We start from the raw sequence: 115,343 nt of genomic DNA, 5'->3' as shown, positions 1-115,343 counted from the left end.
AAAGGTCCGGCCGTTCCGCCTAAAATTTCACAAACTGGTTTGCCCTGCTGTTTGCCGCGCAAATCCCAAATTGCTGTATCAAGCCCGCCCATTGCGCGGCGCAAATAAGATCCGGGAAATTTATGCTCGCGCTCGGTGATCAGGTCGAGCAGATTGTCTAAATCGGCCTCATCATGGCCCAAAGCCCAAGGCGCAACTTGGCGGTGAAGCACCTGCGCTGAGATATCCGAGTGATAGGTTGAAAGTTGGCCCCAGCCTTGTGATCCGTCTTCAACCGTGACTCGAACGAAGCCAACGAATTCGTTGCAAAAGCTTTCAATAGCGGTAATTTTCATAAGAGCCCTTTCACTTGCCCGTGTCTTCTAAAATCAAATCCGAGGCTTTTTCGCCCACCATAATCGCTGGCGCGTTTGTATTGCCGCTGGGAATGGTTGGAAAAATTGATGCATCGGCCACTCTTAGCCCTTGAATACCATGCACGCGCAGTCGCGGATCGACCACGCTTTGCTTGGGGTCTTGGCCCATCTTGCAAGTACCACATTGATGAAATACCGTCCAACTGGTAGCTTTGGCAAATTCTAAAATTTCCTCATCGCTCTCGCAGGGCAATCCGGGAGCCATTTCACGCTCGATCATATCTTGCATCGCTGGGGTGCCTGCAATTTTACGCATTAAACGGACCCCTTTGATCATCAGATCGCGATCATAGGCGGTGTCAAGGTAATTGCCCCGCAACAATGGCGCGGAATAAGGATCGGGTGAGGCCAGCGTCACAGAGCCAAGGCTTGTTGGTTTGCAAGGATTGAAGCCCAAATTAAAACCGGCAAAGGGATCGGGGCGCATCAGGGGGCGTGTGCCCGCCGGAGCCCTCGTGTAGCTTAAAGGAGAAAAATACAGTTGCAGATCTGGCGGTGCTGACGCGCCCTCACTATGCGTAAAGCCCCCGCCTTGGTTGAGGCTAAGCGATAAAGGCCCTTCGCGAAACAAGAGATATTGCAGCCCAACCATCAGTTTTTTAGACCAAGGGCCCAGCGTTTGGTTTAAACTTGGACGTGAGGCTTTGAAGGTCAGATCCATTCCCAAATGATCACTCAAATTTTGGCCAACCTGCGGCGCATCACAGCGAACCTCGATGTTCTGGGCCCGCAAAAGTGTGGCCGGCCCAATCCCCGAAAGCTGCAAAAGATGCGGTGTGTTGATCGCGCCCGCGGCCAGGATCACTTCGGCTGTACAATGCGCTTCTTTTGTTTCCCCGCGGTGATGATAACGCACCCCCGACACCCGCATGCCTTCAAAACATAATTTTTGCACATAAGCACCGGTTTCCACCACAAGGTTTTTACGCTTCAGCGCTGGGCGTAAATAGGCTTGCGCGCTTGATGCCCGCCGACCCTGGTTGGTGGTTATTTGATATAAAGCCGCCCCCTGCATGGTTTGAGCGTTGTAATCTGGATTTAGGCCGATACCGGCCTGATCCGCCGCTCGTAGATAGGCTTTTGTTAAAGGATGCACCTTCGTTGACACATCCGTTATACTTAAAGGGCCGTTTGTGCCGCGCAGAGGGTCTTGCGCGGCCTCATAGCGCTCCATGCGCTTGAAGACGGGCGCAACATCGCTCCAGCTCCAGCCTGGCGCAGCTTGACCCCATTCGTTGAAATCATTGGGATGGCCGCGTACATAAACCATTGCATTGATTGAACTGGATCCGCCCAACACTTTGCCCCTTGGCCAATAGATGCTGCGGTTATTGAGATGAGGTTCGGGTGCAGTTGTGTATTTCCAATTGACCCTTTGATCATAAAAGACTTTGCCATAGCCAATTGGCACTTTGATCCAAAAGCGGTTATCGCTCGGCCCAGCCTCTAATAAAAGCACTTTATGTTTGCCACTTTTGCTCAGCTTATTTGCGAGAACACAGCCCGCAGACCCAGCTCCAATAATTATAAAATCAAACTGTTTCACTTTGGCCTCACTGGACGTGGCGGGTCTTTATTGCGTTTCTGTGCTGCAGAATTGAGACCGCAATATGACCCCGGTTGCAATAGAAATAAATGGTTTCTCTCACTCTCTTCATTCGAGCGCTGAACCATATTAAAACGGATCATCTTTGTAGCAAAATGGGACAAGCGCTTTGAAAAACGCGAAGCAGGGCTGCGATTGTCGCAGAGCCGCGCTTTCATCAGCGCTGCTTAAATGATCTGGTTTTGCAATTTCAACGGCGTCTTCTTTAGTCAGGTGTGTCTTGGCGCGGCGCGGCGGCATTTTTTGCAGGCATATATTGGCCAGCGCTGAACCGTTAAACTCGCCTTGGATGGATGGATGAATTAAAAGATAAGGCGCTTAAAAGAGATGATATTCGCTTTGATAATTTTTGAATTCACTGATTTTATATTTTGTATTCAAATAGGTCCTAAAAAATGCAATCAGCCCAAAAATTTAATTTAAAATATTGATTTAAGTTGCTTATTTTTTGTACGTTTTGAGTTAGACATCTCTTTTAGAGATTTATTTTTAACGATTACTTTCCATTTTTATTTCATATAGATATAAATATAATCTAACAGCGTGCGTAGATTTCTTGGTGATGGGGTTGAATGTTGACAGAACGCTAAAGGCGGCAAAAAAGTTAGAAGCGCTGAATAAACTCTCTGAAGCCGTGGCGCTGTATCGCAACATTTTAGACGTTTATCCAAAGAATCAGCGGGCGATAACAGCGCTGAAAAAGGTGCGTCACGCAGCCAATTACCCCCTTTCGCTACCCGATAGTGACGGCGCGGTTTTCAAGCTTTTGACGTCTTTATTTAGTCAGGAAAAATATCAAAATATTATTGAGCTCAGAGCGCAGATCGCGAACCAATATCCAGAGTCAGCGCCATTATTTAATATTATTGGAAGTGCTTTTGCACGGCTTGGCGCATTTGACGTTGCCGTTACCACCTTTTTATATGCTTTGGAGCGTGATCCAAAAAATGTAAACGTGCATAATAATCTGGGTGAAAGCTATGGGCGGCTTGGAAATTACCAGGCAGCGCTCACTAGTTTTCGAAACGCGACCGATTTGGATCCGCAGTTTTCAAAAGCCTTTTATAATATGGCCAATACGTTTTTTGCGCTCGGGGATACCGCTGCCGCGATTGATATTTATAAAAAATCGATTGCGCTCAAGCCTGAGTTTGCACCAGCGTCTAACAATCTGGGTGCTGCCTATTTAAAAGCAGGTCAGATATCTGAGGCGTTTGAGAGTTTTGCACGGGCGCTGCGCTTAAACCCGCAGCATGAAGAGGCCTTTGCAAACCTTTATAATTTATCAATCCAATGCCCTTGGCAGAGACGAGAGTTTTTGAAACTCAGAAAACGCGCGCAGCCGTTTTCCGGTATAAAAACCCGTATCCTTGCGTTGATTGACGCTTATATACACGAGGCCAGCGCCTCTGTGGAGGCAGAGCTTAGCGCTTTAAAATTGGCAGAAAGACGTAATGCGTTTAACGCTTTAAGCGCTGCAGACCAGATATTTTGTTCGGCCTATTATAAGTTGATTCAAGCGCTCGTAGCGCAAAATAAAGGCTTTTTGTCGAATAAACCGGATGGGTCTGAAACGCGTCTTATCTATCATTTGGGCGAAAGCCATTGTTTAAGTTTCGCCCATTTAAAGCTGCGTCTTGAGGGTCAGATGTATAAAGTACAGCCGATGATTTCGTTCGGCACCAAAGTTTTCCACCTGTCTGACTCGGCGCAACGCCCATTTTCCGAAATTCTCCGCGCTCAATTGCGTCATCTGCCAAAGCGTTCAAAGGCTATGCTGTCCTGTGGAGAAATTGACTGCCGGCTACATGAAGGTTTCTTAGCAGTGGCAGACGCGCGTGATATTGAATTGAAAGATTTAATTGCTGAAACCGTTGCAGGCTATCTGCGGTTTGTGGGCGGGCTTGCTGTGGAAATGCAACATCAGATTTTTATTCTGAATGTTCCGGCACCTCTGCATTCGTCCAAGAGCAGCGCAGCAGAAAACGCAAGCGTGGCGAATATTGTTCACTTGTTCAATCAAAGCCTGGCCTATCACGTGCATCAAAGTGATATGGGCTTGGTGGATATGCATAAGTTTACCAGCGATTCTGAAGGGTTTTCAAACCGCGGGTTTCATTGCGATGAAAGCCATTTAGATGGCCGGGCGCTACAGGAAATTGAGCGCCGATTAACTCGGGATTGCGCGGGTGCAAAGCCGGTTTGACCGGTCAGGTTAATGATCTGACAAACCCAAACCTGACCAATCTCAAAGCGCCATCAGTTTGTGCGGTAGGTACAAGCGGCGTGGCACGCGGTTAGCGCAAAGGGTTCGGGCTGATATGGGGTTAAGCCATGACCGCGCAGGTTTTAGAACGCTCATCCCAAACGGATCCAACGGGGCAGAATTTCGCGGGATCTGCACCATGATCTGGGCAGGCGCCCGGTTCTGCCGAGGCGATTGGCGCAAATAGCATAAAGCTCAACGTTAAGGTGACCAGTTTGGCTTTCATTCTTTTCTCCTTATTTGAAAATTAGCGCCTCATGGCTTTTTTTCAATATGCGATATCTCAAGGGGAGGGGCTGAGCAGCATATTACCTTTTGGGCAACCGATCGCGCACCAAAGCCGCCCAAAAATTGGCCCCAACGGGCAATAAAGCATCGTTGAAATCATAATTCGATCGATGTAGCGCCTGACCATGTGGCCCATCAGTGCCATTGCCAAGAAGAAAAAAGCAACCCGGTATCACGGCGCTGAATTGCGCAAAATCCTCTGAAAAGCTCATGGCAGGACGATTCCCAATATTTGTGAGCCCCTGCGCATTGGCAACGCGTATCACGCTGTCGGTTGGGTCCTTAGCGTTTATCGTTTCGATGAATTCAGTTTCAAATTGCATATCAATCTGCACGTTATGCGTCGCGGCAAGTCCAGATGTGATTTGTTTCATGAATTTTCTGATCGCGTCTCGGTCTTGTGGCAAGCGCGCGCGAACATCGCCTTTCAGCAGCGCAGTGCCTGGTAAAACATTACGCTGCCCATCGCTTGAGATTTCGGTAACGGATACCACCGCCCCGGCATCGGGGGGTAATTTGCGGGCAACGATGGTCTGTAACGCCATAACAAGCTCGGCGGCAACGGTGATTGCATCAACGCCAAGATGGGGCATTGAGGCATGCCCGCCTTGACCTGTAATATGAATTTCAAACAGGCTTTCGCTTGCACAAATTTGGCCAATACGGGTTGAAATTTCGGCCAATGGTGCCCCGGGTAGGTTGTGGATTGCATAAATCTCATCGGGCGCAAATCTTTCGTTAAAGCCATCGTCCAGCATGGCGCGCGCGCCCAACCCGTGCTCTTCATTTGGTTGAAAGATAAAGATTACGGTGCCGTCAAAATCTTGGCTTTGGCTTAACAGTTCAGCCGCGCCCAACAGCATTGTGGTATGCCCGTCATGGCCGCAGGCATGCATCACACCCGGCGTTAAAGAGCTGTAATCATGCGCGCTGGTTTCGGAAATGGGCAGCGCGTCCATATCCGCGCGCAATGCGATTGCGCGGTTGCCGTTTCCACATTTCAAAACCCCAACGACGCCAACGCCCTCGCAAACGCTTAGGCCCAAGGCGCGCAAAGCCGAGGCTATTTTGGCTTTGGTGCGGGTTTCTTCAAAACCCAGCTCTGGATGGCGATGTAGATCGCGCCGAAAGGCGGTCAGCTTTTGATGAAAGTCGTTCATAGAAGGGGTCCTTACTCTGCAGGATCGATGCGTTGTGTATCTTTGTCAGAAATAAGCGCCAATGCAATGTTCTGCATTGGCAGGCATGCCAGATTTCTTTCGGAAAAGCATTACGCAAAACCGTAAATCTTTGAGGATTGGTCCAGTGATCAAGTTCGTGCAAGTGACGCACAGATTGCAAGGGTTTAGACTAATTTTCCGCCGCTTTGAGGCTGCGGATTTTTGAGGTTGAACGCGTTTTCATTAGTACTTTTTTGTTTTGGAGGAAGCGTTTATACGCCACTGTGCAGGAAATGCCCCCCTGAATTCGGATGCATTTCGCAAACTGGGGGATGCGCCATGCAAAATGATGAAACACAGAGCTTTCTTGCAGATGAAACGGGTCAGCCCTCAAACGCTTGGCTTAATGACCAAGCGCTGCTTTTGTTTGATTTTTTTGGCCCTGCAGCGCTAAATCCAAAAGGGGGGTTCTGGGCCCTTGGGCGGACAGGGGATCCATTAAGGCCGTCTTTTGCTGCGCAAGAGGTGCAACCGCTGCATAATGCAACGCGCTTTGTCCATTGTTTCTCTTTGGCGCATCGGTTCGGCTTTGCCGGCGCCGAGCGGATGATTGATCAGGGTCTTGAGTTTATCTTGAAACAACATCGCGATGCGCAGCATGGGGGCTATTATTGGGCCGTGAGCAATGACGGCGTTATAGATCCGGCAAAGCAAGCTTATGGGCATGCATTCGTATTACTGGCAGCAGCGGCCGCCAAAGAGGTGATGCACCCATTGGCGGACCGGCTGCTTGACGATATTGTCGAGGTGATCGAGCAGCGATTTTGGGAGCCAGAGCGGGGCGCCAGCCGCGAAGAGTTTAGCGCAGATTGGCAGGCTTTAAGCACCTATCGCGGACAAAATTCCAATATGCATCTGACTGAGGCCCTGATCGCCGCCTTTGCTGTCACCAAGGATACGATGTTTTTACAAAAAGCCGAAGAAATTGCGTATTTGATTATTGATCGTCATGCCCGCAGCGCTCAGTGGCGGGTGCCTGAGCATTTTGATGGAAATTGGGAGGTTGATCTGGACTATTCGGGTGATCCCATGTTTCGTCCCGCGGGCACCACGCCGGGCCACGCATTAGAGTGGTCGCGATTGCTGATCGAACTTTATCAGGCGGGAGAAAAACGCCATTCTTGGCTGGTTGAGGCGGCTGAGCAGCTGTTTTTAAACGCCTGTCAAACGGGATGGTGCCGCGATAAGGGTGGGTTTTATTACACGTTGGATTGGCAGAATATGCCCTTGCAGCGCAAATGTTTATGGTGGCCATGCGCCGAAGGGATCGCAGCTGCCGCCACGTTGCAGCAGGTCAGTGATCGGGTAGAATTTGCGCATTGGTATCGCAGGATTTGGCAGTTTTCGGCCACCCATTTGATTGATCACACGCGCGGCGGTTGGTTTGCCGAATTGGATCAGAACTTAAAGCCCGACGAAACTATTTTTGAGGGCAAGCCCGATTTGTACCACGCGGTGCAAGCCTGTTTGATTTCGCTTCAAAGCGGCGCAAAAGCGTCGCTTTGAACACGCTGGCTCTGTTCTGATCCGTGGCCGAGCGGCCGAGATCGTTCACCTTTAAACGCTTTGATTACGTTGAAACGCCGTTTTCATAAGGTTTCAACAACGCATAAAGCGCGGCATTCAAAGGGGCTTGCAAGCCAACTTGATTGGCCAGCTTTGGCACCGAGCCAGAGATCCACGGGCTTTCCAGCGGCCGTCCATGTTCTAGATCAATTGCCGTTGATGCGCGCATTTGCGATGGCAGGTCTTGCACCCGTAACCAAAGCGTATCTGCACAATCAGCCTTGAGAGGCACGCCATGCGCTCGGCCTATCATGGCGGTTTCTTCCATAACTTGACAAAAAAGCCTGCCTAACGCTTGCGAGGCTAAAATATCGCCAACGGTGCAGCGCGCTGTTGCGGTGATGCCGGACATGGCCGAGAACAGTACGAACTTCATCCAAAGGTCGAGGGTGATATCCTTGGTCTCTGGCGCCGCAATGCCCGCCTGCTGGAAGGCGGCTTGAAGGGCCGTGATACGGGCAGATCTAACGCTGTCACGCTCGGCGAAAAGAAACCGTGCAGCATTGCCAGTTTGCGTAATGATACCAGGCTCAGAGATGGTGGTTGAAATCAGCGCGACGCCGCTGGCAATATGGTGGTTGGGCAAGATCCCCATTAGATCGGAGGTGGCCGTGACCCCGTTTTGAAATGGGATTACCACGGTGTGCTCTCCCAGCATTGGTCGGCATTTCTGGGCAGCCTGGTCAAGCGCGGCAGCTTTTACACCAAAAATAATCGCATCAACGGGCCCAATCTCGGCGGGATCTTCGCTGACCTTCCAAGGCCGGATGACTTCTTGCCCTAGGGGGCTGTTCAATTTTAACCCCTGCGTTTGTATGGCGGATAAATGCGCCCCGCGCGCAACGCATGCAATCTGATGGCCCGCCTGCGAAAGCTTTACCGCCAAATACCCCCCGATTCCGCCAGTTGCCATAGTCGCTATTTTCATTTCAAGGCCTTCATTTAAATTGCACGGATGGCGCCGATATAAAGCAGAACAGCCAGCAGTGGGCAACCTGCAGCGTGCTACCGAGCCAGTCGATGCAATTTTAAATTTGGGAAAAGTGGCTGGGGTGGTAGGATTCGAACCTACGGTACACGCTACCAAAAAGCGTTGCCTTACCGCTTGGCTACACCCCAACTGCGAGGGTGTTTACGATGCTCTGGCGCGGTGATCAAGGCAAAAAAGCGGTGGAGAATCGCTTTCTTGGTGATCCGGGGTGGGCTGGCCCCACGCCCAGTTTTTCTTGAAAGAAGGTTTTGAAAAGCGACTTTGCTGATTTTGCCGGTTTTCACCCGCTGTTTGTTGACTTATCCGCTGCTGGCGCTGCTGGCGCTGCTGGCGCTGCTGGCGCTGCTGGCGCTCAGGCCGGTGGGTTGCAGGATGGCCGATCCGTTCAACTGGGTAACAGAATCGCATGTAATAAATCAGAGGAGTGTTTTTGTGCCTCTGTGTGGGCATTTTCAAGTTCTGGGGCAGAAATCCTGTCGGCTTAGGCCGCTTCCAGGCAAACTTATAATATAAGGGTTGATATTATCGCTCAGGCAACATTTACTAGAGCAGCCAATAAAAAATACCAATAGGGAGATAGGTATGAAAGATAAGTTCATTGATCTACAAACGCGTAAGTTGATGACTGGTAGCATTGATCGTCGTAAATTTATGATGTCAGTGTTGGCAACCGGTCTGACGGTTCCAGCCGCGCTGAGCCTAGCCAATCGTGCAGAGGCGGCCAATCCAAAGAGCGGCGGCTTGTTCAGAATGGGGATCGCGCATGGCTCAACCACGGACACGTTGGATTCAGGAACCTCTGAAAACCACTTCACGCTTGTGAATGGCTATACGTTCGGCAACCACCTGACCGAAGTTGGCAATGATGGTCAATTGGTCGGAGAGCTGGCCGAAAGCTACGAATCCGCCGATGGCCAAACTTGGGTGTTCAACCTGCGTCAGGGCGTTGAATTCCACAATGGCAAAACCATGACATCCGAAGATGTGCTTGCCTCTTTCAACCACCATATGGGCGAGGATTCGACCTCCGCCGCAAAAGGCCTGCTCACTGCGGTTAAATCGTTGAAAGCTGATGGTAAAAATCGGGTGGTTTTTGAGCTTGAAAGCCCAAATGCTGACTTTCCCTTCATCGTAAGTGATTATCACATTTCCATTCGCCCCGCCGGTGACATGACATCAGGTATCGGCACTGGTGGCTACATCGTTCAATCTTTTGAGCCCGGTGTGAAATCTGTTTTGAAGCGCAACCCGAATTATTGGAAAGAGGGCCGCGCGCATTTTGATGAGGTGGAATTGATTTCCATCATCGATCCAACCGCGCGCCAGACAGCCTTGATGAATGGCGATATTGATGCGATGGATCGCGTTGATCTGAAAACGATCAATCTTTTCAAGCGCAATCCAAATATCAACATCATGGAGAAAACAGGCACCGCGCATTACACTTTCCCAATGCGTTTAAGCGTAGATCCGTTTGACAATTATGATCTGAGAATGGCGCTGAAACATTCGATCAAGCGTCAAGAGCTGGTTGATAAAGTGTTGCTCGGTTATGGCGCTGTGGGCAATGACCACCCGATTTCAACGGCGAACCGTTATCACAATTCAGACATGCCACAGCGTGAGTTTGATGCAGATAAAGCGGCGTTCCATTATAAGAAATCAGGCCATTCCGGCAAAATTCCTTTGTCAGCTTCGGATGCTGCTTTCGCAGGTGCTGTTGATGCAGCACAATTGATTGCGAACTCTGCTGCAGAAGCCGGGATCGAAATCGAAGTCGTGCGCGAGCCCAAAGACGGTTACTGGTCAAACGTTTGGAACAACGATGCCAAAGGCTGGTGTGCCTGTTATTGGGGCGGTCGTCCGACCGAAGATTGGATGTTCTCTGCCGCCTATACCAATGACACGGAATGGAACGATACGGCTTGGAAAGGCACTGACGGATCCAAGAAGTTCAACGCATTGGTCAAAGCGGCCCGCGCCGAGCTTGATGATAGCAAGCGCAGAGAGCTGTATTACGAATGTCAGAGCCTCATCAGCGATGATGGCGGCGCGATTGTACCGCTGTTCAACAGCTATGTCAGCGCGAATAGCAAAGCGATTGCAACTGAAGATAATGTTGCTGCAAACTGGGATAGCGATGGCGCAAAATGCGTTGAGCGCTGGTGGTTCGCGTAAGTATAATCAAAATCTCAGGCCAGATTTTTCTGGCCTGAGTATTCTTTTTTAGGACGGAAATCTTGCATCCTGTATTGAAAACGGTCCTCGGGCGTCTGGCCATGGGCTTCGTCACGTTGTTTGTTGTCTCCATTATCATCTTTTCTTCAATGGAGCTTTTACCAGGCGATTTCGGACAAGCGGTTCTGGGCCAAGCAGCGACAGAAGAGACGGTCGCCGCTTTTCGGCGCGAGTTGGGGTTGGACCAACCTGCTATCGTGCGTTATGGGCAATGGATCGCAGCCGCGCTTCAGGGCGATTTGGGCACCTCTTTTTCGGGCCGCAACGCCTCTGGCGTTGACCGCTCGCGCGAAGTGATCGATCTGGTGGCTCCGCGGCTTCAAAATACGTTATTCTTGGCGTCGGTGGCGGCGTTGATTGCTGTGCCACTGGCCTTAATCTTGGGCATTACGACCGCGCTTTATCGCAATTCGTTTTTTGATCGTTCGGTCAATATGGCTACGCTGACGACCATCTCGTTTCCCGAGTTTTTTGTGGCGTATATTTTGATTTTGTTTCTGTCTTCGCTCTATCCTATCTTCCCATCGCTCGCGAATGTGGATGCCGATACGCAATTTGGAGAGCGCTTGTTCAGGGCGGCTTTGCCTGCACTAACGCTGACTTTGGTGATCGTTGCGCATATGATGCGGATGACGCGGGCGGCCATCATCAACCTGTTGGCCAGCCCCTATATTCAAATGGCCCGCTTATCGGGGGCCTCTCCAAGCGAAGTGATTTTGAAGCATGCTTTGCCAAATGCTTGGGCGCCCATTGCGACAGTGATTGCGTTCAACCTGGCGTATTTGGTGGTTGGGGTGGTCGTGGTAGAAGTGGTGTTTGTATATCCCGGCATCGGCCAATTGATGGTTGATGCCGTGGCCAGCCGGGACATCCCGGTTGTTCAGGGCTGTGCGTTGATCTTCGCAATAACGTATATTTTGTTAAACCTGCTTGCCGATATTATCGGTATTGTAACCAACCCGAGATTGTTGCATCCAAAATGAGCCAAGAACCTAACACATATTCGGCCTTAGGTGAGGTCGGTGCTGTCAGCGAGAAGCGATCGCTTTGGCAACGCCTAATTCTTGATTTGCGCAAAGCACCGATGACAGCCCGTTTTGGGATGATCGTTATTCTGGGTTACATTATATTGGCGGTGTTCGCGCCGATTTTATCGCCTTATGGAGAGGCTGAGGTTTTTCCCGAACCCTATGCAGCTTGGAGCGCTGAGCATGTGTTTGGCACCGACCAGATTGGTCGGGATATCTTTTCGCGGATGATTTTTGGGGCACGAAATACAGTTGGTATTGCGGTCGCCACCACGCTTTTGGCGTTTATAATCGGTGGTTCTCTGGGCCTTGCCGCTGCGATCAATCAAAGCTGGCTGGATCAATTTCTCAGCCGCGCGGTAGATGTGTTAATGGCCATTCCTAGCCTGATTTTCGCATTGGTTTTATTATCCATTTTTGGATCAACGGTTACCAATTTGATCCTTATTATCGCGGTTTTAGACAGCACGCGGGTGTTTCGTTTGACCAGAGCAGTGTCCTTAAACGTTGTGGTGATGGATTATGTTGAGGCCGCCCGCCTGCGCGGTGAGGGCCTGTGGTGGATTATGCGCCGAGAGATCTTGCCCAATATTATGCCGCCTCTGATCGCTGAATTTGGATTGCGGTTTTGCTTCGTGTTTCTCACCATCGCGGCGTTGTCTTTTCTAGGGGTGGGAATTCAACCTCCAACCGCAGATTGGGGATCCATGGTGCGCGAAAACGCCTCGCTGATTATGTTCGCCCAATATGATATTAAGGCGGGGCTAACCCCGTTGTTACCAGCCGCGGCGATCGCGTTGCTTACCGTGGCGATTAATTTTGTGGTTGATTGGTTCTTGCATAAAACAAGCGGGCTGCGTGATGAACAATAAAACGAAAAAAGGCGATGTGCTGCTTGAGATAAAGGGTTTGAAAATCCAAGGATTTTCAGATGAAAAATGGCATGACATCGTAAAAGGCGTTGATCTGAAGCTGCATCGGGGTGAGGTGCTGGGCCTGATCGGGGAATCCGGGGCGGGCAAGTCAACCTTGGGGCTGGCCGCGATGGGCTATACCCAGCCGGGATGCCGCATCACGGGGGGTGAAATTCTTTTTGACGGGTCTGATCTTGCGCAGCTGTCTGAAAGTGAAAAGCGCGGGCTTTGGGGCAACCGAATGACCTATGTTGCACAATCTGCCGCCGCCTCCTTCAATCCTGCGCATCGCTTGCTTGACCAAACAACCGCCTCGACCATTCGCGCGAAGATTAAGCCGCGCGCAGAAGCACATTCAGATGCGAAAACCTTATATGGGGCGTTAAATTTACCCGATCCTGATCATATTGGGGATCGATATCCACACCAGGTTTCCGGTGGTCAATTGCAGCGCGTGATGACGGCTATGGCGATGTCGCCGCGCCCTGATTTGATCGTGTTTGACGAACCGACAACGGCGCTTGACGTCACCACGCAAGTAGAAGTTTTATCTTCGATGCGAGCGATTGTTGAAGAGTTCAACACTGCGGCTATTTACATCACGCATGATTTGGCCGTGGTGGCGCAAATGGCGGATGTGATCAAAGTGCTGCGCTATGGCGAAGAGGTGGAAGAGGCGAGCACGCGGGTGATGTTAAACGATCCCAAAGAGGCTTATACAAAATCGCTATGGTCCGTACGGGCGCTGGAGAAGCCAATTCAAAAACCAAGCGATACGTTGCTGTCTTTAAAAGGAATTGATGCCAGTTATGGAACGGTAAAGGTTCTGCACCAAGTGGATATCGAGGTGCCCCGCGGTTCAACCGTTGCTGTGGTGGGCGAATCCGGTTCGGGCAAATCAACGACGGCGCGGGTGATCACTGGATTGCTGCCCCAGCTTGCAGGCAGCATAGAGTTTAATGGCGAGGCTCTGCCCAAAAAACTGTCTGAGCGCAGCAAAGATCAAAAGCGCCGTATTCAGATGATTTATCAAATGGCTGATACGGCGATGAACCCGCGGCAAACGGTGCGCGATATTATTGGTAGGCCGTTAGAGTTTTATCTTGGCATGCGCGGTGAAAAAAAAGAGGCGCGCATCGTTGAATTGCTTGAGATGATCGAGCTGGATGCAAGCTTTCTGGCACGTTTGCCGGGTGAATTATCGGGGGGGCAGAAGCAACGGATTTGTATCGCGCGGGCGCTGGCTGCAGAACCCGAATTTGTGATTTGCGATGAAGTTACCTCAGCCTTGGATCAGATCGTGCAAGAAGGTATTTTAAAGCTGTTGCTGCGGCTTCAAGATGAGCTTGGCCTAACCTATTTGTTCATCACGCATGATATTTCAACGGTGAAAGCCATCGCGGATCAAGTGGTGGTGATGAATCAGGGTGAAGTGGTCGAACAAGGCCTAAAATCCGATGTGTTTCAACCGCCGCATCCCGACTATACAAATTTGCTGTTGTCATCCGTGCCTGAAATGGACCCAGATTGGCTGACCAATCTGTCGCGGCAACGGGCCGAGACCGCAAGCTAAAAAATGCCAAGCCCAGGGCCGTTTTAACGCAGATCTCGGGGCAGGCTTTCCGATAGGTCTTTTTCAAATATCAATTGTTCATTTTCATAGGCTTCCAGTCGTGCGGTTAGGTGAAAATGCGTCAGATCCGATGTCATATTTGCAAAGGTTTCTGTGCGCGTTACCCAGCCCTCACGGCTGTTTTCGCAGGTCCAATGCGTGCGGGCGCTGGCGCAAAGCGGATCATCGGGGTGGATCGTCCACCATTCACGCGCGATGCTGCCATGGATTAAGCCATGCTCAAGATCGCGGGCGCTGCCAAAATCATCAATAATTTCCAAAGTGACCTCACCCGTTTCCATATTCGTGATGTGCCGGCGGCTATTTTTGGGTGCGCGCAGCTGCGCGATCCTCCAAGGGTCTGCGGTTTCGGGTGGTAAAAACTGACGTTCATCTGCATCGCCGCTTTTGCGCAGGGGCAGGTCCAAAGCTCCGCCTTTCAAGGTGATTTCAGCGGCCTCTGCTACGGGCCATAAGAGCGGCCAGTAGCTGGTTGAAATGGCCACGCGGATGGTATGACCCTTGGGCACGCGATAGGCAATTTGATCCAAAGCCAGTTCAATATCTATATCCGTGCCAGGAATTAAGGCCTCAGATTTCTCATGGCCGTTTCGGTGGGCCAGGTTCAATACACCATAGGTGATGCGGGTTGCCGCGCCATCGGGATGAATATGGTTCAAACGCACCGCGATCTGCGCAGCGGGTTTGTCAGAGCTCAGGCGCAGCTGAAGCTTAGGAGCCCCGACAATATCCATCTGCTCTTGCAGGGGCTCTGACGTAAAACAGGCTGAAAAAGCATCATCGCCGCGTTGGTCCCCCGGCATTTCTGGGCCCAACCAGATGGCGCAATATTCCCCGGATGTGGCGCCGCAGGTTTGGGGGGATTTTACCACTTCTGACAGCTTGGCAGCGTTCATACCCAAGCGATGATCAGATTGTAGATGCAAGGTGTGATGTTGCAAGCTATTGGGCCAATTTGTTTCCGCGATCCAGTGGCCGGCGCGGCTTTCATACCAGGTTTTTGGACGCACGCCTTCCATAAGATAGACGGTGTAATCTGGATCTTGTTCGATGTTTTGATCACAATTTTTCAACCAATGATCCCACCAGCGCAAGGCCTCTTGCAAGAAGCCAATCCGCGGTTCGGGCACTGCGAAATGCGGATATTTATGCACCCAGGGGCCCACGATGCCTTTCACCGGGGCGCGCAAATTTTCCACCAGATGCGACACGGCATTCTTATAGGCATCGCCCCACCCCCCTATCGCTAGGGTCGCTGCTTTAACCGCAGAATAGTTTTCACAGATTGAGCCATGTCGCCAATAGGCATCGCGGTTTTGATGGCGCAACCAAGTGATGGGCAGAAACGGTTCAGCCTCAAGCCGCTCGAGCCACAGCTTACGCCAGGCATCACCCACCAAAGCAGGATCGGGCGGGCGCGAAGAATAGGCCCACATTGTGGCGCCCCATCCTAGGTTTTCATTCAGCAAACAGCCCCCTTTGTAATGAATATCATCCGCATATCGATCGACGGTTGAGCATAAGGTGATGATCGCTTTCAGCGCCTTTGGCTGCAGGGCGGCGACTTGCAATGCATTGAAGCCGCCCCAGCTGATACCCATCATTCCCACCTCGCCGCTGCACCAGTTTTGGGTGGCCAGCCAGTTGATGGTGGCGACGGCATCTTCTAGTTCTTGCTGGGTATATTCATCTTCCATTACGCCTTCGCTATCGCCATTGCCGCGCATATCCACGCGAATACAGGCATAGCCATGCTTTGCAAAATAGGGATGAGTCAGGCAGTCGCGCGCGGTTGTGCCATCGCGCTTTCGGTAGGGAAGAAATTCCAAGATGGCGGGCACTGGATGCTGTTGGGCATTTTCAGGCATCCAAACCCGCGCCGAAAGCCGGCAGCCATCTGGCATGAAAATTTCCATATCCGGCAGTTCTTTGATTTCATATAAGTGTGACATATCACTCACCTGTCTTGGAGATGTCGATTTGCTGTAGTAGGACTGTCGCGACGCAAGCGCGGTTTTGTCAAGAATAAAGCCTAAGATTGGACAGAATCGGGGCGGTGCGGGTTGAAAGGAAGCGGCAAAATGGTCCTAAGGTCACATCTGCAGTGCTGACGCGGCTGGTGTTTATATCAGCGCTTTTGGGCTTTATCGCAGGTTTCGGCGCGCTTGTGTTATTGATGCCGCCTGCGGTGCAAGGCTCAGACATAACGCAGCTGCCAAGCGATGCGGAGCGCGGCGCAGCGGTTTTTTATGCTTCTGGTTGTGGGAGTTGTCACAGCACACCAAGCGTGGCCAGTGAGGCTGCATTGCAATTGGGGGGCGGGCAAAGCTTTGTCACGCCCTATGGCGTGTTTCGGGCGCCAAATATTTCAATGTCACAAAATTTCGGGGTCGGCCGTTGGGATTTTACGGATTTCGAAACTGCAATTCGCCGCGGAATATCCCCCATGGGGGAGCATTATTTCCCGGCTTTTCCTTATACTGCCTACCAGCATATGACGCTGCAAGATGTTTCCGATCTTTGGATGTTCTGGCAAGGCCTGCCTGCTGTTGAAACGGTGTCAGCCCCCCATGAGTTACAATTTCCCTTTGGTTTCAGGCGGTTTGTCGGGCTGTGGAAACTATTTTTTGCAGAGCCAGATTGGCATCTGAAATCCCCATTGGATGCTGGGCAAGAACGTGGACGGTATTTGGTTGAAGCTTTGGGCCATTGCGCGCAATGTCATACGGCGCGCAACGCGCTGGGCGGCTTGAAGCGCGGGCAATGGTTAGCGGGGGCAAATAACCCCTCTGGTACGGGACGTATCCCCAATATAACGCCGGCAGCTTTAAAGTGGCGCCTTGAAGACATTGCCGATTACCTTGAAAGCGGTTTGACGCCTGATTTCGACGTTGTGGGGGGATCTATGGCCAAAGTGGTGGATAATCTTGCCAAGGTGAGCCCCGAGGATCGATTGGCGATTGCCCAGTATCTAAAAGCCTTACCATCAATTCCAACTCCGTGAAGAAATGCCACTTGCAACGCTGGCTTAGGCTTTGCGTTGCGCCTGGCCGCGATAGGTGCGGGTACCCCCGCGTCCAGCTTTTGACCGGCCTCGCGATTTTACAGCGGCTTCGCCGGCGGCCTCAACCGCAGATTGGCGGGCCAGCGGATCATCGGCAATTGCCAGATCAACCGCCTCTAAACGTTTCACCTCATCCCGCAACCGGGCTGCCTCTTCAAATTCAAGATTCTCGGCGGCCTTTCGCATATCGTTGCGCAAACCCTCCAAAACAGTTTGCAGATTACCCCCGGCCAAAGGCGAGTCAATTTGCGCGGTGACGCGTGATTGATCCGTATCGCCTTTATAAAGCCCTGACAGAATATCTTCGACATTCTTTTTTATGGTTTGAGGCGTGATGCCATGGGTGGTGTTATACGCCACTTGCTTTTCTCGGCGGCGATCGGTTTCAGCCAAGGCGCGCTCCATGCTGCCAGTAATTCTATCTGCATACATAATCACGCGACCTTGCGCGTTGCGCGCGGCGCGGCCAATGGTTTGAACCAGTGAGGTTTCCGAGCGTAAGAACCCTTCTTTATCTGCATCTAAGATTGCCACCAGCCCGCATTCGGGAATATCGAGCCCTTCGCGCAGCAGATTAATTCCGATCAAAACATCAAAGGCACCCAACCGCAAATCGCGCAGAATTTCAATACGCTCAATCGTGTCGATATCCGAATGCATATAGCGCACTTTTATGCCTTGTTCATGCATGTATTCGGTCAGATCTTCGGCCATGCGCTTGGTCAGCGTGGTGACCAATGTGCGAAACCCATCAACCGTGACCTTGCGCACTTCATCCAGTAAATCATCCACTTGCATCTCAACGGGGCGGATTTCAATATTGGGATCAACCAACCCGGTGGGGCGAATAATTTGCTCGACAAACACGCCCCCTGTTTGCTCAAGCTCCCAAGAGGCAGGGGTGGCTGAAACATAGATGGTTTGCGGCCGCATCGCGTTCCATTCTTCAAATTTAAGCGGCCTGTTATCCATGCAAGAGGGCAGTCGAAACCCATGTTCTGCCAGCGTAAATTTGCGCCGATAATCGCCCTTATACATCGCGCCAATCTGAGGCACGCTGACATGGCTTTCATCGGCAAAGACGATTGCATTATCGGGTATAAACTCAAACAAAGTGGGGGGAGGCTCGCCCGGCGCACGCCCCGTCAAATAGCGTGAGTAATTTTCGATGCCGTTGCACACACCAGTGGCTTCCAGCATTTCGAGGTCAAAATTGGTTCTTTGCTCTAAACGCTGGGCTTCGAGCAATTTGCCTTCATTGACCAATTGATCAAGGCGCTGGCGCAGCTCGGTTTTGATGCTGATCAAGGCCTGCTGCATGGTGGGTTTCGGGGTTACGTAATGCGAATTGGCGTAGATCCGGATCTGCTCAAAAGAATTGGTTTTTTCACCGGTCAGCGGATCAAACTCGGTGATATTTTCAAGCTCATCACCAAAAAAAGATAACCGCCAGGCGCGGTCTTCGAGATGCGCTGGAAATATTTCCAAACTGTCCCCTCTGACGCGAAAGGATCCGCGTTGGAAGGCTTGATCATTGCGCTTATATTGCTGCGCAACAAGGTCCGCCATCACTTGGCGTTGATTGTAATTTTCACCGGCTTTGAGATCTTGCGTCATCGCGCCATAGGTTTCGACCGACCCAATCCCATAGATACACGATACCGAAGCCACGATGATAACGTCATCCCTTTCTAGTAAAGCGCGGGTTGCAGAATGGCGCATTCTGTCAATCTGCTCGTTTATTTGGCTTTCTTTTTCGATATAGGTATCCGAGCGCGCGACATAGGCTTCGGGTTGATAATAATCATAAAAGCTGACGAAATATTCGACTGAATTGTCGGGAAAAAAGCTTTTAAACTCTCCATAAAGCTGCGCTGCAAGCGTTTTATTGGGCGCCAGAATAATCGCAGGCCGTTGGGTTTCTTCGATTAAACGGGCCATAGTAAAGGTTTTACCGGTGCCTGTTGCGCCCAGTAGAACCTGATCGCGCTCTTGTCCTTGAATGCCCGCCGTCAGTTCGCGGATTGCGGTAGGTTGATCCCCCGCCTCCGAAAATTCTGACATCATTTCGAACCGCTTCCCCCCTTCAAGCTTGGGGCGGTTTTTCACCTCGCCGCGGATCTGTCCAATCTGGTCTTGGGTCATAAAAGAGGTTCCTTCACTTGCCTTCTAACAATAGGCCCGCCGGCCCAAAGGTCAAAGCGGTTTGGGAAGCGTCATCTATAAAACTGAGTGATTCTGGGTTTTTTTAAAACGCGTGCGCTACGGGGTGAAATTGGACGGATCTTTTGCTTGTTTACCCGATGAAAATCACGCATAAGACAGGGGTTTTTTAGGAGAACATGAATGTCTGCACGTATTTTCAAACCGGCTAAAACGGCGATGTCCTCCGGGCTTGCCCGCACACATGACTGGGTCCTTGAATATACGCAATCCTCGGCGCGGGAAGTTGACCCCTTGATGGGCTGGACATCTAGCGCGGATACGCAATCGCAGGTTACTTTGCGGTTTGAGAATAAAGAGGCTGCTATCCAGTATGCCAAGCAAAAAGCTTTGGCCTATGAAGTGATCGAACCCAAGACTCGCAAGGCAAATATTCGCGCGGGCGGGTATGGCGAGAATTTTGCTACGACGCGGCGCGGCGCGTGGACGCACTAAGCGTAGGCCGCTCATAGAGACCCCATCGCCTCCCAACTACGCTTTTGTTTAGAGCCTGTTTGCTAGGCGCGGCTGCGTTTATGGCTATTGAAGCGCAGAGGCGCGACCTGTATTCGCGATAAAAGCGGAAGTCTGCGCGCCGACCTTTTGCTTTAAAAGGTCAATCATTTCGTTAATCGTATTACGCAACGCGGCATGTTAAATTTGGATATCCTTGGATGATTACTTGCTTAAAATCGTAGGTTTGATATTGAATTTTCGCGAGCAAAGAAAGAGTAATCGATGAGTAAGCCCTGCATAATTTGTGTTGCGATTACGGGTTCAGTGCCAAAGAAATCTGACAATCCGGCTGTGCCTATTTCCATCGAAGAACAAGTGGAAAGCACGCAAGCGGCTTTTGAATTGGGCGCAAGTATCGCGCATTGCCATGTGCGTTTGCCCGATGGAACGCCAAGCTCGGATCCGGGCCGGTTTGCGCTGTTGATGGAGGGTATAAAAACCCATTGCCCCGGCATGATTGTTCAATTGTCAACCGGAGGCCGCTCTGGTGCGGGGCAGGAGCGTGGTGGGATGTTGCCGCTGCGCCCTGATATGGCGTCACTGACAGTGGGCTCGAATAATTTTCCGACGCGGGTTTATGAAAACCCTCCGGATTTGATCGATTGGCTCTCCAGTGAAATGCTCGCATATGATATTAAACCAGAGATAGAAGCTTTCGATTTGTCTCATTTGTATCAAACGGCGAAGATGTTGGCCGATGGCCGCCTCGCGGCGAAGCCCTATGTGCAATTCGTGATGGGGGTAAAGAATGCAATGCCTGCGGAGAAAGACGTTTTTGACTATTATATAAAAACGGTAGAGCGTTTGATGCCGGATGTTGAATGGTGCGCGGCCGGTATCGGGGCGCAGCAAATCGTTGTCAATGAATGGTCGATTGCCGCGGGTGGACATGTGCGTACTGGGTTGGAAGATAATATCAAACTTGATCGTTCAACCTTAGCGCCCTCAAATGCTGCGCTTGTTGCGCGCGCAGTTGATCTTTGCACGCGCTTCGATCGCAAGCCTGCCACCGTGCACGAGGCGCGCGCATTGCTTGGGTTGCGGGCGGCTTGATATTTGATTGGTTTGCACGGGTGTCGCATCCGTTTTGAGCCATCGCTTGGAGAATAGAAAAATGCGTCACGGCGGCCAAATCCTGATCGACCAGTTAAAAATTCAAGGCGTAGACCGGGTGTTTTGTTTGCCTGGGGAAAGCTATCTAGCAGCGCTGGACGGATTGTTTGAGAGCGGCATTGAAACGATCATCGGGCGTCAAGAAGGCGGCGTGGCGATAATGGCAGAAGCGCATGGCAAGTTAACCGGCAAGCCGGGCGTGGCCTTTGTTACGCGGGGTCCGGGCGCAACAAATGCATCCGCTGGGGTGCATATCGCGTTGCAAGATAGCACGCCGATGATCTTATTCGTGGGCCAGGTGGCCAGCGATCAGCGTGATCGGGAAGCCTTTCAAGAAGTTGATTATCGGCAGATGTTCGCGCCGCTTGCCAAATGGGTTGCCGAAATTGATCGCGTTGATCGGATACCTGAATATATCAGCCGGGCATTTCACATGGCCGTTTCGGGGCGACCTGGCCCGGTCGTGTTGGCCTTGCCCGAGGATATGCTGGCGCAGCAGTGTGACGTGTTGGATGCAAAGCCGGCGCAACCTGCCTGGCAGGATGTCTCAGAGGCCTCTGTGCAAAAGGTGCTGACACAGCTGCAGGGGGCAGAAAACCCAATCCTTATCGCCGGGGGCGGCGCGTGGAGCGCAAAAGCCGCCAAGGATCTGGCCCGCTTTGCCGCAGCGCTTCATCTGCCCGTGGCCACATCTTTTCGATGCCAAGATTACATTGACAACCGGCACCCCAATTATGCTGGTGATTTGGGAATTGCCCCTAATCCCGCTTTGCTAAGCCGGGTGCAAAGCGCGGATTGCCTCCTGGTGCTGGGGGCGCGCATGGGCGAGATGACAACGGGCGGATATGGGCTGTTAGACATTCCAAATCCAAGCCAAACCATGATCCATATCCACAGCGATGCCAATGAGATTGGGCGCGTGTATCGCCCCCATTTGGGCTTTGCTTGTACGGCATCTCAATTCTTGGCGCAGGCGCTTAAAACCTTGCCTGCGGTGCCTGTTGCACCGCAGGCCAGCCCCGAGCATAAGGCCTATCAGGCGTGGCAAGCCCCATCCGCAACCCCGGGGGCTGTGCAATTAGAGCAGGTGATCTTGCATCTTTCTGCAACGCTTTCAGACGATGCTATTTTAACCAATGGGGCGGGCAATTACGCAGGCTGGCTGCACCGTTATTTCTGCTACAAAGCCTATCGCACGCAACTTGCGCCCACTTCTGGAAGCATGGGATATGGGCTGCCCGCGGCGGTTTCGGCAAAATTAGCACATCCGGAGCGCGCGGTTGTGTGCCTTGCCGGCGATGGGTGTTTTCAAATGAGCATGCAAGAGTTTGGAACGGCGGTTCAATACGGCGCCAATATTATCGTGATTGTGGTGAATAACGGTGTTTATGGAACCATTCGAATGCACCAGCAAAAGACATATCCTGACCGCCCTTCAGGAACAGATATCCGCAATCCAGATTTTGCGGCTCTGGCCCGCTCCTATGGAGGGTTTGGCGCAACGATCACCAAGACGGACCAATTTGCCGATGCGTTTGCCGCGGCCCGTGCGGCGCATGCCCCCGCGATATTGGATGTGCAAACGGATCCGCGCGCAGTCACCACGCGCAGCTCAACCGCGTTCTAACGTTATGGCTGCGATGAGCGGTCTGACGCAGAGCTGCGGCTTTCAGAGCGTTTGTTGAACGGAGTTTTGCTTTTAAACAATCGCCACAGGGTCCAGCCGATGGTGCCTCCAAAGAAAAGCACCGCGGCGGCGACCATTTCTACTCCGGCGGCTGAACTGACGCTGCGTTGGCTCAGCGCAAAGACAAGCAGCGCGAGCGCGAGGATGGATAGAACCAACCTAAATATCAGCTCTTGGCGCGGCGGCGCGAATTTCGTCATGCGATATTTTCCTTTCCTGCGCATCGAACAGGTTTGATCGTGAGATAGCGCGCTACAGTCGGATTGCGCGGATTTACTGATTTAGGCCGCTAGCTGAGGCAATCAAAGCCGCTAAAAATTAAGCTCAACTTCGGGAAGCTCTAGCGTTTTAAGCAGATCGCGCAATTCTTGGCGGGCGGCAATATTTGACATATTCAACTGCCGCACCCCGGTATCTTTAAGATCAAGCAAGGTAAGCCCGCGCGGGAACAGCTCTCTGAAAATCACCCGCTCATTGAAACCGGGTGCAATCCGGAACCCGATCCGGTCGGCCAATTCTTCCAGTGCCTTGCTCATTTTTTGTTTATTGACCATTTGCTGCGCGCCCACGCGGTTGCGCAACACAATCCAGTCGATCGGCTTTAAACCAGCCTGCGCGCGCAATTGCCGGGCATGCCAGACCATTTCCGAATAAACAGACGGGCCGGCGATGGTTTGCCCATCACTGCTGATATGCGCCAAGAGATCAAAATCGACAAAGCTGTCATTCAGCGGGGTGATCAGTGTATCGGCAAGCGAATGGGCGACCTGGCTCAAGCGTGTATGCGAGCCTGGGCAATCTATCATAATAAAATCGCTACCGGGTTCCATCTCAACGATCGCGGCTGACAATCTGTGATCATAGATGTTTTCGTCTTCAGGTACGGCGGATTTTTCAATTTCAGGCAGGCTAAAATGTTGTGGGCTTGGGAAACTTAGCCCCGCCTCATCCTGATATTTTTTACGGTTCAAGCAATAGCGGGCAAATGTTTGTTGGCGCAGATCCAAATCAAGCCCTGCAACCCGATGGCCCATGCGCGACAGCGCGGTCGCCAAATGCATCGTGACTGTTGACTTGCCAGCGCCGCCTTTTTCATTTCCGACAACAATGATATGTGCCACTTGGTGTATCTCGCCACGTTTTTACAAGTGTTAGCCTATAAGCGCTGTCTATCTCAAGGTGAAGCCTTATCAAAAGATTATCATGCAAAGAATTCAATTTAGCCACAAAACAATGCAAGCTGGCAACGCTTTGATCCGAGCCTGATCGCTGCATCGCGCATTTTCATACAAACAAAGTTTATTGGCAAGCGTCTCGACACGTTCGTGCTCATTTGGCTTACGGGTCTTTTGCGGGTGTTGGGGGCACCAGCGGAGGTTCTGCCTCGCTTGGAGCCAACTCTTCAAAGTCAAAATTATCCAAGCGGCGCGCCCGTCTTCCAGCTTTTTCCGAGCTGATTTTGATTTCAGACAGATCTTTTGCGGCTTGACCGAAATGACGGTCAAGGTTTTCAACCCGCGTGCCTAATCTGTCAACATCTTGATACAGAAGGCCTAATTCGCGGCGGATGGATCCTGCTTGCGCGCGCATGCGGGCATCTTTGAGAATGGCGCGCATTGTATTTAACGTGGCCATGCAGGTGGTGGGGGATACGATCCAAACGCGCGCTGCAAAGCTTTCACGCACCAAATCTGGGAAATTCGCGTGGATCTCAGCGTAAACCGCTTCTGACGGCAAAAACATCAGCGCGCCATCCGCGGTTTCCCCCTCGATAATATATTTCTCGCTGATATCCTTGATATGTTTGCGCAGCGCTGTTCGAAATTGCCGCGCCGCCTCTGCCAAATCGGCCTCTGTGCTGGCCCGCCGCATCGCTTCATAAGCTTCTAGGGGAAATTTACTGTCGATGGCGATTGGCCCAGGCGGGTTGGGAAGGTGAATAATACAATCTGCGCGCCGCCCGTTTGAAAGGGTGGCTTGCATCGTAAAACTGTCTTGTGGCAAGGCTTTGATCACGATGTCATGCAATTGAATTTCACCGAATGCCCCGCGTGTTTGTTTGTTTGACAAAATATCCTGCAAACTCAAAACATCCCCTGAGAGCTTGGTGATGTTCTCTTGTGCTTTATCAATGGTGGCTAAGCGCTGCTGAAGATCCCCCAAAGATTGGGCAGTCCGGCGGGCTGAGCCATGCATATTTTCAGAGAGCTGTTGCTGAACTTGCGCAAGACGTTGCTCCATCAAGGCCAGCATGTTGGTTTGCGCCTTGGCATTGGCTTCTGACACGTGGTGTAGCCCGCCTGATAAACGCTCTTGGCCGTCACTTAGGGCCTGCAATTGTTTGACCAAAAGGCTCATTTCTTGTTCTGCAAGCCCGTTTGACTGGCCGGATTTACGCAAGGTAGAAATCCACCAAATCAAGACCGCCAGCAGCAGGCCAAGCACAAGAAAAACCATCGGATTGTTTGAAAGGAGAGGCGTGTTTTCCATCAGCTACGCCCGAATAAGCGTTCGATATCCGCCAGTTTTAATTCTATATACGTTGGCCGACCATGATTACATTGGCCCGAAAGCGGCGTTTTCTCCATATCGCGCAGCAATGCATTCATTTCTTCGGGCCGCATTCTGCGCCCAGAGCGAATAGATCCATGGCAGGAAATCCGGCTCAGAATTTCTTGGATCTTGGTTTTGATTTTTTCGCTATTGCCCAGATCTTGCAGCTCATCCACCAGATCCATGATCAGGGGTTTTGCGCTCACGGGGCCCAAAATAGCCGGTGTTTCGCGCACTGCTATGGCGCTTCCCCCAAAGGCCTCAATGATCAGCCCCAGTTCGGCCAGCTCTTGGGAGCGTTGCAGAAGATCAGCGCATGTTTCAGCTGGAAGCTCAACAATATCTGGAATCAAAAGCGCTTGCGTGGCGACGCCGGTTTCCGCCATTTGCGCTTTCAGCTTTTCGTAAACAAGGCGTTCATGGGCTGCGTGTTGATCCACAATCACAAGGCCGTTTTCGGTTTGGGCAATGATGTAGTTCTCGTGAATTTGGCCTCTCGCTGCGCCCAAGGGAAAATGATCTTGTTCAGCAATTGGCTGTGAGTCATCCGCGGTTGCGGGTGTCTTTGGCTTTGCCTGCTGTGGCTCTTGCGCGACATATGAGGCGCTTGGTTCGGCAAATTCTGGGGATTGGAACCGATAGCTTTCAACTTTGCTTTTGGTCGAGAGGCGCGGCATCTGATAAACGGGCGCGCGGGGCTGGCCTGGCTTCAGCGCGTCAAGCGCTGCTGCTGCAACGGTGCTTGATGCTCGGTGTCCTTCCTCGGAAAGGGCGGCGCGCAGGCCCGAAACGATCAAACTGCGCGCTGCGGATGGATCTCGAAACCGGACTTCTGATTTTGCAGGATGCACGTTGACATCGACCAAATGCGGATCGCAGGTGATGTTGAGCGCTGCGGCCGGATGCCGATCGCGCGACAACACGTCAGAATAGGCCGCTCTTAACGCGCCATTCAACGTTTTATCGCGCACCGGGCGGCCATTGACGAAAATATATTGATTAATGGCGGCTCCGCGCGAATAGGTGGGCAATGCAGCATAGCCGGTTAAACGAAGGTGCTCGCGCTCGGTTTCGATGCGCAGCGCATTCTCGATAAACTCTTGGCCCAAGAGTTTTGACAACCGGTTTGCCAATGCCTCGAAATACGGGGCGTCTTCCGGGGCAAGCTGCAAGATCATCCGCTGCGCGCCTCCCGAGACATCTCGCAACACGAACCCGATTGCAGGCTCTGCCATGGCCAAGCGGCGAATAACATCGCTGATTGCTTGGGTTTCAGCGCGCTCGCTGCGCATAAACTTTAAGCGCGCCGGCGTGGCAAAGAATAAATCACGCAGCTCGACCACTGTGCCCGCGCTAAGCGCTGCTGGTTTTACCGCCGATTGCACGCTTCCTGAAACGGTGATTTCGGCGCCCTCATGGCCGGCAGCGCGACTGGTAATGGAAAGCCTTCCAACGGCGCCCAATGATGGCAGGGCTTCGCCTCGAAATCCGAAACTTTCAATATTCAGCAGGTCACTTCCGTCAATTTTAGATGTGGCATGGCGGGATAGGGCTAAGGGCAGATCATCCGCTGTCATGCCGTGACCGTCATCAGTGATGCGGATCAGCGTTTTGCCTCCATCGGCGATATCAATGGAAATGCGCCGTGCTCCGGCATCAATGGCATTTTCTGTCAGCTCTTTGACTGCAGAGGCCGGGCGCTCGACCACTTCGCCGGCTGCGATGCGGTTTACCGCTGCGTCATCTAACTGCCGGATCAGGGGGCGTTCTTTGAAGATATGGGGTGTCTCAGCTTGCATACCACAAGGTTTAGCATGAGTGGCGGCGATTCTTCCATCGATAATCGCATATTGTAAAACTTTGCTAGATCGCAAAATAGGGGTATTTTAAACGTTTACATGCCACGGGCTTTTGACGCGCTAGACAGGTTTGTTTTAGCTTTGAGCCGCATAGTTTGCCGCATGATCGCCGGCCCAAGCACCGGTGGCTAGGCAGGCATTTATCAGATAGCCCCCCGTTGGCGCTTCCCAATCCAACATTTCGCCAGCGCAAAAAACACCAGGTAATTTTTTGAGCATCAGGCCCGCATTGAGATCCTGCCATCGCACGCCGCCCGCTGTGGAAATTGCTTCATCCAAGGGAGCAAGCCCCGTATAGGCGAGCGGCAGGGCTTTGATCATGCGGGCCAGCGCCGCGGGGTCGGTGGGCAATGGGCGGGCCAGTTCTTGCAGCAAAGCAATCTTAACCGGGGGTAGGCGCAAGGTTTTGCGTAAAAAATTTGAGAGGCTGTTTTTGCCCTTTGGCCGCTGCAATGCCGTCGCGATCTGCGCAATCGTAAGATCTGGCGCAAGATCGATAAACAGCTTTTGGCGCTGGCGGAGCGCTGGGCTGAGCGTATAAATACCGCTGCCCTCTAAGCCCTGCTTACTTAGGATCACCTCGCCGCGGCTTTTATACCCCCCCGCTGTCAGTGCTACGGATTTAATAGGCTGGCCATAGAGTTTCTGCATATAGGGTGACCAGGCCACCTGCAGTGCCGCGTTTGAGGGCTCAAAGGGTGCGCTTGCTACGCCGCGCTGCGCCAGAATATCAATCCACTGCCCGTCAGAGCCCAGTTTTTTCCAACTGCCCCCGCCAAGCGCCAAAACCGCAACATCTGGGGTGATCTGTGCGGGTCCGCTTGGGGTTTCAAATCCAAAGCAGCCATCTTTGCTAAGCGTCCTCCACCGCGATTTCACGCGCAGTTCAGCCCCTGCATTTTGAAGACGAAGCATCCAGGCGCGCAAGAGAGGCGAGGCTTTCATAACTTTTGGAAAGACGCGGCCAGAAGATCCGCTAAACACGTCTGCGCCCAGCGCATTCGCCCAACGCATCACGTCGGCTGGTCCAAAATCATTGAGCATGGGGGCCAATTGCGCGCTGGCGTCGTAATATTGATTTTGAAAGATTGCGAGAGGCTCATTTTTGGTCAGGTTTAAACCTGATTTTCCCGCCATAAGAAATTTTCGCCCGATAGAGGGTTTCGCGTCGAAAATCTGCACCTGCGCGCCTTGCGCCAGCAACCGCTCTGCGGCCATAAGCCCCGCCGGACCGGCCCCGATGATTAGCGCTGAATTGCTCATGCCCTCCCCCTGCAGATAGCCGATAAGCTTATCAGATCAATGCAACGCGTCTCTTTGATCATTCTGAGCAGTCTCCTTGGTTTATGACGGCGGTGCTTAACGCTTTGCGCTTAGGGTCTAAGCCTATCCGGGCTATTGATCCACCGGTATTTATCGTCGTTCAGCCTGTTTTGCGGCGCCTGCTTTTCTGAACAGCATTTCAAGCTAGATCCTTTACAGTGACGCGTAAGAGAATAAAGGCTTAGCGATGATAGAGGATCCAATCTGCCCTTTATGCGCGCGGCCTATCCCACCACACGCGCCGCAAAGCCTTCACCATTTGGTGCCCAAGCTAAAAGGCGGCAAAGGTGGCCCGACGGTTTTGTTGCATCATCAATGTCATAAAGAAATTCATGCCTGCCTTAGCGAGGCCGAGCTAGCCCGCAATTATGCCACCATTGAAAAATTGAAAACGCATCCTCGTCTGGAAAAATTTATTGCTTGGGTGGCGAAACGGCCGCCGGAGTTTTTATCCCGCACGCCCAAACGCCGCCGCTAAAGCGTGCCTCGGCTGGCGTTGCACATTGCTTTTATCGCGGCCACATGGCTGGCTTGCGCTTTGCTGACCTTTTCTGTCATCCGATAGGCTGCTGCGATAAGCGTATCTTTGGCGCATATTTGGTCGATCAACCCGGCATTCAATGCGTCTGTGGCGGTCATTTTATGACCGGCCATTAAAATTAATTTGCTTCGTGCGGGCCCAATCAGTGCGCGCAATCTTCCCGGATCGCTAGGTTGCGGTAGAAACCCGCGCTCCATTACGGGGTAGAAAAATTTGGCTTCTGGAACGGCAAGGCGTAAATCGCAGGCCAAGGCCATGCCAAACGCGCCGCCTGCTAAAGTGCCGTTTAAGGCCGCAATTGTCAGCGCCGGCAAATCGGCAATCGCGGTTGAAACGCGCTCCCAAATATCCGAGGTTGCCAATCCCAGCGCGGCTTGATCTAGATCCGCTCCGGCGCTGAATGTTTTACCTGCGCCGGTTATGATGAGAGCCTGTGCTGTTTGCGCCATCTGCACGATTTGTAAAATCTCTTCCAGCATGTCTTGCGTCAACGAATTGGCTTTATCGGGCCGATCTAAGGTTAAACGCCAAATAGTGCCGTCTTTGTGAAGCTGGATCATAGCAGGCCCAGTTTTTGGCGAAACGCGGTATCGCGCAGCGATAATTCCGTACCCAAATAAGGGTCGGCGGCGCTGGTGCACATCCAAACAAGCGCTTTGGCGGGCCAATCTGTGGCAATATGCGCCGACCAGTCAAGCTGGCTGACAGGGTTAATACCGCTGGCTTTGATGTCTTTCTGCATTTGGGTTGCAACGGTTCCCGGTGATAAGCCCATGCTTCGAATACCGTCTTTGTGATGCTCTAAATGCAAAGATTCGGTCAGCATGGCGGCCCCAGCTTTTGACGCACAATAGCCGCTCCAGCCCTCTACCGCATGATGCGCCGCGCCCGAACTCACGGTCAGGATCGTTCCTGCGCCTTGGGCCTGCATGATCGGCAGGGCCGCGCGGATGCCATAAAACACGCCTTTCAGGTTGATATCGATCATTTGTGACCACTCTTGCGGCTCGACGCTGGCCAAAGCGCTGATTGGGGCAATCACACCCGCGTTATTAATCAGAATATCAACGCTGCCAAACGCTGCTTGTGCGGCGCGGATCGCAGCGTCTACGGCCGCGTAATCGGCGACATCGCAGGCCCGCGCCATGGCGCGAGGCCCGATATCGTTCGCCAGTTCAATAATCTGAGTTTCGCTGCGCGCCAAAAGGCAAACATTGGCGCCGGCAGCGGCCAATTCCGCGGCAGTTGCCGCCCCAATGCCACGGCTGGCACCGGTGATTACAGCTGTTTTGCCGGTGAGGTCTTTCATCTATATGCTCGCTTTCAGATCTAGGGTTCGCCACGCCTATATATAGAGGCGAAGAGGCTATGGGTAGCGGGATCGGGTGTTAAACATGATCTTTGATCTCTGCTTCAGGCCGCGTGTCTTTTTCAGGCATAGGGTTTAGACGCGCAGCGCTGGCAGTCCAACACCCGTTGCCTCAAAGCCGCCATCCGCGGCAACCACTTGGCCTGTTACAAAAGAAGCTTTCTCAGAGCATAGAAAAAAGATGACTTCGCCAATTTCGCGCTCGTTGCCATAACGGTTTAAAGGGATGGCGTCATGATAGGCGTCAATAATCTCTGGGGTGTGAACGGCCATCGCCAATTTTGTGCGCACTGGGCCGGGGGCCACGCAATTGGCGCGAATGCCATATTCGCCCAATTCAATGGCTTGTTGTTTTGTAAGCTGCATTACCGCCGCTTTTGAAGTGCCATAAGCAACGCGCAAGGTCGAAGCACGCAGACCTGAAATAGAGGCGATATTGACAATGCTGCCCCGCGTGTCACGCAGCAGCGGTGTTAGGGCTTGGCTGAGGTAAAACATACCATCCAAATTCGTATCCATAACCTTGCGCCAAATGGCTGGATCGCAATCTTCAATCGGACCAAAATCAGCCACACCAGCATTGTTGACAAGGCAATCAAGTCGCCCCAGCCGGGTTTGTATCTCTTGCGCGATTTGCCCCGAGGCTTGCGGGTTAGACACGTCGAATACCAAAATTTCTGCGGCGGGAAGGTCTAGTGCAGCAGCGTCGAGTGCTTGCGCATCCCGGTCAAGCAAAACCACTTGATAGCCGTTTTCCGCAAAAATATGCGCTGTTGCCAAGCCGATGCCGCGCGCGCCCCCTGTGATCAGTGCCGTTTTCATTATCTTGTTTATCCTATTTCGCTGCACTCTGCCGCCAAGGCTACACAAAAACCAGCAGCATCTGCAATGGAAGCTTGCCTTGTTTGGGTGGGTTCACTACCTGTGTAGAAACTAATTTTGCGGGGTGTCATGTCGGGCCAATCTACCTCTTTGCCAGAATTCACTGAAAAGCTGCTTAGTGCAGCGCGGCTTGCTGGGGCTGATGCGGCGGATGCTTTGGCCAGCATGGGCAGCGCGATCGAGATCAATGTGCGCTCGGGCGTTTTAGAGCAGGCCGAGCGATCCGAAGCAATGGATTTGGGGCTGCGGGTCTTCATAGGTCAACGGCAGGCGGTGGTCTCTGGATCTGATCTGCGCGATGACACGCTGAGCACCATGGCCGAGCGGGCCGTGGCCATGGCCAAAGAAGCCCCGGATGATCCCTATGCGGGGCTGGCGGCGCCCGAACAGCTGGCCATGGATTGGAATATAGAGGAACTTGAACTTTATGACGCGCAGCCGGAACCCTCTGCTGCCGCATTAGAGGCAGATGCGCTTGCGGCTGAAGCTGCAGCGCTGCGTGTGGCGGGGATTGAACAGGTAGATGCGGCCTCGGCCTCTTACGGCTCTGGCCAGGTTCATTTTCAAACCAGCGCTGGCTTTGCGGGCGGGTATCAGCGCAGCAGCCGGTCAATTTCCTGCGTGGCGATTGCTGGTACCGGTCTGCAGATGGAACGTGACTATGATTTTGACAACCGTATTTTTCAAGAAGATCTGACCGATCCAGCTGAAATTGGGGCAAATGCCGGCGCGCGGGCCGTGGCCCGGCTTAAGCCATCAAAGCCGCCCACTGGGCAGTTTCCCGTTTTGTTCGATGAGCGCGTTGCCTCCAGCCTGATCGGGCATTTTTTGGGCGCTATCAATGGCGCCTCTGTGGCGCGCGGCTCGTCTTGGTTGCTGGAGGGCTTGGGTCAACAAGTGTTTCCAGATGGGACGCAGCTGATCGAAGATCCGCATCGCCCGCGCGTGGCGGGATCGCGCCCCTTTGACGGGGAAGGCTTGCCGACGCAGCGGCGCGCTCTTGTTGAAAATGGGGTGCTAACCGGGTGGACCTTAGATCTGGCTTCTGCGCGGCATTTATCGATGCCGCCCACGGGCAATGCGTCGCGTGGAGTCAGCTCGCCCCCCAGTCCGAGCAATTGGAATATCACCTTGATGCCAGGGCTGCATACTCAGGCCGATTTGATCCGCGATATGGGCAAAGGCTTGCTGGTCACGTCAATGATTGGGTCCACCATCAACCCTAATACTGGTGATTATTCGCGCGGCGCCGCTGGCGTTTGGGTGGAAAATGGTGTGATCAGTCATCCGGTGAGCGAATGCACGATCGCGGGCAATTTACGCGACATGCTGCGCGGCTTCATCGCCGCTAATGATGCGCGCGCGCATCTGTCTCGACGCGTTCCTTCCCTGTTGATTGATGGAATGACTATTGCCGGGGGTTGATCTTCAGCTTTTGCTGGCGGCTGCGCAAAAAGCGGGTGAAATTGCGCAGCGCTATGCCCGAAATGGCGCCCAAGCTTGGGAAAAGCCTGATCACTCTGGGCCCGTTACCGAAGCGGATTTAGCGGTTAATGCTATGCTATTTGATATGCTTGGGTCGGCGCGGCCAAATTATGGTTGGCTGTCTGAGGAAACGGAAGATGATCAAAAGCGTCTCGGTGCAGAGCATTGCTTCGTGATTGATCCGATCGATGGGACGCGAAGTTTTATCGCAGGTGAAAAGACATGGGCGCATTCATTGGCCATCACCACTGGATCTAATGTCACCGCTGCGGTGATTGCCCTGCCTATGCTAGGTTTGACCTATTATGCAGAACAAGGGTCAGGCGCGTTTCTCAATCAGCAAGCGATCAACGTCTCTGATTGCAGGCAGCTTGACGAGGCCACCGTGCTGGCCGCAAAACCTGCTTTGGACGCACAGAATTGGCGCCTTCCGCTGCCGGCGGGCCTGCAGCGGCGGCACAAGCCATCATTGGCGTATCGCATGGCGTTGGTCGCACAGGGGGAGTTTGACGCAATGATCACGCTGCGTGACACTTGGGATTGGGATATTTGCGCCGGAGCTCTCATAGCCGCAGAAGCAGGAGCCCGCGTCAGTGACAAAGCGGGCAACCCGCTTTCTTTTAATCGCTCAGAGGTAACATCATCCGGTGTTTTGGTCGCAAGTCCGCCGCTACATCAGCAGTTTAAAGACGCTTTAGATCTTTAGAAGCGGTTGCATCAATTTATGCAGCAATCCGGTAAATTTTAAAGGCGCCTCGGTCACGGCCAGGCAGATACAACTGGTCCCATCAGCTGCAACCGGCGTATGGCTGACATCGCTGGTGGCCACTTCGATATCACCCCTACTGAAATAATCAGTCTCATCCGCAAACGCGCCTTGAAGCACCAATGTCAGCTCTAAGCCGCTATGGCTATGATTGGGGACGGCCGTGCCCGGCGGAATGTAAAGCAACCGCGCGCTGCCCGCACCAGTGGTTTCCAGAACAGATTGTTTGACGCCCATTCCGATCGGTTGCCATTTGATCGCATCAAGATCAGTTCCGATGTAATCTGCCAAAGGCGCCGGCACGTTTGAGACCTTGGCGGCTTGCAACTTTTCTTCGGGCGGATGCTGTTCGATCAGCGCCATCGTCTTTGCCAAGGCATCCGACGAGAGCGCCGCGCCTTCTGTATCCTCCAGCAGCGCCCCGCCTATGGCGTTATAGCTTTCCAAGGCGGCCCGGCACTGGTCGCAGAGCGAAATATGCGTAGCCACAGCCACCGAAAAACTTTCTGCCAAATTGCCCGACGCATAAGCGATCATCAATTCTTCGGTTAGGTGGTGTTTAATCTTCGTCATTTTGTTTTCATTTCTCATGTCATAGAATGGCGCAACCGCTCAAGGGCTAATCTAATTCGCGATTTGATTGTGCCAAGGGGAAGACCTGTTACATCTGCTATTTCGCTATGCGACATATCTGCAAAATATGCGCGTTCCAGAAGCAAACGCTGCTTCTCTGGCAACTGCTCGATCGCATTGCCCAGTTTTTCACTTTCCTGCTGAAGACCAATCACGTCTTCTTGGTCTGGCTCATGTTCTGGACCCCAGCCAATATCTTCTGGTTCGGGGCGGCGCTGCTTCCTAATTGCATCGATTTTTTTGTTGCGCGCGATCGTGAACATCCACGTCGCGGCGCTGGCCCTGCTGGGATCAAACATATGCGCCTTGCGCCATACGGTTGCCATCGCCTCTTGCGCATGCTCTTCCGCAGAGGCGTGATCACTGCCAGACTTTATCAAAAATGCTTTGATGCGCGGAGCAAATTCGTTGAAAAGACGCTCGAAAGCAGCCGTATTTTGGCTTTCGCCAACCGCTACCAAATCGTGCGACCATTTGTTTGATACATTTTTCTGCGGACGATCCGACAAATTTGATGCCTTTCGAGGCGCTGAAATAGCGTCATTGTTGTCTCTCTCGCTATCATAAGAGAAAACATCTGGCGAGCCTTCAAAGCCCGCAACGCTATTTTGCCGCATATCCACATAGACTGCTACGGCGCATGGCGCAAACCGGATCACATATTTATCGAATTTACTTTTCATCCAAGTCAAAAACCTGCACGTAGATATTTAAAAGATATCGGAGAGACGAATGACTATTGCGCCGCAGGGCCTAAACGGGCCGCGAATAGCAGTGATTGGCGGCGGAATTTCGGGCATGGGCGCCGCGTATGCCTTGTCTGACTCGCAGAATGTAACGCTTTATGAGGCTGCGCCGCGGCTCGGGGGGCATGCGCGCACGGTGCTTGCGGGCAAAGCTGGCACTCAGCCTGTGGATACAGGGTTCATCGTTTTCAATTATGCCAATTATCCCAATATGGCAGATCTTTTTGATGCTCTGAACGTGCCGGTGGTCAAAAGCAATATGAGCTTTGGAGCATCATTGCGCGGCGGGCGCATCGAATATGGTTTGGCCAATTTCAGCGCAATCTTTGCGCAAAAGCGCAACTTAGCAAATCCGAACTTCCTGCGCATGTTGCGCGACATTTTAAAATTCAATGCGCGTGGTTTGGAGCTTGCGCAGGATCCCACAATGACAATTTCAGAGTTTTTGCAACGGCTCGGGTCAGGCCCTTGGTTTCGCGATTACTATCTTTTACCGCTCTCTGGCGCCATTTGGTCAACACCAACTGAGAAAATTTTGGATTTTCCAGCTCGCGCGATGCTGCAATTTTTTGAAAACCATGCGTTGTTAAGCCATACAGGCCAGCATCAATGGTACACTGTTCAAGGGGGATCTCAGGAATATGTTCAGCGTCTTGAGGTCGCTTTGGTGGATCGCGGCGTGGCGGTGCGCGTCAAAACACCGGTATCATCGGTGATCCGCCATGACCGGCAGGTTGAAATCCGCAGCGCTGGGCACCCTCCCGAGTATTTTGACGAGGTGGTCTTTGCCACGCATAGCGATGACAGCCTGCGCCTTTTGGAGGATCCAAGCGCTTTTGAGGCTCAGGCGTTGGGCGCGGTGAAATACCAGCCAAACAACATCACATTGCATTGCGATGAACGCATAATGCCAAAGCGCAGGGCCTGCTGGTCGAGTTGGGTTTACACAGAAACCGAAGATAAAACATCAGACCAGATTGACCTGACATATTGGATGAACTCGCTGCAGCCTATCCCGTTGGATGATCCGCATTTTGTGACATTGAATTCAACACGGCCTATTCGCGAAGATAAGATTTACGACCAGGTGACCCTGCGCCATCCGGTTTACGATTTACACGCGCTTGCCGCGCAGGAAAAAATTGCTACGCGCAACGGAACCAATCGCACGTGGTTTTGCGGGGCTTGGATGAAAAACGGGTTTCATGAAGATGGTCTGTCAAGCGGCTTGGACGTCGCCCAATCTATCATTTTGAAATCAGCGCTTGCCGTTGCGGCAGAATGAGCGCGATTGAGCATATCAGAGGCAGTACGTGGCATGGGCGTAAAGGCGATCTCAAAAATGCGTTTCGCTATAGCATCGATTATCTTTGCCTTGATATAGAGAACGCCCCCCCCAAAAAAGGGATTTTCAAGCGTGATAGCGGGTGGCTTTTTGGGCTTTATGGAAGCGATCATGGCGGCCCTGTAGGGGATGGCCGAGGTGCGGCGTGGGTGCGTGATGTGGCTGCTGGATATAATATTGAGCTGCCGGGTAAAATTTTGCTTCTCGCGCAACCTAGGATATTTGGGCATGTCTTTAATCCGGTCAGCTTCTGGCTGTGTTATGACGCGCAAGATCGATTGTTTTTAGTGATCGCGGAGGTAACCAACACGTTTGGAGATCGTCATTCTTATCTGTGTAAACATACGGATTTAAGGCCAATACAGCCCAGTGATCGTTTGAAAGCGGATAAAATTTTTCATGTCTCACCCTTTCAACCCATACAAGGGGCTTATGAATTTCGCTTTGATATTCGTCCGGAAAAAATTGGGATATGGATTGATTTACAAATGCCACAGGGCGGCGTGATGGCCACGTTAACCGGCCCGCGCCGCGCATTAAGCAATTTTTCCATTTTAGGCGCTTTGCTGCGCCGGCCATTTGGATCGCGGCGGGTGCTGGGGCTGATCCATCTTCAGGCGTTGCGGCTGTGGTGGAAAGGCGCGAAATACCGCCCGCGTCCGACGCCGCCAAAAGCCGAGATTTCATAGTGCCGGGGCGCCGGCTTGGTGTCTTTTCATCATATGGCGTGTTCGCCATGATGTTGGGCGCGGCAGGATTGCCGATCTATATTCATGCTCCTAAATATTTTGTTGATCAATATGGCGTAAGTCTAAGCACGCTGGGGTTGGCCTTATTTGCGCTGCGATCCTTGGATTTTGTTCAAGATCCCATTCTGGCAGCTTTGGCGCAGCGCAGCCGAGAGCGGGGCCAATGGCCAATTTATGCCTCAATTTTACTTTTGGGATTGGGGATGCTGGGCCTCTTTGCGCTTGCGCCGCCGTTTTCCGCAATCATTTGGTTTAGCCTCTGTTTGGCAATGGTTTTTTCGGCGTTCAGCTTTCTAAGCATTCGCTTTTATGCAAATGGCGTGCACGCGTTCGGGGCAGAGGGCCAGCTGCGCCTTGCACGCTGGCGCGAAACGGGCAGTTTATTGGGCATATGCGTTGCTGCGATTGCTCCAACGCTCTTGCTCAATTTCTCAGCTCAGCCCTTTGCGGCCTTTGCTATGGGCTTTTGCGGCCTTTGCCTGATGGCAGGCATTTTAATGCGGGGATATTGGCATCCCATGGCGCAGGCACCGGCGCCGGTTGGTATAGCCATGGTTCTCTCAGATCGCCAATTGCGCCATTTTCTGCTGCTTGCGATGTTGAACTCTGCGCCCGTGGCGGTGAGCTCGACTTTATTTTTATTCTATGTGGAAAGCCGGTTGGGGGCGGCAGATTGGGCCGGAGCGTTATTGATCCTATTCTTTTTGGCTGCGGCTGTCTCAGCCCCCATTTGGACTTATTTGGCAGCGCATTTTGGGCCAAAGCAAGTTTTGCTTCTGGCGATGAGCGCGGCGATTGTAGGTTTTTTTTACGCTTATTTTTTGCAGGAGGGTCAAATTCTTGCCTTTGCGCTTATCTCGCTGGTAAGCGGTGCGGCGCTGGGGGCGGATATGACGCTGCTACCGGCGCTTTTTGCAAGCCATTTGGCAAAACGTTCTGACGGTGCAGAGATTGGGTTTGGGCTTTGGAATTTTGTGTCCAAAATGACATTGGCCTTTGCCGCGGTGCTGGTTTTGCCACTGCTTGAATGGTTTGGGTATCAACCGGGGCTGACAAATGCACAAAAGGGACTAACTGCTTTATCAGCGGGGTATGCGCTTTTGCCCTGTCTCCTCAAGATTTTGGCAATAGTGGCATTGGTGCGATTGCCGATGCAAGGGCATAGAAAATGAGAGATTTTAAATCTAAGCGGTATTGGCTGATTGGTGCGAGCGAAGGCTTGGGCGCCGCTTTAGCGCATGAGCTCAGCGCTGCCGGCGCAGATTTGATTTTATCGGCGCGCAACGAAGAGGCGTTGCATGCACTGGCGGAAAGCTTGCCCGGGCAGGCCGAGGTGGTTCCAATTGATGTGCGTGATATGGACAGCGTTGAGCGCGCAGCTCATTCTGCAGGGTCACTGGATGGTTTGGTCTATTTGGCGGGCGTGTATTGGCCCTTTGCGGCGCAAGCTTGGCATGTCGAACAGACCATTGCGATGTGTGATGTTAACTTCACTGGCGCGGCTCGGGTTTTGGGGCAAGTTGTGCCGCAATTTGTTGCCAAGGATAGCGGGCATATTGTGATTACCGGCAGTATTGGCGGGTTTCGCGGATTGCCAAGCGCGATTGGATATAATGCGTCAAAGGCGGGCGTGATGACCTTGGCTGAATCGCTTTATTGCGATCTCAGGCAGAGCGGTGTGTGCGTCCAATTGGCAAATCCTGGATTTATCAAAACCCGCCTGACCGATAAAAATAAGTTTAACATGCCTTATATTATGCCGCCGGAGCAGGCTGCTAAGATCATGTTGTCCCATATGCAGAGCCACCGGTTTAAAAAGAGTTTTCCAACCTTCTTTAGCCTACTGTTCCGCGCAGCAAATTTTCTGCCAGACTGGCTGTATTACCGGCTTTTTTAGCCAGAGACTTTGTGCTTAAGCCGCACCAGTAGACGAATATGGGCTGCGTTATGCGCGATGTCTTTCTTGATCGCCGGGGCCCTTCAAGCAATCTTGCAGACTTTGTAGGCTCAATCTGGGGAAGCCTTCTAGTGTCGCGTGCTAAAGCTGTGCAATATGGTGGCGATATGTCGTTTCGGCACGGCTCCAAACGCTATTTTCATCTGAGTTTTCTGCCAAGAGCTGCTCTAAATAGGGCCGCAATTGCTGGGCAAAATCTTCAGAGCTTTCGCGGGGTAAAAGCGATGGCAGATTGTCGATGGCCATCACGTCTAATACCGGGGTCTTTGCGATCCGCTGCGCTGGTTTGTCCCAATCGGTGGCCTGTGTGTAAATAGGTAGCGGGTTGTAATCGCTATCTGGGTCGCAAGCGATATCTGCCACCACGCGCAGCAAACGGGGTTGCGCCACGCTGGCCTTATCCAAAAACACGGGTGCGCCGGGCTGCGCTAAGATACAATTGAACAGAATGGAATGTTGCAAGATCTGTGGAAATTCAGCGCGTCCTGCCGTGTCGTCTAAATCCCATTTGGTGATTTTCAGGCCCAGCGCATCGCATAAATCGCTTACCCCGGCCCCCACGCGTCCCAAAGCCCCGATCACCAAGCCCGTGGGGGGGGCCATCTTCACCCCAGAAAGCGTCTGACGAAGATCATTCAGCAGCGCCTGATTATTTTGATATGCGTCTAACTTTTGGCAAATCTCGCCGCGCTGTTGCGCCGCCCAACATTTCAGCGCCACGGCAGCCCCTGCATAACCAGCCCAATAGCCAAAAGCTGCAACGCGCCGGTTTTTGGTATCAACCAAATATTCAAGATCCAGCAAAAGCCCGCCCCCGGCTTTGAACCTGTTTAAAAGAGCCTGCCCAGCATGTTGGCCTTTGTAGGCATGGCCGAACATAATATGGCGATGAAGCAAGGCTTCTTTGCTTTGAGGCAATTCTTTTAATCCCAATATGAATGCGTCGCGCGGGGCGCCTGGCCAGCTGGCGTGATCTGCGATTTTGCATCCGGCTCTGGCATAGTCATCAACGCTAAAGCAGCGTTTCTCGCATGCCTCAACCGTGATGTTCATCCCCATATTTTTCAAGTGCTGCGCGCCTTTTGGCGTCAGCGCCACCCGTTGTTCATTGGCGCGTTGTTCGGCGCGTAGCCATAAATGGGTCATTTTTTTCTTACCTAAATATAGGTTTGGGCATTGGTTCGATCGGCGGGTTCTAAATGCGGCTTTGCCGCAAATTGGGTGAGCGTAAGATCTGCATTGAAACGTTGAAATTGGCTAAGGCTGGTATGACCAACCGCCATAAATAATTTGACGCGATGGGCTGCGTCAGTGTTCAGCGTGTCGCCCGCTAATGATGCGATCACGCCCGTTGAGGATACCAATAAGCTAGGCGTTTGTGAGGCCAAACCTTCTAAAATCACCGATCTAATGCGCTGATGGAAAGAGGTATAGCTTTCTAAAGCTGGATCCAATTTGTCGGCTTTCCAATATTCAAGCATGGTTTGCAGATGCTGTGCAAAAGCGGTTTGGGTTTCAGGATATGGAATGTTATGCGCGCGCTTGAGACAGTCTGCCATGCCAAAATAATTCAGCTCGTTTAAACGGGGATCTTGCAGATGGGGCAGATCAAATTGATTCACGCCGTTGGCGGTTTCGATTTGGCGTTTTAAAGTGCCCGAAATGATCTTTTGAAACGGCATATATGTGTCTTTTAGATGCGCACCAAGCCAGCGCGCTTGCTGATGCCCAAGCGCGCTCAACTTGTCATAGCTGGCCTCGTCGCGGGCGCCGGTATTGGCCTGTCCATGGCGTATAATTGTGACCGTTTGCATCGTGAATTCCTTATTCGAAGCCTGCGATGAAATCATGAAACCGAAAGGAAGAAAACCCTTATCTCAGCAATCTGTTGAAAGGGAATTAGCGGCTTTCTTATGCGTGTTGTGTTTGATTTGTGCCTTCTGTCCGTTCAAAAAAACATCACTATTGGGTGCGATAAACGGAGGCAAATCGTAAAAAATGTCGCCTATCGGAAACAGGCTTGGCGCAAAATCATGCCCCAGTGTCGGGATTGGCGCTCTCTTTTTACGGTGGCTATGGTGTAGAAAGATAGCAGATTAAGGAGGCATCTCATGTCTGACACCATTCGATTTACGCTTGACGGGCAGCCGGTTTCCGCGGCGCCGGGTATGACTATTTGGGAAGTGGCCAATGGCCAAGGATTGGTGATCCCGCATTTGTGCCACAAACCTGCACCTGGCTATCGGCCGGATGGCAATTGTCGCGCCTGCATGGTGGAAATCGAAGGAGAGCGCACCTTGGCGGCCTCTTGTATCCGCGAGCCGCAAGAAGGAATGGTGGTGACAACGAATTCTCAGCGCGCCAGTTCTGCGCAGAAAATGGTTGTTGAAATGCTGCTTGCCGATCAACCCGCCCGGGAAGAGGCCCGTGATAAATCAAGCCATTTATGGGATATGGCCGATCTGCATGCGGTGCAAGACAGCCGGCTGCCCGCGTTGGAGCCTGAGCGGGTTCCTTTATTGGATGACAGTCATCTGGCGATGCGGGTGAACCTGGATGCGTGCATTCAATGCGGGTTATGCGTGCGCGCCTGCCGCGAAGTGCAAGTGAACGATGTGATTGGTATGGCCGGGCGCGGCCATGACAGTTATCCCACGTTTGATTTTGCCGATCCGATGGGTGAAAGCACTTGCGTTGCTTGCGGCGAATGCGTGCAAGCCTGCCCCACTGGCGCCTTAATGCCGGCCACTGTGCTTGATGAGGATCAAACCGGCGATAGCCAAGATTATGACCGGGAGGTGGACAGCATATGCCCCTTTTGCGGTGTTGGCTGTCAGATCAGCTTGAAGGTTAAAAACGATAAAGTGAAGTTTGTTGAAGGGATAAATGGGCCGGCCAATGAGGGGCGCCTTTGCGTCAAGGGCCGCTTCGGATTTGATTATATCCATCATAACCACCGTCTGAGCAAACCGCTAATTCGCCGTGATGATGCCCCTGCAAAAGGTTTGAATGTGAGCCCTGATGATTGGCAGGAGGTGTTCCGCGAAGCCAGTTGGGATGAGGCGCTAGACGCGGCGGCTTCTGGTTTGCTCAACCTACGATCTGAGCATGGTGGGCGGGCCGTGGCCGGGTTTGGCAGCGCCAAATGCACCAATGAAGAGGCGTATTTGTTCCAAAAAATGATCCGTCAGGGCTTTGGCCATAACAATGTTGATCACTGCACGCGGCTGTGCCATGCCTCTTCGGTTTCGGCGCTTTTGGAAAATGTTGGATCGGGCGCGGTTACGGCGACGTTTAACGAAATTGAAAATGCCGATGTGGCGATTGTGATTGGCGCCAACCCGATTGAAAACCATCCCGTTGCCGCCACATATTTCAAACAATTTACCAAACGTGGCGGCAAGCTTATTGTAATGGATCCTCGCGGGCAGGCTTTGAAGCGTTTTGCAACGCATATGCTGCAATTTAGGCCCGGTGCAGATGTGTCGATGCTGAATGCGATCATGCATGTGATCGTTGAAGAAGAGCTTTACGACCAGCAATATATCGAAGCCTATACCGAGAATTGGGAGGCGGAAAAAGCCCATTTGAAAGATTTCAGCCCCGAAAAAATGGAGGGCATTTGTGGCATTGACGCGGAGACTTTGCGCGCTGTGGCGCGTTGCTTTGCCGGTGCAAAGGCGGGTATGATTTTCTGGGGTATGGGCGTGTCGCAGCATATCCATGGTACGGATAACAGCCGCTGTTTGATTTCCCTGGCGCTGATGACGGGCCAAGTTGGGCGGCCCGGCTCGGGTTTGCATCCTTTGCGCGGCCAGAATAATGTACAAGGCGCTTCGGATGCCGGCTTGATCCCAATGTTTCTACCCGATTATCAAACCGTCACGAATGATGGCGTGCGCAGCGCATTCACCTCTGTTTGGAACTCGGATGATTTTTCGGCAGAAAAAGGCCTTACCGTGACAGAAATTATGGATGCGGTTCATGATGGGGATATTCATGGCATGTATATTTTGGGGGAAAACCCCGCAATGTCTGACCCGGATGTCGAACATGCTCGTCATGCATTGGCCAAACTGTCGCATTTGGTCGTGCAGGATATTTTCCTGACCGAGACCGCGAATTATGCCGATGTCATTTTGCCTGCCAGCGCGTTTGCGGAAAAAGCAGGAACCGTGACCAACACCAACCGGCAAGTGCAGATGGGGCGCCCTGCAGTGCCGCCCCCGGGTGAGGCGAAGGAAGATTGGTGGATTGAAACCGAATTGGCAAAACGTCTTGGGCTGGATTGGAGCTATACCAGCCCCAAAGAGGTTTTTGCTGAAATGAAGCTGAATATGGGCTCACTGAATAATATTACATGGGATCGGCTGGCGTCAGAAAATGCCGTCACATACCCCTCGTTAAGCCCAGAGGATCCGGGCCAAAGCATCGTGTTTGGTGATGGGTTTCCGCGCGCGGATGGGCGTGCCCGCTTCACTCCTGCGCATGTCATTGCCCCGGATGATGTGCCCGATGCTGAGTATCCAATGATTTTGACCACAGGGCGGCAATTGGAGCATTGGCATACCGGTTCGATGACCCGGCGGGCAAAAGTGCTGGATGCGGTTGAGCCCGAGGCCAATTGCTCTATGCATCCCAAAACCCTGCGAAAGATGCAGGTTGCGCCGGGGGGGATGGTGCGGCTGAGCACCAAACGGGGAAGTTTGGTGATCATGGCGCGCGCAGATCGTGCTGTGGCCGAGGATATGGTGTTTTTACCCTTTGCCTATGTGGAAGCGGCCGCCAATATTCTGACCAATCCCGCGGTAGATCCTTTTGGCAAAATTCCGGAATTCAAATTTAGCGCCGTGCGCGTTGAAAAAGCAGAAGACAGCTCTGTTGCCGCCGAATGAAGCGTGTCGGTTGGGTTTGTTCTGAACGCATTGCTGCGCGGATTGGCTAATAGCCAGCTGCTGCATCGGCCAGATGCAAGAAGGGCAGGCTGGCCTCGCCGCGCTGGATGTTTTCAACGATGACGGTGCATGCGGTTTCAATGCGCGTGGCTGAGGCAATATGGGGCGTGACCGTGATCTTGGGATGGGCCCAAAACTGATGCGTTACCGGCAAAGGCTCTTCGCGAAATACATCCAAAGTGGCATGGCCCAACTGGCCTGAGTGAAGCGCCTGTAAAAGCGCATCATCTTCGATCAAGGGGCCGCGACCGGGGTTGATAACAACCGCGCCCGGGGCCATTTTTGAAAAGGCATCTGCATCTAATATGTTTGCCGTTTCTGGCGTAGAGGGCAATAGCAATACGGTTATTTCGGTTTCTTGTAGCGCTTGGTTAAACCCATCGCTGCCATGAAAGGTTGCGATATTCTCAATGGTTTTTGGTCTCCGACTCCATCCGCGAACCGAAAACCCCAACCCCGCCAGCGTGGTTGCGCAGGCGGCGCCCAAAGCGCCAAGGCCTAAAATAGTAACTGTGCGATCCTTGGCCAAAGGTGGTATGGCGCTGCGCCAGAGACCATCTTGACCAAGCACATGCGCATCTGTTCCCAAATGATGGCGCAGCACATGCCCTGTCACCCATTCGACCATGCCTTGGGTCATGCCGCTATCGACCATTCTGGTCAGCGGCATCGTCAGGCTTTTATTACCAATGATGGTTTCCACCCCTGCCCATAAGCACAGCACGGCTTTGCAGCGCGTGTAGGGCTTAAAGTCGCTCAATCCGCTGCTTGGCGCGTAAACGATATAATCTACCTGCTCGGGGGAAATATCCTCAGCCAGATGATACTCCAGCCCTGTTTTCTGAAGCGCGTTGCTGAGGGGGACTTCATAGTCTTGCCAACTGTTTGGGCCACCTTTAAAGAGGATCTGTGTGGTCATAATTTTTCCCTTGGTCGATGCACATGTGCAGATTGAATTAGCCCAAACCCTACCAATAAAACCAGCATTGCAGAGCCACCATAGCTTACCAGAGGTAGGGGCACGCCCACCACCGGTGCCATGCCCATCACCATCGACATATTAACGGCAAAAAACAGAAAAAATGTCACAGAGATGCCTTGGATCAGCAAGCTAGAAAACCGATCAATGCTGCGCAAAGCGGCAATCAAACAGATCATTAATATAGCCACATACATGGCCAGAAGCGATAGGCCGCCGATAAAGCCAAATTCTTCGGCGAGCGTTGTGAAAATAAAATCTGTATGTTTTTCAGGCAGGAAGTTTAATTGAGATTGGGTGCCCTGCATAAAACCGCGGCCCGTCCATGCGCCAGAGCCCAGCGCGATTTTGGATTGAGTGATGTGATAGCCGGCGCCCAAAGGATCGCTGGCGGGGTCTAAAAACGTGTCGATACGCCTATATTGATAATCTTCCAAAATTTGCCAGGCTTTGCCACGGCTTTGAAAAACGGCCGTTACCAACCCCACCCCTGCGGCAATAACCGATAAGAAATAGCCCCAATGCACCCCGGCCAGATACATGACAGCGCCGCCCGATATTAGCAAAAGCAAGGCGGTCCCCAGATCCGGTTGGCGCAATACGATCAATGTGGGCAGCAGGATAAGAGCCACCGGTAAAATCACCCAAATCGGGCGAGACATACGCGCCCTAGGAAGCATGTCATAATAGCCGGCCAAGGCCATGACCAATGTGATTTTTGCAAGCTCTGAGGGTTGCAAACGCATAAAGCCTAGATCAATCCAGCGTTGGGCGCCCATACCCTTAACGCCAAATAATTCCACCAAAAGCAACAAGATAAGGGAAAGTGCATATCCCACGAAAGACAGGTTGCGCCAAGCCCAGATCGGGGTCATCGCGATCACAAGCATGATGAAAAAACCAAGTGCAAAGCGTTTCATTTGGGGCTCTGCCCAAGGCCGCAGAGATCCGCCTGCGACCGAATAGAGCATCAAAAAGCCAAAGCCAGCGGCGCTAATGATTAAAATTGTCAGGGGCCAGTTTAAATATAGGATTTTGCGCATCCCAGTGGGCACTGAGCGAACGCGGTATTCAAGATAACTCATACACGGCCCCTCTGAAACCGCTCTAACCGCGGAAGGGTTTTGCGCAGATCTGCTTGTTGCTTTTTGATCTTATCGCGATCTTTGGTTGGATAAGCAGAAAGCGGTGGTTGATCGCCGTAAAGCGCTTGTAGCGTGATATCGCGCGCCAATGGCGCGGCTGTTGCAGATCCGCTTCCACCATGTTCCACCACCACGGCTACGGCGATTTTCGGCGCATCAAACGGTGCAAAATTCACAAATAAGGCATGGTCGCGCTTGTTCCATTCAAGCTCTTCATTTTTGGACACGCCACGGCGCCGTTCGCTTTCAGTAATGTTCCGCACTTGGCTGGTTCCGGTTTTACCGGCCATGCGCATTGACTGCTCGATAATCCGTGACCCATATGCCGTTCCACGCCGATTATTGCTCACCTCATACATTGCGCGGCGCAGAAACCGCAGATTGTTTTCATTCAGACCCAAAGATCCGGGTTTTGGATCGGTGATCGTTGCACCGGCTTGGGCTTTTATCAAGCGCGCCTGAATATTCTTACCGCTTGCAATGCGCGCGGTCATCACCGCCAATTGTAGTGGAGAACTGAGCACAAAGCCTTGGCCAATTGATGCGTTGACCGTATCCCCGATCACCCACTCGGAGCCCCGATTTATCAATTTCCAATCTTTATTAGGGCTGAGGCCCGTGGTTTCGGCCGACATTGGGATATTGTGTTTGACGCCAATACCCAGCTTTGTTGCCATCGCAGAAATTTTTTCGATTCCCAGTTTAAGCGCAAGATCATAATAAAAGACATCACAGCTTTCGCGCAAGGATTGTTCTAAATTGACTTGCCCGTGCCCCCCTGTTTTCCAGCAGTGAAATTTCCGATTTGAAACATCCAGATGGCCGGGGCAAAATACGCGCGCATTGGGATCTAAAATACCATCTTCCAAACCGGCAAGCGCGGTGACCATTTTAAAGGTTGAGCCGGGCGGATACGCATCTTGCACGGTTTTAGAGGCCAAAGGGCGATGGTCATTGTCGCGCAACACGCCATAATCATCAAAAGAGATCCCACGGACAAATTTGTTGGGATCGTAGCTTGGCGAAGAGGCAATCGCCAAAATATCGCCTGAGTTACAATCCATAACGACAGCTGAGGCGCTTTCTTCACCCAGCCGCGCCTGGACATAATTCTGCAACCCTGCATCAACGGTGATCTGTAAATTACGTCCAGAATTACCCTCGCGGCGTTCTAGCTCGCGCATCACGCGCCCTTGCGCGTTCACCTCAACATGTTTGGCGCCCGCCCGCCCGCGTAAATCTTCTTCATATTTGGCTTCAACGCCCACTTTTCCGATTTGAAAGCGTGGGATGCGCAACAGCGGGTCTGGATCTTCAGAGCGATTAAGGTCGCGGTCACTTACCGGCCCAACATACCCCACGATATGAGCAAAATTCGGACCTAAAGGATAATGCCTCGACAGCCCAACCTCTGGTGTGATGCCGGGCAAAGATGGGGCATTTATGGCCACTTTGGCAATGCCTTCCCAGCTGACGCGATCAATGATCGTGACAGGTAGAAAGGGCGCGCTGCGCTGTGTTTCTAACACGCTACGTTCTATATCTTCTGCGCTGAGCGTGATAAGCTGCGCCAATTGCACCAGTAATTTACGTACGTCGCCGGCGTCTTCTTTCACCAATGTGATGCGATAGCTTTGTTCGTTGCGCGCTAGGAACACGCCGTTGCGGTCGTAAATTTCGCCGCGCTCTGGGGCAATCAGGCGGATGTTAATTCTATTTTCCTCGGCCAATAGGCGATATTGATCGGCTTGGGTGATTTGCAAATGGCGCAGACGCGCGGCCAGCGCCCCGGCAAATCCCAGCTGCAGGGCGCCAACCACAAGGCTGCGCCGGTTCAAGCTATGCTTGGGTGTTGAGACGGGGCGTTTCATAGACGGGCTCCTTGGGCCTGTTTCCCATCTCTTGGATGTGGTTTACGCACACCCATCAGAAAATGGCTGAACGCCACAGCAACTGGATAAAATAAAAGCGTCGTCAAGATTTCTGAAAGCGCAAGCGCAACGGCGGGTTGCGGGGTTAAGACCAACGCCAAGATAAGGCGGTTTGCCAGCGCGATCGAAATAACCAAGCCCGTCACGCTGAGATATTCAAGCGCCAGTGAAAAACTTTCTGGGCGTGCGCTGCGCTGTTTAAGCCATTCAAGTGCCAGCAGGCTCAGCGCTGCCAAAAGCCCGGGGGGACGCTGTAATAACAGGTCTTCCAACAGGATCACCCCTGCAATCAACAAAGGGGGCGTGAATTCGGGGCGTCGAACCGCCCAAGCACAGAGCAAGGCAAGGGTTATATTCGGCATTAACCAGCTATCATCGGCGGTCATGAAGGGCAAAAGCTCAAACAGCATAAGACCAAAGGCAAGCGTGGCTAAAAGGCCGCGATAGGTCCAGATTTGGGCAGCGGGTGTTTCAGCCATCTTGAAGTGCCTTAACATTTTGAGTCGATGCAGGCGCATCGGGCACCAGCAAGTCGCCCGTGCCCGAAATACTGGGCGGCGCGCTGGTGCGTAAAACCCGCAAGAACTCAAGGCGTTCGTAATCCGCGGATAGCCGCACCCGCAAGCGGTTGTTCGGATCCAGCGCGAGTTGCCCGATCAACAAACCGGCTGGTAAAACACCGCTATCGCCGGAGGTAGATATTCTATCGCCGGGCCGCACCGCATCGGCATCTTCCAGAAAATCTATAAGCGGAGCGTTTGAGTTATCGCCCGACACAAAAGCGCGTTGTCCCGAAGGTTGGATAATCACAGGGATACGGCTGGCATTATCGGTCAGCAGGATCACCCGGCTGGTTTCTTGGCCAACACCCGAAATACGCCCCACCAAACCAAGCCCATCCATCGCGGGCCAGCCATCGCGGATGCCGTCTTGTGCGCCGACATTTAACAATACGGATTGGCGAAAAGGCGAGCCGCTATCGGCGATGACAATCCCGCTGACATGCGTGAGCGTTGGATCTTGCCGCAAATTATTAAGATCGAGCAGGCGCGCATTTTCCTGCTCAAGTTGCAGCGCGGCTTCCTTCCAGCTTTTCATTTTTTGCAATTCACGGTTCAGCTCTTGATTCTGCTGATATAAGGCTTGGTAGCTTTGGAAATTTTCAAGAACCCGCCCGGCCCAAGTGGCGGGTCGCAATACCCATTCGAAATGCGGTATTATCGTGTCGATAACATCAGCTCTTAAACGCTCGATTCTGGGATTATCAATGCGCCAAATCGCAAAAAACAGCAGCAAGATGCTGACAAGCATGACAAGAGTTATCCGCCGAACAGATCCTGCGTAATCTTGGTTATTTTTTCGATCATTGGCCAAGTGAACCTCTCGGTCAGTTGGAGCGTTTATTAGCTGTCATAGTCAATGGCGTGGCGCAGTTGCTGTTCATATTCTAACGCTTTGCCGGTGCCCATCGCAACACAGTTCAGGCTTTCATCGGCAATAGAAACCGCCAAGCCGGTTTGTTCCCGCAGGGCCAAATCAAGATCGCCCAATAACGCGCCACCGCCGGTCAACATAACGCCCCGATCCACAATATCTGCAGCGAGATCGGGCGGGGTTGCTTCAAGCGCTGTCATCACCGCTTCGCAAATTTGTTGTACTGGTTCAGAAAGGGCCTCGGCCACCTGCGCCTGCGTGATTTCGGTTTCTTTCGGCACGCCATTGAGTAAGTCGCGGCCGCGGATCATCATCGAGGCACCGCGCCCGTCATCTGGCATGCGCGAGGTACCGATAGATGTTTTAATACGTTCGGAGGTGCTTTCTCCGATCAATAAGTTATGCTGGCGGCGTAAGTAAGAGATGATCGCCTCATCCATTCTATCGCCGCCCACGCGCACAGAGCGCGCGTAAACGATATCGCCCAAGGACAGAACCGCAACCTCTGTGGTTCCCCCTCCGATATCTACCACCATATTGCCGGTAGGATCGGTGATCGGCATTCCGGCGCCAATGGCGGCCGCAATTGGCTCTGCGATCAAGCCGGCTTTGCGCGCGCCCGCCGAAAGCACCGATTGCCGGATGGCGCGCTTTTCAACGGGTGTTGCCCCATGCGGAACGCAGACGATTATTTTGGGTTTGGAAAATGTAGATCTGCGATGCACTTTTCGAATGAAATGTTTGATCATCTCTTCAGCAACATCAAAATCGGCAATCACGCCTTCGCGCATGGGGCGAATGGCTTCAATACTGCCGGGGGTGCGCCCCAGCATCAGTTTTGCGTCCTCGCCGACGGCCAAAACTTTTTTCAGCCCATCTTTGACATGATAGGCAACCACAGAGGGCTCTGACAGGATAATACCGCGCCCTTTCACATAAACCAACGTATTTGCTGTGCCCAGATCGATGGCCATATCCTGAGAGAGCACTCCCATTAGATTTCCAAGTCCAAGCATATTTTGGCTTTCCTCAATGTTCATGTGGGCTGGCGACCATGCGCCTACGCTGTCGTTATAGAGACGCTTGACGCTCCGCGAAAGTGGCTATTGTGAAATTGGGCAAGAATCCTCGTATTCAGGCTGTGCGCGGCGTTGGCCAAAGGTAGGCGGCTAAAAACGCAGCTTGAATCTCAGGTTTCTGGCTGCATAAATTGCAAACGTCGGTTTTGTGCGCTGTCTTGTCGGAGAGGCAAAGGCCTTTCTTTTCAGCAGGCGCATATCAGGCGCAGAAGCAAGCAGTGGATGTGAGATTATGAAGACACATGTCAAAGCCCTTATCGTTGGCGGTGGTGCCGTTGGAACCTCGATCGCCTATCATTTGGCGCGGGCCGGTTGGGATGATGTGATGCTTTTAGAGCGCGATGAGCTGACATCGGGCTCTACCTGGCACGCAGCCGGGCTTTTGCCATTGTTTAACATGTCGTATGCCACCACCCATATTCACCAATATTCAGTAGAATTTTATAAAACGCTGGAAGCGGAAACTGGCTTGAATGCGGGGTTTTCGATCGTGGGGAACTTGCGTATGGCGCAGACCAAAGAGCGTATGGATGAATATATGGTCTATGCGACCACTGCAGAAAGTTGCGGTGTGCCCTATGAATGGCTGTCGGCCAAGCAGATCAAATCCCGCTATCCCCTTGTGCATTGTGATGATTTGCAAGGCGCCATTTATCACCCTACGGATGGTTATATTAACCCCGCTGATGTGACCATGGCGATGGCCAAGGGCGCACGCCAGCGCGGCGTAGTGATCGAACGGAAATGGCAGGCCGATGCTTATGAATGGACGGGAAGTGAGTGGAAAGTCACGCTCAGTAAAATGGTTGAAAAAGGTGGAAATCTGCTGGCGTCCGACGAGCAGGTTATTGTGTATGCCGAGCATGTTGTGACCGCAACCGGCAATCATGCCCAGCGCACGGCACAATTATTGGGCATCAAAAACACAGCGATCCCCGTTGAGCATCAATTTATCGTCACCGAGCCGGATCCGGCGCTTGTGGAATGGCGTAAAGAAAATGGTGAGCATCCCGTGTTGCGCGATGCCGATGCCAAATGGTACGTGCGCGAAGAGCGCGGCGGTTGGATTTTAGGCCCATATGAGCGCAACGCGCCCGCGCGGTTCGAATATGGCGTGCCTGACAGTTTTAGAGCTGATCTGTTTCCCTTGGATTTGGAGCGGATCGAAGAAGAATATATGTCGATGATCCACCGTATCCCCTCAACAGAAACCGTCGGATTGAAAGATGATTTCAACGGACCTATTTGTTACACGCCCGACGGAAACCCGCTGGTGGGCCCTGCGCCCGGGCTGCGAAATATGTGGCTGGCGGAAGGGTTTTCCTTTGGCATCACCGCGGCCGGCGGCACGGGGTATTATTTGGCGCAAATGATGGTTGAAGGAGAGGCCGAGATTGATATGGCTTCGCTTGATCCCAAGCGCTATGGCAATTGGATTACCACCGATTATACCGCGCGCAAGAATGAAGAAGCCTATGAGCATGTGTATATTCTGCACCATCCTGACGAAGAGCGCCCGGCCTGCCGGCCCTTGCGCACTGGGCCGGCTTATGATCGGCAAAAGGCGCGCGGAGCACAGTTTGGCTGCGTAAACGGATTTGAACGCCCCAATTATTTTGGCCCCCTGGATGCGGATGATAATTTTGATCATGACGCGCGCAGCTTTCGCCGCGGTGGATGGTGGCAGGCCGCCATCACCGAAGCCAAAGCCATCCGCGAGGGGGTTGGCCTGATCGACGCCACGGCCTTTACCAAACATATGGTGAAAGGTCCGGGTGCAGCGCAGTTTTTAGATTGGTTTACCTGCAATAAACTGCCCAAAACCGGCCGTATAAACCTAACCTATGCGCTTACCTCTGCTGGCACCACGCGCACCGAATATACGATTGTCCGTTTGGCCGAAGATGCTTTCTACCTTGTCTCAGCCGGAGCCTGGACGGATTATGATGGTGATTTTCTGCGTAAAAGCGCTGCGGATAAAGCGCCAGAATTTGGCTATGTCGAAGTGCAGGATGTGACCACGCAATGGGGTGTTTTTGCCATTGCTGGGCCAAAATCGCGCGATGTTTTGAAGGCTGTTATCAAAGATTCTGATCCAGAAACCGCTTTGTCAAATAAGCGTTTTCCGTGGTTGAGCGCGCGCCAAATCGAATTGGGTATGTGCCCCGTTAATGCGATTCGGGTCGCCTATACGGGTGAATTGGGCTGGGAGTTGCACCATCCGATTGAAATGCAGAATTATTTGTTCGATCTGCTGGAAGCTGCCGGCGCGGCGCATGGGATGAAATTGGTGGGCGCGCGGGCACAGAATTGGCTGCGGCTTGAAAAATCATATCGGGCTTTTGGCAACGAGCTTGGCCGCGATGCAACCCCGCTTGAAGCAGATCTGCCGCGCTTTGTTGACCTGACAAAAGCGTTTAATGGAAAAGATGCCATGCAAGCGCTGGGCGTTCGTTCAAAATGCGTCACCATGTTGATTGACGGCCCCGATGATGCAGATCCGTGGGGGCGCGAGGCGGTTTATACGCCTGAAGGAGAGCGCGTTGGCCGTTTGACTTCAGGGGGCTATTCCGTGGCGTTCGAGCGCGCAATCGGGCTGGGATATGTGCGTCCTGAATTGGCCGTGCCGGGCACAAAATTGCAAGTAAAAATCCTTGATCAATTATGGCCCGCTGAAGTGACAGAAGACAGCCCTTATGATCCCTCAAATAAAGTTATTCGTATAGATGGGTAGGGCGCCAGCCACGTAAACCTATATGATTTTTATTCTGTCAGCTGGGTCTTTTAGATCCCCAGTCCAAAACGCTGCGCGCCCGATAGAGTAAACTTATCAGAGTTATTTGTTAAACGATTTAAACGGCTGGGAAATATAAGCCTTGCCTCCAGGCCTTTTGAAGCGTTAATTACATGTATATTTTATAACTTTTTACTATTTCATTTTATGAGGCTCTAATGCGTTTATTATTTTTATGCTTATTCTGCGCGTTGTTTGCAATCACCGGTTGCGCGAATAAAAAAGAACATGAAACAACCCCAATTCGATTAAAAACGCCAGAAGGGCTTGTGGTGTGCCAGCTTTACGCGCTGGATTTAATCATGTGGGATACCTCGATCACGCGGCCCAAATCTATGAGCAAAGAAACGGCTGATAAGATATGTGTGGCAGAGGGTGCGCGTTTAAAGCGCGAAATTAAGAAGCGTTTTGGCCAAAACGCAAAGCCGCGGACGGTTGAAAAAATTTAAATCGCGCGTTGATTTCTTTCTGCGCAGACGCAACGCTGCGCCATGTGGTGTTGCATCAGGTTTTCGCAAAACGGTTGCAATCTGAGCGGTCAGCAGAATGGATTGAGACGCTATAGTGGAAAAAGCATATATAAAAACAGCCGCTCAATTTATCAAACGAGCGGCTGTTTTTCATTTCTATTCAAAACCGTGATGCGGTTTAAACGCCTTCAAGCTCTTTGGCCAAATCGCCAATTTCGGCGCCCCCTGCCATCAAGCGCTTAATGTCATCGCCAGCCAGATCTTCTGCTGAGCCACTGCCGATCACCTCGCCCAATGATAAAAAGGTAAAGCGGTCTGCGATCAACCGCGCATGTATCTCGTTATGCGTGATCAAAATAATCGCGATATCACCCAGTTTTTGAACCCGTTTGATGGTTTTTAGAACTTCCATTTGTTGCTTTTGGCCCAAGGCTGAGGTGGGCTCATCCAAGATCAGCACTTTTGCGCCAAAATAAATGGCGCGCGCAATCGCCAATGTCTGGCGCTGCCCCCCTGACATTGTGCCAACCGCTTGATCCGGATCCGCAATATTAATACCGATCTTCGCCATTTCTTCCGCGGTGATCCGATCCATTTCTTTCATTTTCATCAGTCCAAAAGAGCTGTTGAAGCTGGTAATTTCACGGCCCAAAAAGAAATTCCGCGTTACCGATGTCAGCGCGTTCAAGGCCAGATCCTGATACACGGTGCCGATGCCGGCATCGCTTGCGTCGCGGGGCGAGTTAAACTGCACCGGTTTGCCTTCGATTTCAATGCTGCCATCTGTGGGAGCATGGACGCCCGACAAAATTTTAATCAGCGTTGATTTGCCGGCGCCGTTATCCCCGAGCAAAGCATGCACTTCGCCAGGGTATATTTCCAGATCAACACCGTTCAGCGCGGTGAAGGATCCAAATTTTTTCACCAGACCGCTTGTTTTGATCAGGGGTGTGCTGCTTGTTTGTGCCATTTTATATGTTCCCCATGATACGTTTGCGGATGTTTTCGTTCAACAAGGCTGAGGCGATAATCACCAAACCCAAGAACACCCTATAGAAGGATCCATCGATCCCCGGGATGTAGAAAAAGGCTTCTCGGGCCAATCCAAAGATAAAGGCTCCGACAATAATGCCCATTACGGTGCCAAAGCCCCCAGTCATCACCAAGCCGCCAATCACCGCTGCAGCGATGGCTTCCAATTCTTTTAAATTGCCTTTGGCTGCGTCACTTGTATTCACCTCAAACACTTGGCAAGCGGCAAATACCGTGGCGCAGAAGGCCGAGAATACAAAGAGCGATATTTTTACTTTATTGGTTGGAACACCATTGGCTTGCGCCGCGTTCAGGTTGCCACCCGTTGAATAGATCCAGTTGCCCGCTTGCGTGCGGCTGAGCACGATATAACAGGCGATCGATAGGATGATCCAGATCATCACGCAGGAATACAAGCCCGGTGCGAATTGGTTGCCAAAATTGTTGGTGTTCCAATCGATCGGAAAATACAGCCAATCGAACAGGCCTTCCAAAATATTACCCCCGAAAAAGTCAGCCACTTTGTTCACCGTTGGAACGGTGTCAATATAAGCGCGGGCGATATCCACCTCCGTCACCGATTTGGGCGTCACCGGATCAATTTTGAAGTTGGCAATTTTGTCGCGGATTGTGTTGGCCATGTAATCATTGCCCGATTGAACGGCGTTTTCCAACGCTTTTTCCAAAGGTTTTACGCCTTTGGCTTCCATCAAGGCGGTCTTGGCTTCGGCCACTCGATTATAGGTATAGCTGAGGCGCTCGGTGATACTGGCCACCACATCGCCAGAGAGGGTTTGCGCCAAATTGACCAAATCTGCTTCGGGCAAAGATTTTGCGTCCAAACGGCTCAGCTCGCCATGGCCGGGCAGATCGATGATGTTTTTCAAATCTGGAATTTCGGTCACGGTTGTTGAGCCCGCGCTTTGGTCCGGTCGGTGGTTAAAGGCCCGCAGTGACACCTCTGTGAGGCCGCGCAAGAAGAACAACCCGCCCAGAGTCACGATAAAGGACGGCAAGCCAGAGCGCACAACGATAAAACCTTGGATCCATCCAAAGCTTAATGTGAAGCAAAGCGTTATAAGTATCGCCCAGATCGGCGTGACGTGATCAACCGAAAACAGCGTATAATATTCAATGTGAACACCGCCCTCAAAGGACAGATATGGTATAAGAACCGCGAACCCCCAGCGCAGGATCATCGCCATACAGGCCCCTGCAAACCCAATCATTGAGCCAATCGAAAGATCAAATTCACCGGCAATAATCAGCAATCCCGCACCCAGCGCAATTATCCCAAGTTGAGATATTACCCGCAAGTTGTTGCGTATTCCTAACGCATTAAAGCCTTCCCCGTTAAAGGGATTCCAGGTGGCTTCGGCGACCGGGATAGAGAAATACCCAAGCATCCCCATCAACAAGATCATCACGCCAATCGGCCCGATTTCTGGTCGTGCAAAGAGGGATAAAAAACGTTTCTTAGGCGCGTGGCGGTCAGATTCCTGGCGCTGCGATACTGGTGAATTCATGACTGTTCCCAAAAAAAAGAGGATAGCAAATAGCTACCCATGGCTGTCAAAAAAAGGGGGGTGACAAAAGCCACCCCCCTTCGATGTCTTGGTCTTATCTGTCTACGCCGGCAAGCGCAGCAACAGATGAGGCGTTTGATTTATCAACAAAGCCTGGGCCTGATGGAATATTCGCACCTGGCAGAAGGCCAGCACCGTTGTTGTAAAGGTGCAGTACGATGATTGGCATATAGCCTTGCAGACGCTGCTGCTGATCGATCGTGAAGGCCACTTTGCCCGCATTGATCATGTCCATAACAGGGGGGCTAAGATCGAAGCATGAGTGGTGCACTGACATGCCCAGCTCGTCGATCGCTTGCTGTACGCCAACGCAAGTATGTGGGCCAACAGACAGAACTGAGTCTACGTCTGGGTTGGCCTGAAGCGCAGCAGCTGCACGTGTTGTGATGGTCGCAGGGTCGCTTGTTGTGTCAACAGTTGACGCCAATGGTACGTTCTCGCCATAGCCATTACATCTGTCGTTCAGGGCTGTGTTATATTGCTCATGCATCATGCAAAGCGCGTTTGTTGCGCCTTCCGCTTTCGCGCGTGCACCCGCTGATTGACCGGCCAAATATTCAGGCTGACCTACATGCATCAATGCACCCACGGCCGCTGATGATTCCAGGCCAGAGTTCATTGTGATCACAGGAACGCCTGACGCAACGGCGTCTTTGATCGCCTGACCAAGCGCTTCTGGATCCGGCAATGACACAACCAAGCCATCTGGCTGAGTGGCCGCAGCCGCAGCGATTGATTTGGCCATATCGCCCATATCCGCTGAAGGTGTATATACATATTCAAAATCGGCCCCAATGTGACGCGCCGCGTCTTCACCACCTTTTTGAACAACAGGCCAGAAGGGGTCTTTTCCTTCGCCATGTGTCACCATGACATAGCGCTCGGCGCTTGCCATACCGGCCATAAGAGCGGCTGCAGATAGCGCTACCACAAATTTGCTAGTAAATTTCATAGTCTTCTCCCAAGTTTTGCCTCTTATGAGGCTTTTAGCTGTCGCACCACCTTGGTGGTTTGGCGCCTTTGGTAGAGCCCAAAGACTTCCACGAGTCAAGGAAACACAAAATTTATAGCTTTGCAACCGGTTGCAAAAAGTTAATTGTGCTTTCATATTCCAACCATCAGCTTTGCCGCTTTTGGCAGGATTATCGATGAAAGCTTAAGCAATATGGCCATTACGCTTAACGATGTAGCACAACGCGCAGGTGTCTCACGCTCGGCCGTGTCACGCACGTTCACTGATGGGGCCTCCGTATCCAAGGTGATGCGACAAAAGGTTGAAGATGCGGCGATCGAGCTTGGTTATACGCCGAATTTTCTGGCCAGAAGTTTGACCACCCGATCCACCAAATTGATCGGCCTAGTTTCTGATAATTTTCATAACCCCATCTTTTTAGAGGTGTTTGATCAATTTACTCGCGGCCTGCAAGATCGCGGTTTACGCCCTTTACTGGTCAATTTGTCTGAAACCTATCAGGCTTCATCTTCGCTTCGTATGCTGCAGCAATATTCGGTGGATGGCGTTATTGTTGCCTCGTCAACCTTGCCACCAGAGGTCTCGGAAGCCTTCCGAAGCGCAGGGATCCCCGTGGTGAACAGCTTTGGACGGTTTTCGCTGGCCCCCAAAGTCGATGTGGTTGGCATTGATGATGAGGCTTGCGGACAAATTGCCGCAGAAACCTTGCTGGCGCGCGGTTACAAGCGGCTGGCTTTTCTTGGGGGGCCACAAGCGGCCACATCGACGCAATCGCGGTTGCGCGGCTTTTTATCGGAACTGCAGCGCGCGGGAGGTCCAACGCCCGATATTACCTTTGCAGAGGCGTATTCTTTTGAAGCGGGGCGGGCAGAGATGCAGCGGTTATTGCGAGAAACCACGCCCGCCGAGGCTTATTTTTGTGGTGATGACGTGCTGTCTATTGGCGCCTTAAGCGCCATCCGCGATCACGGGTTAAGAGTGCCCGAAGATATTGGATTGATTGGCGTGAATGATATGCAGATGTCAGGTTGGCAAAATATCAACCTCACCACCATTGCGCAGCCCTTTGCCGAGATCATTCAAACATCTATCGACGTTATCGTTGATATGCTGCAAGCACCCAAGCAGCCGGCGCAAGCCCGGCGTTTGCCCTGCCGCTTGGTGGAGCGTGGCACGTTGCGGGCCCGGCCCTAAGGGGCGTTTCGCAGATGGGGTGCGCGGCCACTGACCCTAAAAACTGCTTTTCTGCAGGCCTTAAGCGCAGCGCTTCACGGCGTTTAGAATCCGATTGATTTTAAAAAGCTGCGATTGGCGATCGCATCTGCAATGGGGCTGACATCCAATGTCGGGTCGCAATCCTGTTCAACAGTACACCAGCCCTCAAACTGAGCGTCTTCTAAAATCCGTTTAACATCTGAGAACTGCACGTCCCCCTGCCCAAGATTGCAAAAGATACCTTGGCCGCAGGCGTCATAAAAGCCGGTGCGTTTTGCAATCACATCTGCTTTGACCGCGGGGTCAATATCTTTGAAATGCATGTATGAGATCCGGTCAATATGCCGGCGCATAAACGCGATTGGATCGAAACCCGCATAAGAGTGATGGCCCGTGTCAAAACAGATTTTTAAAATGCTCTCATCGATCTCGCTGAGAAGCCTTTCCAATTCAGGCTCAAAATCGATAAACCCGCCCGCATGGGCATGCATGCCCACGGTTAATCCATACTCTTCCGCGCCTATTCTCGCGCAGGTCTCAATGCGGTCGCGATATAGGCTCCATTCTTCCTGTTCCATCTGCTCTGCTTCATCGGCGCGTCCGGCGGTTGGCGCGCGGCGCGGTGAAATCGAATCGATCAACACCAAATGTTTGGCGCCATGAGCGCTTAAGGCCTGGCAAGTGCGCAGCGTTCCGTCGAGCGTTTCCTCCCAGGCATTGGCATCGTGAAAAGGGCGAAAGACCACGCCGCCAATCAAGGTCAGATCATGCTCTTGCAGGGCTGGCCCCAAAATATCTGGGTTTTCTGGCATAAAGCCCACCGGGCCCAACTCGATCCCGCGATATCCCGCATCTGCGCAATCTTTCAACACGCTGCGCCAATCGGGATTTCTAGGATCATTTGCGAATTCGACACCCCATGAACAGGGTGCATTGCCAATTTGAATGCTCATAGTCTTTGGCCTTTCTAGAATTGCAGGTTGTGTCGGCGGCGCAGAAAATCGTTTTGCAACCGGTTGCAGATTCAGTATCTATTGTTACGAAACGGAGCAAGTGAGAAATATACCCTCAGCGTAAACAGAGTTTGATCTCATAAATATTGGTGTTATGCCGCGCCGGAGGATGCGCGCCAGAGGCGTTGCTGCGCGCAGCTTAGCTATCGGCGAAGCGCGCGGGCGGAAAACGCCGTTTTGGGAAAAGTTGAAAGGGCCATGAATGGCAGATTTAAATCGGATAAAAACAAATAACTTTGTGATCATCGGCCGCGCAGGCATGGATTTTTATGCCGACCCTCCGGGGGCCAAAACAGAAGAAGCGGTGCAATTTGTTTCTGCGCTGGGCGGGTCATCTGCCAATATCGGGGTGGCGATTAACAAACATGGTGGACGCTCTGCCTTGGTCACCAGCGTGTCCGATGATGCGATCGGGCGCTATTGCTTGAACCAGCTTGACCATTATGGGATTGATCGGCGTCACGTAAAAACGGTGGGTGGTGAGGCGCGCAATTCGCTGGCGGTGATCGAAACCCGCATCGAAGACCATCAATCGGTGATTTATCGCAATGGAGCTGCAGATTTTGAAATGAACATCGCCGATGTTGAAGCGGTGGACTATGCGGCCTATAGCGCGTTGATCACCACCGGCACTGTATTTGCCGCGGAGCCTTCACGCAGCGCCGCCTTCCGGGGTTTTGAACTGGCGCAGGCAGCTGGCTTGCCGTTGATTTTTGATGTTGATTACCGCCCCTATAGCTGGCCATCCGCCGCGGTGGCCTCTGAAACCTATTCGCGCGCCGCCGCGCTGTGCGATGTGGTGATCGGCAATGATGTCGAATTTGGCTTTATGGCGGGTGATTATGAAAAGGGTTTGGATAAAGCCCGCAGCCTGGCCCGTGAAGGGGCCCAGATTGTGATTTATAAAATGGGTGAAAAAGGCGCAATTACGATCACGCCTGAGCTTGAATTTCGAACCGGCATTTATCCGGTTGATGCGCTAAAACCCACCGGTGCGGGCGATTCCTTTATGGGCGGTTTTATCGCGTCGCTTGCCGCTGGCTTTAGTTTGAAAGACGCGGTGTTGCGCGGCTCGGCCTGCGCCTCGATCGTGGTGTCAAAAGTCGGCTGCGCCCCGGCAATGCCCAGCACCGCACAATTGGAAGAGTTTTTGCAGACCCATCCGGGCCCCGTTGAAATATAAAGGATTTCTCAATGCATTTCCCCCCCTATGACAATAAAAACCAGCCGATTGTGGATGTTGAAGACAGCCGCGTTCCGCTGAATTATTTTAACATTGTGAAGCTTAAAAAAGGCGAGGCGTTTAGCTATCAAGTGCCCGGCTATGAAACGTGTATCGCGCCGGCCACGGGCAGCGTTGATGTGGATGTTGAGGGGCAAGCTTATGCGGCCTTGGGCAATCGTGGCGTCGATGTTTGGGATGGAGAGCCCGAGGGGCTTTACGTGCCGTCGGGCGCAAAGGTCACGTTTGTCTGCGTCTCAGATCAGAGTGAAGTGTTCATCGCGGGCGCAAAATATGATCAGGTGCTTGACCCTTTTGATGTGCGTGCTGCGGATATTGATCTGATTCAATATGGCTCAGATGACACGAAAACGCATCGCAAAATCAAACATATTTTGGGCCAGAAACAGCATGACAAAGTGGGGCGTTTGCTGGTCAGCGAATTGTTCACGGTGGGGCAGGGCGGCTGGTCTGGATTTCCCTCGCATAAGCATGACACAAACCGCTTGCCAGAAGAAACCCGTCATGATGAAACTTATAACTTTAGGTTTCGGCCCAATCACGGCTCGGGGCTGCAAATGTTGCAGCGCGAAGATAACAAACCGGGCGATGCCTATCATATTGTAGATGGATCGACGATTTGCATTGATAATGGCTATCACCCTTGCGCCGTTTTGCCGGGTTATGAAATGTATTACTTTACCATTCTGGGTGGCCTGACGCAGCGCCCCTTGGTGCAATATTTCCAGCCCACGCATGCCTATCAAGTGGAAACAATTCCAGGCATCAAAGACATGGTTGCCAAGTTCAAATGACCTTGGCAACGCTGAAAGAGGTGTTACAGCCTGCGCTGTCGGGTGGCTATGCAGTTGCAGGTTTGGTGACCTTGGGATGGGAAGATATGCGCGCCTTTGTGGCGGCCGCCGAAGCCGAAAACCTGCCGGTGATTTTGCAGGCTGGCCCCTCTTGCCGGGCGCATACGCCCCTACCGATTTTGGGAAAAATGTTCCGTCATTTGGCCGAAACGGCTGCGGTGCCCGTGGTGGCGCATCTTGATCATGGTTATACGTTTGAGGAATGCCAAGAGGCGCTGGACAGCGGTTTTACCTCGCTGATGTTTGACGGCTCGCGCAAGCCTTTGGCTCAAAATATCGATGAAACTGCTTCCATTGCGGCATTGGCGCATGCGGCAGGGATTTCTTGTGAAGGCGAGATCGGATTTGTGGGCTATTCTGGCGGAGAGAATTCCGCAGGTACCGATCCGGATGAAGCCGCGCAATTCGCCCGTGAAACGGGGGTGGATGCAATGGCGATTTCAGTTGGAAATGTTCATCTTCAGCAAGATAAAGAAGGCGGTTTGGACGAGCGGCGCATCCGCGCGATTGAGGCTTTGACCAATTGCCCTTTGGTGATTCATGGCGGCTCGGGGGTGCCAATGGCGCAGCGCAGGGCACTGGCGCAGGGCTCTCAGATTTGCAAATTTAATATCGGCACCGAATTGAGGATGGCGTTCGGATCTGCGCTGCGCGCCGCCGTTGTGGCAGATCCAGCGCGTTTTGACCGAGTGGCGATTTTAAAAGATACGCATGATCCGCTTGTCGCGGCGGCGCGGCGGGTGTTGCGCGGGTTCAAACCGGCCAGTCCCTAAAAGCTGAAAACCCTTCCCATTCTGTAGGCGCCGCGCCTTTTATACCGCAGCGGCGCCCTCTGTGTTGGATAATCGCCCGGGGCCCGAGAGAAGGTGAAAAATAAGGTCGAGCTTGGGCGCATAACAATCAAGTGGTTTATGGATTGCGCAGGATCAAATCGATTTTTTTGCGATGGCTCATGCTGGCGCAGGCTGGGGATCATGAGCCGTGGCTTAAGCGCTGCATGCATATGTTATTCTAGGGGCGCATCTTAGCCGTTATATGCGTTTGCTGGACAGATTGACCCTCGGGCTTTTGGATCGGCTTTGTAACGCTAGCCTATATCGATAAAAACATCGCCATTTTCTACTTTTACCGCATATGTTTTCAAATTCTGGCAGGCGGGGCTACGCTTTGCCTCGCCGGTGCGATAATCAAACTGGCCATTATGCATTGGACATTCAATGATATAATCCATTACCAGGCCGTTTTCTAAATGCACGGCTTCATGCGTGCACAGCCCGTCTGTACAGAAAAACTCATCCCTATGGCTGCGGTAAATCGCGTAGCTGCGATCGCCATTGTCAAAGCGGATCAGATCTTCGGTTTCTATATCATCGGTGGCGCAGGCGCGCAGCCATGTACTCATGCTGATTTTCCTTCGGTGCTCTTATCTTCATTCTGCTTCAAGTTTGCCCTTCAGGGGCGGCGTTGCGCGCGCCCGGCGGCTGCCCTTTTCGGCAGCATTCGTGACTATAATATGTTTGGATTTATTTTTTTTTCAACAGCGTCGGGATCGTTTTGAGAGAGGCTTTTCGCGACCACTGTTCGGTTGGGGCAGTGTGCAAGCGCAACCTATTAAGTATTTTAGCTATCGCACCGCGCCCAAAAAAAATCTTGCAATAATTTTGGAAGCGATTTTAATCTAGGGTGGTGGCCGCGCAAAGCGCCGCTGCCATCTTTTATGGGCGTGGGGTGTCTACTGGACCCGCCCGGTGTTCGTTGAACACTAGAAATTCCTGAATAGGCTGCGCCGTGGTTGAGCGCGTTATATAATTATAGATCCGGCTATGCCGGTGTTAAGGGAGAATGAAAATGAAAAACGTGGGAATTGTTGGCATTGGGGATATGGGCAGTGGCTTGGCCAAAAACTTAATTAAAAATGGGTTTTCAGTGATTGGTCTGGATTTGTTAGAGCATCGCAAACTGGCCTTTGAAGCTATGGGCGGGCAATTGGCACGCGATTATGCAGAAATTGGTCGGGCCAGTGATGCGGTGTTTGTCATGGTGATGAATGGTACGGAAGCCAAAGAGATTATTCTGGGTGAAAATGGTTTGGTCGCCTCGATGGAAAAGGGTGGCGCGATCCTGCTAACGGCGACGATCAAGCCAACCGAGGCCCGCGAAATTGGCGCTGCAATGGCTGGGTCGGGTATTGATTTGATTGACAGCCCCGTCTCGGGAGGGTTCCCAGGCGCGCAAGGGGGAAGCCTGACGTTAATGGCGGCCGCACCCGCTGACATTCTGGCAAAAAACCGACGCGTGATGGAGGCTGTTTCAAAAACCATTCACCACGTGGGAAGTGACGCTGGCATGGGGCAAACCGTAAAAGCCTGTTTGCAATCGCTCATCGGCTCGATCTTTTCGGGCACGTTTGAAGCCGCTGCATTGGCGGCAAAAGCGGGTGTCAGCGGAGATGTTTTGTTTAATGTTGTGTCTTCTTCTAGCGCAGGTTGCGGCATCACAAACGCGGCGCTTGAAAACATTATTGATCGGAAATTTGAAGGCACTGGCAGCCATATAAACACCATGCATAAGGATTTAACGATCTCTTTGAATATGGCCGAAGAACTTGAGGTGCCGCTCCATACAGCCTCAACGGCGATGCAAATTTTTCATGCGGGCAAATCGAAATACCCGAATGGAGATAATTGGGCCTGCACGCAGGTGATTGAAGAGATCATTGGGGCCGAGCTGCACCGCAATTTAGGCGGCAAAGCATGAAGTTAGGCGTTATTTGCGATGGTATCAGCCGCGATTTGACCCGTGCGATCGATGTAATGGATGAGTTTGATCTTACATATGCGGAATTGCAATTTGTGGGTGACAAAGAAGTTGGCGATCATAGCGCGGCCGAAATTGCCGAAATGGACCAACTGTTGCGGGGGCGTGGTAAGCCGGTTTCTTGTTTATCGCGGCATATTTTTGCCGGCACCACATCGGCTAACCGGCCTGGCGATGCGCTGCATCAAAAGCATATGGATGCGCTGAAGCGGGTGATTGAGATGGCGCATATTCTTGAGGCGCCCTTGGTGCGGATTATGACCCAGAAAAAAGAACAAATTCTCTGGGGTCGCAATGGCGCTGAAAAATGGAACGTGGCGCATGGCGCTTGGGACACGATGGCCCCAATGATCGTGCCAGCGGTTGACTTGGCCAAAGCGGAAGATGTGACGTTGGTGGTTGAAACGGGCAATGGCACGATGGTGAATTCAAATTATACGGCCCGAAAGCTGATCGACGAGCTGGATGCAAAAGAGACGCTGAAAGTTTTGTGGGATCCTGGCAATAATTGCTGGTGCCATGAGCAGGCCTTCCCCGATGGCTATGAAGCGGTAAAGGGCGGCTATCTTGGTCATGTGCATATCAAAGATGTTCTGGTTGACACGCCGCGTGCAACGCTGGAAGTGCGCAGGATGGGCACCGGGCAACTGGGCCCGATGTTTCAGCCAATGGCGGATGCGATGCGCGCAGATCATTATGATGGGGTGATCTCATTTGAAAGCGTTTTTCATCCCGGCAATGGCGATTTTGAGGATGGGTTTCGCCAATGTATCGGGCTGTTCAAAGAGATTTTTGGATAGGGTTTTAAGCTGGATATGAGGGCCGCTGGCGCGGCGGCCCTCTATGGCTTTCGTTAAGCTTCTACCGAATATCCTGCGTTTTTCATCACGCGGAGCAGTTCTTGATGGCCCGTTTGGGCCATTTTAAGGGGCGGATTTTTGATCGGGTCTTGCTCGGCTTCCACGACAAACCAGCCCTCATAGCCATGGGCGGCAAGGCGTTGAACGATGGCGTCGAAATCCAGACTGCCATCGCCGGGCACGGTAAAGGCGCCTTTGATCACCGCGTCCAAAAAGCTGTGCCGGCTGCGATCCAGCCCGGCGATCACATCCCCGCGCACATCTTTGGTATGCACATGGTTGATGCGGGCATGGTGCTTGTCGATCACCCGCAAAACATCTCCGCCAGCAAAGGCCATATGCCCCGCGTCAAAAAGCAGTGGCAAGGCGGCGCCGGAATAGGCCAACAGAAGATCTAATTCGGCCTCGGTTTCGATCGGAGCCGCCATATGATGGTGATAGCTCAACGGCATGCCCTGCGCGGCGCACCATTCGGCGAACGCGGTCAGTTTGCGCCCATATTCTTTGATCTGCGCCTCATCCAGCTTCAGTTTGCTGGCAAGCGGTGCAGATTGATCGCCTTGGATTGTACCCGCGGTTTCGCCATAAACAATACAGGGCGCCCCCATAGCTTTGAACAGCTCAAGTTGCGGGGCAATCCGGTCTTTCTCGGCTTCGATCTCGCCGCTCAGCAAAAGCCCCGAGAACCAACCCCCGCAGACCGAGATCCCGTAGCGCTCAAGAACGGGGCCCAAAACCGCAGGATCCATTGGAAAACGTCGCCCGGTTTCCATGCCGCTATAGCCGGCTTCGCTGGCTTGGCGCAGGCATTCTTCCAGCGAAACATCATCGCTGAGCTCTTCCAGATCATCATTCCACCAAGCAATCGGGGCGATGCCAAGCTTTGCTTTCATTTGCTTATACTCCGATACGTTGTTTGGCGCGGATCGCATCATGGTCTTTGCGCGCTTCATTAACGCTGTCACGGGCGGAGATTTCAGGCACGCCGACATCCCAAGATGCATCCCCCGGGGTCCACTCATAAGCATCAGAGGGAATGGTCAAAACGGTGGTTTTGTCATTTTCTTGGGCCCATTTCATGGCTTCATCCAATTCACCCAGCGTTTCCACGCGGCGCCCATAAGCGCCCATGGCTTCGGCATGTTTGGCAAAATCAACCGAAAATGGCGCTTTCACGCGGCTGTCTTTGATCAGGTTGTTAAAGGAGGCTCCGCCTTTGTAATTCTGTAGGCGGTTGATGATCGCATACCCGCCATTATCGGGCACAATCACGATAATTTTATGCCCGCTCAACACGGTGGAATAAATATCCGAATTCATCATCATATAGGTGCCATCGCCGATAATCACGATGGGGGTGCGGTTTTCATCTGCCATTGCGGCGCCCCAACCCGCGGGGATTTCATAGCCCATGCACGAAAAGCCAAATTCGGTGTCTACCGTATTGGGGGCTTTGACGCGCCAGCATTTATTCACTTCACCCGGAGGGCCGCCCGCCGCGGTGATCACCAGATCTTCTGTTTTGGCATTGTCTTGCACCACTTTAATCACCTGCGCGTAGGAGGGTATATGCGCATTGCTGGGTTTTTGCAGCTCATCAATCAAGCTGTCCCATTTGGCCATTTCATCGCGGCCTTTCTCCATCCAAGTGCTAGGGGCCGACCAGTCGCCCAAAGCCGCATCCATTTCACGCAGGCTTTCGCGGGCATCACCGACCACAGAGATGGCGCGGTGTTTGGTGGCATCAAAGCGCGCTGCATTGATCGAGATAAACTGAGCATCGGCTTTAAAGCTGGTCCAAGACCCGGTGGTGAAATCTTGCAGTCGGGTGCCTATCGCCACAATCACATCCGCTTCGGCGGCCATTGTATTGGCAGATGCTGATCCGGTTACGCCGATGCCCCCGACATAGGCGGGGTGCTCGTGCAGCACGGCACCTTTGCCGGCAATGGTTTCGCAAAGCGGAATGCCGCGGGCTTGCGCAAAATTACCCAATATCTCTTCAGCCAATGAATAGCGCACCCCGCCGCCTGAAATAATCAAGGGCTTCTTGGCGGCTTTTAGGGCTGCGATCGCCTTATCTAATTGCTGTAAATCGGGGCGCGCGCGCGGAATGTGATGCAGCGTGGGCTCAAAAAACGCAGCTGGATAGTCAAAAGCGATTTCCTGCGTGTCTTGGCACAGGCCGATAAAGGCAGGCCCGCAATCGGCTGGATCGAGCATTGCGGCAATCGCTTGGGGGAAGGATGAGATGATCTGCTCGGGATGGGTGATGCGATCCCAATAGCGGGTAACGGCTTTGAAGCTTTCATTCACGGTCAAGGTTGGATTGTTGAAATGCTCAACTTGCTGCAGCACCGGATCTGGGCGGCGGTTGGAGAATGTATCACCCGAAAGCAGCAGCACGGGTAGACGGTTGGAATGGGCCACGCCGGCCGCAGTGACCATATTGGTGGCTCCGGGCCCCACAGAGGAGGTGGCGATCATCAATTGCCGCCGCCGCTTAGCCTTGGCATAGCCAATTGCGGCAAGCGCCATCGATTGTTCGTTTTGCCCGCGCCACGTTGGCAATTGATCTTGCACCGCTTCTAAAGCTTCGGCCAAACAGGTCACATTGCCATGCCCGAAAATTCCGAACACGCCTGCAAAGAGTGGCACGCGCTCGCCCTCAATCTCGGTGAATTGATTGCACAGATATCGAACAACAGCCTGCGCCATCGTCAATCTGATTGTGTTTGCGGCCATATTTTCTCTCCCAAAATGGTCAAAGTAACGCTATTTTACGGCGGGCTCCAAACAAGCGGCCTGCAGGAAAATAGCGCAGTTCTGAATTGTAACTTGCGCTCTTTCGTTCCCATAGATACTAATTTTGCAACCGGTTGCAAAGCTTATTTCAAAGCGGGCCTTCCTGGCCTTTTGACGAGGGGCGCGCCCTTCATTTCGGCCTGCATAAGCAGCGATTGAAACAACAAAGAAAGACTGCGATGACGAAACATATTTTGGTTGCGGGAAAATTACATCCTTCGGCGCTGCGCGTGCTGGACAGCGCCGAAGGCGTTTCGTTCGATTACGTTCCCGATGCGGATCCCACCGCTTATTTGCCACTGCTGCCCAAGGCGCAGGGATTGGTGCTGCGCACGCAAACTTTAAATGCGGCTCATATCGCAACCGCGCCTGATTTGCAGATCGTTTCCCGCCATGGTGTTGGTTATGATGCGGTTGACGTGCCGGCGTTAACCAAGCGCGGTATTCCTTTGGCGATTGTGGGAGATGTAAATTCGCGCACCGTTGCCGAACATGCGATGCTGCTGCTTTTGGCGGCCTCGCGCTGTTTGGTGAAATCGGTCACGGGGTTTCGCGCTGGCGATTGGGCGCAGCGTAATATGTTTGAACCACGGGAGCTTTACGACAAAACGCTTTTAATCGTTGGCTATGGGCGCATTGGGCGGCACTTGGCGCAAATGGCCAAGGCTTTCGGAGTGCATGTTTTGGCCTATGACCCTTATCTAGGTGCGGATCAATTTGCTGGTGCCGAACAGGTGGCCGATATTTCGGCCGGTTTGACACGGGCCGATTTGGTTTCGCTGCATATTCCCAAAGCGGATGGTCCATTATTGGGCGCGGCTGAACTGGCATTATTGCCGGCGCATGCTGTGGTGGTTAACACGGCGCGCGGTGGTTTGATTGATGAGCTGGCCTTGGCGCAAGCCTTAAAAGAAGGTCGCTTGGGGGCTGCTGGTTTGGATGTGCTCGAGGTTGAGCCCCCCTCTTATGATCATCCTTTATTTGGCCTGGACAATGCGATTATCACGCCGCATGCGGCTGGTCTGACCGAAGAATGCGCCGAACGGATGGGCATGGTTTCGGTGCAGAATGTTTTGGATTATTTCGCTGAAACGTTAAATCCGGATCTTGTGGTCAATGGTCCCTTTTAGGAGAATGCAATGAAGGTTGGTTTGATTGGATCAGGGTTTATGGGCAAAGCGCATGCGTTTGGCTTTGCCACTGCAGAGCGTGTTTTCGATCTGCCCGTCAGCTTTGAAATGGATATTCTGGCAGATGCCACGCTTGACTTGGCAGAAGCTGCGCGCGCGGCCTTTGGGTTTCAGCGGGCCACCGAGAATTGGCGCGATTTGATCAGCGACCCTTCGATTGATATCGTAGATATTACAGCCCCGAACGCGCTTCACAAAGAAATGGCATTGGCCGCAATCGCTGCAGGAAAACACGTCTATTGCGAAAAGCCATTGGCACCCTTGGCCTGCGATGCATTGGAAATGGCGGAAGCTGCAGAGGCCGCAGGCGTTAAAACGCAAGTGGGGTTTAATTACCTAATGAATCCAATGCTTCGCTTGGCCCGTGAGATGATTCTAGCTGGTGAATTGGGTGAGATTTATTCTTACCGCGGCGTCCATGCCGAAGATTATATGTCGGATCCGGCTGGCCCCTATACGTTTCGCCACGAGCCTGCCGGTGGCGGTGCCTTGGCAGATATTGGCAGTCACGCATTGGCCACGGCAGAGTTTCTTTTGGGCCCGATCGCGCAAGTGATGGGCAATAGCCATATTTTGATCCCTGAACGCCGCGATGCCTCTGGGCAGAGGCGCACAATCGAAGTAGATGATGTTACGCATGCATTTTTGCGCTTTGACAGCGGTATCACTGGCAGTATTGAGGCAAATTGGTGCGCGACAGGGCGCAGCATGCAGCATGATTTTGAAGTTTATGGATCAAAGGGCGCGCTGCATTTCAGCCAGGAGCGGTTCAACGAGCTACATTTTTACAATGCCAATGACAAACCTGGACAACGTGGGTTTCGGCGCATCGAAGCAGGGCCGACGCATCCCCCTTATGGGCAGTTTTGCGTCGCACCCGGTCATCAAATCGGGTTTAATGATTTGAAAGCGATTGAAATTGCCGGATATGCCGAGGCGCTTGCCGGGCAAGCCGCCGAGCCGTTCAATTTTCGCGCCGGTTGGCGGGTGCAACGCCTCGTGGAGGCGATTCAGCAGGCCGCAGCGCATCAACAATGGATTGATACGGCGCCCTAAGCGCCGGATCTAGGCAGAATGAAAGGCAGGAAAGCCATGAGCAAATTGCATATCAAACCCAAGGGACGCCTTGGGAAGGTGTTTGATGTAACGCCCGAAACTGCAGGATGGTCCTATGTGGGCTTTGGGCTTTATCACTTAAAAGCTGGGGACAAGGTGGCCGAACAAACCGCGGGCAATGAAGCCATTCTTGTTGTGGTTGAAGGCAAGGTTTCTCTGAAAGCTTGTGGGCAGGATTTTGGCGAAATGGGGGATCGGATGTCGGTGTTTGAACGCACGCCGCCGCACGCGCTTTATGTGCCCCAAAACGAGGAGTGGAGCGCAGTCGCAAGCACAGATTGCGTGCTGGCTATATGCACCGCGCCGGGCACCGGCACCTATCCTGCCGCCCGCTTGGGCCCCGAGGGGATCGATACCATGCCGCGCGGCGCTGGGGCCAATACCCGCTATGTGAACAATATTGCCATGGAAGGGCGCGATGTGGCCAGCAGCCTTTTGGTGACCGAAGTCTTCACGCCGCAGGGCAATTGGTCATCTTACCCCTCGCATCGCCATGATGTCGATAATTTTCCTGAAATCACCTATCTTGAGGAAACCTATTATCACCGGTTAAACCCGTCTCAGGGGTTTGGCGTGCAGCGCGTTTATACCGAAGATGGCAGTTTAGACGAAACCATGGCGGTAAAAGATGGGGATGTGGTTTTGGTGCCCAAAGGCCACCATCCTTGCGGCGCGCCCTATGGCTATGAGATGTATTACCTAAATGTGATGGCGGGCCCGCTGCGCAAGTGGCGTTTTCAAAATGATCCGGATCATGATTGGATTTATCAGCGCGATTCGGCGAAATAGGAAGCTTATATGTCTGCTCAAATACCTCAGAAATTCGGATCTATGCCCCGCCGTTTGCGTTTGGGCATGGTGGGCGGCGGCGCGGGCCTTATCGGGGAGGTGCATGCCAATGGAGCCCGGCTGTCAAACCGTTGGGAGCTGGTTGCCGGGGCGCTTTCATCCAACGCAGAGCGCGCAAAAGCCGCTGGTAAGGCGTGGTTTTTGGCAGCAGATCGCTGTTATGAAAGCTACCAAGAGATGGCGCGTGCAGAAGCGCAACGCGCAGATGGTATTGATGCTGTGGCGATCGTAACGCCCAACCATTTGCACGCACCCGTGGCGTTGGAATTCATGGCGCGGGGCATCGATGTGATCAGTGATAAGCCCGTAACCGCGCGGCTCGATGAGCTGGGGCCCTTGGTCGCCGCACAAGAAAAGTCAAAGGTGTTTTTCGGGGTGACTTATGCCTATGCCAGCCACCCTATGCTGCGCCAAGCGCGCGAGATGGTGCGGGCGGGTGAGCTGGGCGAGTTGCGACAAATTCACGTAGAATATTTTCAGGATTGGGCGATAGATTTAACCGATCAGGCGGGGGATATCCCCTGGCGCTTGGATCCGGCGCAAACGGGCAGCAGTTTTACGGTTGCCGATATCGGCACCCATGCCGAGCATTTGGCCTGCTTTGCCAGCGGCCTGCAGATCGAAGCGCTGCGCGCTGATTTTCATGTGACCGGCGCGGCAAAGCCGCTGGAAGATACTGCCTTTATGCAATTGCGCTTTGAAGGCGGCGTTCCGGGAACTTTGATGGTCAGCCAAGCGATGGCGGGCAGCCAATGCGGGTTGCGCTTGCGTCTTTGCGGATCAAAGGCCAGCCTTGACTGGTGTCAGGAAATCCCTGAAAGCTTGTGCTACCGGGCGGTTGGTCAGCCAGAAAAAATATTAACCCGCGGCCATGGGGCAGGCATTTATCCGGCCGTTGAAAATCTGCTGCGCATGCCGCGTGGGCACCCCGAAGCGCTGAGCGATGCTTGGGCCAATTTATATTTGGAATTTGCGATTGCAATTGATGCGCGTCGCCGCGGTGTGACCTTGCCGGAAAACCTGATTGCGCCGCCAAGTTTATTGGATGGCAAACGCGGTATGGAATTTGTGGAAGCCGCCGTGCACTCGGCTCAAACCGGCGCTTGGGTTTCTTTTTAGGCTTTGAGCAGCGCCCGCTATTGCGTGCCTTTGCGCCTGTCTTCATGGTGCATCATTCGGCGGCTTCAATCAGCCAGTCGCGTGTCAGCGCTGCCTTTTCTGAAAGGGGGCGTAAGTTGGACCAGACCAGATAAAACCCCATGCCTGTATGCCAGGCCCATTCTGAGTGCGCTTCCAACAGATCGGCGTTGATCAATGCCCGCGTAACGTGTCGCCAGCCAAAGGCAAAGCCTTCGCCGGCCATCGCTGCTTGCAGCACCAAAGCATAATCATTCAAACGTAACCCGCCGGTTAATGTTGGAATTTGGATATTGAAGGCGGCAAAATATTGCGCCCAACCGGGCCGTTCACGGATCGGCTCTTCTAGGTGAATAAGCGGTTGCATGGCCAGCTCTGAAAGGCGTTTCAGGGGCTGAGCCGCCTGCATCACGCTGGGGGCTGCAATTGGGAAAATAACTTCCTGCGCCAGCAAATAGCTGCTGCAACCAGCCCAGTTTCCATTGCCACGGCGTATCGCCAGACTGATCCCTTCCCCATCGATATCGGGCTCGCGATCCGAGGTTTGCAAGCGTAGATCGATCAACGGATGGGCCTGATGAAACGCACTAAGCTGGGGTACCATCCAATAATTTGCAAAAGCGGTTGAGGCGCTCAGCGTCACGTAATTGCGTTGACCTTGGGCGCTTAGATTGCGCGCGCTCTCTAAAATACGCTCAAATCCCGCAGCGACATCACGAAACAAATGTTCGCCCGCGGGGGTCAATGTGACCTGCCGATGCTGTCGGTGAAATAAGGTGACGCCTAAGGCCGCCTCAAGTTGCCGGATCGCGGTGCTAATCGCAGGTTGAGAGACGTTCAGCTCAGATCCGGCCTTGGTAAATGATCGACAACGCGCGGCGGATTCAAACACCAGTAAATGGCGGGGTGAGGCGGTAAGTTTCCAGAGTTCTTGCATAATTTCAAATTATCCAAATCATTACATTTTTCAACCATCACAGCGCCTCTTTTTAATTCTATATTTCTTGAAGCTATATGAAGGATCGCAGAATGGCCCGCCGCACCCGTCTTAAGAACCGGCGTGATGACGCCGCTACCGCGTCAGTTACGGCAGCCTATGTGAAACGGGATTTGCCGTTTTTTGATCCCTTAAATCCGGATGTGGTGGCCGGCTTAGAAACCCAGGTGGATTGGATATTGCAAGAGGTGGGGATTGCGTTTCGCGATGATCCCAAGGCGCTTGAGATTTGGCGCAAGGCGGGGGTTAAGCCTGAGGGGGTTCTGATCAAGGCGCCTGCAGATTGGATCCGCGCATTATGCCGCAAAGCGCCAAGCGAGTTTACCCAGCGGGCGCGCAACCCGGAACGCTCGGTGCGTATTGGCGGCGCGCATCAGGTGTTTGCCCCGATTTATGGCGCGCCATTCGTGCGTGATCTGAAACAGGGCCGCCGCTATGGTGATTTGGACAGTTTTACAAAGCTGGTCAAATTGGTGCAGATGCTTCCAAGCTTGCATCATTCTGGTTTGGTAATCGTTGAGCCTTGCGATGTGCCCGTCAGCAAACGGCATTTGGACATGGTCTATGCGCATATGCGATACACCGACAAACCGCATCTGGGCGCTATTACCGAACAAAGCCGGGCCCAAGACAGTGTGGATATGGCGGAAATTCTGCATGGAAAAGAGGCGATGGACACGCAATGCGTGATCCTAGGCAATGTAAACACCAATTCGCCGCTTTTGGTGGATAAGGTGGTGAGCGAAGCCATTCGCACTTATTGCCGGCGCGGGCAGGGCATTATCGTTGTGCCGTTTATTTTATCGGGTGCTATGGGCCCTGTCTCCACGGCGGCTTCGATCGCGCAGGCGATGGCTGAGGCGATGATCTGTTGTGCCTTTAGCCAATTGGTGCGCGAAGGGGCGCCGTTTGTTCTAGGTAATTTTTTATCCTCGATGTCGCTGAAATCGGGGGCCCCTACCTTTGGCATGCCAGAGCCCGTACTTTCAAATTATGTAATTGGGCAAATGGCGCGGCGCATTGGTTTGCCGTTGCGCTGTGGGGGATCGTTGACAGCAAGCAAGATCGAGGATGCGCAAGCTGCCTATGAAAGCGCTGACAGTATGCATTCCACAATGCTTGCGGGCGCGCATTTTGTGTTGCATGCGGCCGGATGGATGGAAGGCGGGCTGTGTACTGGGTTTGAAAAGCTGGTGATGGATGCGGATCGATTGGGCGCTTACCAGAAGTTCTTGAAAGGTTTAGAGACCTCTGAAGAGGCTTTTGCACGCGATGCTTACGCTGAAGTAAAGCCTGGCGGGCATTTCTTGGGCGCGGCGCATACGATGCGCAATTATCAAACTGCGTTTTACGAACCAGCTTTAAGCAATAGTGAAAATGTGGAAAGTTGGGAAGATGGCGGATCGCTTGATATGCGGCAACGCGCCCATAAACGTTGGACGCATTTGCTAGACCAGTATGAGGCGCCGCCGCTTGATCCAGCGATTGATGAAGCGCTGCAAGAGTTTGTTGCCCGGCGTAAATCAGAATTGCCAGACGCTTGGTATTAAGCCGCCAGATTTTCAAGAGAGGAGTATTCAGCAATGCCCGATATCCAAACACCAGACAAGCTTCGCGACAAAAAATTGCCCAGTCATGCCAAGGTGGTGGTGATTGGCGGCGGGGTTGTCGGCTGCTCGATTTTGTTTCATCTGGCAAAATTCGGCTGGAAAGATGTGGTATTGCTTGAACGCAACGAGCTGACATCGGGGTCAAGCTGGCATGCTGCAGGGCAAATTCATACGATTTCAAGCGATCCCAATATCAGCCGCCTGCAAAGTTATACAATTGACCTTTATAAAGAAATTGAAGAACTCTCGGGGCATTCTGTTGGGCTTCATATCACGGGTGGGTTTTATCTAGCATCGAATAAAACCTGGTATGATTATCTGAAACGCGAGCGCTCGAAAGCGCGCTATATGGGGCTTAATCAAGAATTTATCAGCCCCAAAGAAGTGGCTGAACGGCATCCATTGATCGATCCAAGCCATTATCTTGCCGCGCTTTGGGATGATCAGGATGGGGATCTGGATCCGTCTGGCGCGACTTATGCGTTTGCAAAAGCCGCCCGCGTTTATGGGGCGCAATATTTCACCCATACGCCGGCCACTGCCACCGCGCAACGCGCTGATGGCAGCTGGGATGTCAGCACGCCCAAAGGGATGATCAATGCTGAACATATCGTGAATTGCGGGGGGCTCTGGGCGCGCGAAGTGGGGCATATGCAAGGCGTGCATTTGCCGGTGCAACCAATGGAACATCATTATTTGCTCACCGAAAAAATTGATGCGGTGGCCAACCATCCGACGCGTTTGCCCTGTGGCATAGATTATGAAGCAAATATTTATTTTCGTCAGGAACGCCAAGGCATGTTGCTGGGCACCTATGAGCCAAAAGGAACCCCTTGGAAAGTGGCTGGCACCCCTTGGGAGTTTGGCCATGAGTTGTTGCAACCCGATTTAGAGCGGATCGCGGATCGGCTTGAATTGGGTTTTGAGCGTATCCCTGCTTTGGGGCAAGTGGGCATTAAGGATGCGATCAATGGCCCCTTTACCTTTGGTCCGGATGGCAACCCGATGATTGGGCCCGTGCCGGGGATGCGCAATTACTGGGTCGCGGTTGGGGTGATGGCGGGTTTCTGCCAAGGTGGCGGCGTTGGGTTAAGCTTGGCTGAATGGATGATTGATGGCGAGCCTTCGATCGACGTCTGGGCGATGGATGTGGCGCGGTTTGGCGAATTTGCGACGCCTGATTGGGGCACTGTGAAATCAACTGAAAACTATGAACGTCGGTTTGTGATGACCTTTCCCAATGAAACCTTGCCGAAGGGGCGCGTTCAAAAAACCACCGCGCTGCATGATCGGCTTGTGGCCAAAGGCGCACGGATGGATCAAAGTTTTGGGCTGGAACATGCGTTGTGGTTTGCCAATGGCCCTGAGGATGCGCATGAAGACCCTAGCTTTGAGCGCAATCGCAGCCATGAATATGTGGCGCGCGAAGTGGCGGCGGTGCGCAATGCTGTGGGGGGAATAGAGATTGCTAATTTTGCCAAGCATGAGTTTAAAGGCCCCGGCGCGCGGGCCTATCTGAACCGGATTCTTGCGGGGCATATCCCGCGCCCTGGGCGATTATCATTAACTCCAATGCTGACTCCGCAGGGCAGATTATACGGGGATTTGACGATCGCCTGCCTTGTGGAAGATCACTTTATGCTGATCGGCTCGGGCAGCATGCAAGAGGCCCATCGGCGTTGGTTCGAAGCTTCGTTGCCAAGCGACGTGGCATATTCCAACGCAAGCGATTTATGGCATGGAATTGCGCTGAGCGGTCCTAAATCTCGTGATTTATTGGCTAAGATTTGTCGCGATGACGTGTCGGGCTTGGCCTTGAAATTTCGCGATACGCGGCACTGTTTCGTAGGCGGAGTGCCGGTGATCTTAAACCGTATCAGCTTTAGCGGTGAGCTGGGATTTGAAATCTATTGCCGCCCGCATTATCTGCTGCGCCTGGCGCAGGCGATTGAAGAAGCCGGGGCTGATCTTGGGTATCAATGGTATGGCGCGCGGGCGCTTATGTCGTTGCGTTTGGAAAAGGGCTGGGGTGCCTGGGGGCTGGATTATCGCCCCGATTTTAATGTGGTTGAAAGCGGCCTTGATGGATTTGTGAATTGGACGAAAGAATTTGTGGGCAAGCCAACGGCTGCGGCACAAAAAGCCGCGGGCGCGCGGCGCAAATTGGTCAGTTTGGTGGTGGATGTTGACGGCATTGATGTCTGCAATGATGAATCGATTTTGAAAAATGGTAGGGCAATTGGTTATGTCAGCTCTGGCGGATATGCCCATCACGCGCAAAAATCGATGGCAATGGGCTATGTGGAAATTGCCCATTCAGCCCCTGGCAGCCAACTAGACATCGAAATTCTTGGGAAAATTTATCAAGCTGAGGTGTTAGGGGCGCCAATTTACGATCCAAATGGCAGTAAGATGCGCGGCTAAAAGCTAAGCTATATATAAAAAAGGGGCCGCGTGGCCCCTTTATCGGGCTTTAGACGGCCCAGTCAGAGACGGCTTTGATCTCAAGAAAATCTTCAATCCCCCAAGCGCCGGCTTCGCGGCCATTTCCGGATTGCTTCATTCCCCCGAATGGCGCACCCGCGCCGCGCGGCTTGCCATTCATTTCCACCATACCCGAGCGCAATTTTCGCGCCATCCGATTGGCTTTTTGCGGATCTTGCGTTTGTACGTAATTGGTCAGCCCATAGGTGGTATCATTGGCCATTTCGATCGCCTCTTCTTCTGTGTCAAAGGGGATGATTGATAAGACCGGTCCGAAAATCTCTTCGCGGGCAATTTCCATATCATTGCGCACATCGGCAAAAACGGTCGGGCGGATGAAAAACCCCCGATTCAAACCATCGGGGCGGCCGGGCCCACCGGCCACGAGGCGCGCGCCTTCGTCAATCCCCTTTTGGATCAGCGTTTGAATTTTGTTAAATTGCACCTCATTGACCACAGGGCCGATATGACGGCCCTCTTCATTGGCGGGGCCAATTGAAATGTTATCGGCGGTATTGATTGCGGTTTCAACGGCTTGCTCATAGATATCGCGCTGCACCATCATCCGGGTTGGGGCATTACAGGATTGGCCTGTGTTGTTCATGCAATGCAAGACACCGCGCTTAACGGCTTTTTCATCCGCATCGGAAAACACGATATTGGCGCCCTTGCCCCCCAATTCCAGATGCACGCGTTTGAGCGTATCAGCCGCATTTTTGGAAATGATTGTTCCGGCACGAGCTGAGCCGGTAAAGCTGACCATATCAACGTCTTTATGCACAGATAATTGTGTGCCCACGCCCGCGCCATCTCCATTTATCAAATTAAAAACGCCGGCTGGGAAGCCTGCGGCATCCATACATTCAGCAAAAATCAGTGCGTTCAGCGGGCTTTCTTCTGAGGGTTTCAAAACCATCGTACAGCCCGCAATCGCCGCCGCGCCCACTTTAAGTGCGATTTGGTTGAGCGGCCAATTCCAAGGCGTGATCAAGGCGCAGACTCCAACCGCTTCGTGAAGGATCCGATCATTCGGGGCGTGATCGCCAAGCGCGTGATCAAATTGAAAGCTTTTGGCGGCGCGGATAAAGTTTTTCAAATGGCCTGAACCGGCACCAACTTGGCTGCCGCGGGCCATATCAATCGGTGCACCCATTTCCATGCTGGTGGCTTGTGCAAGATCTTCAACGCGGGTGAGATAGATGTCTAATAGCTTTTCAACCAAAGCAATCCGCGTTTCAACAGGGGTGTCCATCCATGCGGGCAAGGCGGCTTTGGCTGCACTGACCGCGGCGTCGGTATCGGCCTGCCCACCAAGCGAGATAACCGCGCATGGCGCTTCGGTGGTCGGGTTGATCACGTCACGGTCTTGGCCATCAAGCGGGTTTGTCCAAGCTCCATTGATATAGAATTGACGCTTTTCGATCATTGCAGATCTCCTATTCGAATAAATACATTCCAAAGCCTTGGCTCTGGGCGACTGTTTCAGGCCAGATTGAGATTAGCAAGAGCTTGCGTGCGAGGGAAGTCATATTGCACGGAGCAACCTGCTTTATAGCATGTACCAAACCCTCTAGTGGCGCCGCTATTTTGACGTGCTGCGCCTGCGTGATTGCGCTTGCCTCAGGCAGCCGGCTTTGACTCAAGACCTGATGATCCGACGGAAGATTTTACCGTGACTATGCGTATGAATTGTGGGGCGGTAAGGCACTTTAATCTGGCAGGCGTGAATTGCTTATATACCGCGCTCCCCAAGGGTTAACGCTGCGGGTACAGGCCTAAATACCAGCAGGTGGGATTGTTGTTTTGGGCCCGGCGCAAAGCCAGGCCCAAAGACAAAACTTATTCTGCAGATTCGTCTTTCTTTTCTTCAACGATTTCTGCACCGGTTTCTTGATCGACCATTTTCATCGCCAAGCGAACTTTGCCACGATCATCAAAGCCGAGCAGTTTGACTTTGACATCTTGGCCTTCTTTGAGAACATCTGACGGATGGTTCAAGCGGCGGTTTTCAATCTGGCTTACATGTACCAAACCATCGCGCTTGCCAAAGAAGTTTACAAAAGCTCCGAAATCAACGATTTTCACCACTTTGCCATCGTAAATCTTACCCACTTCGGGCTCGGCAACGATTGAGTAGATCATATCATAGGCTTTTTTGATCGATTCCCCGTCTGGAGAGGCGATTTTGATCACCCCTTCATCATTGATATCGACTTTTGCCCCCGAGACTTCCACGATTTCACGGATGACTTTGCCGCCCGATCCGATGACTTCACGGATTTTATCCGTTGGAACGGTCATCGTTTCAATCCGCGGCGCGTGAACGCTGAAGTCAGCGGCTTCGGTCAGAGATTTGGACATTTCATCAAGAATATGCAGCCGGCCCTCTTTGGCCTGCGCCAGAGCCTGTTTCATGATTTCAGGCGTGATGCCAGCGACTTTGATGTCCATTTGCAATGAGGTGATCCCCTCAGCGGTTCCCGCCACTTTGAAATCCATATCGCCAAGGTGATCTTCATCGCCCAAGATATCGGTTAGGATTGCGAAATCTCCGCTGTCTTCCAAGATCAGACCCATCGCAACGCCGGCAACCGGGGCTTTCAAGGGAACTCCGGCATCCATCATTGACAAAGAGCCTCCACAGACGGAAGCCATGGAAGAGGATCCGTTTGATTCAGTGATTTCAGAGACAACGCGCACGGTATAAGGAAAGTCGGTTGCCGCAGGCAAAACCGCCTGTAGCGCGCGCCATGCTAATTTTCCGTGGCCAATTTCGCGGCGACCAGGAGGGCCCACGCGGCCCGCTTCACCAACCGAATAGGGGGGGAAGTTATAATGCAAAAGGAAGTTGCTGCGAGAATTTCCATGCAAGGCATCGATGATTTGCTCATCATCGCCCGTGCCAAGCGTGGTAACCACCAAGCCTTGGGTTTCGCCGCGCGTAAACAAAGCAGACCCGTGGGTGCGTGGCAGCATGCCGGTTTCGCAAACAATTCCGCGCACATCGCTGGTGCCGCGTCCGTCGATACGTTTGCCTGTTTTTACCACGTCGCCGCGTAGGATGCCGGCTTCCAGCTTTTTCATCGCTGATCCGAGATTGGCATCGGCCAATTGCTCGTCGCTCAGCGCCGCCGTGATCGTTGCACGCGCGGCTGAGACTGCGGCTGTGCGCTCTTGTTTATCGCTTAAGGCAAACGCGGCGCGCATGTCTGCGTCACCTGCCGCTTTGATCGCTTGATAAAGATCGGCGTAATCGGGGGCTTCGAAATGGAAGGGCTCTTTCGCCGCATCTTCTGCCAAATCAATGATCAAATCGATCACGGGTTGGATTTGCGCATGGGCAAATGTCACCGCGTTGAGCATCTCTTCTTCGGTCAGCTCATAAGCCTCTGATTCTACCATCATCACGGCGTCTTTGGTGCCGGCAACGACCAGGTCTAAACGCTGATCTGGGTTGTTACGCAGATGATCCATATCATCCACGGTCGGGTTTAAAACATACTCACCATCGGTATATCCCACACGGCATCCGGCGATCGGCCCCATGAATGGCGCACCAGAGATTGTCAGCGCAGCAGAGGCCGCGATCATTGCAACAATATCGGGATCGTTCACCAAATCATGGCTAAGAACGGTACACATCACCAAGACTTCATTTTTGAAGCCATCCACAAAGAGGGGGCGAATTGGGCGATCAATCAAGCGCGCGGTCAAAGTTTCTTTTTCAGAAGGGCGCGCTTCGCGCTTGAAAAAGCCGCCCGGGATTTTACCCGCTGCGTAATATTTTTCTTGGTAATGCACGGTCAGCGGGAAGAAATCTTGCCCCGGCTTTTGTGCTTTTGCGAAGGTCACATTGGCCATCACTGAGGTTTCGCCGAGCGTGGCAATCACGGTGCCATCGGCTTGACGGGCCACTTTGCCCGTTTCGAGTGTCAGGCGCTCTTCGCCCCATTCGATTGATTTCGTCGTTACATTAAACATCTATGTTTCCTAATTAGGCCGATTGGCCATTTGCGTAGGGGGCGAATTCCCCCTGACCCCAATATCTTATATGTCGGGCGCTGGAGTCCGGGCGCCGGATTTCAGATAGAGGGCGTTTAGCCTAATTATGCAGTGATGGAAAGAGCTGGCAAAGCGGTTTGCTTGGCACCAAGATTACGCGATTAGGAGGCGCCTATCTTTGCCTTAATTATAAAAAAAATGGCGCCTCAGAATTGAGACGCCATTTAAAAAATATCGTATCGTAAGCTTAGGCTTAGCGGCGGATACCCAGACGCTTGATAAGGTCTTGATACCGGCTTTCGTCTTTTGCTTTCACGTAATCCAGCAATTTGCGGCGCAACGCGACCATTTTAAGCAAACCGCGGCGTGAATGATTATCTTTCTTGTGGCTTTTAAAATGCTCGGTCAATGTTGTGATCCGAGATGTTAAAATGGCAACTTGCACTTCGGGTGATCCAGTATCGCCGTCTTTGGTGGCGAAGTCTTTCATCACTTTTGCTTTTTCTTCTGCAGTAATCGACATCGGGGTCTCCTTTGGTTAAGGGTTGATGGCGCAGGCCGGGATGTCGTCCAGCAGGGCCCGTGGAGTTCAGCCAAGCATCGCCTGACTAAACCGGCGCTCTAATCGGTTTTGCTGCAAATGAAAAGCGAAAATTAGGTGTTTGCAGGGCCATGGCGCAAAATAATATGAGCCGCAGTCAGTTTTTCTTCCGATAAAACCGAAAGAATTGGATTTTGATTCAGCCAAACCAAGGCGTGGCCAGCATTATTTTGGCTGATTTCTATAATTGGATCGGTTTGCTGCTGGCCGTTTATCCATATTTCAATATGGTCGTGACTTGGGTTGAAATCGCTGATTTCGGCAACATCTTCAGGCCTGTTTGCAGCTGTGATGATTTGGAACAGATCTTGACCGGATCCGCCATGCAAACTGTCAGCTCCGCCGCTTTGTAAAATATCATTTCCGGCGCCACCATTCAGAAAATCAGCGGTGGCTTGGGTTTCTTGCCCGATTAAAATATCGTCTCCCGGGCCTCCAAACAGGCTATCGCTGCCTGCGCCACCTTCTAATCTGTCATTCCCATAGCCGCCCAACAGCGCATCATTTCCCGCATCACCCTGCAGATTATCATCGCCTTCGCCGCCTGAAAGCGTATCTTTTCCGGCTGCGCCAAAAAGCTGATCATTCCCCAGACCGCCAAAAAGCCTATCCGCACCCGCGCCGCCGTTCAATATGTCATCCTCAGCATCTCCGCGCAGCTGGTCGTTGTGATCGCCGCCCCAAAGGTGATCTTTGCCTGCGCCACCGATCAAAATATCACCACCGGCCCCGCCAGAAAGGCGATCATTGCCCGCATAGCCGTTGATCTGATCCGGACCGACTGTGCCGGTGAGGTGATTGTCGGCGGCGTTGCCAGATTGTATGCTGCCGGTCGCGTCTGAACCTGTTACAAAGCGGCCTTCGTGCATTTTACGCGCCTCAAAGCCGTTATCCTCAAGATTTTCGGTGTCGTCAAATTGGCCATCTTCATCGCTGTCGATCATGACCACTAGACCGCTTAGCATCAATGCGCTGAAAATTCCTGCCAAGAAAAACATACTGCCCCTGTCGCCCCCCAAGCTGCCCCGCGGTTAAACTGTGCGGATTGGGGATGATGGATGCAATCTGAGAGTGACACCTTGGTTAACGATTGTTTTCTATTTGCTGGATCAATTGCGCCGCCCAATCGCCTAATATCGGAATAAATTCAAATTGCGAGAGGGTTTGTACAAGGACGTAAACCAAAAAGGTTGCGCCCAGCACCGAGCCTAATCCGAAGGCCATGCCCCGCAAAAAGGTAATCCAAATTTGTTGAGCAATGGTGCTGTTAAGGCGTAAAAATGGATGGTTTCGAAGGGCGTCTATCGCCTGTGTGAGTCGTTTTATTTCTGGATCTTGCTGCGGCATTTAGGTGATCCAAAGTTCCGGTTGTTGCGCGTAGCTTAAATAGAGCGGGTGTTTTGGGTGGCCGGCTTTGGTTAACCCCAGATGATAGATTGGCATTTTTAATGTCCATAACAGGGTTTTGACAGCGGGTCCGCGCTGCAAATGCGCCCCATGCGTGCCCCAAGCTGCGATGATGTGATCGGCCCAAGCGCAGCCTTGCAGGATTGCCCCATCATTTTCTGGCCCAACCGGGTTGGCGGCGGCGCGCATCTTTTTGGGATCTGTATCGCGCCAGGCAAAAATATTCGTCACACAAAACCCACCAAACCCCAGCGCCCGGGCACGTTGCTCACAGCGCTCAACGGTGGGATCGTTTTGAAGTTCCGTTGCCGTCGATGGGTTGAGCATAATAAAATTTACTTTTGGCGCGCTGTCTTGCCAGGTTCTGGTCAGGCTGTAGCGATAGCGCTCGCAGGGCGAATAAATGGCCTGTGAAAATGCGTCACCCTTTTGGTGCTGTCGTTTGATCATAGGTATGTCTGGCCGTTGTTTTTGGCTTTTGCAAGGTTTTGCAGGCCGTTTTGCGGCCGCTTTGCAATTTGTGCTCGGGCCCCAGCGTTGCGGTTCGCCCTTTACCGAGTTGGCAAAATAACGCGGTTGGGGTAAAGCATACCGGCTTGATAACGCCCGATGGCAACAGCTTCACCCTCGAAGCTGGCCCAGCATAAATCGCCATATTGAAGATTTTGCGCGGTCACCAGGCCGGGGTTGCCGTTGCGCAATTTGGCCGCTGATTCTGCTGTGCACCGGGCTTCGCTTACGTCGCTGAGACCAGCTTCTAATGGCACTAATTTGTGATCCAGCTCAGGGGTTTTTGCAAGCGCTTCCAGCTGCTCTATGCTCACGGCTTGATCCAGATCGAAGGGCCCAGACCAGATCCGCCGCAATTGAACGACATGCCCAAAGCATCCCAGTTTCTGGCCCAGATCGCGTGCGATCGCGCGCACATAGCCACCCTTGCCGCAGGTGAGCTCTAGCACCACATGGTCCGCATCGGGCCGATCAATCAGCAAAAGCGAGTCGACGAAGAGCGGGCGCGCCTCAAGCGCGATATCCGCCCCCGATCGAGCCAGTTTATACGCGCGCTGGCCATCGATTTTCACCGCTGAGAATTTTGGTGGCACTTGCTCGATATCGCCAATAAACGAAAGCAAGGCGTTTTTGATATCGGCGTCGCTGGGTCGCGCATCGCTTTGGCGCGTCAGTTCCCCCTCGCCATCATCCGTATTGGTCTCCTGCCCCAACCTGACCGTGAATTCATAGGCTTTTAGAGCATCCGTGATATAAGGAACGGTTTTTGTTGCCTCGCCAAAGGCCAGCGCCAAAAGCCCCGTTGCCTCGGGATCCAAAGTACCCGCATGGCCGGCTTTCTTGGCCCCGAGCGCCCATTTGGCTTTGTTGACCAAAGCGGCAGATGTTATCCCTACAGGCTTGTCGATGATCAACCATCCTGATATGTCGCGGCCTTTGCGCTGCCTTGCCATCTTGTGATCCATTTTCTTTCGGGTGGTGCTCAGTAACGAGGCCTTGAACGCGGGTCAATCCGCTTGTTTTGGCCTGCTGAGACGGAACAGTCTTCCTTGCAAGCTGAGCAAACCCAAAATGATCAAGGCCAAGCCAATAAAATGTATGCCTTGCAACGTTTCTTCTAAAAACAACATCCCCATCGCGATGGCGGAGGGTGGAATTAAAAGGGTGACCAAAGACACATTTGTGGCGCCCGCGCGTTGCAGTATGTTGAAAAACAATAAATATCCGCCTGCGGTTGACAGAACGGCCAGCCCGAGAATAGCGAAGATGGTCGCTTGGCTTGGCAGCGCAGATGCCCAAGGCGTATCAATCATCAGTGCCAAGGGCACCAAAATAAACGATGAGGCGGTGACCTGCCCCAAAGCGGTATGCAGGGGGCTGATTTTTGCCGCGGCAAAGCGGCGTCCAAACACGCTGGCAAACGCGTATGAAAGCGTTGCACCAAGCACTGCCAATTGCGCGCCAAGATTGCGCGATATCCCTGCAAGACTGTCTGGCCCAACCATCACGATAACGCCAACGAGCCCCAACAGAACGCCAAAGAGCTTTTGCTTTGAAAACCGTTCATCGGCCAGAAACAGAGCCGCGATAAGAACGGTCCATAAGGGGGTTGTGGCGTTTAAAATGGCGGCAAGGCCGGCGCCAATGGTTTGTTGTCCGAAAACGATCAGTCCAAAGGGGATAACATTATTCAGCAGGCCCAGAGCCAGAAAGGCCTGCCAGGTTTTTCGCCCGCGTGGCAGCTGATGGCCGCTGAAGAGCGCGATGCCCCAGAGCACAAGTGCAGCCAGACTGACCCTGAGGGCGATTATGGTTAACACGGGCAATTCCTGTACCGCGATGCCAACGCATAAAAAGGATCCCCCCCAAAGCAGAGATAAAAGCACCAGTAGCCCCCAATCCATTGGCCCTAATCGCATCATGCTGATCCTTTTTTACTATTGCCTCGGTTTGTTTTCACGGTCGGAAGATGGCAACCCAGATCCTGCGCAATCCGTTTTTACGCAGAGGTGAGCTTGCTGGCCTATTCTCAAGCCGGTTCAGTTTGAAATCGGGCCTCTGGACAACTTACGGATTTTTTGAGCTGCAGCTTACAAAGCAGATTTACGGGCAAGGCGATGGCGCGATGTGACAGCGGTATCAGACGGATAGGCAGATATATTTCATTTCCAGATAATCTTCGATGCCATGATGGCTGCCCTCGCGCCCAATCCCTGATTGCTTGACGCCGCCAAAGGGTGCCACCTCAGTGGAAATTATACCCGTGTTAACGCCCACAATCCCGTATTCTAAAGCCTCGGCCACTTTGTAAACACGGCTCAGATCTTTGGCATAAAAATACGAGGCAAGGCCAAAAATTGTATCATTGGCCAGCGCGATCACTTCGTCTTCATCTTCAAACTTGAACAAAGGCGCAAAGGGGCCAAAGGTTTCTTCTTGGGCGACTTTCATGTCTTTTGTGGCGCCTGTAATGATGGTGGGGGTTAGAAAATACCCAGCGCCCTGCAGCGTTTGCCCGCCCATTTTTACCATGGCGCCTTTGACAGTGGCATCGGCAATATGGTCTTGCACTTTTATGATGGCTTTCTGGTTAATCAACGGGCCCAAAGCGGTACCCTCTTCCAGCCCGTCACCCACTTTGAGCGCGGCCACGGCTGTTGCCAGCTTCTCGGCAAAGGCGTCATAAACGCCCGCTTGCACGTAGATTCTATTCGCACAAACGCAGGTTTGGCCATTATTGCGAAATTTGCACATGATCGCGCCGGCCACTGCGGCGTCGAGATCGGCATCATCAAATACAATAAATGGCGCGTTGCCTCCCAATTCCATAGAACATTTCATCACGCTGTCTGCGGCTTGACGCAGCAAGCTGCGGCCCACTGCGGTGGATCCGGTAAAGGTGAGTTTGCGCACGATCGGATTTTCGCAAAATTCTTTGCCGATCTCTGCGGCCTGCGTGGCCGGAAGGATTGACAACACACCTTTGGGCAGGCCTGCGCGCTCGGCTAAAACCCCCATGACCAGCGCCGAGAGAGGCGTTTCTGAGGCGGGCCGCGCCACAAATGCGCATCCTGCGGCCAAGGCAGGCGCGGCTTTCCGGGTGATCATTGCGTTGGGAAAGTTCCAAGGCGTGATTGAGGCGGCTACGCCAATCGGCTGCTTCAGCACCATGATACGTTTATCAGGTTGGTGGCCGGGGATGGTTTCGCCATAAACCCGTTTGGCCTCTTCGGCAAAAAATTCGATGAAGGAAGCGCCATAACTGATTTCGCCTTTGGCTTCGGCCAATGGCTTGCCTTGTTCGGCGGTAAGGATCAGCGCCAAATCATCCGTATGTTCCACCATTAAATCAAACCAGCGCCGTAAAATAACGCTGCGCTCTTTGGCAGTGCGGGCAGCCCAAAGCTTTTGCGCCTTTTCTGCGGCAGCGATGGCCTGGGCAGTTTGGGCCCGGCTGATATCAGCCACCCTTGCAATCACATCGCCGCGGGCAGGGTTCACAACCTCAAAGCGGGCTTCATTATCTCCGTCCACCCATTCTCCGGCCAGATAGGCTTGCGTTACCAAGAGGCTGGGATCTTTCAACAGGCTGGCCAGGTTGGTGTGGGTGTCTAACATATGCTTTTTCTCCAAATAACGCTTCATAAGCCAAAGCAACTCTGTCAAACTTTGTCCAGTGGACAAAATGAAAAAGCTCAATGCGTTTAGACAATGATTATGCCAATGCGCCATTTATTCCCGGGGCAGAGGGTTTTATAGAAAGATGGAAATCGCAGGCTGCGGCGTTTCGCGCAGTTATGCTGGCCCGGGATGCGGCCCAGCTTGACATTGCTTATGGTCAAAGCGAGCGCCAACGCTTTGATCTGTTCTTACCGGAGAATCCGCCCAAAGGTCTATTCGTCTTCGTTCATGGCGGTTATTGGCTGAGGTTTGATAAAAGCGACTGGTCGCATTTCGCGCAGGGACCTTTGGCGCATGGATGGGCGGTGGCGATGCCCTCCTATGATCTATGCCCGCGCGTTTCGATCGCGCAGATTACCCGCCAGATATCGCAGGCGATCGTGCAAAGCGCCGCGCGCATTGCGGGGCCACTGATTTTGGCGGGCCACTCGGCGGGTGGGCATCTTGTTGCACGTATGGCATGCGCCGATGGGCTGCCGCAGGCGCTTCATGAACGGATAAAACGGGTTTTAGCAATTTCGCCCTTGGCGGATTTACGGCCATTGATGGAAACCTCGATGAACGCCGATTTTAAGCTGGATAGCGCATCTGCGCGGGATGAAAGCCCGGTTTTTGCCCCGAAACCAGATCTAGATGTGCGGATTTGGGTGGGCGGAGCAGAACGCCCGGTTTTCTTGCAGCAAGCCGCATGGCTGGGCAGCGCTTGGCACGTGGTGCCTGTGATACCGCCTAAATGCCACCATTTTGATATTATTGATGCGTTAAAAGACCCTGAACATAACCGATTGCTCGACGTGCTTGCATAGGCCTGTTGCAGCATTGCCGGGCGATCACTATGCCGCTGTTATGCTCGGGTCTCAGGCGCTGTAGGGCGCAGCTTACAAGGCATTTTCTGCAGGTTCAGGACTTTTTTAAAAGGCTGTCTGCCAAGGCTGGTACCGCGCTAAACTGGTCAATATGATGGGCGTTTTGGAAAAACGCGGCCGAAGCTTTTCGGTATCCACCGGTGAAAAATATGAATGGAATTTGCGCCCGTTGCGCGGTTTCATAATCCACTTCGCTGTCACCAATATAAAGTGCGGCGCTGGCGCCCAATCGTGCGACGCAATGCTGCAGCGGCGCCGGATTTGGCTTTTTAACGGACAAGCTGTCGCCACCCACGACCACCTCAAAAAACCGTTCCAAGTTGAAATCCTGTAGAATTTGTTGGGCGGGTTCGGCGGGCTTATTGGTGCAAATTGCGAGGCGATGCCCCTGCGCGGCCAAGGTTTCAAGCATTTCGACCACGCCTTCATAGGGTTGGCTCAGTGCGCTGGGGGCCTGATTGTACAGCAAGAGGGTTTTTTCATAGAGCGCGCTGTGCCGCTCGAGCGGCAGCTGCACCGCGTGCAGAACGCGTTGCACCAATTTGGGCATTCCATTGCCGATAAAAGAAATTACGGTTGCCAAATCCAGCGGGCTGATGCCTTCCTCCGCCAGCATTTTATTCACGGCCGCCTGTATGTCCGGCGCGCTATCAATCAGCGTGCCGTCAAGATCAAAAATAAGCCCGTTCATTCTGGTTTCCATTTGATTGAGCAGCCAATGGAGGCGATTTGCACTTCGGGCCCATGGCCGGTTTTCACCATGTGTTGCATGGCTTCAAAAAGGTCTCTGCGTAGATCGGTGGCTCCGGCGGTTCTTCCCGATGCATCTAGTCGGCCGCGATATTGCAGCCCGCCGGCGGCGTTAAAGCCGAAGAAATCCGGTGTACAGGCCGCGCCATAAGCTTTTGCAACGCTTTGCGTTTCATCATAAAGATATGGAAATGAAAACCTGTGCTCCTCGGCCAATGTGATCATATTTTCAAAACTATCAGCAGGATAGGCCAAGGCATCATTGGCGTTGATCGCCGCCACTCCAATGCCGATAGATTGTAAATCGCGCGCGTCTCTTTGCAGTCTGTCTAAAACACTCAATACATAGGGACAGTGATTGCACATAAAAATGATCAAGCAGCCTCTTGGACCGCTGATATCGTTTCGGGATAGCATCCGCCCATCCGTTGCAGGAAGCTGAAAATCGGGCGCGGGCCAGTTGAAATCGCAAACGGGGGGAATGCTTGACACGGTTTATCCTTTTGCAGCTGCGCGTATGGCGCGGATATTGTGACCATAGGGGCCAGGGTTTGCAACCGATCCGCCTTTAAACACGGCAGATCCTGCGACCAAGACATCGGCGCCAGCCGCCGAAACGAGCGGCGCGGTTTCGGGTGTGACCCCACCATCGATCTGGATATGTATTGGGCGGTCCGCAACCATGCTGCGCAATTCTTTGGTTTTTTCAATTTGCGAATGGATAAATTTCTGCCCGCCAAATCCAGGATTCACGGTCATAACGCAGATCAAATCGACCATATCGAGCAGAGGCGTGATGGCGCTTGCGGGTGTGCCTGGGTTCAGGGCGATGCCCGCTTTGCAACCCGCGGCGCGAATGGCTTGCATGGTGCGGTGGCTATGCGGGCCTGCTTCCACATGCGCAGTGATAATATCAGCGCCTGCATCGGCATAGGCTTGAATAGAAGCGTCTACGGGCGAAATCATCAAATGCACATCCATAATTGTTTTGATATGCTTGCCGATGGCGGCGCAGAGCGGTGGCCCAAATGTGAGGTTCGGTACAAAATGCCCATCCATCACGTCTACATGTACCCAATCGCATCCTTGCGCCTCAATCGCTTGGATTTCGCGGCCAAAATCGGCAAAATCTGCCGAGAGTATTGAGGGGGCGATTTTAATCGAACGATCAAAGCTCATTGTGTTTCTTTCGGGTTATGGCAGATGCTCGGGTTCGTGCATGTGCGCTTTTAAGTTTGCGTTCTGTCGATCCACGTGGGCATGCGCTGGGGCAGCGCCGCGGTCCGATGGGTTTACACCGTCTGTAAACATGCGCGTGCGCTGACGCAAGCCGGCCGCTTATGGGGTGGGTTTCGCGCTGTAGCTTTTGGCAGTATTATAGACGCAAGGGGCAGCTAGAATAGCGGGCCGGCTCAGACTGTGGCTTTGCGGGGCGATTGTTTCCAACGCCAGTATTGTATCGGATATCCTCTATCCTTTGTTTTAAAATTCAAAGAGTGACGGATTGATCGAAATTTCAGTGAAACTCACCTTGAAGGCTGTTGTGGATACTGGCTTCGCGCTATTTGAAAAAGTAGAATACGCCGCCGTATATTATAAAAACAGTCATATTTAATTTTTCAGCCTGTAAGCGGTAATTTGCAATTTTATTCGAAATATAAGGCGGTCGAAAATGCTTTTTATCGACCGGGTTTCAAGAATCTTGTCAGACACAAATTATTTATCTAACGTTAATCGAGATAAAATTTTTTAGAATAGCTTAAATGCAACGTCTGAATGGCCTTACTTTTCGTCAATTACGAGCGCTGGAGGCCGTTGCCGAAACCGGTTCGATCACGCGTGCTGCCGATATTTTGAACCTCACCCCTCCGGCGGTGCACACGCAGCTGAAGACTTTGGAAGAGAATTTCAACTGCTTGATGTTTGATCGGAGAAATTCTGAGGGGTTCCAGCTGACTTCAGAGGGGGATGCATTGCTGCGTGCGCAACGCCAATCCTATCAGGCTTTGGCGATGGCGGTGCGCGAAATTGATGCGCTGCGAAATGGCTTGGCGGGGGCTGTTGTACTGGGTGTGGTTAGTACAGGGAAATATTTTGCCCCGCAATTGGTGGCTGAAATCAAACGCGCTCATCCCGATATCGAGGTGATGCTTAAAGTTGGAAATCGCGATCAAATTATCGCGGCTTTGCAAGAAAATGCCGTTGACATGGCAATTATGGGGCGGCCACCCAAAGCGCCTTTAACCGCTGAGGTGGTGCTGGGAGATCATCCGCATGTTATCATCCTGCCGCCCGATCACGCCTTGGCAAGCCGATATCCCGTGGCCCCCGAGGAAATTCTGTCGCATCCTATTTTAACGCGTGAAGAAGGGTCAGGAACACGGATCTTAGCCAATCGTTATCTTGATCGTATTGCGCCGGGGCAAGTCTATCAGACCATCGAAATGGATTCGAATGAAACGATCAAGCAAGCGGTGATTGCGGGTTTGGGGATTTCCTTAATTTCGGCGCATACCGTGATCGAAGAATTACGCAGTGGCCGGTTGGTGACGCTGCGCGGCGATGATTTTCCGATCACGCGCAAATGGTATTTGTTATTGCCCAAAGATGTTGTGCAAACCGGGGCAGTGCGGATGATTTCTGATTTTATAACCGCCGAAAAAGGACGGTTTTTACCAAGCCTTCCCGTTTAAGATGAGGTTTGAAATTTTGACTTGATTCTCAGGCAGTTTTCGGAGAAAGCACGCGGTAGGTGCGGGCGATGGCGTCGCCCCGTTTGGGCAATTCTGCGCAGGCGAACCTATCCCACAGTCCTGAACGCCGGGACCTTCTTTTGAAACGTCAATGGAGGGTCAAAAAATGACTGAACGTTCTGAATATTATCACTTCTACAATGGTGAGAAAGCGGCTTTGCCTTTCTCAAGCGCCGAATATGAGGCGCGATTGAACGGCTTGCGTGCCGTGATGCACCAGCATGGGGTTTCGGCCACGCTGCTTACCTCGATGCAAGCCATCGCTTATTACTCAGGGTTTTTATACTGTGCCTTTGGCCGCCCCTATGGATTGGTTGTGACTGCAGATAGTAGTTTCACGATTTCGGCGGGGATTGATGGCGGTCAGCCTTGGCGCCGCTGCTATGGAGAAAATATCACCTACACGGATTGGCAGCGCAACAATTTTTGGGCGGCGGTGGCGTCCGTAACCGGCAAACAGGCGGTGATCGGCTATGAAGCAGATCATTTGACTTTGGCCCAGCATGATAGGTTACATGCCTGTTTAGAGCCCTCAAATTTGGTGGATCTTGCGCCGGCAAGCATGACGCAGCGAATGCTCAAATCAGAGGCTGAAATTGCTTTGATTCGCGCCGGAGCAGAAATTGCGGATATTGGAGGTTATGCTATTCGGGCGGCGATTAAAGATCAGGCGCGCGAATTGGATATTGCCATAGCGGGCCGAGATGCCATGGAACTGGCGATCGCAGAACGGTTCCCCGACGCTGAATATCGCGATACTTGGGTCTGGTTTCAATCGGGTTTGAACACCGATGGCGCGCATAACCCCGTAACGGCGCGAAGAGTTCAACCGGGCGATATTTTGTCGCTTAATACATTTCCTATGATTTCGGCTTATTACACCGCGCTTGAGCGGACCTTGTTTTTGGGTGAGGTGGATCCCAAGAGCTTAAAGATCTGGCACGCCAATATCGAGGCGCATGAATTGGGTATCGGTTTGTTAAAGCCCGGCATGCGTTGTTCGCAGGTAACAGAGCGCATAAACCAATTTTTTGAAGAACAGGGCTTATTGAAATATCGCAGTTTTGGCTATGGCCATTCTTTTGGCGTGCTCTCGCATTATTATGGGCGCGAGGCTGGGTTGGAATTGCGCGAAGATATCGACACTGTTCTGGTGCCGGGCATGGTGATTTCAATGGAGCCGATGTTGACAATCCCGGACGGGCAACCCGGGGCCGGTGGCTATCGGGAACATGATATTTTGGTGATTACAGAAGAGGGCGCTGAGAACATCACCGGATATCCCTATGGGCCCGAGTTTAATGTGATTGCTTAACAAACTCTGCGTTGGGGTCTGTTTACCAGCGCCCCAACGCTTTTTTGAGCGTTTGCATTGTAATTTTAACGATCCTTTGGCTGCTATGGGGGTGCATTTTTAAAGGTTCGCGCTTAGGTTAAGCCCGTCAGAGTTTTTTAGGCGGTGCATATGCGGTTTTTGGTAAGAAGTTTTCAGGCAATTGTGTTAATGATCGGGATCGGGGTTTTGCACTATGCGCTACCCCAAAATGATGTTGTTCGTATAAATGACACCTATGAAAAGCGGATTGATTTTGGCCGTACGGGGTTATTTTGGGCGCGCCATATGGGCGAGGATGGCCGCCTGCAATCGAACCGGGATGTGTTTTTTATAGAGAGTTTTGATGCGCAGGATCGACCGATCGTGTTTCGCAACGAGGATACGGGCTGGGGTTGGCCATTTTATTTTAAATTTGACACGTCAAATTTGCAGGCCGAGGCGTCAAATCTGCGCAGTGCAAAATCAAGCGCGCAGGTGCAATGGGTGAAAATCCGCCATTATGGCTGGCGCAATACGTTTTTGTCTATTTATCCAAACGCGGTTTCCCTTAAACCGGTATCTGGCCCGGATGAAACGTCATTTCCATGGTTCAATACCGTTTTTTTGACGCTGCTGGGATTGGTCTTTTGGGCTCTTCGGGTGCGGTGGCTGCGGTTTTACGCCCGCCGCTTATCACCCATTTTTGACGCGATGGAAGAGCGTCTGTCGAATTTTTGGGCTTGGGTGCGCAGCTTTCGAAAAACATAATCGAGCCGGGGCTTATGCCTATCCACGCTCTTGTTCATGCTCATAGCGCTGTTGCGCAATAGCTTCATTGCGCTCTGATATTTTTAAATCTTGCAGCGCAGCTTCGATATAATCCATATGAACTTCAACCGCGGCGCGCGAGGCCTCGGGGTCGCGGGCCTGCAAGGCGGTATTGATCGCGCGATGTTGTTCTAAGATCTCGCCGCGCGTGACGCGTTGCTTGAACATCATTTGGCGGTTGTAAAACACGCCTTCTTGTAACAGATCATACATGGACCGCATCATATGCAGCATAATAACGTTGTGACTGGACTCGATGATTGACAGGTGAAATTCGGCGTCGAGGCGGGCTTCATCGGTTGGGTTCCGTTTGTGATGCGCCGCCTGCATTTTATCAAAAATGGTTTGGATCACGCGCAAATCGGTATCAGAGGCGAATTTGGCGGCGCGTTCGGCGGCCAACCCCTCAAGATCACGGCGGAAACCAATATAATCAAACACCGCTTCTTCATGGCTGCTGAACAGGCTTACAAGGGCTGGTGAAAACGAGTTGCCAAGTACATTCGCGATGTAAATGCCTGCGCCGGCTTTTGACGTGAGCAAGCCGCGCTCTTGTAATTGCGAAATCGCTTCGCGCAGGGATGGACGCGACACTGCGAAACGCTCGGACAGCTCGCGCTCGGAGGGCAAGCGTTCCCCCGGCCGCAAAATGCCGCGCAGGATCAACTGCTCAATTTGGCGGGTCACAGCATGGGACAGCTTTTCAGACGTTACCTTTTGAAATGGCAAAACGCGTCCTCTTATCCGAGTTTTAAATAAACGTAGCGCCTTATATATGCCATTTTTTTCTGCAAGCAAATGCCAGATTTAATTTAGTAGTAAGTGTTGTTTTGTTTAAATATTGGTATGTTTTTTTTATTTTTTTAATGTCTTGTGATGATGGCAGCTATGCGTTTCAGGGTATACATGCACAAACCGTGCGCCATAAGAATATGAAGTTTGATATTCGAGTGCGCGGGCCAATGATCGAGGCGCTGCGGATCAACGCAATGGGTTTTCCCTCTACAAAGCAGGTTAGGCCGATTGCTTTGCAAGCCATGCGCCAGGTGGTGGGCTGCGAGGATGTCGCCGTCACCTGGGCCGATCCTTCGGTTGTTTTGGGGGTTCACGCCTGTGACTTTTAATACAGTATTTTTTGCATAAAAATCGAGCTGTGTTGTTTTTCATAATCCCCAAATGGTGCGCAATGCGTGAATCCTGCTTGCGTGTAAAGGCGCTGGGCATGCGAAAGCAAATCGCCGGTTTCCAGCATCAATTTGGGCAGCTTAAGCTGTCGCGCTTGGGCTTCTAGCCTGTCTAGTACCGATCTAGCGACGCCGGTCCCGCGGGCTTTGGGATCTGTAAACATCGATTTGATCTCACCATAATCTGGCCTGATAGCCAGCGCGCCGCAGCCGATATAGCGCCCTTGCTGGCGGGCGGCAAAGAACCGAATATCGGGTGATAGCAACTCTTCAATTGATAAAAAGTGATTTTCATCGCTTGCGAAAAGCTGCTGCATTAAGGCATGGCTTTGCTGCAGCAATTGGGTGATTTCAGGGTGCTGGGGATCCGCGATGGCGATAGAGATTGGCGTCATTGTTTGAGTATAAACCCTGTCTTGTCCAAAGCGCCAGCCTATATGATTTTGATGTGAATTTTACGATATCTAGACGTTAACCAAAGTGAGCACACGAGATACAGTGGTGGTCTGTTGACTCTGCTCCGCGTCAAAGGCACGCTTTAACTCAGAGAATCAAAGGCGGGTGCGGGTGCGTTTTTCCAAACTGCGACTGACAGGTTTCAAAAGTTTTGTTGATCCAACTGAATTGTTGATTTCAGATGGGTTGACGGGTGTTGTGGGACCAAACGGGTGCGGTAAATCAAATTTGCTTGAAGCGTTGCGTTGGGTGATGGGTGAAAACCGCCCCACGGCGATGCGCGGCGGCGGTATGAATGATGTGATTTTCGCGGGGGCTGCCACGCGTCCGGCGCGCAATTTTGCCGAAGTTACATTGCAGCTGGACAATGCCGAACGCTTGGCACCCGCTGCGTTCAACGAGGTGGATGTGTTGGATGTCGTGCGCCGCATCACGCGCGATGCGGGCAGCGCCTATAAAGTGTCGGGAAAAGATGTGCGCGCCCGTGACGTACAAATGCTGTTTGCCGATGCCTCTACAGGCGCCCATTCCCCAGCGCTTGTGCGTCAAGGGCAAATTGCCGAACTGATCAATGCTAAACCCAAAAACCGCCGCCGCGTGTTAGAAGAGGCAGCGGGCATTTCCGGGTTATATCAGCGCCGCCATGAGGCCGAGCTGAAGCTGAACGCCGCAGAAAGCAATCTGGGGCGCGTGGATGATGTGCTTGAGCAGCTTGCCGGTCAATTGGCGCAGCTGGCTCGGCAAGCCAAACATGCGGCGCGCTATCGCGCGATCGCCAAAGATTTGCGCAGCGCTGAAGGTTTGTTGTTGTTTCGGCGCTGGAAAGAGGCCGATGAGCTGTGCCAGAGCACCGCCCAAGCTTTGCAGGCGCAAATATTGGCGGCCTCGAAAGCGGAAGCCATGGCGCGCAGCAATGGCAAGTTGAGATTGGAAGCTGAAGAGGCCTTGCCACCAGTGCGCGAGGAAGAAGCGATTGCGGCGGCTTTATTGCAGCGCTTGCAAGTTCAGCGCGAGACATTGAGCGCGCAAGAAAGTGACGCGCAGCAACAGATCGATACGCTGGGTGGCCGTTCGGTGCAGCTGGCCCAAGACATCACCCGTGAAGAGGCTTTGAATCGCGACGCATTGGAGATGATTGAACGTTTAGAGTGGGAAACGGAAGAATTGTCAAAAGCGGCCTTGGGCCAAGACGATAAATTATCGAATGCAACGCAAGAGGCGCAGGATGCTTCTGCTGTGTTGCAAGAGCGCGAAACCGATCTTTCGCAATTAACCGAAGATGTGGCCCGTTTGTCGGCGCGCCACCAATCTGCGCATCGCTTGCTGCAAGACAGCGAGAAAACCCTTCAGCGCAGCCGTGATGAGGCTGAAAAAGCCAAACAGGCTTTGCAGCATTCTGAGCAACAGGTGGTTGAGGCGGCAGAGGCGTTTGACGCTGATGAAAGCCTGGCCGCGCAGGCGCAGGCGCATGCAGAGCAGTGTGAACAGGCGCTTGATCGGGCCGAAACGGCGCGCTCTGACACGCAGGCGCGCGAGGCCGAAGCGCGTGCCCAGCGATCGCGCGCAGAGGGTGAAAACACGGCATTGGAAGCCGAAGTAACCGCTTTGGCCAAGCTTTTGGCGCGCGGTTCTCAAGAAGGTGGGCAATTGCTTGATCGTTTGCAGGTGGAACAAGGTTTTGAAAAAGCCCTTGGAGCGGCTTTGGCAGATGATTTAAGGGCGGCCGAGGTTGAGGGTGAAGATGCCCTGTCAGGATGGCGATTTTTGCCCGATTACCCCGTTGCGCAACCGCTGCCCAACGGCATAACCCCCTTGAGTAATCATGTGTCTACGCCTGATGCGCTGGGGCGACGGATGACGCAGATCGGTTTGGTGGATGGGGATGAGGGCGTACGCTTGCAAGCGGCTTTGCAGCCCGGCCAACGTTTGGTCAGCTTGGAAGGTGACCTATGGCGCTGGGATGGCTATTGTATCTGGGCCGAAGATACGCCATCGACTGCCGCATTGCATCTTGAACAAGTGAACAGATTGGAAGAGCTGAAGCAGCAAATGGTGCAGACAGAGGCTGAATTGCACGCGGCGCGTTCGGCCCATGATCTGTTATCGGGGGAGCTTACAGAGTGGGCAGGCAAAGACCAGCGCGCGCGCGAAGCGCGCCGGCAAGCAGATCGCGAGGTGATTGAAAAAAATCGGGCGCTCAGCAATTCCGAAGCCAAGCTAAACTTGGCAAAAGGTCGGGTTGAAAACCTAACATTGGCCGTTGCGCGCCATGCAGAGGAAAGCTTAGGCGCTGAGGCGCAGCGGGCCGAGGCGCAGATGGCTGTTGACGCATTAGAGGATATCCAATCGTTGAAAGACCGCGTTGAAGATATCAAGCTCACTGTGGAAGCGGCGCGCATCACCATGTTGTCAAAGCGCTCAGAACAAGATGAGTTACGCCGCGCCGGCGAAGCGCGCATGCGCCGTAAACAACAGGTCACCAAAGAGCTTAGCGGCTGGCGATTGCGGCTTGAAACCGCTGATCAAAGACGGGTTGAGTTGCTAGAACGCAAATCCCAAACAGAGGCAGATTTGGCAGATGCGGCGCTGGTGCCGGATGCTTTGGCACGCAAACGGGAAGAGTTGAGCAGCGCCATTGCGCAGGCTGAAACGCGGCGCAAAGCTGCGGGCGATAATTTGGCAACGGGCGAAGCAGCTTTGCGCAACGCCATTGCGCAAGAGCGAGATTCCGAACGGGCCGCTTCCGAGGCGCGGGAGGCGCGCGCCGGCGCCGAGGCGCGCGCAGAGGCCGCGCAAGAAACCAAAACGGCCGCCGCGCAGCGCATCGAGGATGAGTTGCAAACCACCCCGCAAGACTTGCTGAACTCCTTATCAACGGATGCGGATCGCATGCCGCATGCGGATGAAATAGAAGCGGAAGTGAATCGGTTGAAACGCCAACGCGAAGCGTTGGGGGCCGTGAATCTGCGCGCAGAAGAAGATGCCAAAGAGGTTGAGAGCGAACATAAAAGTTTAAGCGAAGAAAAAACCGATTTGGAAGCGGCGATACACACGCTGCGCAATGGCATCGCGGGCTTGAATCGCGAGGGGCGCGAACGGCTTTTGACTGCGTTTGAGCAAGTGAATAGCAATTTTGGGCTATTGTTTAAGCACTTATTTGGCGGCGGCGAGGCAAATTTGGTTTTGGTGGAAAGCGATGATCCGCTTGAGGCGGGGCTTGAGATTATGTGCCAACCCCCCGGGAAAAAACTGAGCACCTTGTCTTTATTGTCGGGCGGAGAGCAAACGCTCACTGCGATGGCGCTAATTTTTGCCGTGTTTTTGGCCAATCCTGCGCCGATTTGCGTGCTCGATGAGGTGGATGCCCCGCTTGATGATGCCAATGTCACGCGCTTCTGCGATTTGTTAGATGAAATGTGCCGCCGCACAGATACGCGGTTTTTAATCATCACGCATCATGCGGTCACCATGGCGCGGATGGATCGTTTATTTGGCGTCACAATGCAGGAACAAGGGGTTAGCCAGTTGGTATCGGTTGATTTGAAAAAAGCCGAAAGCTTGGTGGCGTAAGCTTTCCAGCGGATAATGGGTCATCAGATTTTGCAACGCGCTTGAGGGGGCTTTAGTTTGCCGTCACCTAAAGCGCTTTCAACAGCGCCCAAGTTGGCCAAGCATCTGCAGGCAACCCCAAGGCGCTTTGAACCTCTTGCACGGCGCGACGCGTTTGAGCACCCAGAATGCCATCAATTTTTCCAACATCATAGCCTTGATCGCGCAGCGCGCTTTGCAAGCTTTTCATTTCCGTTCCGTTTAACCCGGGGTCTTCAAGTTCGAACCCATAGCGCGGGCTACCTTCAAGCAAGGTGGCAAAATAAGCAGCCGTGGTCACGTATACAAAGCTTTGGTTCCATTCGAAATACACATGAAAATTCGGATAAGCGATAAAGGCGGGTCCAAACCGGCCTTGGGGTAAAATAATGGAGCTTTCCAGATCGGCTGGATAGAGCGACTGGTTGGCCCCTTGAACCCCCAAAGCCACCCAGTTGGAAACTGGTTGTTGGGTATCCAGCCCCGTCAGGCTCCAATCCATATCAAAGGGTAAAATCACCTCTTGCAGCCAGGGTTGACCGCCTTTCCAGCCCATATTTGACAACATTTTGGCGCCAGACATCAAAGCATCGGCAGGCGAGGATCTCAGATCAACAAGCCCATCCCCATCCCCATCAACGCCATTGTCCAAAATATCTTGGGGCAGCATTTGCACCATGCCGATCTCGCCCGCCCAAGCCCCTTGCATTGTCTCTGGGTTAAACGCATCTCTTAAAAACAACTCTAATGCGGCAAAGATTTGCGGTCGAAACAGCTCTGGTCGCCGGCAATCATGGGCTAAGGTGACCAAAGCATTGCGCGTATTGTAATTGCCCTGAAACGCGCCAAAATCGGTTTCAAAAGCCCAAAATGCTAATAAAACCCCTGGGGGAATACCGTAGAGACCTTCAATCTGATCAAAAATATACTTATGTTTCTGTGCATTTTTTTGTCCATGTGCCATCCTGTGATCGCTGATTAATTTGCCCGAGAATTCGATAAAGGGCAGCTGGAAAATGGCCTGTGCCCGATCGGCTTTTAACACCTTTGGGCTATGTTCAACCGTTTTGAAAAATGCATTGACCTGCGCGACTGGCGCCCCTTTGGTTTGCGCTTCTTGCTTTAATTGCAAAACAAAATCGGCAAAATCGCCACCACAGGATTGCGCATATACTGGGCTGCTAAAGAGCAGAGGCAGGCTGAGTATCGCAGCGCTTGCACGGCGGGTGACTGTCCAATTTATAAAGCGCATTACGGCCCCCTTTTCCCTCCCGGTTTGATCCCTGATTAATGGACCATTGTTGACAAGATTGCACTTATCACCACCAACGCCAAGAGCGCGGCCCAGCTTTTCCAAAGAATATCAACCGAGCGCTCAATTTCATAAGCATCCGGATGGCGGTTGCCGTTTGGATGGATCCAGGCAAAATCTGTTAGGCGCCCGTGATAGCTGCGGGGGCCGGCCAAGGCCACGTTGAGCGCCAATGCCATCGCAGCTTCGGGCCAACCGGCGTTTGGAGAGGCATGGGTTTTGGCATTCTCTGACAGTTTGCTTAGGCCGCTCCAATGCCCAGAGACCAGCAGTATAATCGCGGCGCTGAGCCGTGCGGGAATAAAATTTAGCAAGTCATCAAAGCGCGCTGCGGCCCATCCAAATTCTTGCAGCTCTTTGGTTTTATATCCGATCATACTATCGGCCGTGTTGGTGAATTTATACAGTAACATTCCGGGAAGCCCGCCGATTAAAAAGTAAAACGCCGGTGCCACCACCCCATCTGAGAAATTCTCAGCTCCGGATTCAATTCCGGCCCGGGAAATTTGCGCAATGTTCATCTGCGAGGTATCGCGCCCCACGATCCTGCTGATCGCATTGCGGCCTTGGGTCAGGGAAAGACGCAGGCCTCTGGCCACCGCGATTACATGTTGAACCAAGGATTTATGCGCAAGCAAGCTGGCGGCAATCAGCGTTTCAAAGATTGGGCCTAGAAGGCTGAGTAGAAAGCCAAGGCCCATAGCGATACTGAGCCCAAGCAAAAGAACAGCGATGCCTTTTTGTTTGCGATTGGCACCGGAGTTGAGGCGTTTTGTGCAGGTGGAAATAAAATTACCCATCAAAACGGCTGGATGACGCACCCGCGACCACAGCCACTCTGGCTCACCAAGAACTGCATCAAGGATCAGCGCAAAAAACAACAGCCAAGCCATTATGACAGCGCCTTTTCGATCCGCGCCCAGTGGGATTGCGCAGGCAGGCCCAGCCGCAGAAAGCTTTTAGAATAGGGGAAGATGCGGCTCCAAATATGGTGCTGCCCAAGCTTGGCTTGCCAGGCCTTGGCATCGCGCAGCTCATAGAGGCGAAACAGGCTGCAGCCTCCGTGCAATCGGGCGCCTTTGGCAAGCATCAATTTGTCGAGCCGAGCGGCGTCCGCGTGCAGGCGCTTACGGGTGTTCTGAGCCCAGGTAGGATCAGACAGCGCGGCAGCCCCCATGCGTAAGGCGGGCCCAGATACGGCCCAGGGTCCGAGCCGGTTTTCGAGCTGTCTTAAAACGGGATCGGCTCCTATTGCAAAGCCCAAGCGCAGCCCAGCAAGGCCCCAAAACTTGCCAAAGCTTTTTAAGATTATTCGCCCGGGTTTGCCTGCTTCAGCGATCAAACTGTCTTGCGGGGTTACGTCGCAAAAACTTTCATCAATGATGCAAATAGGCCGTGTTAACTCTTTCGCGCGCCATAGCCGGCCATCGGGGTTATTTGGATGCACCACGACCTGCGCCGCCTGGGCGCTATCGGAAACGCGCCATCCGGCGGCGGTAAAGGCGGCTTGATGCTCATTATAGGTTGGGTGCGCGATCGCCACTTGGCTGGGAGGGAGCAAACTGGGCAAGGCCGCGATCGCCGCGGATGCGCCCGCGGTGGCAACCACATGCGCGGTGTTTGGAACCGACCAAAATTCGCGTGCGGCCGCGATCAGGCTATTATACGCGGATATACTGGGTAATCTTTGAAAATCATCTGCTGAAAAAGATATAACAGGATAGGGCTCGGGGTTAATTCCGGTTGACAAATCAATCCAATCTTCTGGCAGCCCCCCATAAAGCGCGCAAGCGGTTTCAAGCTGTCCACCATGATCCCGGGGCTTTGTTTTTTCTGTTAAATCAAACATATTTCATCCGTCTTTATGCGCAGCACTAGAAGTCTATTCGGCGGTTGGTTTCAAGTTCTTTCAAAATGATTAACATTTTATGTGATCATTAACCTTTTGTTATTACTTTTTGCGTTGATAATCGATCAATTCCTTTCTTTTTCTGGTGTCGGCGCGGGGGTCTTATGAGGGTGCTTATTGTTGAAAGTCATTTTGAATTGGGGTGTCTTTGGGAGCGCGCTCTGCAGCGCAGTGGTGCAGATGTGTGTTTTGCGCGATCACAATCTGAGGCTGTCAAAGCGCTCATGCAAGATGAGTTTGACATTATAGTTTTAGATCTGGTGTTGAAAAACGGCAGCGCTTTTGCAATTTCAGATTTCGCCAATTATCGCCGACCCAAGGCGCGTGTGGTTTTTGTGACCAATACAAGTTTCTTTTCGGATGGCTCGATTTTTCAGCATTGTTCGAACGCCTGCGCCTATTTACAAAGCGAAACGCCCCCAGATGATTTGGTGGCGATGGTTGAGCATTATGCCGAGCGCGCATAGGAAAGCGGCGGGGCGGGGTTAAGAGGATACCACCCGCTGTTTTTAAAACGCTCTGACGGGGCCGGTATTGGCGGGCTACTTTTCTAGATAAGCTGTGATTCGCTCTTGTATTTAAAAGGCTTAGAATCCGTGCAATTTCGCCAAGAGTCAGCCACATACATTTTTTTAAAATGATATTTTGTTGTATTTGCGCCATAGTTGCCGGGCACGTTTCACGCTTAGTTTTAAAAGTAAATTTTTTACGCATGGCGGGAATTTGGCGCAATAAAACGAGTTTTGGCATGGCGCCTGCAGGCATCCACAAGATCTTGTAGGCTTCCACAATGGAGCTGGGGTCTCTTGCGCGGCGTCGTAAAGCCTAAGCGATTTTTCTAATCGGCAGAAGCGTTTGGCATTTGGAAACTATTGATACGCCGGGATCTTGAAAATTTGCCGCGCTGCGCCAGAATTTCTAATGAAAATATAGGAAGAGCCGATGAGCACATTTTTATCGCGAGACGTACAGCAGGGCCTTGATCGGGCACGGGCGGATGAATTGAAGCGTAAAAGTCGTTTTCGGGTTCAGTTTGACGGTGAGATTTATCCCATCTTGAAGCTTTGGGACACAGGCTTTGTTATCTCGGCCGAGGGAGCGCCGCATATGCGTGGCTTGGTTGATGTGTTTAACGGCGCGACACATGTCTATCAATGTTTGATCGTTGCCTCGCAAGAAGAACACGGAGAAGTCCATTTTGAATTTAAACGGAACACAGTGGCGTTAGATCGCCCGCCTTTGGATTTCGAGCAACGTCACGATGCCCCAGTGGCTTTGCTGAGCTGAGGTTTATTGCAAGTCGCCAAAGGCGGTTTGTAATCGCCCGACGGCCTCTTCGATTTGTTGTTTGGGAAGGGCTAAGTTGAACCTTAGAAAATAATCGCCACCAGCACCGAAAGTGGCTCCGTGATTGGCTGCGATTTTTGCGCCTTTCTCTACGCGGGTAGAAATTTCTTGCGGCGTCATGCCGGTATCTGTGAAATCTATCCAAGACAAATAGGTGGCTTCAAGTTGCATCGCTTTGGCACCAGGAATCGCGTTTAGCCCCGTTTCAAACATGGCCCGGTTTTCATTTAAGTAGCGCATTAAACCATCAATCCATAAAGCCCCGTCAGGGCTATAGGCTGCTGTGGCCATTACGATGCCAAAACTATTCGGGCTGAGCGCCAGCGCGCGCATTTTCGCCCCAAATCTTGCCCGCAAATTGCGATCCTCGATGATCACATTGCCAGTGTGACATCCGGCAATATTAAACGATTTTGTGGTCGCGGTCATCATCACCAGCCGGTCGCGGATACTGGCATCGACCAAGGGCATCGCGATATGCTTTTTACCCGGATAGATCAGATCATGGTGGATTTCATCTGATACAATAATAAGGTCATGGCGTTTTGCAAAATCGGCAATGCCTTGCAATTCGGCTTTGGTCCAAACCCGGCCTCCGGGGTTTTGCGGCGAGCATAGAACCAGCATTTTCTCTGCCCCAGTGAGCAGGCTGTCATACGCTTCGAAATCAAATTCATAGCGTCCTTGATTATTTACCAGTGGGCATTCTGTAATCGCTCGGCCGCTGGCTTTTATAATCCGGTAAAAACTGTGATAAACAGGGGAAAAAAGTACCACGCCATCCTTCGCTTCGGTAAAGCTTTCAACGCACATTGCGATGCCATTGCCCAAGCCATGGGTGGTGAAAATCCAATCGGGGTCAACCCGCCAGTTATGGCGGGTCTCCATCCACCAACAGATCGCCTTGTGATAGTGATCAAGCGCGCCATAATAGCCGTAAATACCGTGGGCGGCCATGTCTTGCACGGCCTGCTGCACGCAAGCTGGGGGACGGAAATCGCCATCGGCAACCCACATGGCCAACCCGTCTTCCGGCGAAACGCCGTATTTGGCTTCCATATTATCCCATTTGTCACAGTTTGAACCGCGCCGGTCTATCTGCTCGTCGAAATGCATCCAACCCTCCCAAAGGTGCGCTAGCAACCCTATCGCATTGCCGCTTAGGCGCAAGAGCCGTTGCAACCGCTTTGGGTTTGTCTTACATCACGCGCATGATCAGACCTATTCTTTTTCATCCCGATCCACGCTTGAAAAAAGCCTGCGCCGATGTTGTCGATATTACCGATGCGGTGCGAGGCTTGGCAGAAGATATGTTGGAAACGATGTATGATGCGCCTGGCATTGGCTTGGCCGCACCGCAAATCGGCGTGTTAGAGCGGATTGTGGTTTTGGATTGCGTCAAGGAAGATGGCGCCGCGCCAGATCCGAAAATTATGATAAACCCGCAGATCACTGCCCAATCTGACGAGACAAATATATATGAAGAAGGGTGTTTATCGATCCCTGAACATTTTGCCGAAGTGACGCGGCCCAGTGAAGTTGAAGTGCTCTGGTTTGATCAAAATGGGGCAGAGCATAAAGCGGGGTTTGACGGTCTTTGGGCCACCTGCATTCAGCATGAAATTGATCATTTGAATGGCAAGCTTTTTATCGATTATTTAGGCGCGATCAAACGCCAGATGATCACGCGTAAAATGCAGAAATTTAAGCGTGAGATCGCGCGCGGCAAGGCCGAATAAGCATGGGCGTGCGCCGCTGTTTGGCTTGGCCTGATCCACGCCTGCGTCGACCGGCTAAGGCTATTTCAGAGATCACAGAAGATATTCATGCCCTTTGGCAAGATATGATCGATACGATGGAGGCCATGCCCGGGGTCGGTTTGGCAGCGCCGCAAATCGGCAAAATGCTGCGCTTGGCTGTGATTGACGCCTCAGACGCGCGCGGGCAAGCCATTTGTATGGCAAATCCGGAAGTGCTTCATGCGTCGATCGAGCTGCGCAGCTATGAAGAGGCCAGCCCGAATTTACCAGGGGTTAGCGCGCAGATTAAACGACCACGTGCAATCACCGCGCGTTTTTTAGATTCGCAAGGTGCCCTGCAGACCGAAGATTTCGTTGGCTTATGGGCGACCTCTTTGCAACATCAAATAGATCATTTGAATGGAAAAATGTATTTTGATCATCTGTCGAAAACGCGGCGCGATATGTTGCTTCGCAAAGCAAGGAAACTGTCATGAGGTTGATTTTTATGGGCAGTCCGGCGTTTTCCGTGCCGGTCTTAGAGGCGTTGGTCGCCGCAGGGCATGAGATCGTTGCGGTTTATACGCAGCCGCCCAGGCCGGCAGGGCGGGGCAAAAAACAACGCCCTTGTCCTGTGCATGCGCGCGCGCTTGCGTTAACGCTTGACGTGCGTCATCCAGCCTCGCTGAAAGAGGCAGAGGAGCAGGCTGCTTTTTCTGAGTTGCGGGCGGATGCGGCGGTGGTTGTGGCATATGGGCTGTTGCTGCCGCAAGAGCTGCTGGATGCGCCAGCGCATGGATGTTTGAATATCCATGCGTCTTTATTGCCGCGCTGGCGTGGAGCCGCGCCCATCCATCGGGCGATTATGGCGGGTGATCGCGAGACCGGCATCTGCATTATGCAAATGGAAGCTGGGCTCGATACCGGGCCGGTTTTATATCAAGAAACAATTTCAATCGCGCCAGATGAGACAACCGCCGCGTTGCATGAGCGTTTAACTGACCTTGGCGCGCGGTCGATTGTGCAGAGTCTGAAGGATTTATCTCAGTTGCAAGCACGGCCACAATCTTCAGTTGGTATTTGCTATGCGCAGAAAATTGATAAAAGCGAAGCGCAGATTGATTGGTCTTTGCCGGCTGAAATTTTAGATCGCCAAATCCGCGGCTTATCGCCCTTTCCAGGTGCTTGGGCGATGCTGCGCGGTGAGCGTGTGAAGTTTTTGGGATCAGCGCTGATCTCATGTGAGCAGCCATTGGCCTCTGCAGGCACTGTTCTTGATGATGATCTTGGCATTGCCTGTGGGTCAGGTGCGCTGCGGATTACGCGGCTGCAGCGGGCTGGGAAATCTGCGCAATCATCCGCTGAGTTTCTGCGCGGAACGCCTGTTATTGCTGGTGAGCAGCTTGTCTAGGGCCTAAAAATCGACCGCCAAGCCTTTTTTCTCCCAATCTCCATAGCGCACGGGTTCGGGTCCATCGCGGCCACCCAGCTCTTTAGGAAGAGGCGTGTTTTTGGCAGTCTGGCGACGCGCTTCGGCTTCGGCCAAGGCACGGATCGCGGCAGCGGGCAGATCTTTGCGGTCTTGAGACACTCGGGGCTTTCCTCTTTGTGGTGAGATAGATATACGCTCGGCTCTGATAAATGCAAGGATTTGACTATGGTAAAACCTCACCTTTCGCCAAGGGCCGCTGCCGTGCAGCTGCTGAATGGGGTTTTGCTTGAGGGCAAATTGATTGCAGAATTGCTTGCCGAAAATATTTTGGCGCCGCTGGCACCTGAGGCGCGCGCGCGCGCGCAGCGTTTGGCGCTGGAGACGCTGCGCGGGCTAGAGCGTGCTGACCGTTTGCTGGCCAAACATATCCGCAAAAACCCGCCGCTTGGCGTGCGTAATATCCTGCGTCTGGCGGTTGTCGAGCTGTGCCGGGGGGGGGATGCGCATGGGATTGTGAATGAAGCCGTTGCGCTTGCGGGCAACAGCAAACGCACAGCCTCGTTTAAAGGTTTGATAAATGCGGTGTTGCGCAAAGTGGCACAAACTGGTCCGGAAGATTGGCAGAAGTTGCGCGTGCCGCGCCTGCCCTCTTGGCTGCGTCAGCCTTTGGTTGAAGCCTATGGGGCTTCGGCGATGGGGTCAATTGAATTGGCGCATTTTAAATCAGTTCCGATCGATATAACGCTGAAAGATCCCGCGCGCGCTGCTGATTGGGCCGCGCAGTTAAATGGCACTGTGTTGCCAGGAGGCAGCATCCGCCTCAGCGCAGAGGGTGCGTTGACCGCGCGCCCCGGATTTGCCAGTGGAGATTGGTGGGTGCAAGATGCAGCTGCGGCTCTGCCAGTGCGGTTGCTTGGCGATTTATCGGGTCAAAAGGCTTTGGATCTTTGCGCCGCCCCGGGCGGTAAAACCATGCAGCTTAGCGCCGCTGGCGCCAGCACCACGGCGCTTGATATTTCGCAATCCCGATTGCAGCGTTTGCATGAAAATTTAGACAGAACGGGTCTAAAGGCTGATATCATCGTGGCGGATGCGCGGGCGCATGGGCGTACAGACTATGATGTGGTTGTGTTGGACGCGCCATGTTCGGCCACCGGAACCATTCGGCGGCATCCTGATCTGCCCTTCGCCAAAGATGGGGCACAGTTTTCAGCGCTTTTTGATCTTCAGGCGCAGTTATTGGACCACGCTTTGGAGCGCATGGCGGCACATGGGCGGTTGGTTTATTGCACTTGTTCGCTGCTGCCGGATGAGGGTGAAGCGCAGATTGAGAACGCGTTACAAAAGCATCCAAGCCTGCGCGTGGATCACAGCGCATTGGACAAGGATTTTATCGCGCAAGAATGGCGGGTTGCAGAATTAGGGCTGCGGTTGCGACCCGATTTTTGGGCAGAGCATGGCGGCATGGATGGCTTTTTCATTACAGTGTTGCGCTGGGCGTAACATGCGTATTTGCCGCGTGACTTGTTACGGCGCGTTTTCTATACTGCCCTTGGGCCAATGCAAGCGCCAAGGGGCATAGAACATGGCGGCGTCTCACAATTTTTCTTCACGCTACAGGCGTTTGGTCGACAGGTTAACCGCGCGCTGGATTGGCCTAAAATCATTTCCAGTGACCGACTTGCTTGAGGTCGAGCCACGTTCGATTGGCAGCCCTGAATTGGGTCGGCAAATTTTGTCGGGTCAGTTTGTTTTGCAGGGCCATCAGGTGGATTTGCAGCACAATGCTTTGTGGGATCTGAGCCTGTCTGACCAGGCTGCGATTTTGGATCTTCATGGATCGGTTTGGCTGGATCATTTGGCAGCACTCGGGGGCCGTAAAAGCGGCGCGATGGCGCAGGCGTGGGTGGATCTTTGGATCGACCGGTTTGGGCGCGGCGGTGGTCCTGGATGGCGGGCCGATATCGCCGGTCGGCGGGTTTTGCGTTGGTTACATCACAGCGTGATGCTGCTTGATGGCGCGGATTCAAGCCGACGGGCGGATTTTGTAGAGGCTCTTGCCAAGCAAGCTGTATTCATCTCAAAAAGATGGCCCTCTGTATCGCCGGGTTTGCCGCGCTTTGAAGCCTTGGCGGGTTTGATTTCTGCAGCGCTTGCGATCAAGCTTCTGCACCCTTTGGTAGCGCCGGCAACGCGGGCTTTGGCGCATGAATGCCGCGTTCAAATTGACGCCACCGGCAGTATTTTTTCGCGCAATCCCGAAGAGCTTTTGGATATTTTTTCGCTTTTAAGCTGGACGGCAGCGGCGTTGCGCGCCGCCGGTTGGACCCCAGCCGATTTACATTTGGATGCGATCCAACGCATCGCGCCGACATTGCGCATGCTGCGCCATAAAGATGGTGGATTGGCACGCTTTCATGGCGGTGGTCGCGGGTTTTCGGGGCGGCTTGATCAGGCTTTGGCAGCCTCGGGCAGCAGGGGGTTTCCGCAGAGCGGTTTGGCAATGGGTTTCGCCCGCTTAAGCGCGGGCGCCAGCAGCGTGTTGATTGATGCCGGGGCCTTGCCGCAGGGGCGGGCCTCGATCAACGCGCATGCGTCAAGTTTGGCCTTCGAGCTCACTTCTGGGCGCCATCCGGTGATCGTGAATTGCGGGTCAGGGCGACGCTTTGGCGAAGATTGGCGCCGAACCGGGCGCGGCACCGCCTCGCATTCCACTCTTGTCATCGAAGATTTTGTCAGCGCTGAACTGGGCCCCCGTTTATGGTTTTCCGGCCAGCGCCGTGATGCTTTGGTAAATGGGCCGTCTGAATTCCCCAGCGCGTTATCATTATCGACAGCAGGGCAAAAATTTGAAGGTGGCCATGATGGGTTTCTCGCCAAAACGGGCTTAACCCATGCCCGAACGCTCACTTTATCGCCAGATGGGGATCTGCTCAGTGGTGAAGAGGTTCTGATCGCGGTTGCCGCGCGCGATAAGTTGCTGTTTGATCAATCTATGCGGCGCCAAGGCTTGCAAGGGTTTTCCTGCAAGCTTCGGTTTCATTTGCATCCTGATATTGTGGTCAGAATTCACCCCACGGGCGGGCAAGCGGTGCTGATATTGCCAAATTCTGAAACCTGGGCGTTAAGCACTGACGCGACGGTTAAGCTGGCTTTGGAAAGCAGCGTGTATCTTGAGCGTCAGGCGTTACAGCCGCGGGCCACAAAACAGGTGGTTTTATCTCAGAGCGCAATAAGTTATGCGACACGCATCAATTGGGTTCTCACCAGAACCCGCCCCCCTGAACAATTGAGGCGTGAGCGCGATCATGAAATGCGTTACGCCATCCAGACATAAAAATGGAAAAATATATATGACCGATTTGTTTCCCGTTCGCCGCGCCTTGATTTCCGTTTCAGATAAAACCGGCTTGGTTGAGCTTGCGCATGTTTTGGCGGCCGGCGGTATTGAACTGCTTTCAACCGGCGGCAGCGCAAAAACGTTGCGGGATGCGGGGCTTGAGGTGCGAGATGTCGCAGAGGTGACAGGCTTTCCCGAGATGATGGATGGCCGGGTGAAAACGTTGCATCCTAATGTGCATGGCGGGCTGCTGGCATTGCGCGATAATGCGGGTCACGTTGCGGCGATGCAAGCGCATGGGATCGGTGGGATTGATTTATTGATCGTGAATTTATACCCGTTTGAAGAAACCGTTGCTGCGGGCGGCGATTACGCGACCTGCGTTGAGAATATCGATATTGGGGGGCCGGCAATGATCCGGGCTGCCGCCAAGAATCATGGCTTTGTAACAACCGTGGTGGATGTGCAGGATTATGATGCGCTTTTGGCCGAGTTGGCCGCGCAAGAGGGGCAAACATCCTATGCGTTTCGCCAAGCAATGGCGCAACGGGCCTATGCGCATACGGCCGGATATGACGCCGCCGTTTCTACTTGGATGGCGCAGGCTTTGGGAGAACCGGCACCAAGCCGCCACAGCCTATCGGGCCGTTTGGCGCAAAGGTTGCGTTATGGTGAAAACCCGCATCAATCGGCCAGCTTTTACGTGGATGGCAGCGGCAGGCCGGGCGTTGCAAGCGCAATCCAGCATCAAGGGAAAGAATTATCCTATAATAATATTAATGACACGGATGCGGCTTTCGAATTGGTGAGCGAGTTTGCGCCCGAAGACGGGGCCGCCTGCGCCATAATCAAACATGCCAACCCCTGCGGTGTGGCGCGTGGCGCTGATCTAAGCGCCGCCTATCGGGCTGCTTTTGATTGTGATCGTACCAGTGCATTTGGTGGTATCGTTGCGTTTAACCAAACGTTGGATGCGCGGACTGCGCAAGAAATAACCGGTATTTTCACTGAAGTGGTGATCGCGCCAGATGCAACGGCGGAAGCTATGGAGATCTTTGCCGCCAAGAAAAACCTGAGGCTTTTGACAACGGGCGCCTTGGCAGACCCAGCAACCGCCGCGCAGGTTATTCGGCAAGTGTCAGGGGGGTTCTTATTGCAAAACAAAGATAATGGGTTGCGTTTGCAAGAGGATCTATCGGTGGTTACCAAGCGGGCGCCGAGTGAACAGGAAATGGCGGATCTTCTGTTCGCGTGGAAAGTCGCCAAACATGTGAAGTCAAACGCGATCGTCTATGTGAAAGAGGGGGCAACGGTTGGCGTGGGCGCAGGACAGATGAGCCGGGTTGACAGCTGCCGTATTGCTGCGCGCAAAGCGCAGGATATGTCCGAGCTGCTCGGGTTAGAGGCGCCTTTAACGCAAGGCTCTGTGGTGGCTTCTGATGCCTTTTTCCCTTTTGCAGATGGGTTGCTAACCGCTGCAGAGGCGGGTGCAACGGCGGTTATACAACCTGGTGGATCCATGCGCGATGAGGATGTGATTGCGGCGGCTGACGCGGCCGGATTGGCGATGGTGTTTACCGGCATGCGGCATTTTAGGCATTGAGAATGACCAAGCTCATGGTCCTAACGGCGGTTGTAAGCTTTGCGTTTGATCAGATCAGCAAGCTCTATGTGGTGTTTTGGCTTGACCTCATAAACCTGCAAGAGATTGATGTTTTTGCGCCCTTTTTGAATTTCCGAATGGCTTGGAATTATGGGGTGAATTTCGGCCTGTTCTCCGGCCAATCCGAGGTTCAAAAGACCGCGCTGATTTTGATTGCGCTGGGGATTTCTGCCGGTGTAGCCATCTGGGCTATCCGGCAGGGCAGGGGGCGGTTAACGCCAGTGGCGGCGGGGCTTTTGATTGGCGGCGCGCTTGGCAATGCCCTAGACCGGTTGATCTATGGCGCGGTAGCAGATTTTTTAAACATGTCGTGTTGCGGCATCGAAAACCCCTTTGTTTTTAACGTTGCAGATGTGGCAATTTTTCTGGGTGCCATCGGGCTGATGTTTGCGCCGCACTCGCAAGATCCGACTATAGCCGATCGTGATAAAAACGGATAAAAGAAAAAAGTGGTGGATTAGATGAAGGTGATGGAAATGTCTCGGATAGCGGGTGTTGCGGGTGTGATTGGTTTCGCTCTGATGGGCTGTAGCTCGGGCGGTTCGATATCTGATCAATACGGAACGGTCAGTATTGAACCGATAGAGGCAGGTTTGGCGCTGAACAAACCCCTTGAGCAACCCAGCAATTTGGATGCGCTGCCAGAGCCCACCCCAGGGGGAACCAATCTAGGTGATCCAGAGCCGCGCCCTGCTGTCGAAGCTGCAGCGCAAGAGCCAGAAGCCGAAGCCAAGACGTATAAACCAGGCGAGCCGCGCCCAATATCTGAAATGATGGATGCTTTGAACGCAGGTCTTAAAGATATGGAGCAGCGGATAAATGACAGGTTGAGCTCGAATTAAGCTGGCTCAGACATAGGCTCTGTTTTGATGTCAAAACATTGTGTTCTGCCTTGCTTATTGCAACCTGACGCTTATCTTTTCCACAAAGATTAGGAGAAAGTGATGTCTCACTTCAGGCGCGGCTGGTTCGCTCTATTATGCGTGTTGGCGCCGTTGGCGGGGGGCGCTGAGGCCAAAAAGATTAGCAATTTCAGGCTGGAAAACGGTTTAGATGTTGTGGTGATCGAGGATCATCGCGCGCCGGTGGTGGTGCATATGCTGTGGTATCGCGCCGGCTCTGCCGATGAGATTCCAGGATCATCCGGCGTGGCGCATTTTCTCGAACATCTCTTGTTTAAAAAAACCAAACTTTTGGCCTCGGGAGAGTTTTCGCGGATCGTTGCGGAAAATGGTGGCAGTGACAATGCGTTTACCAGCGCCGATTATACCGCTTATTTTCAACGCGTGGCCAGTGATCGTTTGCCGCTTATGATGCAACTAGAGGCAGATCGCATGGTTAATTTGCAACTTGATGAAGCCGATATCGTTACCGAGCGTGATGTGATTATTGAAGAGCGGAATCAGCGCACTGAAAGCAGCCCCGGCGCTTTGTTTTCCGAGCAGCGGATGGCAGCCCAATATCTGCAGCATCCCTATGGCAGGCCGATCATTGGCTGGCGGCATGAAATGGAACGTCTGGGCCTGCAAGACGCGCTGCGCTATTATCGGCAGTTCTATGCGCCCAACAATGCCGTTTTAATTGTGGCAGGCGATGTAGACCCAGCTCGCGTGAAACAGCTTGCGCAAGACACTTATGGCAAAATTGCGCCAAACCCCGATTTGCAAAACCGCCAGAGGGTGAAAGAACCCCCTCAAACGGCCGCGCGGCGCTTGGTGTTTTACGATCAGAGGGTGGCACAGCCTTATGTGATTCGAACCTATCTCGCGCCAGAACGTAACAGCGGTGCACAACGCTCTGCGGCGGCGCTTAAACTGTTAAGCGATCTTCTGGGTGGTGGCCAAACATCTTGGTTTAGTCAAAAGCTGCAATTTGAAACCCAAACTGCCGTCTATACCAGCGCATTTTATGGCGGTACTTCTTTGGATCAAACCACTTTTGGGTTGGTGATCGTACCCTCTGAGGGGGTTGGTCTGGAAGAGGCTGAAGCCGCTTTGGACAAAGCGGTTGCCGATTTTATCGATCAGGGCATCGATATAGAACAATTAGAACGCTTGAAAAAACAATTTCGCGCCGCAGAAATTTACGCTCAAGACAGCGTGCAAGGCTTGGCTAATGCCTATGGCCGGGCCTTAACATCCGGTTTAACGCTTGAAGATATCCGCGCTTGGCCTGACATCGTTCAATCGATTCAGCCAGAAGAAATCTTAGCAGCTGCGCGTAAGGTGTTTGACAAGCGCAAATCTGTCACAGGGTGGTTGATAAAAGCTGAGGAGACCATGCAATGAGATTTGTTCTCGGGTTTTTGATCGCAGGCTTTGCCAGTTTTTGTCAGGCGGCAACGGATATTCAGGTGGTCACCTCACCAAATGGCCATAAAGCATGGTTGGTGGAAGAGCGCGGTATCCCTTTTGTTGCGCTTGAATTGTTGTTTGATGGTGGGGCATCTATTGAGCCTGCTGAACAGCGTGGGGGTGTCAATCTTATGATGGCGTTGCTTGAAGAAGGCGCCGCCAAGATGGATGCGCAGGCTTTCACCAAAGCAAAGGAAAACCTAGCCGCCTCTTTTTCCTATCAAACCTATCCCGATTCAGTTTCGATTTCGGCGCGGTTTCTAACTGAAAGCCAAGATCAATCTGTGGGTCTTTTGCGGCAAACATTGCTGGAGCCACGGTTCGATGTAGATGCGATAGAGCGGGTGCGGGCGCAGATTATTGCGGGGTTGAAATCTGATGCCAAAGACCCGGCTGAAATCGCGCGGGCAGCGTTTAATCAAGAGGCCTTTGGGCTTTCGCACCCTTATGGAAGCGATTTAAGCGGGCGCATCAGCACCGTAGAGGCGCTTACCCGCGATCACATCGTGCAGGCGCATCAAAATGCGCTTGTGCTGGATCGGATCCGCATTTCTGCTGTTGGGGATATTGGCGCAGAGGATCTGGGCCTGCTGCTGGATGCGCTGCTTAAAGATATACCGGCCCAAAGCGCTTGGCCTTTGCCAAAAGCTGCCGAGCTTGCGCTGGCAACGGGTGTTGAAATTGTTCCCTTCCCAACCCCACAATCGGTTGCGCTGTTTGGGCATCTGGGCCTCGATCGCGATCACCCTGATTTTTTTGCGGCTTACATTCTAAACCACATC

General features: G+C 52.7%; 104 protein-coding genes and 1 tRNA gene (2 of these 105 running past the window's edge). 51 read left to right on the top strand and 54 right to left on the bottom strand.

Annotated elements, in window-relative coordinates:
- Together UM181_03780 and UM181_03775 are read right to left on the bottom strand one after the other, a co-directional pair.
- On the bottom strand, positions 1-335 hold the 5' end (the start) of the coding sequence (locus UM181_03780) for a mandelate racemase/muconate lactonizing enzyme family protein (protein WQC63744.1). It extends 766 nt beyond the left edge of the window; the window shows 335 of its 1,101 coding nt (coding positions 1-335); it begins with the start codon at positions 333-335; the stop codon falls past the left edge of the window.
- 10 nt (positions 336-345) lie between these two features.
- The gene (locus UM181_03775) at positions 346-1,962 is read right to left on the bottom strand and encodes a GMC family oxidoreductase N-terminal domain-containing protein (protein ID WQC63743.1); all 1,617 of its coding nucleotides are present in this window, start codon (positions 1,960-1,962) and stop codon (positions 346-348) included.
- 622 nt (positions 1,963-2,584) lie between these two features.
- Here UM181_03775 and UM181_03770 point away from each other — a divergent pair.
- Positions 2,585-4,228 carry a tetratricopeptide repeat protein gene (locus UM181_03770; protein ID WQC63742.1) on the top strand — a complete coding sequence of 548 codons (1,644 nt, stop codon included), beginning with the start codon at positions 2,585-2,587 and terminating at the stop codon, positions 4,226-4,228.
- 121 nt (positions 4,229-4,349) lie between these two features.
- Here the strand turns inward: UM181_03770 and UM181_03765 are convergent, their stop codons facing one another.
- Entirely contained in the window at positions 4,350-4,514 is a 165-nt protein-coding gene (locus tag UM181_03765) for a hypothetical protein (GenBank protein ID WQC63741.1), read from the bottom strand.
- Positions 4,515-4,596: 82 nt separating this feature from the next.
- Entirely contained in the window at positions 4,597-5,736 is a 1,140-nt protein-coding gene (locus UM181_03760) for an amidohydrolase (protein WQC63740.1), read from the bottom strand.
- Positions 5,737-6,075: 339 nt separating this feature from the next.
- Between UM181_03760 and UM181_03755 the strand changes: the two genes are divergently transcribed.
- Positions 6,076-7,302, top strand: coding sequence for an AGE family epimerase/isomerase (locus tag UM181_03755; GenBank protein WQC63739.1), 1,227 nt, complete (start codon positions 6,076-6,078; stop codon positions 7,300-7,302).
- 64 nt (positions 7,303-7,366) lie between these two features.
- Here UM181_03755 and UM181_03750 read toward each other — a convergent pair whose 3' ends face one another.
- The 3 genes from UM181_03750 to UM181_03740 form a co-directional block, all read right to left on the bottom strand.
- On the bottom strand, positions 7,367-8,290 hold the full coding sequence (locus UM181_03750) for a 2-dehydropantoate 2-reductase (GenBank protein ID WQC63738.1): 924 nt from the start codon (positions 8,288-8,290) through the stop codon (positions 7,367-7,369).
- A gap of 116 nt (positions 8,291-8,406) precedes the next feature.
- Positions 8,407-8,481, bottom strand: a tRNA-Gln gene (locus UM181_03745).
- Positions 8,482-8,494: 13 nt separating this feature from the next.
- On the bottom strand, positions 8,495-8,809 hold the full coding sequence (locus tag UM181_03740) for a hypothetical protein (protein ID WQC63737.1): 315 nt from the start codon (positions 8,807-8,809) through the stop codon (positions 8,495-8,497).
- 126 nt (positions 8,810-8,935) lie between these two features.
- Between UM181_03740 and UM181_03735 the strand changes: the two genes are divergently transcribed.
- From UM181_03735 to UM181_03720, 4 genes are all read left to right on the top strand, one after another.
- Positions 8,936-10,531, top strand: coding sequence for an ABC transporter substrate-binding protein (locus UM181_03735; GenBank protein ID WQC63736.1), 1,596 nt, complete (start codon positions 8,936-8,938; stop codon positions 10,529-10,531).
- Positions 10,532-10,593: 62 nt separating this feature from the next.
- Positions 10,594-11,574 carry an ABC transporter permease gene (locus UM181_03730; protein WQC63735.1) on the top strand — a complete coding sequence of 327 codons (981 nt, stop codon included), beginning with the start codon at positions 10,594-10,596 and terminating at the stop codon, positions 11,572-11,574.
- Entirely contained in the window at positions 11,571-12,491 is a 921-nt protein-coding gene (locus tag UM181_03725) for an ABC transporter permease (protein WQC63734.1), read from the top strand. Before UM181_03730 ends, UM181_03725 begins: the two co-directional genes overlap by 4 nt.
- Positions 12,481-14,106 carry an ABC transporter ATP-binding protein gene (locus UM181_03720; protein ID WQC63733.1) on the top strand — a complete coding sequence of 542 codons (1,626 nt, stop codon included), beginning with the start codon at positions 12,481-12,483 and terminating at the stop codon, positions 14,104-14,106. Before UM181_03725 ends, UM181_03720 begins: the two co-directional genes overlap by 11 nt.
- Before the next feature lie 23 nt (positions 14,107-14,129).
- Here UM181_03720 and UM181_03715 read toward each other — a convergent pair whose 3' ends face one another.
- Positions 14,130-16,118 carry a CocE/NonD family hydrolase gene (locus UM181_03715; GenBank protein ID WQC63732.1) on the bottom strand — a complete coding sequence of 663 codons (1,989 nt, stop codon included), beginning with the start codon at positions 16,116-16,118 and terminating at the stop codon, positions 14,130-14,132.
- Positions 16,119-16,204: 86 nt separating this feature from the next.
- Here UM181_03715 and UM181_03710 point away from each other — a divergent pair, with 86 nt between their 5' ends.
- Positions 16,205-17,170, top strand: coding sequence for a cytochrome c (locus UM181_03710; protein ID WQC63731.1), 966 nt, complete (start codon positions 16,205-16,207; stop codon positions 17,168-17,170).
- A 24-nt stretch (positions 17,171-17,194) separates the two neighbouring features.
- On the opposite strand, the gene uvrB is transcribed toward UM181_03710, so the two are convergent.
- Positions 17,195-19,375 carry an excinuclease ABC subunit UvrB gene (uvrB, locus tag UM181_03705; protein ID WQC63730.1) on the bottom strand — a complete coding sequence of 727 codons (2,181 nt, stop codon included), beginning with the start codon at positions 19,373-19,375 and terminating at the stop codon, positions 17,195-17,197.
- 201 nt (positions 19,376-19,576) lie between these two features.
- Here uvrB and UM181_03700 point away from each other — a divergent pair, with 201 nt between their 5' ends.
- The 3 genes from UM181_03700 to UM181_03690 all read left to right on the top strand — a co-directional run bounded on the left by UM181_03700 (position 19,577) and on the right by UM181_03690 (position 22,688).
- The gene (locus tag UM181_03700; protein WQC63729.1) at positions 19,577-19,888 is read left to right on the top strand and encodes an ETC complex I subunit; all 312 of its coding nucleotides are present in this window, start codon (positions 19,577-19,579) and stop codon (positions 19,886-19,888) included.
- 282 nt (positions 19,889-20,170) lie between these two features.
- Positions 20,171-21,001, top strand: coding sequence for a 3-keto-5-aminohexanoate cleavage protein (locus UM181_03695; GenBank protein WQC63728.1), 831 nt, complete (start codon positions 20,171-20,173; stop codon positions 20,999-21,001).
- A 61-nt stretch (positions 21,002-21,062) separates the two neighbouring features.
- The gene (locus UM181_03690; protein ID WQC63727.1) at positions 21,063-22,688 is read left to right on the top strand and encodes a thiamine pyrophosphate-binding protein; all 1,626 of its coding nucleotides are present in this window, start codon (positions 21,063-21,065) and stop codon (positions 22,686-22,688) included.
- A 2-nt stretch (positions 22,689-22,690) separates the two neighbouring features.
- On the opposite strand, the gene UM181_03685 is transcribed toward UM181_03690, so the two are convergent.
- The 5 genes from UM181_03685 to UM181_03665 all read right to left on the bottom strand — a co-directional run bounded on the left by UM181_03685 (position 22,691) and on the right by UM181_03665 (position 28,423).
- Positions 22,691-22,948, bottom strand: coding sequence for a hypothetical protein (locus UM181_03685; protein WQC63726.1), 258 nt, complete (start codon positions 22,946-22,948; stop codon positions 22,691-22,693).
- A 111-nt stretch (positions 22,949-23,059) separates the two neighbouring features.
- Positions 23,060-23,869: a division plane positioning ATPase MipZ gene (locus tag UM181_03680; protein ID WQC63725.1), complete on the bottom strand. Its 810-nt coding sequence runs from the start codon at positions 23,867-23,869 to the stop codon at positions 23,060-23,062.
- A 217-nt stretch (positions 23,870-24,086) separates the two neighbouring features.
- Complete coding sequence (rmuC, locus tag UM181_03675) at positions 24,087-25,238, bottom strand: DNA recombination protein RmuC (GenBank protein WQC63724.1); 1,152 nt, start codon at positions 25,236-25,238, stop codon at positions 24,087-24,089.
- The gene (gene mutL / locus UM181_03670; GenBank protein ID WQC63723.1) at positions 25,238-27,100 is read right to left on the bottom strand and encodes a DNA mismatch repair endonuclease MutL; all 1,863 of its coding nucleotides are present in this window, start codon (positions 27,098-27,100) and stop codon (positions 25,238-25,240) included. The genes rmuC and mutL overlap by 1 nt, the downstream gene beginning before the upstream one ends.
- 135 nt (positions 27,101-27,235) lie before the next feature.
- Positions 27,236-28,423, bottom strand: coding sequence for a TIGR03862 family flavoprotein (locus UM181_03665; GenBank protein ID WQC63722.1), 1,188 nt, complete (start codon positions 28,421-28,423; stop codon positions 27,236-27,238).
- A gap of 247 nt (positions 28,424-28,670) precedes the next feature.
- On the opposite strand from UM181_03665, the gene UM181_03660 reads away from it, so the two are divergent.
- Entirely contained in the window at positions 28,671-28,961 is a 291-nt protein-coding gene (locus UM181_03660) for an HNH endonuclease (protein WQC63721.1), read from the top strand.
- On the opposite strand, the gene UM181_03655 is transcribed toward UM181_03660, so the two are convergent.
- The 3 genes from UM181_03655 to UM181_03645 all read right to left on the bottom strand — a co-directional run bounded on the left by UM181_03655 (position 28,958) and on the right by UM181_03645 (position 31,215).
- The gene (locus UM181_03655) at positions 28,958-29,584 is read right to left on the bottom strand and encodes an enoyl-CoA hydratase/isomerase family protein (protein ID WQC63720.1); all 627 of its coding nucleotides are present in this window, start codon (positions 29,582-29,584) and stop codon (positions 28,958-28,960) included. The two genes, UM181_03660 and UM181_03655, sit on opposite strands and share 4 nt — an antisense overlap.
- Positions 29,581-30,333: an SDR family NAD(P)-dependent oxidoreductase gene (locus tag UM181_03650; GenBank protein WQC63719.1), complete on the bottom strand. Its 753-nt coding sequence runs from the start codon at positions 30,331-30,333 to the stop codon at positions 29,581-29,583. The genes UM181_03655 and UM181_03650 overlap by 4 nt, the downstream gene beginning before the upstream one ends.
- A gap of 135 nt (positions 30,334-30,468) precedes the next feature.
- Positions 30,469-31,215, bottom strand: coding sequence for an SDR family oxidoreductase (locus tag UM181_03645; GenBank protein ID WQC63718.1), 747 nt, complete (start codon positions 31,213-31,215; stop codon positions 30,469-30,471).
- 129 nt (positions 31,216-31,344) lie between these two features.
- Between UM181_03645 and UM181_03640 the strand changes: the two genes are divergently transcribed.
- The gene (locus UM181_03640) at positions 31,345-32,700 is read left to right on the top strand and encodes a TldD/PmbA family protein (GenBank protein ID WQC63717.1); all 1,356 of its coding nucleotides are present in this window, start codon (positions 31,345-31,347) and stop codon (positions 32,698-32,700) included.
- A complete protein-coding gene (locus UM181_03635; protein ID WQC63716.1) occupies positions 32,687-33,466 on the top strand; it encodes a 3'(2'),5'-bisphosphate nucleotidase CysQ in 780 nt (259 codons plus the stop codon). Before UM181_03640 ends, UM181_03635 begins: the two co-directional genes overlap by 14 nt.
- Here the strand turns inward: UM181_03635 and UM181_03630 are convergent.
- Together UM181_03630 and UM181_03625 are read right to left on the bottom strand one after the other, a co-directional pair.
- Positions 33,455-34,099, bottom strand: a complete 645-nt coding sequence (locus tag UM181_03630; protein ID WQC63715.1) for a ChrR family anti-sigma-E factor — start codon at positions 34,097-34,099, stop codon at positions 33,455-33,457. The two genes, UM181_03635 and UM181_03630, sit on opposite strands and share 12 nt — an antisense overlap.
- Before the next feature lie 14 nt (positions 34,100-34,113).
- Entirely contained in the window at positions 34,114-34,620 is a 507-nt protein-coding gene (locus UM181_03625; protein ID WQC64692.1) for a sigma-70 family RNA polymerase sigma factor, read from the bottom strand.
- 271 nt (positions 34,621-34,891) lie between these two features.
- On the opposite strand from UM181_03625, the gene UM181_03620 reads away from it, so the two are divergent.
- From UM181_03620 to UM181_03605, 4 genes are read left to right on the top strand one after another with little or no spacing between them, the layout of a single operon-like run.
- Positions 34,892-36,190 carry an FAD-dependent oxidoreductase gene (locus tag UM181_03620; GenBank protein WQC63714.1) on the top strand — a complete coding sequence of 433 codons (1,299 nt, stop codon included), beginning with the start codon at positions 34,892-34,894 and terminating at the stop codon, positions 36,188-36,190.
- Complete coding sequence (locus tag UM181_03615; GenBank protein ID WQC63713.1) at positions 36,187-36,939, top strand: DUF1365 domain-containing protein; 753 nt, start codon at positions 36,187-36,189, stop codon at positions 36,937-36,939. Before UM181_03620 ends, UM181_03615 begins: the two co-directional genes overlap by 4 nt.
- Positions 36,939-38,171 carry an MFS transporter gene (locus tag UM181_03610; protein ID WQC63712.1) on the top strand — a complete coding sequence of 411 codons (1,233 nt, stop codon included), beginning with the start codon at positions 36,939-36,941 and terminating at the stop codon, positions 38,169-38,171. The genes UM181_03615 and UM181_03610 overlap by 1 nt, the downstream gene beginning before the upstream one ends.
- Positions 38,168-38,896, top strand: coding sequence for an SDR family NAD(P)-dependent oxidoreductase (locus UM181_03605; GenBank protein ID WQC63711.1), 729 nt, complete (start codon positions 38,168-38,170; stop codon positions 38,894-38,896). The genes UM181_03610 and UM181_03605 overlap by 4 nt, the downstream gene beginning before the upstream one ends.
- Before the next feature lie 141 nt (positions 38,897-39,037).
- Here UM181_03605 and UM181_03600 read toward each other — a convergent pair whose 3' ends face one another.
- Entirely contained in the window at positions 39,038-40,102 is a 1,065-nt protein-coding gene (locus tag UM181_03600) for a saccharopine dehydrogenase (GenBank protein ID WQC63710.1), read from the bottom strand.
- Between the two features lie 11 nt (positions 40,103-40,113).
- The gene (locus tag UM181_03595) at positions 40,114-40,770 is read right to left on the bottom strand and encodes a histidine phosphatase family protein (protein ID WQC63709.1); all 657 of its coding nucleotides are present in this window, start codon (positions 40,768-40,770) and stop codon (positions 40,114-40,116) included.
- A 297-nt stretch (positions 40,771-41,067) separates the two neighbouring features.
- Here UM181_03595 and fdhF point away from each other — a divergent pair, with 297 nt between their 5' ends.
- Positions 41,068-43,851 (top strand): formate dehydrogenase subunit alpha, encoded by a 2,784-nt coding sequence (gene fdhF / locus UM181_03590; protein ID WQC63708.1) that lies wholly within the window; start codon positions 41,068-41,070, stop codon positions 43,849-43,851.
- A gap of 46 nt (positions 43,852-43,897) precedes the next feature.
- Here the strand turns inward: fdhF and UM181_03585 are convergent, their stop codons facing one another.
- The 6 genes from UM181_03585 to UM181_03560 are packed head-to-tail and all read right to left on the bottom strand — an operon-like array spanning position 43,898 to position 50,416.
- Positions 43,898-44,830, bottom strand: coding sequence for a glyoxylate/hydroxypyruvate reductase A (locus tag UM181_03585; protein WQC63707.1), 933 nt, complete (start codon positions 44,828-44,830; stop codon positions 43,898-43,900).
- The gene (gene rodA / locus UM181_03580; GenBank protein WQC63706.1) at positions 44,827-45,975 is read right to left on the bottom strand and encodes a rod shape-determining protein RodA; all 1,149 of its coding nucleotides are present in this window, start codon (positions 45,973-45,975) and stop codon (positions 44,827-44,829) included. Before rodA ends, UM181_03585 begins: the two co-directional genes overlap by 4 nt.
- Complete coding sequence (gene mrdA / locus UM181_03575; GenBank protein WQC63705.1) at positions 45,972-47,906, bottom strand: penicillin-binding protein 2; 1,935 nt, start codon at positions 47,904-47,906, stop codon at positions 45,972-45,974. Before mrdA ends, rodA begins: the two co-directional genes overlap by 4 nt.
- Complete coding sequence (locus UM181_03570) at positions 47,903-48,445, bottom strand: rod shape-determining protein MreD (protein ID WQC63704.1); 543 nt, start codon at positions 48,443-48,445, stop codon at positions 47,903-47,905. The genes mrdA and UM181_03570 overlap by 4 nt, the downstream gene beginning before the upstream one ends.
- Positions 48,438-49,340, bottom strand: coding sequence for a rod shape-determining protein MreC (gene mreC / locus UM181_03565; protein WQC63703.1), 903 nt, complete (start codon positions 49,338-49,340; stop codon positions 48,438-48,440). The genes UM181_03570 and mreC overlap by 8 nt, the downstream gene beginning before the upstream one ends.
- A gap of 29 nt (positions 49,341-49,369) precedes the next feature.
- Entirely contained in the window at positions 49,370-50,416 is a 1,047-nt protein-coding gene (locus tag UM181_03560) for a rod shape-determining protein (GenBank protein ID WQC64691.1), read from the bottom strand.
- 295 nt (positions 50,417-50,711) lie between these two features.
- Between UM181_03560 and UM181_03555 the strand changes: the two genes are divergently transcribed.
- Both UM181_03555 and UM181_03550 read left to right on the top strand, forming a co-directional pair.
- Positions 50,712-53,213, top strand: a complete 2,502-nt coding sequence (locus tag UM181_03555) for an FAD-dependent oxidoreductase (GenBank protein ID WQC63702.1) — start codon at positions 50,712-50,714, stop codon at positions 53,211-53,213.
- A gap of 218 nt (positions 53,214-53,431) precedes the next feature.
- Positions 53,432-53,722 carry a hypothetical protein gene (locus tag UM181_03550; GenBank protein ID WQC63701.1) on the top strand — a complete coding sequence of 97 codons (291 nt, stop codon included), beginning with the start codon at positions 53,432-53,434 and terminating at the stop codon, positions 53,720-53,722.
- A 199-nt stretch (positions 53,723-53,921) separates the two neighbouring features.
- On the opposite strand, the gene UM181_03545 is transcribed toward UM181_03550, so the two are convergent.
- The 3 genes from UM181_03545 to UM181_03535 form a co-directional block, all read right to left on the bottom strand.
- A complete protein-coding gene (locus UM181_03545) occupies positions 53,922-54,713 on the bottom strand; it encodes an ATP-binding cassette domain-containing protein (protein WQC63700.1) in 792 nt (263 codons plus the stop codon).
- Between the two features lies 1 nt (position 54,714).
- Positions 54,715-56,301 (bottom strand): ABC transporter permease, encoded by a 1,587-nt coding sequence (locus UM181_03540; protein WQC63699.1) that lies wholly within the window; start codon positions 56,299-56,301, stop codon positions 54,715-54,717.
- 94 nt (positions 56,302-56,395) lie between these two features.
- A complete protein-coding gene (locus UM181_03535; GenBank protein ID WQC63698.1) occupies positions 56,396-57,313 on the bottom strand; it encodes a substrate-binding domain-containing protein in 918 nt (305 codons plus the stop codon).
- A gap of 213 nt (positions 57,314-57,526) precedes the next feature.
- Here UM181_03535 and UM181_03530 point away from each other — a divergent pair, with 213 nt between their 5' ends.
- The gene (locus UM181_03530; GenBank protein ID WQC64690.1) at positions 57,527-58,528 is read left to right on the top strand and encodes a LacI family DNA-binding transcriptional regulator; all 1,002 of its coding nucleotides are present in this window, start codon (positions 57,527-57,529) and stop codon (positions 58,526-58,528) included.
- Positions 58,529-58,611: 83 nt separating this feature from the next.
- Here the strand turns inward: UM181_03530 and UM181_03525 are convergent, their stop codons facing one another.
- Positions 58,612-59,502, bottom strand: a complete 891-nt coding sequence (locus UM181_03525) for a TIM barrel protein (GenBank protein WQC63697.1) — start codon at positions 59,500-59,502, stop codon at positions 58,612-58,614.
- A 262-nt stretch (positions 59,503-59,764) separates the two neighbouring features.
- Between UM181_03525 and iolC the strand changes: the two genes are divergently transcribed.
- From iolC to UM181_03510, 3 genes are read left to right on the top strand one after another with little or no spacing between them, the layout of a single operon-like run.
- Complete coding sequence (iolC, locus tag UM181_03520; protein ID WQC63696.1) at positions 59,765-60,745, top strand: 5-dehydro-2-deoxygluconokinase; 981 nt, start codon at positions 59,765-59,767, stop codon at positions 60,743-60,745.
- An 11-nt stretch (positions 60,746-60,756) separates the two neighbouring features.
- A complete protein-coding gene (locus UM181_03515) occupies positions 60,757-61,599 on the top strand; it encodes a 5-deoxy-glucuronate isomerase (protein ID WQC63695.1) in 843 nt (280 codons plus the stop codon).
- A complete protein-coding gene (locus tag UM181_03510) occupies positions 61,596-62,432 on the top strand; it encodes a class II fructose-bisphosphate aldolase (GenBank protein WQC63694.1) in 837 nt (278 codons plus the stop codon). Before UM181_03515 ends, UM181_03510 begins: the two co-directional genes overlap by 4 nt.
- A gap of 314 nt (positions 62,433-62,746) precedes the next feature.
- Here UM181_03510 and UM181_03505 read toward each other — a convergent pair whose 3' ends face one another.
- Positions 62,747-63,061, bottom strand: coding sequence for a MocE family 2Fe-2S type ferredoxin (locus UM181_03505; GenBank protein ID WQC63693.1), 315 nt, complete (start codon positions 63,059-63,061; stop codon positions 62,747-62,749).
- Between the two features lie 446 nt (positions 63,062-63,507).
- Between UM181_03505 and UM181_03500 the strand changes: the two genes are divergently transcribed.
- Positions 63,508-64,416 carry an NAD(P)-dependent oxidoreductase gene (locus UM181_03500; GenBank protein ID WQC63692.1) on the top strand — a complete coding sequence of 303 codons (909 nt, stop codon included), beginning with the start codon at positions 63,508-63,510 and terminating at the stop codon, positions 64,414-64,416.
- On the top strand, positions 64,413-65,276 hold the full coding sequence (locus UM181_03495; protein WQC63691.1) for a sugar phosphate isomerase/epimerase family protein: 864 nt from the start codon (positions 64,413-64,415) through the stop codon (positions 65,274-65,276). The genes UM181_03500 and UM181_03495 overlap by 4 nt, the downstream gene beginning before the upstream one ends.
- A gap of 53 nt (positions 65,277-65,329) precedes the next feature.
- Here UM181_03495 and iolE read toward each other — a convergent pair whose 3' ends face one another.
- The gene (gene iolE / locus UM181_03490) at positions 65,330-66,229 is read right to left on the bottom strand and encodes a myo-inosose-2 dehydratase (GenBank protein ID WQC63690.1); all 900 of its coding nucleotides are present in this window, start codon (positions 66,227-66,229) and stop codon (positions 65,330-65,332) included.
- Between the two features lie 4 nt (positions 66,230-66,233).
- On the bottom strand, positions 66,234-68,081 hold the full coding sequence (gene iolD / locus UM181_03485) for a 3D-(3,5/4)-trihydroxycyclohexane-1,2-dione acylhydrolase (decyclizing) (GenBank protein ID WQC63689.1): 1,848 nt from the start codon (positions 68,079-68,081) through the stop codon (positions 66,234-66,236).
- Between the two features lie 239 nt (positions 68,082-68,320).
- Here iolD and UM181_03480 point away from each other — a divergent pair, with 239 nt between their 5' ends.
- The 4 genes from UM181_03480 to UM181_03465 are packed head-to-tail and all read left to right on the top strand — an operon-like array spanning position 68,321 to position 72,415.
- On the top strand, positions 68,321-69,271 hold the full coding sequence (locus UM181_03480; protein ID WQC63688.1) for an NAD(P)-dependent oxidoreductase: 951 nt from the start codon (positions 68,321-68,323) through the stop codon (positions 69,269-69,271).
- Positions 69,272-69,280: 9 nt separating this feature from the next.
- Positions 69,281-70,387 (top strand): Gfo/Idh/MocA family oxidoreductase, encoded by a 1,107-nt coding sequence (locus UM181_03475; protein WQC63687.1) that lies wholly within the window; start codon positions 69,281-69,283, stop codon positions 70,385-70,387.
- Between the two features lie 36 nt (positions 70,388-70,423).
- Entirely contained in the window at positions 70,424-71,236 is an 813-nt protein-coding gene (gene iolB, locus UM181_03470; protein ID WQC63686.1) for a 5-deoxy-glucuronate isomerase, read from the top strand.
- Between the two features lie 9 nt (positions 71,237-71,245).
- Positions 71,246-72,415 (top strand): Gfo/Idh/MocA family oxidoreductase, encoded by a 1,170-nt coding sequence (locus UM181_03465; protein WQC63685.1) that lies wholly within the window; start codon positions 71,246-71,248, stop codon positions 72,413-72,415.
- A gap of 52 nt (positions 72,416-72,467) precedes the next feature.
- Here the strand turns inward: UM181_03465 and UM181_03460 are convergent, their stop codons facing one another.
- Positions 72,468-73,370 carry a LysR substrate-binding domain-containing protein gene (locus UM181_03460; protein ID WQC63684.1) on the bottom strand — a complete coding sequence of 301 codons (903 nt, stop codon included), beginning with the start codon at positions 73,368-73,370 and terminating at the stop codon, positions 72,468-72,470.
- A 92-nt stretch (positions 73,371-73,462) separates the two neighbouring features.
- Between UM181_03460 and UM181_03455 the strand changes: the two genes are divergently transcribed.
- Both UM181_03455 and UM181_03450 read left to right on the top strand, forming a co-directional pair.
- Entirely contained in the window at positions 73,463-74,980 is a 1,518-nt protein-coding gene (locus UM181_03455; protein ID WQC63683.1) for a trimethylamine methyltransferase family protein, read from the top strand.
- A 33-nt stretch (positions 74,981-75,013) separates the two neighbouring features.
- Entirely contained in the window at positions 75,014-77,464 is a 2,451-nt protein-coding gene (locus UM181_03450) for an FAD-dependent oxidoreductase (protein WQC63682.1), read from the top strand.
- Between the two features lie 49 nt (positions 77,465-77,513).
- Here the strand turns inward: UM181_03450 and UM181_03445 are convergent, their stop codons facing one another.
- From UM181_03445 to UM181_03410, 8 genes are all read right to left on the bottom strand, one after another.
- Positions 77,514-78,950: an aldehyde dehydrogenase family protein gene (locus UM181_03445; protein ID WQC63681.1), complete on the bottom strand. Its 1,437-nt coding sequence runs from the start codon at positions 78,948-78,950 to the stop codon at positions 77,514-77,516.
- A gap of 413 nt (positions 78,951-79,363) precedes the next feature.
- Positions 79,364-81,505, bottom strand: a complete 2,142-nt coding sequence (gene pnp, locus UM181_03440; protein WQC63680.1) for a polyribonucleotide nucleotidyltransferase — start codon at positions 81,503-81,505, stop codon at positions 79,364-79,366.
- A 274-nt stretch (positions 81,506-81,779) separates the two neighbouring features.
- Entirely contained in the window at positions 81,780-82,049 is a 270-nt protein-coding gene (rpsO, locus tag UM181_03435) for a 30S ribosomal protein S15 (GenBank protein WQC63679.1), read from the bottom strand.
- A 131-nt stretch (positions 82,050-82,180) separates the two neighbouring features.
- Positions 82,181-83,125 (bottom strand): calcium-binding protein, encoded by a 945-nt coding sequence (locus UM181_03430; GenBank protein ID WQC63678.1) that lies wholly within the window; start codon positions 83,123-83,125, stop codon positions 82,181-82,183.
- A gap of 85 nt (positions 83,126-83,210) precedes the next feature.
- Complete coding sequence (locus UM181_03425; protein ID WQC63677.1) at positions 83,211-83,474, bottom strand: DUF5665 domain-containing protein; 264 nt, start codon at positions 83,472-83,474, stop codon at positions 83,211-83,213.
- Complete coding sequence (locus UM181_03420; protein ID WQC63676.1) at positions 83,475-83,984, bottom strand: DUF1643 domain-containing protein; 510 nt, start codon at positions 83,982-83,984, stop codon at positions 83,475-83,477.
- A 101-nt stretch (positions 83,985-84,085) separates the two neighbouring features.
- Complete coding sequence (gene truB, locus UM181_03415) at positions 84,086-84,997, bottom strand: tRNA pseudouridine(55) synthase TruB (protein ID WQC63675.1); 912 nt, start codon at positions 84,995-84,997, stop codon at positions 84,086-84,088.
- 54 nt (positions 84,998-85,051) lie between these two features.
- Positions 85,052-85,966: a DMT family transporter gene (locus UM181_03410; GenBank protein WQC63674.1), complete on the bottom strand. Its 915-nt coding sequence runs from the start codon at positions 85,964-85,966 to the stop codon at positions 85,052-85,054.
- Positions 85,967-86,013: 47 nt separating this feature from the next.
- On the opposite strand from UM181_03410, the gene UM181_03405 reads away from it, so the two are divergent.
- Positions 86,014-86,175 carry a hypothetical protein gene (locus tag UM181_03405; protein WQC63673.1) on the top strand — a complete coding sequence of 54 codons (162 nt, stop codon included), beginning with the start codon at positions 86,014-86,016 and terminating at the stop codon, positions 86,173-86,175.
- Positions 86,176-86,183: 8 nt separating this feature from the next.
- On the opposite strand, the gene UM181_03400 is transcribed toward UM181_03405, so the two are convergent.
- Positions 86,184-87,662, bottom strand: coding sequence for an NAD-dependent succinate-semialdehyde dehydrogenase (locus UM181_03400; protein WQC63672.1), 1,479 nt, complete (start codon positions 87,660-87,662; stop codon positions 86,184-86,186).
- A gap of 80 nt (positions 87,663-87,742) precedes the next feature.
- Here UM181_03400 and UM181_03395 point away from each other — a divergent pair, with 80 nt between their 5' ends.
- A complete protein-coding gene (locus tag UM181_03395; GenBank protein ID WQC63671.1) occupies positions 87,743-88,531 on the top strand; it encodes an alpha/beta hydrolase in 789 nt (262 codons plus the stop codon).
- 94 nt (positions 88,532-88,625) lie between these two features.
- On the opposite strand, the gene gph is transcribed toward UM181_03395, so the two are convergent.
- The 3 genes from gph to rpe are packed head-to-tail and all read right to left on the bottom strand — an operon-like array spanning position 88,626 to position 90,520.
- Positions 88,626-89,282, bottom strand: a complete 657-nt coding sequence (gene gph, locus UM181_03390; GenBank protein ID WQC63670.1) for a phosphoglycolate phosphatase — start codon at positions 89,280-89,282, stop codon at positions 88,626-88,628.
- Complete coding sequence (locus UM181_03385) at positions 89,279-89,833, bottom strand: thioredoxin family protein (protein ID WQC63669.1); 555 nt, start codon at positions 89,831-89,833, stop codon at positions 89,279-89,281. Before UM181_03385 ends, gph begins: the two co-directional genes overlap by 4 nt.
- Before the next feature lie 3 nt (positions 89,834-89,836).
- On the bottom strand, positions 89,837-90,520 hold the full coding sequence (rpe, locus tag UM181_03380) for a ribulose-phosphate 3-epimerase (GenBank protein ID WQC63668.1): 684 nt from the start codon (positions 90,518-90,520) through the stop codon (positions 89,837-89,839).
- Between the two features lie 584 nt (positions 90,521-91,104).
- On the opposite strand from rpe, the gene UM181_03375 reads away from it, so the two are divergent.
- The 3 genes from UM181_03375 (at position 91,105) to UM181_03365 (ending at position 94,177) form a co-directional block, all read left to right on the top strand.
- Positions 91,105-92,034 carry a LysR family transcriptional regulator gene (locus tag UM181_03375; GenBank protein WQC63667.1) on the top strand — a complete coding sequence of 310 codons (930 nt, stop codon included), beginning with the start codon at positions 91,105-91,107 and terminating at the stop codon, positions 92,032-92,034.
- Positions 92,035-92,200: 166 nt separating this feature from the next.
- A complete protein-coding gene (locus UM181_03370) occupies positions 92,201-93,409 on the top strand; it encodes an aminopeptidase P family protein (protein ID WQC63666.1) in 1,209 nt (402 codons plus the stop codon).
- A gap of 150 nt (positions 93,410-93,559) precedes the next feature.
- A complete protein-coding gene (locus tag UM181_03365) occupies positions 93,560-94,177 on the top strand; it encodes a DUF1523 family protein (GenBank protein ID WQC63665.1) in 618 nt (205 codons plus the stop codon).
- Positions 94,178-94,195: 18 nt separating this feature from the next.
- Here UM181_03365 and UM181_03360 read toward each other — a convergent pair whose 3' ends face one another.
- The gene (locus UM181_03360; protein ID WQC63664.1) at positions 94,196-94,966 is read right to left on the bottom strand and encodes an FCD domain-containing protein; all 771 of its coding nucleotides are present in this window, start codon (positions 94,964-94,966) and stop codon (positions 94,196-94,198) included.
- A gap of 137 nt (positions 94,967-95,103) precedes the next feature.
- Here UM181_03360 and UM181_03355 point away from each other — a divergent pair, with 137 nt between their 5' ends.
- Positions 95,104-95,361 carry a hypothetical protein gene (locus UM181_03355; GenBank protein ID WQC63663.1) on the top strand — a complete coding sequence of 86 codons (258 nt, stop codon included), beginning with the start codon at positions 95,104-95,106 and terminating at the stop codon, positions 95,359-95,361.
- Here UM181_03355 and UM181_03350 read toward each other — a convergent pair.
- A complete protein-coding gene (locus UM181_03350) occupies positions 95,358-95,816 on the bottom strand; it encodes a GNAT family N-acetyltransferase (protein ID WQC63662.1) in 459 nt (152 codons plus the stop codon). The two genes, UM181_03355 and UM181_03350, sit on opposite strands and share 4 nt — an antisense overlap.
- A gap of 172 nt (positions 95,817-95,988) precedes the next feature.
- On the opposite strand from UM181_03350, the gene smc reads away from it, so the two are divergent.
- Positions 95,989-99,447, top strand: a complete 3,459-nt coding sequence (smc, locus tag UM181_03345; GenBank protein WQC63661.1) for a chromosome segregation protein SMC — start codon at positions 95,989-95,991, stop codon at positions 99,445-99,447.
- Between the two features lie 67 nt (positions 99,448-99,514).
- Here smc and UM181_03340 read toward each other — a convergent pair whose 3' ends face one another.
- Genes UM181_03340 through cobD form a run of 3 tightly spaced genes read right to left on the bottom strand, consistent with a single transcriptional unit; the run spans position 99,515 to position 102,626 of the window.
- Positions 99,515-100,717 (bottom strand): peptidoglycan-binding protein, encoded by a 1,203-nt coding sequence (locus tag UM181_03340; GenBank protein WQC63660.1) that lies wholly within the window; start codon positions 100,715-100,717, stop codon positions 99,515-99,517.
- A gap of 35 nt (positions 100,718-100,752) precedes the next feature.
- Positions 100,753-101,670 (bottom strand): adenosylcobinamide-phosphate synthase CbiB, encoded by a 918-nt coding sequence (gene cbiB, locus UM181_03335; protein ID WQC63659.1) that lies wholly within the window; start codon positions 101,668-101,670, stop codon positions 100,753-100,755.
- Positions 101,670-102,626, bottom strand: coding sequence for a threonine-phosphate decarboxylase CobD (cobD, locus tag UM181_03330; GenBank protein WQC63658.1), 957 nt, complete (start codon positions 102,624-102,626; stop codon positions 101,670-101,672). Before cobD ends, cbiB begins: the two co-directional genes overlap by 1 nt.
- A gap of 164 nt (positions 102,627-102,790) precedes the next feature.
- Here cobD and UM181_03325 point away from each other — a divergent pair, with 164 nt between their 5' ends.
- Together UM181_03325 and UM181_03320 are read left to right on the top strand one after the other, a co-directional pair.
- Positions 102,791-103,153 (top strand): hypothetical protein, encoded by a 363-nt coding sequence (locus tag UM181_03325; GenBank protein WQC63657.1) that lies wholly within the window; start codon positions 102,791-102,793, stop codon positions 103,151-103,153.
- Positions 103,154-103,628: 475 nt separating this feature from the next.
- Positions 103,629-103,973, top strand: a complete 345-nt coding sequence (locus UM181_03320; protein ID WQC63656.1) for a hypothetical protein — start codon at positions 103,629-103,631, stop codon at positions 103,971-103,973.
- A 3-nt stretch (positions 103,974-103,976) separates the two neighbouring features.
- Here the strand turns inward: UM181_03320 and UM181_03315 are convergent, their stop codons facing one another.
- Positions 103,977-105,149 (bottom strand): PatB family C-S lyase, encoded by a 1,173-nt coding sequence (locus UM181_03315; GenBank protein ID WQC63655.1) that lies wholly within the window; start codon positions 105,147-105,149, stop codon positions 103,977-103,979.
- A gap of 95 nt (positions 105,150-105,244) precedes the next feature.
- On the opposite strand from UM181_03315, the gene def (UM181_03310) reads away from it, so the two are divergent.
- The 3 genes from def (UM181_03310) to fmt are packed head-to-tail and all read left to right on the top strand — an operon-like array spanning position 105,245 to position 107,183.
- The gene (def, locus tag UM181_03310; protein WQC63654.1) at positions 105,245-105,772 is read left to right on the top strand and encodes a peptide deformylase; all 528 of its coding nucleotides are present in this window, start codon (positions 105,245-105,247) and stop codon (positions 105,770-105,772) included.
- Between the two features lie 2 nt (positions 105,773-105,774).
- Complete coding sequence (gene def / locus UM181_03305) at positions 105,775-106,269, top strand: peptide deformylase (GenBank protein ID WQC63653.1); 495 nt, start codon at positions 105,775-105,777, stop codon at positions 106,267-106,269.
- On the top strand, positions 106,266-107,183 hold the full coding sequence (gene fmt, locus UM181_03300; GenBank protein WQC63652.1) for a methionyl-tRNA formyltransferase: 918 nt from the start codon (positions 106,266-106,268) through the stop codon (positions 107,181-107,183). Before def (UM181_03305) ends, fmt begins: the two co-directional genes overlap by 4 nt.
- Positions 107,184-107,186: 3 nt before the next feature.
- Here the strand turns inward: fmt and UM181_03295 are convergent, their stop codons facing one another.
- On the bottom strand, positions 107,187-107,363 hold the full coding sequence (locus tag UM181_03295; protein WQC63651.1) for a DUF1674 domain-containing protein: 177 nt from the start codon (positions 107,361-107,363) through the stop codon (positions 107,187-107,189).
- Positions 107,364-107,429: 66 nt separating this feature from the next.
- Here UM181_03295 and UM181_03290 point away from each other — a divergent pair, with 66 nt between their 5' ends.
- From UM181_03290 to UM181_03260, 7 genes are all read left to right on the top strand, one after another.
- Positions 107,430-108,707, top strand: coding sequence for an RsmB/NOP family class I SAM-dependent RNA methyltransferase (locus tag UM181_03290; GenBank protein ID WQC63650.1), 1,278 nt, complete (start codon positions 107,430-107,432; stop codon positions 108,705-108,707).
- Positions 108,708-108,789: 82 nt separating this feature from the next.
- Positions 108,790-110,541 carry a heparinase II/III family protein gene (locus tag UM181_03285; GenBank protein WQC63649.1) on the top strand — a complete coding sequence of 584 codons (1,752 nt, stop codon included), beginning with the start codon at positions 108,790-108,792 and terminating at the stop codon, positions 110,539-110,541.
- 16 nt (positions 110,542-110,557) lie between these two features.
- Complete coding sequence (gene purH, locus UM181_03280; GenBank protein WQC63648.1) at positions 110,558-112,147, top strand: bifunctional phosphoribosylaminoimidazolecarboxamide formyltransferase/IMP cyclohydrolase; 1,590 nt, start codon at positions 110,558-110,560, stop codon at positions 112,145-112,147.
- A gap of 2 nt (positions 112,148-112,149) precedes the next feature.
- The gene (gene lspA, locus UM181_03275) at positions 112,150-112,647 is read left to right on the top strand and encodes a signal peptidase II (GenBank protein ID WQC63647.1); all 498 of its coding nucleotides are present in this window, start codon (positions 112,150-112,152) and stop codon (positions 112,645-112,647) included.
- A gap of 36 nt (positions 112,648-112,683) precedes the next feature.
- Entirely contained in the window at positions 112,684-113,049 is a 366-nt protein-coding gene (locus UM181_03270; protein WQC63646.1) for a DUF3035 domain-containing protein, read from the top strand.
- Between the two features lie 102 nt (positions 113,050-113,151).
- The gene (locus UM181_03265) at positions 113,152-114,495 is read left to right on the top strand and encodes a pitrilysin family protein (GenBank protein WQC63645.1); all 1,344 of its coding nucleotides are present in this window, start codon (positions 113,152-113,154) and stop codon (positions 114,493-114,495) included.
- A protein-coding gene (locus tag UM181_03260) for a pitrilysin family protein (protein WQC63644.1) crosses the window boundary here: on the top strand, positions 114,492-115,343 show its 5' portion. Its footprint extends 450 nt past the window's final position; the window shows 852 of its 1,302 coding nt (coding positions 1-852); the start codon lies at positions 114,492-114,494; its stop codon lies off the right edge, out of view. The genes UM181_03265 and UM181_03260 overlap by 4 nt, the downstream gene beginning before the upstream one ends.

The sequence above is a fragment of the Alphaproteobacteria bacterium US3C007 genome (assembly GCA_034423775.1).
GTDB lineage: Bacteria > Pseudomonadota > Alphaproteobacteria > Rhodobacterales > Rhodobacteraceae > Thalassovivens > Thalassovivens spotae.
Note: the sequence above shows the minus strand (reverse complement) of the source record. Positions and strands in the feature narration are given on the sequence as shown.

What these genes read in the sequence shown, in the direction of transcription:
- UM181_03770 (WQC63742.1), top strand. Translation starts at nt 2,585, where the DNA reads ATGGGGTTGAATGTTGACAGAACGCTAAAGGCGGCAAAAAAGTTAGAA.
- UM181_03765 (WQC63741.1), bottom strand. Translation starts at nt 4,514, where the DNA reads ATGAAAGCCAAACTGGTCACCTTAACGTTGAGCTTTATGCTATTTGCG.
- UM181_03760 (WQC63740.1), bottom strand. Translation starts at nt 5,736, where the DNA reads ATGAACGACTTTCATCAAAAGCTGACCGCCTTTCGGCGCGATCTACAT.
- UM181_03755 (WQC63739.1), top strand. Translation starts at nt 6,076, where the DNA reads ATGCAAAATGATGAAACACAGAGCTTTCTTGCAGATGAAACGGGTCAG.
- UM181_03750 (WQC63738.1), bottom strand. Translation starts at nt 8,290, where the DNA reads ATGAAAATAGCGACTATGGCAACTGGCGGAATCGGGGGGTATTTGGCG.
- UM181_03735 (WQC63736.1), top strand. Translation starts at nt 8,936, where the DNA reads ATGAAAGATAAGTTCATTGATCTACAAACGCGTAAGTTGATGACTGGT.
- UM181_03725 (WQC63734.1), top strand. Translation starts at nt 11,571, where the DNA reads ATGAGCCAAGAACCTAACACATATTCGGCCTTAGGTGAGGTCGGTGCT.
- UM181_03720 (WQC63733.1), top strand. Translation starts at nt 12,481, where the DNA reads ATGAACAATAAAACGAAAAAAGGCGATGTGCTGCTTGAGATAAAGGGT.
- UM181_03715 (WQC63732.1), bottom strand. Translation starts at nt 16,118, where the DNA reads ATGTCACACTTATATGAAATCAAAGAACTGCCGGATATGGAAATTTTC.
- uvrB (WQC63730.1), bottom strand. Translation starts at nt 19,375, where the DNA reads ATGACCCAAGACCAGATTGGACAGATCCGCGGCGAGGTGAAAAACCGC.
- UM181_03700 (WQC63729.1), top strand. Translation starts at nt 19,577, where the DNA reads ATGTCTGCACGTATTTTCAAACCGGCTAAAACGGCGATGTCCTCCGGG.
- UM181_03695 (WQC63728.1), top strand. Translation starts at nt 20,171, where the DNA reads ATGAGTAAGCCCTGCATAATTTGTGTTGCGATTACGGGTTCAGTGCCA.
- UM181_03690 (WQC63727.1), top strand. Translation starts at nt 21,063, where the DNA reads ATGCGTCACGGCGGCCAAATCCTGATCGACCAGTTAAAAATTCAAGGC.
- UM181_03685 (WQC63726.1), bottom strand. Translation starts at nt 22,948, where the DNA reads ATGACGAAATTCGCGCCGCCGCGCCAAGAGCTGATATTTAGGTTGGTT.
- rmuC (WQC63724.1), bottom strand. Translation starts at nt 25,238, where the DNA reads ATGGAAAACACGCCTCTCCTTTCAAACAATCCGATGGTTTTTCTTGTG.
- mutL (WQC63723.1), bottom strand. Translation starts at nt 27,100, where the DNA reads ATGCAAGCTGAGACACCCCATATCTTCAAAGAACGCCCCCTGATCCGG.
- UM181_03665 (WQC63722.1), bottom strand. Translation starts at nt 28,423, where the DNA reads ATGAGCAATTCAGCGCTAATCATCGGGGCCGGTCCGGCGGGGCTTATG.
- UM181_03660 (WQC63721.1), top strand. Translation starts at nt 28,671, where the DNA reads ATGATAGAGGATCCAATCTGCCCTTTATGCGCGCGGCCTATCCCACCA.
- UM181_03655 (WQC63720.1), bottom strand. Translation starts at nt 29,584, where the DNA reads ATGATCCAGCTTCACAAAGACGGCACTATTTGGCGTTTAACCTTAGAT.
- UM181_03650 (WQC63719.1), bottom strand. Translation starts at nt 30,333, where the DNA reads ATGAAAGACCTCACCGGCAAAACAGCTGTAATCACCGGTGCCAGCCGT.
- UM181_03645 (WQC63718.1), bottom strand. Translation starts at nt 31,215, where the DNA reads ATGAAAACGGCACTGATCACAGGGGGCGCGCGCGGCATCGGCTTGGCA.
- UM181_03640 (WQC63717.1), top strand. Translation starts at nt 31,345, where the DNA reads ATGTCGGGCCAATCTACCTCTTTGCCAGAATTCACTGAAAAGCTGCTT.
- UM181_03630 (WQC63715.1), bottom strand. Translation starts at nt 34,099, where the DNA reads ATGACGAAGATTAAACACCACCTAACCGAAGAATTGATGATCGCTTAT.
- UM181_03620 (WQC63714.1), top strand. Translation starts at nt 34,892, where the DNA reads ATGACTATTGCGCCGCAGGGCCTAAACGGGCCGCGAATAGCAGTGATT.
- UM181_03615 (WQC63713.1), top strand. Translation starts at nt 36,187, where the DNA reads ATGAGCGCGATTGAGCATATCAGAGGCAGTACGTGGCATGGGCGTAAA.
- UM181_03605 (WQC63711.1), top strand. Translation starts at nt 38,168, where the DNA reads ATGAGAGATTTTAAATCTAAGCGGTATTGGCTGATTGGTGCGAGCGAA.
- UM181_03600 (WQC63710.1), bottom strand. Translation starts at nt 40,102, where the DNA reads ATGACCCATTTATGGCTACGCGCCGAACAACGCGCCAATGAACAACGG.
- UM181_03595 (WQC63709.1), bottom strand. Translation starts at nt 40,770, where the DNA reads ATGCAAACGGTCACAATTATACGCCATGGACAGGCCAATACCGGCGCC.
- fdhF (WQC63708.1), top strand. Translation starts at nt 41,068, where the DNA reads ATGTCTGACACCATTCGATTTACGCTTGACGGGCAGCCGGTTTCCGCG.
- UM181_03585 (WQC63707.1), bottom strand. Translation starts at nt 44,830, where the DNA reads ATGACCACACAGATCCTCTTTAAAGGTGGCCCAAACAGTTGGCAAGAC.
- rodA (WQC63706.1), bottom strand. Translation starts at nt 45,975, where the DNA reads ATGAGTTATCTTGAATACCGCGTTCGCTCAGTGCCCACTGGGATGCGC.
- mrdA (WQC63705.1), bottom strand. Translation starts at nt 47,906, where the DNA reads ATGAAACGCCCCGTCTCAACACCCAAGCATAGCTTGAACCGGCGCAGC.
- UM181_03570 (WQC63704.1), bottom strand. Translation starts at nt 48,445, where the DNA reads ATGGCTGAAACACCCGCTGCCCAAATCTGGACCTATCGCGGCCTTTTA.
- UM181_03560 (WQC64691.1), bottom strand. Translation starts at nt 50,416, where the DNA reads ATGCTTGGACTTGGAAATCTAATGGGAGTGCTCTCTCAGGATATGGCC.
- UM181_03555 (WQC63702.1), top strand. Translation starts at nt 50,712, where the DNA reads ATGAAGACACATGTCAAAGCCCTTATCGTTGGCGGTGGTGCCGTTGGA.
- UM181_03550 (WQC63701.1), top strand. Translation starts at nt 53,432, where the DNA reads ATGCGTTTATTATTTTTATGCTTATTCTGCGCGTTGTTTGCAATCACC.
- UM181_03545 (WQC63700.1), bottom strand. Translation starts at nt 54,713, where the DNA reads ATGGCACAAACAAGCAGCACACCCCTGATCAAAACAAGCGGTCTGGTG.
- UM181_03540 (WQC63699.1), bottom strand. Translation starts at nt 56,301, where the DNA reads ATGAATTCACCAGTATCGCAGCGCCAGGAATCTGACCGCCACGCGCCT.
- UM181_03535 (WQC63698.1), bottom strand. Translation starts at nt 57,313, where the DNA reads ATGAAATTTACTAGCAAATTTGTGGTAGCGCTATCTGCAGCCGCTCTT.
- UM181_03530 (WQC64690.1), top strand. Translation starts at nt 57,527, where the DNA reads ATGGCCATTACGCTTAACGATGTAGCACAACGCGCAGGTGTCTCACGC.
- UM181_03525 (WQC63697.1), bottom strand. Translation starts at nt 59,502, where the DNA reads ATGAGCATTCAAATTGGCAATGCACCCTGTTCATGGGGTGTCGAATTC.
- iolC (WQC63696.1), top strand. Translation starts at nt 59,765, where the DNA reads ATGGCAGATTTAAATCGGATAAAAACAAATAACTTTGTGATCATCGGC.
- UM181_03515 (WQC63695.1), top strand. Translation starts at nt 60,757, where the DNA reads ATGCATTTCCCCCCCTATGACAATAAAAACCAGCCGATTGTGGATGTT.
- UM181_03510 (WQC63694.1), top strand. Translation starts at nt 61,596, where the DNA reads ATGACCTTGGCAACGCTGAAAGAGGTGTTACAGCCTGCGCTGTCGGGT.
- UM181_03505 (WQC63693.1), bottom strand. Translation starts at nt 63,061, where the DNA reads ATGAGTACATGGCTGCGCGCCTGCGCCACCGATGATATAGAAACCGAA.
- UM181_03500 (WQC63692.1), top strand. Translation starts at nt 63,508, where the DNA reads ATGAAAAACGTGGGAATTGTTGGCATTGGGGATATGGGCAGTGGCTTG.
- UM181_03495 (WQC63691.1), top strand. Translation starts at nt 64,413, where the DNA reads ATGAAGTTAGGCGTTATTTGCGATGGTATCAGCCGCGATTTGACCCGT.
- iolE (WQC63690.1), bottom strand. Translation starts at nt 66,229, where the DNA reads ATGAAAGCAAAGCTTGGCATCGCCCCGATTGCTTGGTGGAATGATGAT.
- iolD (WQC63689.1), bottom strand. Translation starts at nt 68,081, where the DNA reads ATGGCCGCAAACACAATCAGATTGACGATGGCGCAGGCTGTTGTTCGA.
- UM181_03480 (WQC63688.1), top strand. Translation starts at nt 68,321, where the DNA reads ATGACGAAACATATTTTGGTTGCGGGAAAATTACATCCTTCGGCGCTG.
- UM181_03475 (WQC63687.1), top strand. Translation starts at nt 69,281, where the DNA reads ATGAAGGTTGGTTTGATTGGATCAGGGTTTATGGGCAAAGCGCATGCG.
- iolB (WQC63686.1), top strand. Translation starts at nt 70,424, where the DNA reads ATGAGCAAATTGCATATCAAACCCAAGGGACGCCTTGGGAAGGTGTTT.
- UM181_03465 (WQC63685.1), top strand. Translation starts at nt 71,246, where the DNA reads ATGTCTGCTCAAATACCTCAGAAATTCGGATCTATGCCCCGCCGTTTG.
- UM181_03460 (WQC63684.1), bottom strand. Translation starts at nt 73,370, where the DNA reads ATGCAAGAACTCTGGAAACTTACCGCCTCACCCCGCCATTTACTGGTG.
- UM181_03455 (WQC63683.1), top strand. Translation starts at nt 73,463, where the DNA reads ATGGCCCGCCGCACCCGTCTTAAGAACCGGCGTGATGACGCCGCTACC.
- UM181_03450 (WQC63682.1), top strand. Translation starts at nt 75,014, where the DNA reads ATGCCCGATATCCAAACACCAGACAAGCTTCGCGACAAAAAATTGCCC.
- UM181_03445 (WQC63681.1), bottom strand. Translation starts at nt 78,950, where the DNA reads ATGATCGAAAAGCGTCAATTCTATATCAATGGAGCTTGGACAAACCCG.
- pnp (WQC63680.1), bottom strand. Translation starts at nt 81,505, where the DNA reads ATGTTTAATGTAACGACGAAATCAATCGAATGGGGCGAAGAGCGCCTG.
- rpsO (WQC63679.1), bottom strand. Translation starts at nt 82,049, where the DNA reads ATGTCGATTACTGCAGAAGAAAAAGCAAAAGTGATGAAAGACTTCGCC.
- UM181_03430 (WQC63678.1), bottom strand. Translation starts at nt 83,125, where the DNA reads ATGTTTTTCTTGGCAGGAATTTTCAGCGCATTGATGCTAAGCGGTCTA.
- UM181_03425 (WQC63677.1), bottom strand. Translation starts at nt 83,474, where the DNA reads ATGCCGCAGCAAGATCCAGAAATAAAACGACTCACACAGGCGATAGAC.
- UM181_03420 (WQC63676.1), bottom strand. Translation starts at nt 83,984, where the DNA reads ATGATCAAACGACAGCACCAAAAGGGTGACGCATTTTCACAGGCCATT.
- truB (WQC63675.1), bottom strand. Translation starts at nt 84,997, where the DNA reads ATGGCAAGGCAGCGCAAAGGCCGCGACATATCAGGATGGTTGATCATC.
- UM181_03410 (WQC63674.1), bottom strand. Translation starts at nt 85,966, where the DNA reads ATGATGCGATTAGGGCCAATGGATTGGGGGCTACTGGTGCTTTTATCT.
- UM181_03405 (WQC63673.1), top strand. Translation starts at nt 86,014, where the DNA reads ATGGCAACCCAGATCCTGCGCAATCCGTTTTTACGCAGAGGTGAGCTT.
- UM181_03400 (WQC63672.1), bottom strand. Translation starts at nt 87,662, where the DNA reads ATGTTAGACACCCACACCAACCTGGCCAGCCTGTTGAAAGATCCCAGC.
- UM181_03395 (WQC63671.1), top strand. Translation starts at nt 87,743, where the DNA reads ATGCGTTTAGACAATGATTATGCCAATGCGCCATTTATTCCCGGGGCA.
- gph (WQC63670.1), bottom strand. Translation starts at nt 89,282, where the DNA reads ATGAACGGGCTTATTTTTGATCTTGACGGCACGCTGATTGATAGCGCG.
- rpe (WQC63668.1), bottom strand. Translation starts at nt 90,520, where the DNA reads ATGAGCTTTGATCGTTCGATTAAAATCGCCCCCTCAATACTCTCGGCA.
- UM181_03375 (WQC63667.1), top strand. Translation starts at nt 91,105, where the DNA reads ATGCAACGTCTGAATGGCCTTACTTTTCGTCAATTACGAGCGCTGGAG.
- UM181_03370 (WQC63666.1), top strand. Translation starts at nt 92,201, where the DNA reads ATGACTGAACGTTCTGAATATTATCACTTCTACAATGGTGAGAAAGCG.
- UM181_03365 (WQC63665.1), top strand. Translation starts at nt 93,560, where the DNA reads ATGCGGTTTTTGGTAAGAAGTTTTCAGGCAATTGTGTTAATGATCGGG.
- UM181_03355 (WQC63663.1), top strand. Translation starts at nt 95,104, where the DNA reads ATGTCTTGTGATGATGGCAGCTATGCGTTTCAGGGTATACATGCACAA.
- UM181_03350 (WQC63662.1), bottom strand. Translation starts at nt 95,816, where the DNA reads ATGACGCCAATCTCTATCGCCATCGCGGATCCCCAGCACCCTGAAATC.
- UM181_03340 (WQC63660.1), bottom strand. Translation starts at nt 100,717, where the DNA reads ATGCGCTTTATAAATTGGACAGTCACCCGCCGTGCAAGCGCTGCGATA.
- cbiB (WQC63659.1), bottom strand. Translation starts at nt 101,670, where the DNA reads ATGGCTTGGCTGTTGTTTTTTGCGCTGATCCTTGATGCAGTTCTTGGT.
- cobD (WQC63658.1), bottom strand. Translation starts at nt 102,626, where the DNA reads ATGTTTGATTTAACAGAAAAAACAAAGCCCCGGGATCATGGTGGACAG.
- UM181_03325 (WQC63657.1), top strand. Translation starts at nt 102,791, where the DNA reads ATGAGGGTGCTTATTGTTGAAAGTCATTTTGAATTGGGGTGTCTTTGG.
- UM181_03320 (WQC63656.1), top strand. Translation starts at nt 103,629, where the DNA reads ATGAGCACATTTTTATCGCGAGACGTACAGCAGGGCCTTGATCGGGCA.
- UM181_03315 (WQC63655.1), bottom strand. Translation starts at nt 105,149, where the DNA reads ATGCATTTCGACGAGCAGATAGACCGGCGCGGTTCAAACTGTGACAAA.
- def (WQC63654.1), top strand. Translation starts at nt 105,245, where the DNA reads ATGATCAGACCTATTCTTTTTCATCCCGATCCACGCTTGAAAAAAGCC.
- def (WQC63653.1), top strand. Translation starts at nt 105,775, where the DNA reads ATGGGCGTGCGCCGCTGTTTGGCTTGGCCTGATCCACGCCTGCGTCGA.
- fmt (WQC63652.1), top strand. Translation starts at nt 106,266, where the DNA reads ATGAGGTTGATTTTTATGGGCAGTCCGGCGTTTTCCGTGCCGGTCTTA.
- UM181_03290 (WQC63650.1), top strand. Translation starts at nt 107,430, where the DNA reads ATGGTAAAACCTCACCTTTCGCCAAGGGCCGCTGCCGTGCAGCTGCTG.
- UM181_03285 (WQC63649.1), top strand. Translation starts at nt 108,790, where the DNA reads ATGGCGGCGTCTCACAATTTTTCTTCACGCTACAGGCGTTTGGTCGAC.
- purH (WQC63648.1), top strand. Translation starts at nt 110,558, where the DNA reads ATGACCGATTTGTTTCCCGTTCGCCGCGCCTTGATTTCCGTTTCAGAT.
- lspA (WQC63647.1), top strand. Translation starts at nt 112,150, where the DNA reads ATGACCAAGCTCATGGTCCTAACGGCGGTTGTAAGCTTTGCGTTTGAT.
- UM181_03270 (WQC63646.1), top strand. Translation starts at nt 112,684, where the DNA reads ATGTCTCGGATAGCGGGTGTTGCGGGTGTGATTGGTTTCGCTCTGATG.
- UM181_03265 (WQC63645.1), top strand. Translation starts at nt 113,152, where the DNA reads ATGTCTCACTTCAGGCGCGGCTGGTTCGCTCTATTATGCGTGTTGGCG.